This window comes from Planococcus maritimus, from assembly GCF_001592825.1.
Classification (GTDB): Bacteria; Bacillota; Bacilli; order Bacillales_A; family Planococcaceae; genus Planococcus; species Planococcus maritimus_C.
Map to the genome: position 1 here is coordinate 1 of NZ_LTZG01000063.1, position 88,470 is coordinate 88,470.

The window sequence follows — 88,470 nt, forward strand, 5'->3', positions numbered from 1 at the left end:
CATCCCGAACACGGAAGTTAAGCTCTTTTGCGCCGATGGTAGTTGGGGGTTTCCCCCTGTGAGAGTAGGACGTCGCTGGGCATCTAATAGAAAGGCCGTTACCGGGAAACCTGGTAACGGCCTTTTTTTATTCATGTACGTTTTTTCTAAAACAAGGTCTATTCCCGCTTGCATTCATGCTTTGATTAACCTAATATGAAATTTAATTGCGAAGGAAAGGGTGCAGAAATTGGATATTAATCCGTGGTTAATGGTTCTTATAATATTTTCAATCAATATCGTCTATGTCACCTTCTTTACTGTGCGGATGATTATGACGCTCAAAGGTTTTCGATATATGGCGGCACTTGTGAGCATGGTGGAAGTGGTTATATATATAGTAGGACTTGGCTTGGTTTTGGATAACCTGGATCAGATTCAAAATTTAATTGCGTATGCGATTGGTTATGGATCTGGAGTTGTCATTGGTTCCAAAATTGAGGAAAAAATGGCTCTTGGGTATATAACGGTCAATGTCATCAGCAACGATGAAAGCGATTATCTTCCCCGTCAGTTGCGTGAAAAAGGTTACGGTGTGACAGACTGGGATGCGAATGGAAGAGATGGCGGTAGACAAGCCATGCAAATTTTAACACCGCGGAAGATGGAATTGAAACTATATAAAACGATTCAAGAAATCGACCCTAAAGCATTTATTATTGCGTACGAACCGAAAACTATTCATGGCGGATTCTGGGTCAAACAAGTGAAAAGAGGTAGGTTATTCAAATGAGCAAAAAAACACTCTGGTTTGAAGTGCAGGAACATGAAACAATGGAAGACTGCCTAGACCGGATGAAACGAGAGGGTTACATGGCTGTCGGGCGAAAAGAAGAGCCCTTATTTGAGGAAGTTAACGGAGAACCCGTACCTGTTCGCCAGATTATCAAGTTTAAAGGGAATAAAATCGAAAACTAGCAGAAGATGGGTAAAAAACACGAACGTTAAAAGATGTCTTTTGTTTAATGTTCGACTTTGCCATTGACGCATATGAATCATCTTGTTATGATTAATAAGGAAACCCCATATATGCAGAGGAATTGGCCTCTGCGTCTCTACCAGGACACCGTAAATGTCCGGACTATGCGGGAAAGCAACTTATGGTACTTATAACGGAGGATGTGCTTTTTTATGCCATCACGTATGTTTTCGTTGAATCAAAGTCCTTAAGTAAACTGCTTTTCACGTCATGTGAGCAGTTTATTTGAGGGCTTTTTACTTTTGAAAGAGAGGTTATTGAATGAATCCGCGAATTGGCATTATAATGGGAAGCTCGAGTGATTGGGAAACGATGAAACATGCTTGCGATGTGCTGGATGAATTGAAAATCGGTTACGAGAAAAAAGTGATATCAGCTCATCGAACACCTGACTTGATGTTCAGCTATGCTGAGGAAGCGCGTGCTAAGGGCTTGCATGTTATTATTGCAGGCGCTGGAGGAGCTGCTCATCTACCGGGGATGGTTGCAGCAAAGACTACCTTGCCGGTCATTGGAGTTCCTGTGCAATCGAAAGCATTGAATGGAATGGATTCCTTGTTATCGATAGTTCAAATGCCTGGCGGAGTGCCGGTCGCAACGGTAGCAATTGGGAAAGCCGGCGCAATTAACGCGGGACTGCTGGCTGCCCAAATTCTTGGAACGGTGGATAATGATGCGGCCCAAGCACTAGAAGAAAGACGAAAACGAACTGCGGAAGCCGTTTTGGAAAGTTCAGGTGATTTGGTGTGACGAGAACAATCTTACCGGGCCAAACAATTGGGATTATCGGCGGCGGGCAATTGGGCCGCATGATGGCATTAGCTGCGAAGGAAGCCGGCTTTAAAATTGCTGTCTTGGATCCAGGCATGGATTCGCCGACTGGACAAGTCGCAGATATTCAAATCGTCGCGCCATTTAATGATGCACAAGCTTTGGAAGAACTAGCGGAAGTGAGTGACGTTATTACGTATGAGTTTGAAAACATTGATGTAGATGGGCTTCGCCACTTAGCTGAAATTGCTTATGTGCCTCAAGGCGCTGAGCTGATTGGAGTTACGCAAAACCGGATTTTTGAAAAGCAGGCGATCCGGAAGGCTGGCGTGCCGGTAGCGGATTATATAGAAGCTTCTTCATTCAGCGAGTTGAAAGAGCATAGCGCCCATTTGAAATATCCGTTTGTCGTTAAAACCGCTAGAGGTGGTTACGATGGAAAAGGCCAGCAAATGGTGGAGAATGAAAAACAATTGGCAGAAGCTGAAGCCTTATTTCAAAATGGGGATTGCGTAGCGGAAGCGTTTATAGATTTTACGATGGAAATATCTGTAGTGATTCAGCGCAATACATTAGGTGAAACAGCTATATTGCCAACCGGAGAAAATATCCATAAAAACCATATATTGCATCAAACGATAGTTCCGGCACGTGTTAGCGAAGGAACGTTAACGAAGGCAAAAGCTGCAGCGGAAGCAATTGCCGAACATCTGCAAATGATTGGAACTTTGGCTGTCGAAATGTTTGTGTTGCCTGACGGTGAAATTCTGGTGAATGAATTGGCACCACGCCCTCATAACTCTGGGCATTATTCAATCGAAGCAACGAATATTTCGCAGTTTCATCAGCATATCCGCGCCATTTGCGGCTGGCCGCTGCGTGAACCCAAGCTTTGGAGTCCAGCTGTGATGGTAAATGTTTTAGGTGAGCATGTAGCACGTCTAACGACAAAAATTGCGCAATACCCGGACTGGTCGATCCACCTATACGGCAAGGACGAAGCGAAGCATAAACGCAAGATGGGGCATGTAACCATTTTGACAGAAGACGTAAATCAGACATTACAAGAAATCGACGCATCTGGCATTTGGCCGGAATAATTGGAGGATATTGAATATGATCGCACGTTATACACGCCCGGAAATGGGCGCCATTTGGACAGAAGAAAACAAATACCAGGCTTGGCTTGAGGTTGAAATTCTCGCTTGTGAGGCGTGGGCAGAAATCGGGGACATTCCGAAAGAAGATGTAGCGAAAATCCGTGAGAACGCTGGTTTTTCTGTAGATCGCATCTTAGAAATTGAAGAAGAAACCCGTCACGACGTAGTGGCTTTCACCCGTGCTGTTTCAGAAACACTTGGGGAAGAGCGCAAATGGGTCCATTACGGATTGACCTCGACGGATGTTGTCGATACAGCACTTTCCTATCTATTAAAGCAAGCGAACGAAATCCTGCGCAAAGATTTAACGAACTTCATCGATATTTTAGCTAATAAGGCGAAAGAACATAAAATGACCGTCATGATGGGCCGCACACACGGTGTCCACGCAGAGCCGACGACATTCGGTTTGAAATTGGCGCTTTGGCACGAGGAAATGAAACGTAACCTAGAGCGTTTTGAAGCGGCGGCAAAATCGATTGAAACCGGTAAAATGTCCGGTGCGGTTGGAACGTATGCGAATATCGATCCTTTTGTTGAAGAATATGTCTGCAAGAACTTAGGCATTGCTGCATCACGGATTTCCACACAAACTTTGCAGCGTGACCGCCATGCACAATACATGAGCACGCTTGCGTTGATCGCATCGTCCATCGAGAAGTTCGCGACGGAAATCCGCGGTTTGCAAAAGTCCGAAACACGAGAAGTCGAAGAGTTTTTCGCCAAAGGGCAAAAAGGATCATCCGCAATGCCGCATAAACGCAACCCGATCGGTTCAGAAAATATGACTGGCCTTGCGCGCTTAATCCGTGGGTATATGATGACGGCTTATGAGAACGTCTCGCTATGGCACGAGCGCGACATCTCGCATTCATCTGCTGAACGCGTCATCTTGCCGGATGCAACGATTGCGTTGAACTATATGCTTAACCGTTTTGGCAATATCGTCAAAAACTTGACGGTGTTCCCAGAGAACATGAAGCGCAATATGGATTCGACACTCGGTCTTATTTATTCACAGCGTGTGCTTCTGACATTGATTGATAAAGGGATGGCTCGTGAAGCCGCATACGATACCGTTCAACCTTGTGCCATGGAAGCTTGGGAAACGCAGACTTCTTTCCGTAAGGTAGTGGAAGCGAATGACACGATCACATCGCAGCTGACAAAAGAAGAGCTGGATGATTGCTTCGACTACAACCACCACTTGCAGCAAGTCGATATGATTTTCAACCGTCTCGGATTAAATTAAACGGAGGCTCTAATCATGGAAAAAGCTCAGCTATTGTATGAAGGAAAAGCGAAACGTCTGTATCAAACGGACGAGCAAGGCATTCTTTGGGTGGAGTATAAAGATTCCGCCACTGCATTCAACGGAGAGAAAAAAGAAGAGATTTCAGGTAAAGGGCGTTTGAACAATCAAATCACTTCTTTGCTGTTTGAGAAATTAAAAGCAAACGGTATCGCTTCTCATTTTGTAAAGCAACTGTCTGATAGCGAGCAATTGGTGCGTGAAGTAAGTATCATCCCAATCGAAGTGGTCGTCCGCAATATTGTGGCCGGCAGCATGGCGAAGCGGCTTGGTCTCGAAGAAGGCAAGGCGATTGAAGTGCCGGTTGTGGAATTTTATTTGAAAGACGACGCGCTTGGCGATCCGCTTATCACAGATGATCATGTTGCCATGCTTGGGCTTGCGACTGAACAGGAAGTCGCTGTCCTGAAAGACAAGGCACGAAAGATCAATGAGGTATTGATCGGCTTTTTCCAAGAGATCGGAGTCGACTTGGTCGATTTCAAAATCGAATTCGGCCGCGATGAGCAAGGAGATATCTTGCTGGCGGATGAAATTTCGCCTGATACGTGTCGCCTATGGGACAAGGAAACGAAACAAAAACTCGATAAAGACGTATTTCGCCGGAACCTCGGCAACTTGACCGATGCTTATGAACTCATTTTATCTCGACTGGGAGGACAAAACTGATGAAAAAAGTAAAAGTGTATGTGACATTGCGTGAAAGTGTACTTGATCCACAAGGTTCCGCTGTGATGGGATCGCTCCATAAAATGGGCTATGACGAGGTCCAGGACGTCCGGATCGGTAAATATCTGGAGTTGGTCATTGGGGATAGCGAACGCGATGTCGATGCTTTGGTCGACGAACTCTGCAACCGGATGCTGGCGAATACGGTGATTGAAGATTACAGGTACGAAATCGAGGAGGTTGTCTCGCAATGAAGTTCGCAGTGATTGTTTTCCCAGGGTCGAATTGTGACTTGGATATGTACCATGCCATCAAAGATGAGCTTGGAGAAGAAGCAGAATACGTCTGGCACGATACACACGATTTGAGCGGTTATGATGGCATTTTGCTTCCAGGCGGTTTCTCTTACGGGGATTATTTACGAGCAGGCGCCATTGCCCGTTTTTCAGGCGTCATGGACGAGGTTCGCAAAGCAGCAGAAGCTGGCAAACCGGTTCTAGGCGTTTGCAACGGCTTCCAGATCTTGACGGAAGCAGGACTGCTTCCAGGCATGCTGATGCGCAACAAGAACTTGAAATTCACTTGTGGAACGGTCAGCTTGAAAGTGGAAAATGCCCAGACTTTGTTTACAAACCAATACAAAGAAGGCGAAGAGATTCGCATTCCAGTCGCTCATGGGGAAGGCAATTATTACTGCGACGACGCGACATACCAACATTTGCAAGACAATAACCAAATCGTTTTCACTTATGCAGAAGACTTTAACGGCAGCCGCAACAACATCGCAGGGATCATCAACGAGCGCGGCAATGTGCTCGGCATGATGCCCCACCCAGAACGCGCCGTTTCCGACTTGATCGGCGGAACGGACGGTTTGCCATTATTCAGATCAATCGTTAAACAGTGGAGGGAATCGCATGTCAGTCACGCTTGAGCCGAATACGCAGCAGATTAAAGAACAGAAAATCTACCAGCAGATGGGTTTGTCGGACGCTGAATTCAAGATGGTTGAAGATATACTCGGCAGAACGCCGAATTACACGGAGACGGGTTTGTTTTCTGTCATGTGGTCTGAACATTGTTCCTATAAAAATTCCAAACCGGTGTTATCAAGATTCCCGACTAAAGGCGACCACGTATTGCAGGGGCCAGGAGAAGGCGCGGGCATTGTCGACATCGGCGACGGCCAGGCTGCGGTATTCAAGATGGAGTCGCATAACCACCCATCTGCCATCGAACCTTATCAAGGCGCGGCAACAGGCGTTGGTGGCATTATCCGTGATGTCTTCTCGATGGGCGCACGACCGGTTGCTCTGTTGAACTCGTTGCGCTTTGGTGAACTAGAGACACCGCGCGTCAAGTATCTGTTTGAAGAAGTGGTTGCTGGTATCGCTGGATATGGCAATTGCATCGGCATCCCGACAGTCGGCGGCGAAGTGCAATTCGATGCATCGTATGATGGCAATCCGCTTGTCAATGCGATGTGTGTCGGTTTGATCGATCATAAAGACATCCAAAAAGGCGTCGCTAAAGGTACCGGTAACCCAGTCATGTACGTCGGCGCGAAAACTGGCCGCGATGGCATTCACGGCGCAACGTTCGCTTCAGAAGAGCTGACCGACGCATCTGATGAGAAACGCCCAGCGGTCCAAGTAGGCGACCCGTTCATGGAGAAGTTGCTTCTTGAGGCATGCCTTGAACTGGTGAAATCGGATGCGCTAATCGGCATTCAGGACATGGGCGCAGCTGGACTTACTTCTTCTTCAGCGGAAATGGCGTCAAAGGCCGGATCCGGCATCGAAATGGATTTGGATCACGTACCGCAGCGTGAAACGGGCATGACGGCTTACGAAATGATGCTGTCGGAATCCCAAGAACGCATGCTCATCGTCGTCCAAAAAGGGCGCGAACCGGAAATCGTCGAGCTGTTCGAAAAATATGGCCTGGATGCCGTGACAGTCGGGCGGGTAACGGACGATTCGACTTTGCGCTTGAAGCATAAAGGCGAAATCGTGGCGGAAGTGCCGGTCGACGCATTAGCAGAAGATGCGCCGGTATACCACCAGAAATCTAGCGTGCCGGAATACTATAAAGAATTTCAGGAATTGCCGAACGAAGAGCCGAAAGTGGAAGACCACCAGTCGACATTGCTTTCGCTCTTGCAGCAACCGACTATCGCTTCAAAAGAATGGGTTTATAACCAATACGACCACCAAGTGCGGACGAGCACCGTCGTCTCCCCTGGCTCTGACGCCGCAGTTATCCGTGTGCGCGGGACGAACAAAGGCCTTGCGATGACAACAGATTGCAACTCACGCTATATCTACTTGGATCCGGAAACTGGCGGCAAGATCGCAGTTGCAGAAGCGGCACGCAATGTGGTTGTTTCAGGCGGTCGCCCGCTTGCGATCACGGATTGCCTGAACTTTGGCAACCCGGAAAAGCCAGAGATTTTCTGGCAGCTCGAAAAAGCGGCAGACGGCATGTCTGCAGCTTGCTTGCAATTGAATGCACCGGTCATCGGCGGAAACGTCTCTTTATACAATGAAACGAGCGGCACGGCCATTTACCCGACGCCGACAATCGGACTCGTTGGACTGGTCGAAGACTTAAATCATGTCACGACACAGGATGCTAAAAACGAAGGTGATTTCGTTTACCTAGTCGGCGGCACCATGACCGAATTCGGCGGTAGCGAATTGCAGAAGATGGTGGAAGGCCGCATTTTCGGCAAAGCGCCATCGATCGATTTGGAAGTGGAAGCACAACGCCAATCACAGATTCTTACGGCGATCCAGCAAGGCTTGGTCCAATCAGCGCACGATACAGCCGAGGGCGGTGTCGCAGTAGCATTGGCCGAGAAAACATTCGGCAATGGGCTGGGTGTTGAGGTAACTTTGACAGGTTCGAAAACAACAGCATTATTCAGCGAAACACAGTCACGCTTTTTGCTGACAGTATCGCCTGAACAAGCACAAGCATTTGAGGAAACAGTGAAAGATGCACGGAAAATCGGTGAAGTCACGGGTGATCGCATGATCGTCAAAGGGGAAGACGGAGCCGTATGGATCGATGAATCGGTCGAAACGCTCCGCTCCGCCTGGAAAGGGGCTATACCATGCTTGCTGAAATCAGAGGCTTAAACGAAGAATGCGGGATTTTTGGCATTTGGGGCCACACCAACGCAGCGCAACTTACGTATTATGGGCTTCATGCTTTGCAACACCGCGGTCAGGAAGGCGCAGGAATCGTTTCGACTGATGGAGAAGCTTTGCGCGCCTTAAAAGGCGAAGGCATGGTCAGTGAAGTGTTCACTCCTGAAAAATTAGAGAAGATCACGGGGACTGCAGCAATCGGCCATGTCCGCTATGCTACAGCGGGGGGCAGCGGCATCGAAAACGTCCAGCCTTTGCTGTTCAATTCGACAACAGGCAGCCTGGCGATTTCGCATAACGGCAATTTGGTCAACGCGACGCAATTAAAAGGGCATCTTGAGCGACAGGGCAGCATTTTCCAAACGACATCCGACACGGAAGTGCTTGCTCATTTGATCAAGCGCAGCGGCTATGAAAGCTTTGAAGAAAAAGCGAAAAATGCTTTATCTTTATTGAAAGGCGCATTTGCGTGTCTTATCTTGACGGAAGAGGCCATGTTTGTGGCGCTCGACCCGAACGGTTTACGCCCCTTATCCATTGGGAAAATGGGCGATGCGTGGGTGGTCGCTTCTGAAACGTGCGCATTCGATATTGTCGGTGCGGAACTTATCCATTCGGTAGAACCTGGCGAATTCCTCATTGTGAATGATGACGGCATGCGCAAGGAACGTTTTGCCTATCCAGAAGAGCGCTCAATCTGCACGATGGAATATGTCTATTTCTCCCGTCCGGATTCCGATATCGATGGCATCAATATTCACTCGGCAAGAAAACGGCTTGGCAAGCAATTGGCGAAAGAAGTTCATATCGAAGCGGACGTTGTTACAGGTGTGCCGGATTCCAGCATCTCTGCCGCAATTGGCTTTTCCGAACAAAGTGGCATCCCGTATGAACTTGGGCTCATCAAAAATCGCTATGTTGGCCGGACGTTCATCCAGCCTTCACAGGAAATGCGGGAACGCGGCGTTAAGATGAAATTGTCTCCGGTCCGCCAAGTGGTCAAAGGCAAGCGCGTTGTCATGGTTGATGACTCGATTGTTCGTGGGACCACTTCCCGGCGTATCGTCGCCTTGCTGAAAGAAGCGGGAGCGACGGAAGTTCATGTTGTGATTAGTTCGCCGCCGATCAAGAACCCTTGTTTTTATGGCATTGATATTAGCACATCGGGTGAATTGATCGCTGCGAACAATACAGTGGAAGAAATGCGCGAAATCATCGGAGCGGATTCGCTGACATTTTTGTCGGTTGACGGGATGGTACAAAACATCGGCCGCACCGACCCAGGCTCGAAATGCGGCCATTGCCTAGCATGTTTCACTGGCGAATACCCAACGAATATCTATCCAGATACCGTGTTACCGCACGAAAAAGAAAAAGTGAAATAGGGGGAACCGAAGTGTCTAAAGCGTATGAAAAAGCAGGCGTCAATATCGAAGCAGGCTATGAGGCCGTCAAGCGGATGAAATCCCATGTCGAACGTACCGCTCGTACCGGAATGCTCGGTGCATTCGGCGGATTCGGCGGCATGTTCGATTTGTCCGAGCTGAATTTGAAACAACCGGTTCTCGTCTCAGGAACAGACGGTGTCGGCACGAAGTTGAAACTGGCTTTTATGGCGGATAAGCACGATACGATCGGCATCGATTGTGTGGCGATGTGCGTCAACGACATCGTCGCACAAGGTGCGGAACCTTTGTTTTTCCTCGATTATATCGCTTGCGGCAAAGCGGTTCCCGAAAAAATTGAACACATCGTCAAAGGTGTTGCGGATGGCTGCGTGGATGCAGGCGCCGCATTGATTGGCGGCGAAACCGCTGAAATGCCTGGGCTATATGACGCCGATGAATACGATATTGCCGGCTTTGCGGTCGGTGCTGCAGAAAAGGCGGATATCGTGACAGGCGAGCGCATTCAAGCGGGTGATGTGTTGGTTGGGCTTGCTTCAAGCGGCATCCACTCGAATGGCTATTCGCTCGTGCGCCATATTTTATTCGGCGACGAGGAAGGTTCATTGGATAAGACAGTGACAGGTTTTGAACAACTTGGCACGCTCGAATCCTTGTTGCTGGAGCCGACGAAAATTTATGCCAAGACCGTTCAATCGATCCGCAAACAGGCAGATGTTCACGGCATGGCGCATATTACAGGCGGCGGATTTATCGAAAACTTGCCGCGCATGATGCCTGAAGGGCTCGGTGTAGAAATTGAGCTTGGCTCTTGGCCAGTGCTGCCGATATTCGACTTGTTGAAAGAAAAAGGCGAACTGGCAGACCGTGATTTGTATTCGGTATTCAATATGGGCATTGGCTTTGCCGTGGTGGTTTCTGAAACCGAAGCACAGCAAGCGATTCAAGCAGCTGAAGCAAGCGGCGACAACGCCTATGTCATCGGCCGCGTGACAGATGTAGAAGGTGTCCAGTTCCAAGGCAGTCAGGACGGGACTTTACATGAAGAATAGAACTAAACTGGCCGTTTTCGCTTCTGGAAACGGCTCTAATTTTCAAGCGCTTTACGACGCGATACAAGACGGGCGACTGGATGCAGAGATCGTACTGGTCATAACCGATAAGCCGTCCGCGTTTGTTTTGGAACGGGCGAAACAGGCAGAAGTGTCAGCTTTTTCGTTCAATCCGCGAGACTATGAGTCCAAACAGGCGTATGAATCGATGCTGGTGAAAAAGTTGGAGGAAGCGGAAGTAGAGTGGCTTGTGCTGGCCGGCTTTATGCGATTGATCGGGCCTGTGTTACTTACGGCTTATGAAAACCGCATCGTTAATATCCATCCATCGGTGCTGCCTGCTTTCCCCGGAAAAGATGCCATTGGCCAAACGCTTGCAGCAGGAGCGGAAATGGCGGGTGTCACGGTCCATTTTGTCGACGAAGGCATGGACACGGGAGCCATCATTGCACAGCGTTCATTTCCTGTAGGCGGCGCGGGCCGTGAGACAGTAGAACGGAAAATCCATGAAATCGAGCACCAATTATACCCCGCGAGTTTGCAACAATTATTCAGCCGGCAGCAGTCGGTCTAGGAGGTCCATGCATGAAAAGAAGAGCATTGATAAGCGTATCGGACAAATCTGGTATTTTGGAGTTTGCCCGTGAACTAGTAAAAATGGATGTAGAAATCTTATCAACAGGCGGTACGCGCAAGCATTTGGAGGACAACGATGTTCCGACGACGGCAGTGGATGAAGTGACCGGGTTCCCTGAGATTTTAGGTGGCCGCGTGAAAACTTTGCATCCGCTGATTCACGGTGGTTTATTGGCAAAACATGACGATAGCGAACACCAGCAGCAAATGAACGATAACGGCATCGCGCCAATCGAGTTTGTCTGCGTTAATTTATACCCATTCCGCGAAACGATTTCAAAACCGGATGTAACGGTTGATGATGCCATTGAAAACATCGATATCGGCGGTCCGACGATGCTGCGTTCTGCAGCGAAAAACCACGCATATGTGACAGTTATTGTTGATTCAGGAGATTACGAAGCAGTGCTAGCGGAACTGCGCGAACAACAAACAACAAGCCCGGAGCTGCGCCGGAAACTTGCTGCGAAAGTATTCCGCCATACAGCGGCATACGATGCATATATTTCCAATTATTTGACCGACCTGACAGATGAGCAGTATCCAGAGCAATTGACCCTTACATATGAATTGTCCCAAGCGCTGCGCTACGGGGAAAACCCTCACCAGAAAGCAGCCTTCTATAAGAGTGCGCTCGGTTCGGATTTCTCGATTGCGCACGCGGAGCAATTACACGGGAAAGAACTTTCCTATAATAATATCCAAGATGCCAATGCGGCGCTTCAAATCATCAAGGAATTCACCATCCCTGCGAGTGTCGCAGTCAAGCATATGAATCCTTGCGGCGTCGGCACCGGTAATACGCTTTCTGAATCGTTCAAAAAGGCGTATGAAGCGGATTCGACTTCAATTTTCGGGGGCATCGTTGCCTTGAACCGCGAAGTCGATCTGGAAACAGCACAGCAATTGTCGCAAATTTTCCTTGAAATCGTCATCGCGCCATCGTTCACAGAAGAGGCGCTTGCAGAACTCGGCAAAAAGAAAAACATCCGATTATTGACGGTACCGTTTGAAACCAAACGCCGCGATAAGTGGAATACCGTCACAGTGGAAGGCGGCTTGCTCGTTCAAGAACCGGATGCGTTTGGCTATGAAGATGCTGAAATTCGCGTCGTGACGGAAAGGCAGCCGACAGAACAAGAACTTGAAGCCTTAAAACTTGGTTGGAGCGTCGTCAAGCACGTCAAATCAAATGCTATTGTCGTATGTGACGAGTCGATGACTCTAGGTGTCGGTGCAGGACAAATGAACCGTGTGGGTGCAGCTGCCATTGCACTCGAGCAAGCAGGCGAGAAAGCAAGTGGCGCAGCAATGGCCTCGGATGCATTCTTCCCGATGTCTGATACGGTTGAAACAGCGGCGAAGGCCGGAATCAAAGCGATCATTCAGCCAGGTGGATCGAAAAAAGACCAGGAATCGATCGATGCAGCGAATGCGCACGGCATCGCAATGGTCTTTACAGGCGTCCGTCATTTCAAACATTAATCGGAGGTGTACGATGATGAACGTATTGGTTATCGGCAAGGGCGGGCGTGAACACGCGCTCGCGCATCAGTTCGCCATCGCGCCGTCGGTCGCGAAAGTTTACGTGGCGCCAGGCAATGACGGCATGGAACAGGATGCACAGCTCGTGGATATCCATGAGACGGATTTTGAAGCTTTGGCAGTGTTTGCTAAGGACAATGAAATTGCCTTTACATTCGTCGGGCCGGAACAACCGCTGTCAGAAGGCATCGTCGATTTCTTTCAAGCGCGTGGATTGAAGATTTTTGGTCCTGACAAAGCCGCTGCACGCATCGAGGGCAGCAAAGCATTTGCCAAGGAATTGATGAAGCAATACAAGATCCCGACCGCAGCTTATGAAAGTTTTACGAATACGGAAGAAGCTATAACTTATATCAAGCAGCAAGGCGCGCCGATTGTTATCAAGGCGGATGGTCTTGCTGCCGGAAAAGGCGTCGTCGTCGCGCAAAGTGAGCAAGAAGCAATCGATGCCGTGACCGATATGCTCGATGGCCAGAAATTCGGTGATTCGGGATCGACCGTTGTTATCGAAGAATACTTGGACGGCGAGGAATTTTCCTTCATGTCTTTCGTCCAGGACGGCAAGATTTACCCGATGGCCATTTCACAAGACCATAAGCGCGCGTTTGACGGCGATAAGGGGCCGAATACTGGCGGGATGGGCGCGTACTCGCCGGTGCCGCAGATTTCGGAATCGGTCGTCGAGGAAACATTTGCGAAAATTGTCCGGCCGACGGTAGAGGCGATGGCTCAAGAAGGCACAGCGTTCAATGGCATTTTATACGCGGGCATCATTTTGACGGCAAAGGGCCCGAAAGTCATTGAATTCAATGCCCGCTTTGGCGATCCGGAAACGCAAGTGGTCTTGCCGCGTCTGAAAACCGACCTTGGCGCATTTATCGCGACCATTTTGAATGGCGAGGAAATGGAGCTTGAATGGGATGCCCGCCCTGTGCTGGGTGTCGTCATTGCCGCGGATGGCTATCCGGGAACTGTGGAAAAAGGAACCGTGTTACCGGAACTGGATGAATTAACGGATGTAACCGTCACCCACGCCGGCACGAAACGCTCCGAAAGCCGCTTCACTGCTAGCGGCGGCCGGGTGTTGCTTGTCGCAGGCAGCGGCGAGACGTTGAGAGACGCTCAGGAAACTGTTTATCAAGCGCTCGGGAAATTAGCATGGGACGGTTTCTTTTACCGCACAGATATCGGCTGGCGTGCAATCTAACTAAATAATTGGTATAATAAAATGGCACAATTTCATGGCGAAACTGTGTCATTTATTTATGCGGCCCCTTGCCGCAGAGGATTTTCAACAGCCCACTTTTACCTCTTTTACTAAACTCCAATTTTCACCCATCACTACCCCGGAATCAATAAAACCAGCAGGGCATTCAAACTCGGAAGGAGCAAAAATGATGAACTGGTATGAAAAATTGAATCAATATTTCCCTGTGGAGGAAATGAAATCGAAAGAGCATATGGACACATTGCTGAAGGAGAAGGGCAGTGTCTACTACAAAGATGAGGGTCCATACCACGTCTTGATGTATGCGGAATTCCCGAGCTTCTCGTTCGTCGACTATTTATTCGTCTCCAAAGAATCGCGCGGCATGGGCATCGGCAAGAAAACTTTGCAAATGCTCAAGGATAAGAATAAGCCTATCATTCTAGAAGTCGAACCGGTCGATTACGAGGATACGGATTCAGAGAAACGCTTGCGCTTCTATGCACGCGAAGGTTTTGAACATGCTACATCAATCGGCTATTGCCGCCGTTCACTCGCGACGGGCGAAGAAAACTCCATGGAGATTCTTTACTGGGCGCCGAACAATGAGACCGAAGAAGAGATTTTTGAAGCGATGAAGAAAATGTATGAAGACATTCATACGTATAAAGACGAGCATTTTTATGGCGAGTCGTATGATCCGGTTTCGGACGTCTTAACGAGAAAAGAACAAGACCAGAACGATATCCTGAAACCGTTCAGTGATCCGGTCAATAAATAAACCGAAATCCACGTCTTTGGGACGTGGATTTTTTATGTCCGGTGCGGTAAATGAGTAGAGAGTTCTCAGGTCATTTTCTGTGAAATAATGCATAATTATGCTAGGATACGATATATGGATATTGAAAAGAGAGCAGGTGCCTTCGGATGGTAAACCCTTTATGGAGAAATACAGAAATAAGGAAACAATTGAAAATTGTATCGAAAGAATTATCCCCGGACCTTGTGCTGACGAACGCGACTTATCTGCACGGGATATTTAAAAAATGGATGAACGGCAATATATGGATCGATGGAGACCGCATCGTTTACGCAGGACAAGACATGCCGAAAATCGATGATAAGACAGAAGTAGTGGACGTCAGCGGCAAATGGATCGTGCCTGGTTATATCGAGCCACATGTCCATCCGTATCAACTTTACAATCCCCAGCAATTCGCCGATTATGCCGCGCAAGGTGGGACAACCGGGTTCATCTCTGACAACTTACCCTTGTTTTTAGCGCTAGAAAACGAGAAAGCGTTTACATTATTGGACCGTATGGCGGAACTGCCGTTCACATTCTATTGGTGGACACGCTTCGATTCGCAGACGGAACTTGTCGGGGAAGACCAAAAGTTCACCTCAAAAGCGGTCGGTGAATGGCTAGAACGGCCGGATGTCATCTTAGGCGGGGAATTAACAGGCTGGCCGAAGTTATTGGCTGGCGACGATCAAATGCTTTATTGGATTCAAAAAGCAAAAATCAGCCTGAAGAAAATTGAGGGGCATTTCCCCGGAGCTTCCGAGAAAACCTTGGCACGCATGAAATTGCTCGGTGCTGACGGAGACCATGAAGCGATGACTGTCGATGAAGTAGAGACGCGCTTATTGCATGGGTATGGCGTGACGCTGCGCCATTCCTCGATCCGTCCAGATTTGCCGGAATTATTAGCGGGCATTGTGGAGCGGGAATTGAATGTTTTCGATAAATTGATGATGACGACAGATGGTTCGACACCGGTCTTCCATAAAGACGGGGTCATGGATATGTGCATCCAGATCGCGCTCGACGCCGGTGTTCCGGCAATTGATGCTTACATGATGGCTTCTTATAATGTAGCGCGCTACTACAATTTGACAAGCTTGCACGGTTTGATCGGGACGGGGCGCTATGCGGACTTGAACATTCTTGATGCAATCGATAACCCGGTGCCGAGTGGTGTGATTTCTAAAGGGGTCTGGCTCAAACGCGATGGTGAGAAAGTGCGCTCACTCGATGAAGTGGATTGGTCGGTACTGCCGGAATTGGATCTCGACTTTGAATTGACCGATGACGATTTTCAGTTTTCGATGCCGTTTGGCGTGGAGATGGTCAACGATGTCATCACCAAGCCGTATTCTGTGAGCGTCGATACGAATGTTGAGCGCTTGTCGAAAGACCATGGTGAAAGCTTCTTGATGCTTCTCGATAAAAATGGCAAATGGCGGGTCAATACCTTGATCAAAGGCTTCGCAACAGAAGTCGATGGATTCGCTTCGTCTTATACCAATACAGGCGATATTGTACTAATTGGCAAAAGTCAAAAAGACATGTGGAAAGCATTTGAAGCCGTGAAGCGTCAAAGAGGCGGCATTGTCTTAGTCGAAGATGGCGAGACCGTCTGCGAATTGCCGCTGCCTATTGGCGGCATCATGTCCGATTTGCCGATGGAGACCTTGATGGAGCAGGAAACCGAGTTGAAGCAAGCGTTGAAAGAGCGCGGCTATGAACATGGCGACGCTGTCTATACTTTATTGTTCTTGATGGCGACGCATTTGCCGTATGTCCGCATTACCCAAAAAGGGATTTATGACGTCATGAACAAAACCATTCTATTCCCAGCATTCATGAGGGGCCAGGGATGAAAAAATGGCTGATCTTGCTTGCTTTGCTGATCATTGCCGCTGTCTTGGTTGTTTGGCTGGTCGGAAGGGAACAAGCGGGAGAGCCGGAAGCACCCGTAACTCCGGAGCTGCCGGAAACGCCTGAGGTGTCGGAGGAAGTGCTCACTACAGCCCCTTTCACCGGCATGCAAGGAGACGGGCCGTATGACAGCCGTGCGGTGATGGCAGTCATCAATAATCACCCAGCAGCGCGTCCCCAAACAGGACTAGTCGAAGCTGACATGGTTTTTGAAATCATTGCAGAGCACAATATCACGCGGTTTTTAGCGTTGTATCAAAGTCAGTTTCCGGTAGCTATTGGGCCAGTGCGCAGTGCGCGTGATTATTTTGTCGAATTGGCTCAAGGCTATGACGCATTTTTCATTGCTCACGGTTACAGCCCGGAAGCACAGCAATTGCTGGAGTCGGGGGTGGTCGACCACGTCAACGGCATGCAATACGACGGGACCTTGTTTAAGCGTTCGTTAGACCGTGTTGCGCCACATAACTCCTATATTACTTATGAAAACGTCGAACTGGCGATGCAGATGACCGGCACTTCACCCAATTACCGCATAAAAGCACCTTATGCTTTCTCTGCGGCGGGCAGTAATGATAAACTAGGAGAACAAGCTGCTTCTATTGAAGTAACCTACGGTGGCGACCCGCTTTTTGCGAGTGCCTATACGTATGATGCAGAGACGCAGCTTTACGGCCGGTCATCGGGCGGAGTCGACACGGTCGATAAGGATACTTCGCAGCGGATCGAAGTCGCCAATGTTTTGGTCATGGAAATGGCACACGAAACAATCGATGCGAAAGGGCGTCAGGAAATTGATCTCGTTTCCGGCGGACAGGCGTTATTGTTCCGTGAAGGAATCGTTCAGGAAATCATTTGGCGCGCAGAAGATGGCATGCTCGTGCCAGTCGGGAATGACGGGCCAGTTGAATTGATGCAAGGAAAAACCTGGGTCCATATAATTCCGGAGTTGCCGGGAATAGACCAGGCGGTACAATATAGCCCGTAGAAGCGGGATCAATCGAAGAGCAATGAAAGGACGTTGAATGTGCATGCAAGTTGATAAGATTAGAGGGCCGCAGACCGATCAATTGATCGAAGCGGTGCTGGCATTGGAAAACAAAGAACAAGCCTATCGATTTTTTGATGATTTGTGCACGATCAGCGAGATCCAATCGTTATCACAGCGATTTGAAGTGGCGCATATGCTGCGCTTGAAAAAGACCTACGAAAAAATCAAGAACGAAACCGGCGCGAGTACAGCGACGATTTCCCGTGTGCGCCGCTGCTTGAATTATGGCAACGATGCATACGAGGAAATGCTTGATGTGTTGTATCCGGAAGAAAAACAGATTGAACTTCCAAAAGACTGACCAGCGAATGATGCTGGTCAGTCTTTTCGTGAGTTGAATTTTTCATTTGTGGATGGATGGGGACAGAGTGTTGGCCGATCTTTTGTTATAATGGAAAGATGAAAAACAAAGAACAGTTAGGAGAATACCTGTGGACTTTCGAACATGGCGGCATGTCTTTAAATTAGATCCTGCAAAGCAGCTTTCAGATGGACATTTGGAACGAATTTGCAAATCCGGGACTGATGCCATCTTGATTGGCGGAAGCGATGATGTCACACTCGACAATGTCCTGGAGTTGATGGCCCGTGTGATGCACTATTCGGTGCCGGTTGCACTAGAAGTGTCGACGGTCGAATCGGTGACGCCAGGTTTTGATTATTATTTCATTCCGACGGTGCTCAATAGCAGTGATCCGAAATGGATCAAAGGGCTTCATCATGAAGCGATCCGAGAGTACGGTGAGATCATGGACTGGACGGAGATCGTTCCGGAAGGCTATTGCATTTTGAATCCGGACTGTAAAGCGGCACACTTGACCGGGGCGGATACATCTTTGACCGAAGAGGATGTGCTCGGATATGCACGCATGGCGGAGCATTTCTTTAAGTTGCCGATCTTTTATCTGGAATACAGCGGCATGTATGGCAATCCGGAATTAGTGAAAAAAACCGCGTCGGTGCTATCCGACACTCGGCTATTTTATGGCGGCGGCATTGATTCAGCGGAGCGCGCCAAGGAAATGGCCGCCATCAGCGACACAATCGTTGTCGGCAATATTATTTATGAAAATCTAAACCAAGCGATTGCGACCGTCAAGGCAGTTGCGGAAACGGCTGAGCAATCGTTATAATAGTAGGAACAAATGTTCGAGGTGGTGCACAATGGAAATAATCATGAAAAACTTGCTGCGGGGCATGAACCCCGAGCAGGAAGAAGCAGTCAAAACAACAGAAGGCCCGCTATTGATCATGGCCGGTGCGGGATCTGGGAAAACACGGGTATTGACGCACCGCATCGCGTATCTCGTACTAGAAAAGCAAGTCTATCCGTCCAATATCCTCGCGATTACCTTTACCAATAAAGCGGCACGTGAAATGCGCAACCGAATCGATGGGCTATTAGGCCACGGAACGGGCGACCGCATGTGGGTGTCGACATTCCACTCCATGTGCGTGCGCATCTTGCGCCGCAATATCGACCGGCTTGGATTCTCCAAAAGCTTTTCGATTTTAGATACGACCGATCAATTGACAGTCATCAAAAATGTCTTGAAACAGCAAAACCTGGACCCGAAAAAATACGAGCCGCGGACGATGCTGAACGCTATTTCGTCGTCAAAAAACGAATGCATCGACGCAGAAACTTTCGCGGCAAATGCCAATCAATTCAATCCGTATGAAAAAACGGTGGCAGAAGTCTTCACTGGCTACCAGAAACGGCTCCAAAAAAACCAATCGCTCGATTTCGACGATTTGATCATGATGACCTTAAAACTGTTTGAAACCGTGCCCGATGTACTGGATTACTATCAGGATAAATTCCATTACATCCACGTTGATGAATATCAGGATACGAACAATGCCCAGTATCAATTGGTGCAGTTGCTGGCGAAGAAATTCAAGAATATTTGCGTGGTCGGCGATTCCGACCAGTCGATCTACCGCTGGCGCGGGGCGGATATCACCAACATCCTGTCGTTCGAAAAAGATTACCCGGATGCCAAAGTGATCATGCTCGAACAAAATTACCGTTCGACCAAGCGCATTTTGCAGGCGGCAAACGACGTCATTCAGAAAAACACGAGCCGCTATCCGAAAGAATTGCGCACTGATAACGACGAAGGCCCGGCGATTACGCTTCATAAAGCGGGTGATGAGCGCCAAGAAGCTCAGTATATCGTCCAAACCATTCAACAGCTTATGCAGCAAGAAGGATACAAAACTTCCGATTTTGCCATTTTGTACCGGACCAATGCACAATCGCGTATTTTAGAAGAAATGTTCGTCAAGTCGAATATGAGCTACACCATCGTCGGCGGCACGAAATTCTATGACCGCAAAGAAATCAAAGACCTGCTGGCGTATTTGCGCTTGATTGCCAATAACGAAGATGATTTGTCGCTCGCGCGCATCATTAATGAACCGAAGCGGGGCATCGGCGCGACCTCATTCGAGAAAATGGCGCGCTTTGCGATCGAGCAGGACCGCACCATCATGGATTCCTTGCAGGAAGCGGATTTCATGGGCTTGACGGCAAAAACGGCACAGACGGCGCTTGAGTTCCGGTCAATGATTGCCGGGTTTACCGAAATGCAGGAATTCCTGTCGGTGACGGAATTGGTGGAAGAAGTGCTGAAGAAATCCGGCTACCGCCAAATGCTCCAAAACGACAAGACCATTGAAGGCGAAAGCCGCCTGGAAAACTTGGATGAGTTTCTGACAGTGACACAAGCGTTCGAAAAACAAAGTGATGACAAGTCATTGGTGGCATTTTTGACCGATCTCGCTTTGATTGCGGATATCGATTCACTCGACGAGGAAGAAGAACCGGGAGATGGCCCGATCATCCTCATGACGATGCACGCAGCGAAAGGCCTCGAGTTTCCGGTCGTGTTTATCGCAGGACTTGAAGAAAACGTCTTTCCGCATTCACGCTCGAACAACGACGAGGAAGAACTAGAAGAAGAGCGGAGACTCGCCTATGTGGGCATTACGCGCGCTGAAAAACGGCTGTATTTGACACACGCTTCGTCGCGGACAATTTTCGGCAAAAGCAATTTCAATATGCCATCGCGTTTCATTTCCGAAATTTCAGAAGACCTTATTGAACAAACTATCGCCAATCACCGTGCTGGCGCTGCGACAAGTTATAAGCAAGCGCCAAAACGAAAAGCGGTCATGAAACCTTCTTACCAGCAATCTGGCGGCGACCGCTTGGGCTGGAAAACAGGGGACCGCGCGAAGCATAAAAAATGGGGCGTGGGCACTGTCGTCAATGTCAAAGGCGAAGGCGAACAAACAGAACTCGATATCGCTTTCCCAAGCCCAACAGGCATCAAGCGTTTACTCGCGAAATTTGCGCCGATCGAAAAAGAATGATCTGGAGGAACTTGAATGGACCGCATCAAAGCTGAAGAACGTGTAACCGAATTGAATGAATTGCTCCGCGACTATGGGCATGCTTATTATGTGCTCGACAAACCGAGCGTGCCAGATGCCGTGTACGATCAATTGCTTCATGAATTGATTGAACTGGAAACCGTATACCCTGATTTGATATTCCCGGATTCGCCCACACAGCGGGTCGGGGGTACGCCTTTGTCGAACTTCGAGAAAGTCCGCCACGAGCGGCCGATGCTTAGTTTGTCGAATGTGTTCAATGAAGAAGATTTGCGTGATTTCGATAAACGCGTGCGTGGTGGTGCCGGGGATTCTGTGGAATATGTGTGCGAATTGAAAATTGACGGCCTTGCGGTTTCGCTGCATTACGAAGACGGCAAATTCGTGCGCGGTTTGACGCGCGGTGATGGCCGTGTCGGAGAAGACATCACGGTCAATTTGCGCACAGTGCGTTCGATTCCGCTTAAACTAAAAGAACCTGTGTCGGTCGAAGTACGCGGCGAAGTATTCATGCCGAAAAAATCGTTCCATGCACTGAACACGGATCGCGAAGAGCGGGGCGAGGAATTATTCGCCAATCCGCGGAACGCTGCAGCTGGTTCTTTGCGCCAATTGGATTCCAAGATTGCCGCTAAACGCAATCTAGATGTCTTTATTTATGGCATCGGGGGCGACGGTGAAACATACGGCTTGAACGAGCATGACGAGTCGCTTCGCTATTTGACGGAACTTGGCTTTAAAACGAATGGCGAGCGGAAAGTGTGCCGCTCGGTTGAAGAAGTGCTGGCATACATTGAACAATGGACAGACGCGCGCAATCAATTGAGTTACGAAATCGACGGTATCGTCATCAAAGTCAATCGCTTTCTCCACCAGCAAGATCTCGGCTTCACGGCGAAAAGCCCGAAATGGGCAACTGCCTATAAATTCCCGGCTGAAGAAGTGATGACGACGGTGCGCGATATCGAACTGAGCATCGGCCGTACCGGCGTCGTCACCCCGACGGCGATTCTGGAGCCAGTCGCTGTTGCCGGAACGACCGTGCAACGTGCATCTCTCCATAACGAAGACTTGATTCGTGAGCGCGACATCCGCATCAATGATAAGGTCATTATTCGAAAAGCCGGCGACATTATTCCAGAAGTCGTCAAAGCGCTGATCGAAATGCGATCGGGGGATGAACAGCCGTTTGAAATGCCGACTGAATGTCCGGCTTGCGCAAGCGAACTGGTGCGCATTGAAGGGGAAGTGGCGCTGCGCTGCGTCAACCCGAAATGCCCGGCACAAATCGTCGAAGGCATGATCCATTTCGTGTCGCGCAACGCGATGAACATTGACGGGCTTGGCGAGAAAGTCATCGAGCAACTGTACCGTGAAGGGCTAATCCAGGATGTTTCGGATCTTTACGCTTTGACCAAAGAGCAGCTGCTCGAACTCGAGCGCATGGGCGATAAATCTGCCAGTAACTTGATCGAGGCGATAGAGGCTTCCAAAAGCAATTCAATGGAACGCTTGCTGTTCGGCCTCGGCATCCGCCACGTCGGCGAACGCGGGGCACGCATCTTATCGGAACATTTCGGTTCGATGGATCAATTGATACAGGCAAGCCTGGAGGAATTGATTGCCATCCATGAAATCGGCGATAAAATGGCCGATGCCGTCGTCACGTACTTTGAAAAGGAAGAAGTTTTGGCACTTGTGGAACGTTTACGCGAACGCGGCGTCAATTTATCCTATACGGGCACGATCGTCCGCGTGGAAGAAGGTGCCAATGCATTTGCCGGCAAGAAAATCGTCCTGACCGGGAAGCTGGAAAACATGACCCGCCAGGAAGCCGGCGCACGCATTGAAGCGCTCGGCGGCAAATTGACCGGCAGCGTCAGCAAGAAAACCGATTTGCTGATTGCTGGCGAGGAAGCCGGTTCCAAACTCGACAAGGCCCAGGATCTCGGCGTGGAAGTATGGAATGAAGAGCGCCTGCTTATGGAATTGAACGAATAAGGAGATTAGTATATGAAACGCATTTGGTGGATCTCGATCAGCCTATTGCTGCTTTCGGGATGTGTCCCTTCCGGAAACGACGAAGCAGAAGTGATCAACACAGAACAAGAAGAACCGGAGACGGCCATCATCCCGAGTATGCAGCTCGATGACCAATACTACCGGACGCTCTTGCCTTATAAGCAAAGTGCGACCCGCGGAAAAATTGTCAGCCGGTTGAATTCGCGCTACGACATCAAAGAAGCAGAGCACGGCTTATTGCGCCTGTCGCAGCAGCAATTTTCACCGGATGATTACTATTTCCAGGAAGGCCAAAAAATCACCGATGAAGAAGCAACGCTTTGGCTACAGCGTGAAAGCAAAGACAATCCGCAAGGGCTGAATCCAGAAGACGGCCGCAGCCAAGCGGAAACCGATGAAGGCGAACGTCCGCAACCGGAGCTGTTGGCGCACATCCTTGAGCAGAATTACTTAGTGAAAACAGAAGAAGACAAGATCCGCCTTGGCGGGGTGTCTGTCGGGCTTGCGCTGAATACAGTTTATTATAATTCCTCAGACAATATTCCTTACGAGGAAAACATCCCCCAAGATCAAATCGTTTCAGAGGGCAAGCGGATGGCAGATGAGATCGTCAAGCGCTTACGGGAGAAAGAAGGCATGGGAGATGTGCCGATCCTTGTCGCTTTATTCGCCCAGAACAGCCGCAATGCGATGACACCAGGCACTTATTTCTCTTATGGCGCTGCGCCAAAAGGCGAGACAGAAGTGGCGAACTGGAACGATCTTGATGAGTCTTATGTTGTGTTCCCGACGTCTGGAACAAACGAGCAATACCGCGATATCGACACGGCATTCCGCAACTTCAAGCAAGATGTGGAAGTGTATTTTTCAAACTTCACGAGCGTCATTGGAAAAGGTTTTTATCAAAATAGCCAATTGCAGGAGCTGAAAATCGAAATCCCAATCCAATTTTACGGTTCGGCTGAAGTGATCGGTTTTACGCAATATGTCACAGGCTTGATTCTCGATCATTTTCCGGACGATGTCCAAATTGAAGTAAACGTGACATCAACGAACGGAGCGGAAGCACTCATCTTGCGAAAAGCTGGGGAAGAAGAACCGGTTGTCCATATTTACGAGTAGGTCGGCAATTTAAGAGACAGCCAGTTGGCTGTCTCTATTCATTTTTTTAGAAAAATGGTATGATAGACCGTATGTTTATTGAATCCGGAGGTGTAGAAAATGGCGAAAATGACAAAAGAAGAAGTTATCGAAGTGGCCCACTTGGCACGTTTAGCAATTACCGATGAAGAAGCGGTGCATTTTGCGGACCAATTGGAAGCGATCACCAATGCGATGGAATTGCTGAATGAATTGGATACGGAAAATGTAGAACCGACAACACATGTATTGCCGCTAGTCAACGTGATGCGCGAAGACAAGTCGATCGAAGGCTTGCCACGTGAAATGGTGATGAAAAACGTAAAAGAGCACGAAGGCGGACAAGTTCGCGTGCCAACGATTCTAGACTGATTGTGAGGAGGGAAACAGATGAAGCTAGCTGATAAAACTGCAAAAGAATTGCAGGAATTACTACATAGCAAGGAACTGACGATTACGGACCTGACAAAAGCGACATTCGAGCGCATGAAGGAATTGGATCCGAAAGTCGACGCTTTTTTGGCATTGAATGAAGAGCAAGCGACAAAGCAAGCGGCAGAAATGGACCAAACGGAAGCAGGAGAGCGCGGCCCACTTTTCGGTTTGCCAATCGGAGTAAAAGATAATATCGTCACAGAAGGGCTGGAGACGACTGCATCAAGCTTGATCCTGAAAGGCTTCAATCCCATCTACAACGCAACGGTTGTAGATAAATTGCGTGAAGCCGGCATGATCATCGTTGGGAAATTGAACATGGATGAATTCGCCATGGGATCATCCAACGAAAACTCTTATTACAAAAATACGAAAAATCCGTGGAATTTAGAAACAGTTCCAGGTGGATCATCAGGCGGATCGGCTGCGGCAGTTGCTGCAGGTGAAGTGCCGTTTTCACTCGGTTCCGATACGGGCGGATCGATTCGCCAACCGGCTGCTTTTTGCGGCGTCGTCGGCATGAAGCCAACATACGGCCGCGTATCGCGTTTTGGTTTGATCGCTTATGCGTCATCGTTCGACCAAATCGGACCGATTACGCGCACGGTCAAAGACAATGCTTTGTTGTTGAACGCCATATCCGGACACGACGAAAAAGATTCCACTTCTGCAAATGTGGACGTGCCTGATTTTACAGCTGCACTGACTGGCGATATCCAAGGGCTTCGCATTGGCGTGCCAAAAGAGTATTTCGCAGAAGGCGTCAGCGAAGCATCGAAACAAGCTGTAAAAGACGCTTTAAAAGTATTGGAAGAAAAAGGCGCAACATGGGAAGAGATTTCCTTGCCGCATTCCAAATACGCACTTTCGACTTATTACATCTTGGCTTCATCTGAAGCATCATCGAACTTGTCCCGTTTTGACGGCATCCGCTACGGCTACCGGACGGAAAAAGCCGGCAGCCTGCTTGAGTTCTATATGAACACTCGCTCAGAAGGATTTGGCGATGAAGTGAAGCGCCGCATCATGCTCGGAACGTATGCACTGAGCTCGGGGTATTACGATGCTTATTACAAAAAAGCACAGAAAGTCCGTACATTGATCAAGCAGGATTTCGATAAGGCGTTTGAAAACTTCGATGTTATCGTTGGGCCAACCACGCCGACGCCGGCATTCAAGATCGGTGAAATCATCGATGACCCATTGACGATGTACGCTAACGATATCTTGACGATCCCTGTCAACTTGGCAGGTGTTCCAGCGATCTCAGTTCCGTGTGGATTTGAAAGTGGCTTGCCGCTCGGATTGCAGATCATCGGCAATTATTTCGATGAAGAAACCGTCTACCGTGTCGCGGATGCTTTCGAGCAGGCGACCGAGTTCCATAAAGAAATACCGCAAACATGGGAGGGAGCCGCACAATGAATTTCGAAACGATCATCGGGCTTGAAGTCCACGTCGAACTGAAGACGGAATCCAAAATGTTCTCGCCTTCCCCGGCACATTTCGGTGCTGAACCAAATACCAACACGAATGTCATCGATCTTGGCTACCCTGGGGTCTTGCCGGTCGTCAATAAAACAGCTGTCGATTGGGCGATGAAAGCGGCACTTGCATTAAACTGCGAGATTACACGCCACACCAAATTTGACCGCAAAAACTATTTCTACCCGGATAACCCGAAAGCCTATCAAATTTCCCAATTTGATCAGCCGATCGGCGAACACGGCTGGTTAGAAATCGAAGTAAATGGCGAGAAAAAACGCATCGGCATCACCCGTCTTCACATGGAAGAAGATGCAGGCAAGCTGACACATACCGGCAATGGCCACTCTCTTGTCGACTTTAACCGCCAAGGGACACCGTTGATCGAGATCGTTTCAGAACCGGATATCCGCACGCCGGAAGAAGCGTATGCGTATTTGGAGAAAATCAAATCGATCATCCAATACACAGGCGTTTCCGATGTGCGCATGGAAGAAGGCTCGCTTCGCTGCGACGCCAATATCTCCTTGCGCCCATACGGCCGTGATGAATTCGGCACGAAAACCGAGCTGAAGAACTTGAACTCGTTTAACTTCGTTAAAAAAGGCTTGGAGCACGAACAGATCCGCCAAGAGCAAGTATTGCTCGCAGGCGGTATCATCGAGCAGGAAACACGCCGCTATGATGAGTCGACTGGTAAAACCTTGCTCATGCGCATCAAAGAAGGTTCGGATGATTACCGTTACTTCCCAGAACCGGACCTGGTCGATATCGTCATCGACGACGCCTGGCTCGAGCGCGTGCGCGCAGAAATTCCGGAACTTCCGGACGCCCGCAAAGCCCGCTACGTCTCAGAACTTGGCTTGTCGTCATATGACGCTATGGTATTGACTTTGCAGAAGCCGATTTCCGATTTCTTCGAAGCGACGGTGAAAGCCGGGGCTGACGCGAAATTGACATCCAACTGGATGATGGGTGAAGTGTCCGCATATCTCAACGCCCAGAACAAAGAGCTCGAAGAAACGGAACTAACACCAGAAGGGCTTGCCGGCATGATCAAATTAATCGGCGAAGGCACGATTTCCTCGAAGATCGCTAAGAAAGTCTTCAAGGAATTGATCGAAAAAGGTGGAGACCCGAACAAGATCGTCAAAGCGCAAGGCTTGGTACAGATCTCGGACGAAAACGTATTGCTTGAATACGTTACCAATACATTGGACGCCAACCCGCAGTCGATCGAAGATTACAAGAACGGGAAAGATCGCGCAATCGGCTTCCTCGTTGGGCAAATCATGAAAGCGACAAAAGGACAGGCCAACCCGCCGCTCTTGAACAAAATCCTCCTAGAGGAAATCGCGAAACGTTAATCAGAAAAAGGATGGCTCACTCAGCCATCCTTTTTTTGTGTGGATTATTTTAGTGAATGCGATTCAAAAGCTAAATCTGGTAGTCGAAATGTTATTTCCTTGAGATTCCGCTCCAAGGGGCACGCTTGAGGCCTGCAGGATGCAGGTCATGCAGCTGATGCGACAGGACGTCGCGTTTTCAGCTGCCCGAATAAGGGGCGGGTGTTGAGCCAAGGTGGCAAAGGGCGCGCCACCATTGTCTCGCCAGCCCGCGCGGTCCCTCAGGCGTCGGCCCCTTTCCGCTTCATCTCTAAGTATAATGGGGAAATAAAATTCAACTGTCACTGAAATTAGTATAAATAGTTTTAGACAGCTTTGTAATTGCGTAAAGAATAGCTAGTGAACCATCTTTTCCACTATCAACTCTAGCTAGGCACCTTCACCACCGAACGAATATAAAAAAAGACGCATCCTCGCATGCAACATCCAATGAAATCGAAAAGCCGAACCGCGCCCAAGGGCGAGCCGAAGCCATAAGACGAGTGTCCTTCTCGGCTCATGGCGAAAGGCCAGCCCCAAGCGGAAGGCGGCTGCTTGAAGATGAAACAATCAATGGACCATTCATTTAACTATCAAGTCTAGCTAAACGTCTATACCAGCGAATGAAGACACTCAACAGTGACGCATCTTCGCGCGAAACATCCAATAAAATCGAAAAGCCGAACCGCGCCCAAGGGCGAGCCGAAGCCATAAGACGAGTGTCCTTCTCGGCTCATGGCGAAAGGCCAGCCCCAAGCGGAAGGCGACTGCTTCACGATGAAATAATTAACGAACGATTCATCTCGCTATCAAGTCAAACTAAGCGTTGATACCAGCGGATGAACACAATCAACAGCGATACTTGCTAGCACGCAATACCCAATGAAATCCAAAAGCCGAACCGCGCCCAAGGGCGAGCCGATGCAATAAGACAAGTGTTCTTCTTGGCTTATTGCAAGAGGCCAGCCCCAAGCGGAAGGCGACTGCTTGAAGATGAAATAATTAACGAACGATTCATCTCGCTATCAAGTCAAACTAAGCGTTGATACCAGCGGATGAACACAATCAACAGCGATACTTGCTCACACACAACATTCAATAAAATCTAAAGCCGAACCGCGCATATGGGCGAGCCGAAGCAATGAGACGAGCGTCCTTCTCGGCTCATTGTGGGAGGCCAGCCCCAAGCGAGAGGCGGCTCCTTCATTATGAAATAATCAATGCACGATTCATCTCACTATAAAAGTCCAGCTAAGTGTTCTTCTTGCCTCATTGCGAAAGATAAGCCCCAAGAGAAAGGCGACTATCTCGTGATAAAATGTACGATGAATTATCCATTTCGCTCTCACGTCTAATTGACTGCTCTGCATGACAAAATAGTAACCGACTGCGAAATGTAGACTTAATTGGAACAATTCCACAGCTTTTTGCTTAAAAGTTTGCCGCAAAGGGAAAAGAACAGGTAAACTGTTGGGTAAGGAGACGTGATAGAATGATGACGGAACTGGAATATTTTGAGCACGCCATCACGCTGGAGAAATACATGGCGCAAATGGAGTCGAACCAAGAAAAAACTTACACAATCTACGAGAAATTCGAACTGCCGGACGATGCGGAATTTATCGATAAGTTGAAACAGCAGCGAGTGAACATCTTGGCGATTACCGAAGACTGGTGCGGCGATGCGATGATGGTCAACCCGATTTTGAGAAAATTGGCAGAAGCGGGGGATCTCGAAGTGCGCTGTGTTTACCGCGATGACAACCCAGAACTCATGGAGCGCTATTTGACGAATGGCGGCAAGTCGATTCCGAAATACATCTTCCTGTCCGGAAGTGGGGAAGTAATGGGCTCGTGGGGGCCACGTTCACCAAAAGTCCAACAGATGGTCGATGAGAAGAAAACAAAACTGCCGGAAAAAGAAAATCCTCAATACGAATTGCATTGGAAAACGATTGTCGGAGAGATATCGGATCGTTTCACGTCTGATCCGGATCTCTGGCAAGATACGTATGAAGACATTCGCAAAAGCTTGCAAGAAATCTTGTAATACCATACAGACAGCCGGCTGCAGAATGTCCCGTTCGCGGGAACTTTCTGCAGCCCTGTCATGTCCTGTTTTTAGAGAATGGTCCAGAAAGGCTGAATCCGATGAAACGAGCACGCATAATTTATAACCCAACATCCGGCAGGGAATTGTTCCGCCGCCACCTTCCGGAAGTATTGCAAAAGATGGAAATCGCAGGATACGAAACCTCTTGCCATGCAACAACATGTGAAGGGGACGCAGTCAAGGCGGCAGAATATGCCGTCGAGCATAAATTTGATTTGGTAGTGGCAGTTGGCGGAGACGGGACACTTAATGAAGTGGTTTCAGGAATTGCCAAATATCCGGAACGCCCGAAAGTGGGCTTGATTCCAATGGGCACAACTAACGACTTCGCGCGCGCCGTACGCATACCGCGCGACATCAACCGCGCCGTTGACATCATTATCAAAGGTGAGTCGATCCCTGTCGATATCGGAGTGATGAACGATGACCGTTATTTCGTCAATATTGCCGGAGGCGGCCGTCTAACGGAGCTAACTTATGAAGTTCCGAGCAAACTCAAGACGGTACTTGGCCAGTTGGCCTATTACTTAAAGGGCATCGAGATGATTCCGTCGATTCGTTCTTCACGCGTCCGCATTGAATACGATGGGCAAGTGTTCGACGACAAAGCGATGATGTTCTTGATTGGCTTGACCAATTCCGTCGGCGGTTTTGAAAAGCTAGCGCCGGACGCGAGCATCAATGATGGCAAATTTACTTTGCTTATTCTGAAAGAGTTGAATATGGCAGAGTTTATCCGCGTGGCTTCCCTAGCGCTTCGCGGGGAACATTTATCCGACCCTCATGTCTTATATGTGAAGGCAAGCAAGATTTCAGTGACATCCAATGAACGCGTCTTGCTCAACTTGGACGGCGAGTTTGGCGGTATTTTGCCGGCTACTTTCGAGAACTTGGAGCGCCATATTGAAATGTTCGTACCGCTGGAATACATCAAAGAAAAAGACCGCAAATAAAAAACGATCCGCTCAACCCGGTGTGGGGGAGCGAATCGTTTTTTTAAGCTTAATATTCCAGCAATTCGATGGCTTCGTCTTGGTCTGCCGCAAGCTTCGGGAGGTCTTCAATTGGTTCCCAGCGATACTGGACGACTAGCCCATTGTCGCGGCCTTTGCTTTTGATCGTATGTTCAAATTCGTCAATTTTTTCGCCAGTGTATTCAAAATGGAAGATGTTGCGCTCGTACGCTTTTTCTTTATGTGCCGGGTAGTAATTGTATTTGTGGATTTTCCCGACGAATTCGAGCACATTGCGCGGCAAGCCGGTTTCTTCTTTCACTTCACGGTACAGGGCATCAATCAACAATTCGCCATCGCCGATCGTTCCGCCTGGCACCTGCAGTCCGACTTCAGGTTCGCCTTTGTACTCGAATACGAGCAATTCTTTGTTGTTTTCTTCGCCTCTGGTGATATAGGCAAATACCTTTCTGCTTGTTTCCATATGAATCATCCTTTTCTTTTGTTCATTATAGAATACTAAAAATTCAGCAAAATTTCAATGCTTATGTGTTCGTTTTGTCACAGCTTATTCAAACATCGGGCGGAATCGAATGCCTCGCAGAAGTTTATAGGGGGGGCTTTGAGGTACAATAAAACATATAACGGGTTGAGTTTTAGCCCATGTAAAGGGGACGAGAATTTTGGGATTTGAAGATACGGCTTTAATGAGCCGGATACTAACCTTGATGACCCTATCTTTTCACATCATTTACGCAACGATCGGTGTAGGGATCCCGCTCATGATCATGATTGCCCAATGGGTCGGGATCAGAAAAAATGACGAGCATTATATCCTCCTGGCACGGCGCTGGGCAAGAGGATTTGTCATCACGGTCGCGGTCGGTGTCGTGACCGGTACCGCAATCGGGTTGCAATTATCATTATTGTGGCCGAACTTTATGCAAATGGCAGGGAATGTCATTGCGCTTCCGTTGTTCATGGAAGTCTTTGCGTTTTTCTTTGAAGCGATTTTTCTTGGGATCTATTTGTATACGTGGGATCGGTTTGAAGATCAGCGTAAACATTTTCTCCTGCTAGTGCCGGTCGCACTCGGAGCGGCGGCTTCTTCTATATTCATCACCATCGTCAATTCATTCATGAATGCGCCGCAAGGCTTTGATGTATTGAATGGCGAACTGGTCAACGTGAGCCCGTTGCTCGCGATGTTCAGTCCGGCAGTGCCGACAAAAGTCGCGCACGTCTTGTCGACAGCATTCATGACAAGTGCCTTTATCTTGGCATCAATCGCGGCTTTCCGTTTGCTGCGGGGATCGAATCATATTTACCACAAAAAAGCATTGTTCCTGACGATGAAGCTCGCATTGATCTTTTCGGTAGCGACCGCTATCATCGGCGACTTCTCCGGGAAATACTTGGCCGAATACCAGCCAGAAAAACTGGCGGCGGCTGAGTGGCATTTTGAAACAGGACCGGAAGCCGAACTTGTGCTGTTTGGCGTGTTGGACGGCGAAGAGCCAAAATACGCGATCCGCGTCCCATATGCATTGAGTATTTTGGCGCACGGCGTCCCAAGTGGTGAGGTCATCGGCTTGAATGATTTCCCAGAAGATGAAATTCCGCCACTGTGGATCCATTACTTGTTCGATACGATGGTCACACTTGGCATGTGGCTTGCGTTCTTCTCCTTCGTCTTCGTAGTCGGATCTTGGCGCGGCTGGTCCCTCGTCAAGCAGAAATGGTTCCGCTGGCTGACGGTGCTCAGCGGTCCGCTCGCAATGATTGCCATCGAAGCTGGCTGGTGGTTTACAGAAGTCGGCAGACAGCCATGGATCTTGCGCGGTTATATGAAGACCAGTGAAGGGGCAACGGCAAGCGGGCAAGTCGATTTGATGATCGTGTTGTTCGCCGGCCTCTACGTCATTCTCGGAATCGGGACGGTCGTTGTCTTGTCCCGCATGTATAAACGCAATCCAGTTGAGAAAGAGCTGGCACAGCGTGAATCCAGTAAAGGCGGTGAGGAATCATGACACTTGAGATTATCGGGATTTCCGTTCTTTGGTTGTTTTTGTTTCTTTACGTCATTGTGGCGTCGATTGATTTCGGCGCCGGATTCTTTAACGCTTATAGCGCTTTCTCGGACAAGCAGCATATCTTGACAGGCATCATCCAGCGTTATCTGTCGCCGGTATGGGAAGTGACGAACGTCTTTTTCGTATTCTTCTTCGTCGGCATTATCGGGTTTTTCCCGCAGACGGCGTTTTACTACGGCACAACACTGCTCGTGCCGGCAAGTCTTGCCTTGATATTGCTCGCCGTGCGCGGTTCGTATTATGCATTCGCCACATACGGCGCGAAGATCGACCATCGCGGCTATATTTATATGTACGGGTTATCTGGCCTATTGCTTCCGGCGGCTTTGTCGCCGGTACTGGCCATTTCAGAAGGCGGCTTTATGCGTCTTGAAGGCGGGCAGCCCTCGCTTGATTACTGGGCACTTTTTACAAGCCCGTTAATGTGGAGCATTGTCGTCTTGAGCCTTGCAGCGGTGCTTTATATTTCCGCTGTGTTCTTGACTTGGTATGCACACAAAGCGGGAGACGTAAAGGCGACTCAATTGGTGCGAAAATACGCGTTGGTATGGGCCGGACCGACGATCATCACCGCAACCGGCATCATTTTCGAACTTCGTGGGCATAACCCTGAACATTACGCGAGCTTGCTTGATCTGTGGTGGATGTTTGCGTTATCGTTCCTATTGTTCCTCGGCACCGTATTTTTGATTTGGAAAAAGCGCAATTACGGTTTGGCGTTCATCTTGCTCGTCGGCCAGTTCTTTACCGCGTTTTTTGCCTACGGGGCATCGCATTACCCGTATCTGTTGTATCCGCATTTGACGATTTACGATAGCTTCACGAATGAATCAATGGCGATCGCCTTAATTATCGCCTTTATTGCAGGACTGGGGCTATTATTGCCCTCGCTTTATCTATTGTTCCGCCTGTTCCTGTTCGACAAAGATTACGTCAAAGGGAAATCGGATTATCATGCCTGAAGGAGGCTATGAAAGATGAATGATTTTTTCATTTTCTACGCGCCGTTTCTGGTCATTATCCTGGCGATTGCCGTCGGTTTCTGGATATCATTAAAAGATGGCCCAGTAACGAAAGATAAAAAATAAAGCTGTGGCGGGAATTTCCCGCCGCAGTTTTTTACTGCTGAAAAAGCGGATATGTTACAATAGGGCAATGTGAAATGGAGTGAACGTAATGAAACCAGTAACCAAAAATGACCGTTTGTCGGTCTATGTTGAAGACTTGACGCATGACGGTGCCGGCGTCGCCAAAGTGGAGGGCTATCCGCTGTTTATTAAAGATGCATTGCCAGGGGAGACCGTAACGGTGCATGTCTTGAAAACATTGAAATCCTACGGCTTTGCCAAGCTCATCTCGATTGAAGAGAAATCCGCAGACCGGATCGACGCACCGTGTCCGGTGTTTGAGATTTGCGGCGGCTGCCAATTGCAGCATTTGTCCTACGAAGGGCAACTAAAGTATAAAGAAAAAGTCGTGCGCGATGCGATGGCGCGTCTCGGCAAATTACCCGACGTGCCGGTCCATCCAGTGAAAGGCATGGACAACCCATGGCGCTACCGCAATAAATCACAAATCCCGTTCGGCATGGATGATGGCCGCGTCGTCGCCGGCTTCTACCAGCCGCGTTCGCACCGCATTGCCGATACCGATATCTGCCTGATCCAAACGCCGGAAGCGGACACCTTGATGGCGTCGCTCAAGCGCAATTTGCAGGACATGGGCATCGAGCCGTATGAAGAAAAGACGCACCGCGGCATGCTGCGCCACGTCGTGCTCCGCAAAGGGCGCGTGACGGGCGAATTGATGGTCGTATTGGTGACGAAGAAGCAGAAATTCCCGCAAGCAGAACGTGCCGTAGAAGCGATCCGCGCCGCATTGCCTGAGGTGACATCGATCATGCAAAACGTCAACGGAGACAAGACCAATGTCATCTTCGGAAACGAAACGATCAATCTATGGGGCAAAGACATCATTGAAGACCGCATTGGCGATGTGCGCTTCGAGATCTCTGCGCGGTCGTTCTATCAAGTTAATCCGGAACAGACAGAAGTGCTGTACGGGCAGGCGCTTGACTATGCGGGGCTGACAGGAAGCGAGACAGTAATCGATGCATATTGCGGCATCGGCACGATTTCGTTATTCCTTGCACAGCGCGCGAAATTTGTCATGGGCGTCGAGATCGTCCCACAAGCGATCGAAGATGCCAAACGCAATGCCGACTTGAACGGCTTCACAAATACTTTATTCGAAGCAGGGCCAGCTGAAGAAGTCATTCCGCGCTGGTACAAAGACGGTAAACAAGCAGATGTGCTCGTTGTCGACCCGCCGCGAAAAGGCTGCGACGAAGCACTGCTGCAAACGATGCTCGAACAAAAGCCACAGCGCATCGTCTACGTTTCCTGCAACCCTGCGACACTGGCACGCGATTTGCGAATCTTGGAAGACGGCGGCTACCGGACACAGGAAGTCCAGCCGGTCGATATGTTCCCGCAGACGACGCACGTCGAGTGTGTGGCTTGGTTGACGAGATAACTGCCAGCGCCATGTGATCAAATGCTCCCAGACTTTTTCTTGAAAACAGTCTGGGAGTTTTTTTATGCCTCCAAATGGGTTTCCTTACTTCTGTGGCGGAGTTCGACTTGATGTACAGCAGGATAACCGATAGTAGCTAGAGAAGTAGGTTAAAGCAGAATTTTTTAAAAGGAGGGTGCGGAATGTACGAACAAAAAACAAAAGAGCATGAAGGCAGCGTCATCGAATTTATCGAAACAGTGGAAAAGCCATCTAAAAAAGAAGATGCTTATCGGTTACTAGAGCTTTTTGAGCAAGCGACAGGCTATCCAGCAAAAATGTGGGGCGACAGCATCATCGGTTTTGGTTCTTACCACTACCGGTACGCAACTGGCCATGAAGGCGATGCACCGCTCGCTGGATTTTCCCCACGCAAAGCGAAAATCAGCCTGTATCTGACAGGGTGTGCGGAAAAAGAGCCGGATGCACTCGAACGCCTCGGAAAATGTACTGCGGGTAAATCTTGTATTTACATCAATAAGTTCAGCGATATCGATCCCGACGTGTTGAAAGAATTGATTGGCAATGCAGTCTCTTATTTGCAAAAACGCTATCCGGACAAAGGGGAAACGTAAATTTGTCGAAATAAGGGCGGGAGAAAAAATTATGGGCAGTTTTTCTTTTGGCAGGTTTTAGGCTATGATCCCTTCGGGTATAGAAATAGTGACACTATCTGTAAGGAGAGAAGAAGCACGATGGAACACATACCCGAGTCGAAATTCGAGGACAAACGGTCGAAGGTCATTGATGAGCTCGTTTCGAAGAATGTCTTTAAGATCAACGGCAGACAGCTTTATGAATTGTCTTTATTTGAACTGCTAAAGGAATATACCGATAAAAGCCTAAGCTCATGAGCTCGGGCTTTTTTAGATAGTTTTGGCCTTAAGACGAGGCTTATTTTGTACCATGTAGGAGGAAAAGGCATGCACCATCAAAAACTAGAGGACTACCGGAAAAATAAGCTCGATGAAATGACGATTGCTGAATTGCAGCAGGAGATGGAAACAGGCAAGTTGACTTCAGAAGAGCTCGTGCTGATGTATAAAGAAAACATTTCACTGCGCGATAGACATATCCATGCAGTACTTGAGGTCAACCCCGACGCTTTGTTGACCGCTCGAGCACTAGACTTTGAACGTAAGCATAAAGGGCCGCGCTCTAGCTTACATGGCATCCCTTTGCTCGTAAAAGACAATATGGATACTGGAGATGGCATGCATACAAGTGCAGGATCACTCGCGATGGCAGATCACTATGCGCTGCGGGATGCCAAGGTGGTAGAAAAGCTGCGAGCGGCAGGTGCGATTATCCTCGGCAAAACGAATATGACCGAATGGGCGAATTTTATGAGCGATAAGATGACCAATGGCTTCAGCTCACGCGGCGGCCAGGTGAAAAATCCGTATGGCCCTTTTGATGTCGGCGGATCGAGTTCAGGGTCGGCGGCTGGAGTGGCTTCAAATTTGGCTGTGGCTGCAATCGGGACGGAAACTTCCGGCTCAATCATTAATCCAGCGGCACAGAATAGCCTGGTTGGCATCAAGCCAACTGTCGGACTGGTGAGCCGGACGGGAATCATTCCTTTATCGCATACGCAAGACACAGCAGGTCCGCTTGCACGCTCAGTGGAAGATGCGGTGTCGGTGTTTGCCGCATTGATAGGGACAGACTCAGGAGATGTAATTACCGTGTTGGCGGACCAATTTAGAGGCTATGACTGGCAGCAGCATTTGAAAAGCGACGGATTGTCCGGCGTCGTCCTCGGCTTAGACCGTCAATTGTTTAAAGAAATTCCGGATGACCAGGCCAAAGCTTTCGAAGCAGCCATGGGGCAGTTGCGCGCATGCGGAGCTACCATCAAGGAAGTCGATATCGGCACCGAGCAGGAAGATCTCGGTTTTGCGGTGCTGCTCCATGAATTCAAAGCAGATTTGAATGCCTATTTGGCGCGTTCGAACCCCGACCACCGCATTCGTTCCATGAGTGACATCATTTCATACAATGAAGAGCACGCTGAGCAGATGTTAAAATTCGGCCAAAATCTCTTGCAGCAGGCAAATCTCATGAGCGGAAATTTGACGGAGCGGGAATATGTCGAGGCACTTGAACGCAACCGGTTCCTCGCGGCTGAACAAGGCATGAAAAAACAGCTTCAACAAGCTGGCGCAGATGCGCTTTTGTTGCCTCAAGATTTCGGCTGCAATATCGGGGCTGCTGCGGGTTTCCCATCCATTACAGTGCCAGCGGGATTGACAGCCGCTGGCGAACCGTTCGGCATTACATTTGCCGGCCAAGCATTTGATGAACCGAAACTGATTGAGTATGCATATGCATTTGAACAAGCGGTAGCGGGGCGGAGGCGTCCCTTATAAGAAAATCCCCTTCTCTGGAGAAACTTCCAGGGAAGGGGATTTTTTCATTTGATTTCACGCCATAATTGTTCAAGCAGTCTCTGCAGTCCTGCTTCAGACTCTGTCATTTTGCCTAACGAAGTCAGAACGCTGCTAAGGACGGCATTGCGTGGTTGTTCAGCTGTTAATTCATCGGCCAAAAATGTCAGCAATTGCTTCACGTCATCGTTTTCTGCTTGCTCTGCGAATGCTTGCAATTGGGGGACACTGTCCGATAATGCCGGCGGCTGTTGAGGCTGGCCTAACAAGCCTTCCGAGAGAAATTGCTTGCCATCTTTCAATTGAATCTCTACCGCTTGCTTCATACGATGCACAATATAATCGGTCAATTCGTCTAGTGGCAGCTGTTGTTCGGTGCCAAAGCGCCAGACATGCATCAATTGTTGTAGCGCGCCATTTGCGATAGCGGCATTCTCTAATGCGTAGGGCCGTACTTTTTCACCGAATAAATCGATGATTCGGCTGCTTAGCCACTTGAGTTCCAAAATATACTGGCTTTTTCCGAAAGCTTTCAATTCTTCATCTTGTGAGTAGAAAATGCTTTCGTACAAAGAAAATAAATTTTTCTCGTGGTTCATGCGGATGCGGATCGCGAGTTGTTTTGCAAAAAGATCCGGGTCACTCGGGGATTCACCAAAAGCGACCGATATGCGTGCTGACCGGATATCTTCAGCGATCGATTCCATCAACGCGATGAGGCATTCCGATTTAGAAGTAAAGTAATTATAGAAGGTGCCTTTGGAAATGCCGGCTTCATCCAGAATATCTTGTATAGACGAGGCATTATACCCTTTCTTAATGAATAAGTGATGGGCGGCATTGATGATTTGCTGTTTTTTAGGATTCATAATATCCCCTTTTTTAGACTGATAGTATAGCCAAAGCATACCGCCAAAAGCTGATGAAATCAATGTTTCAAACTTATTGCCTATTACTGATTCGTCTTTCTTGTAAAAACTATACTATGAGTATAAAATATGTCGATAGAGTATAAAATGCCGAAATAATTCGGTGAGACGGAGGAAACAACGATGACAGAAACAACGAAACCCCCATATGGAATTATCGCCATTTTGTTCACTGGAGCATTTGTGGCGATTTTCAACCAAACCCTTTTGAACATTGCCTTGCCGGAAATCATGATTGACTTGAAAGTCGATGCCGCGACGGCCCAATGGCTCGTCACGGGCTATATGCTCGTCAACGGTATTCTAATCCCAGCGAGCGCTTATTTGATTCAACGCTATTCGAACCGGGCGATTTTCATTGTCGCGATGTCCTTGTTCTCGATCGGGACCTTGCTGGCTGCATTGGCACCAGCATTTGCCATCCTGTTGATCGGCCGCATGGTGCAGGCTTCTGGCGCTGCACTTATGATGCCTTTGTTGATGAATGTCATGCTCGCCGCATTCCCGGTCGAGAAAAGAGGGCAGGCGATGGGCGTCTTCGGCATGGTCATGGTCGTCGCGCCGGCAATCGGCCCGACCCTTTCCGGATTTATCGTCCAGACCTATTCCTGGAGAGTGCTATTTTTCATCGTCTTGCCTGTCGCATTGATCCCGCTTTTGCTCGGGATCTTCAAATTAAAAAACCTGACGTTCCAAAATCGTGAGCTGTCGCTAGACCCCTTGTCACTTGTTCTATCGAGTCTTGGCTTTGGCGGCTTGTTGTATGGATTCAGTTCCGCCGGCTCGCTCGGCTGGGAAAATCCGGCCGTTTATTTGACAATTGCAGTTGGCCTGCTTTCCTTGACGGTCTTTTCCTTCCGCCAGATGAAGCTAAAAGAGCCGCTATTGGAACTTCGTGTTTATAAGCATCCGATGTTCGCCTTGTCTTCAGTCATTTCGATCACTTTGTCGATGGCGATGTTCTCGGCCATGATTCTTATGCCAATCTACATCCAGACCATCAAGGGGATCTCTCCAATACAGTCTGGTTTGATGATGCTCCCGGGCGCACTCGTCATGGGAATCATGTCCCCAATCACCGGGCGCATCTTTGACCGGTTCGGAGCCAAAGTGCTGGCATTGCCTGGACTGGCTCTTGTCGTCATCACCACTTATTTGTTCAGCAACTTAACAGTGGATACAGGATATTTTCAAATTATGGCGATTTACACCTTGCGCATGTTCGGCATTTCAATGGTCATGATGCCCGTCATGACCAATGGGCTTAACCAATTGCCGATGAAATCCTATCCGCACGGGACCGCTATCAACAATACTTTGCAGCAAGTTTCCGGTGCGATCGGTTCTGCGTTTCTCGTGACCTTGATGAATACGCGCACCGAAGCAACGGTACAAGATTTGGTCGCTGCCGGCACAAGCGCACAGGAAGCAACCATCCCTGCGATGCTCGAAGGCATCAATTTTTCGTTTACGGTATCGACATATATCGCACTCGCTGCTTTCCTATTAGCTTTGTTCATTAAAAAGCCTAACCAAAAAGCAACGGAAGCACAGAAAGAACGCGTCTATAAACAACGTTATGCCGATTGAAAAAGTGCGGTTCCTTGAAAAAAGGAGCCGCCTTTTCATTTGCCTGAAAAGGCGGTGCTGGGCCGAATATGGTACACTTAAAGCATCGAAAAGAAGGTGGAATGGCACATGAAATTTATAGAAGACTTAAGCCCTGTATGGCAAGAAAAATGGAAACAAACCGGTTTTACCGAAGCGATGCCGATCCAGGAACAGATGATTCCGGAAATGCTCGCAGGAAACGACATCGTGGCGGAATCGCCGACCGGGTCAGGAAAAACCTTGGCTTATCTATTGCCAATCTTAGAGCGCGTCAACCCGAAAAAACCGAATACGCAAGCGATGATCATCGCCCCTTCACAAGAACTCGCGATGCAAATCGTCAATGTCTTGCGCGAGTGGACAACAGGCACGGATGTAACCGTTACGCCATTAATCGGCGGCGCCAATATCCAGCGGCAATTGGATAAGTTGAAGAAAAAACCGACAATCGTCGTCGGCACTCCAGGTCGCTTGAACGAATTGGTCAAGACCAAAAAGCTCAAGATGCATGAGGTGCGTATTATGGTACTTGACGAAGGCGATCAATTGATGGCACGCGAACACCGCGGGATCATGAAAGACCTCATCGAAAGAACACAGCAAGATCGCCAGCTTGTATTGGTATCGGCGACGATTACAGAGGAAATCGAATTGGTTGCGAAACGCATGATGAAACATCCGACTCGCCTCCATGTATCGGCTGAACAATTGCCGAAGCAAGGCAAAGTGACGCATTCATTTGTCAAGGTCGATGAGCGCGACAAGACCGACTTGCTTCGCAGCCTTTCGCATATGACAGGGGTCAAGGCATTGGCGTTCGTCAACAATCTTGACCAAGTGCTAATGAAAGAAAGCAAGCTGAAATTTCGCGACGCCAAAATCGCGACTTTGCATTCCGAAATGAAAAAAGAAGAACGCAAGAAAGCATTGGACGATTTCCGTAAAGGGGAAACAGCCGTCTTGATCGCGACCGAAGTGGCAGCACGCGGGCTTGATATCGATCAGTTGACACATGTCATCCACGTCGATGCGCCGATGACGGTCGAACAGTATTTGCACCGTTCGGGCAGAACCGGCCGTGCGGGAGCTGACGGGGAAGTGTTGACGCTCCTTGCCTATGCGGATGAAAAACATTATAAAAAACTGACGAAAGAGTTGCCGGGTAAACCAGTACAAAAAATCATGCATGGCGGCGAACTGATCGAAGGCAATAGCAAAACCATCTCAGCAAAGGGGAAGAAATAATGAGCTTCCAAGAAAAATTAGCGCAGTATGCTGAACTGACGGTCCGTGTCGGTGTCAACATCCAGCCGGGACAGGAATTACTGATTCAAACAACGACAGATACCGTAGAATTTACTCGTTTGGTGGTTGAAAAAGCTTATGAAGCCGGGGCGAAACAAGTCCATGTCGCTTTTTCAGATCCTTTTGTGATGCGCACGCATTACGAATTGGCGCCGGACGCTGCATTTCACGAGTTTCCGGATTGGACAGTCAAGCAGCGCGATGCCATCATCGACCATAAAGGCGCATTTTTATGGATCGATGCAGAAGACCCGGACTTATTTGCCGGCATTCCGGCAAAACGCCTGAGCGATGGGCAAAAATCTGCAGGAAAAGCATTGGAACGCTACCGTCAAGCAGTCGGATCCGACAAAATCGCTTGGTCGATCGTCGCGATCCCTTCTAAAAAATGGGCAGAAAAAGTATTCCCGGAAGAACAGGACCAGATGGAAGCCTTATGGCAAGCGATTTTCCAGACTGTGCGCATCGGAGACGGCGATGCCGTTGCATTGTGGCAGGAACATATCGAGAACCTGGAACAGCGGGCAGCCGCATTGAACGGGCGGCGCTACCGGAAATTGCATTACCGTGCGCCGGGCACCGATTTGACGATTGGCTTGCCGGCAGGCCATATGTGGATGAGCGGGGCTTCCCGCACACCGGAGCAGGTGCCGTTCATCGCCAATATGCCGACAGAAGAAGTCTATACCGTTCCGGCTAAACTGGAAGTCGAAGGCACTGTGCGCAATACGAAGCCACTCGTGTATCAAGGCAATATTATCGATGGCTTTACCTTGCATTTTGAGAAAGGTCGCATTGTTAAAGCCCATGCAGAAGTCGGGCAGGAACTGTTGGATGAATTGATTTCAGCCGATGAAGGGGCAGCGTACCTGGGAGAAGTGGCGCTTGTGCCGGTTGAATCGCCAATTTCTAAGTCTGGCGTTTTGTTCTATAACACCTTATTTGACGAAAACGCATCGAATCATTTGGCCATTGGCGATTCCTATCCGACTTGCCTCGAAGGTGGGACAGACCTCGAACGCGATCAATTGGGAGAGTATGGGTTGAATACCTCGATTGTCCATGAAGATTTCATGATTGGGTCGAGCGAAATGGATATTGACGGCATTACCGAAGACGGCAAAACCGAAGCCATTTTCCGACAAGGAAATTGGGCATTCTAACGAGGTGAGCAGATGAAGAAGACAGTAAGTGCAGCAGCAGCAGTGGGGCTATTGCTTGCGGCAATGGGGAGTACGGTATCTGCAGAACCGCAAATTCCTGCCGCATACGTAGCCATCGGCGATTCGCTCGCGGCCGGCCAAACGCCGAACCGGGCAATCGACAGCGGCTATACGGATTTGATCGCACAGGAATTGACGCGCAACCAGCCGCTTGCGTTCTATTCGAAAGACTTGGCTTTTCCAGGATTCACGACAAGCGATGTGCTGAAAAGCATCGAGTCGGATGAAGCCAAAGAATTGCTGGGTTCAGCAAACATCGTTACGGTTTCTGCCGGGGCGAATGATTTGCTGCGCCTCGTGCAAGCAAATGCCGCTGAAGGAGCTTTGAGCTTTGAAGAGATTCAGGCAGATTACGCATTGAATGGGGCCCGAGAAAACGTTGAAACCATTCTTTCCAAACTAGAAGAGCTTGCGCCGTCAGCCGACATCTATGTAATGGGCTATTATTTCGCTTATCCCCATGCCCGTGACAGCCAAAAGCAAGGGACGGCTGAACAGCTCGAGCAATTGAACGCGATCCTCAAGCAGGAAGCGGAACGGGCAGGCGCGATATTTGTCGATGTAGCCGACCGTTTCGGTGAAGATGCGGTCGAACTCGTCCCGAATGCTGGAGACGTCCATCCGAATATAGATGGCTACCAGGAAATGGCGAACGCATTTTTTGGCCATTACGGGGAAGGGTTCCAAGTAGAAGATGCGGAACTTCCTGAACCAGCACCTGTGAGTTTCGAGGAAATCCAGCAAATGCAGGAAGAGGAAGCAGATGAAGGCGAGGAGACGCAACTATCCGTCTCAGAGGATGCTTCTAGCGACGATTCTGCTGCTAAGCCTTCCGAAAATGAGGAGCTGGATTATCTAGCGATCCGTCAGGCATTGCCGCTCATTTGATACGTAAGCAATAGAAAAAGGCCAGAGAAAATGATCTATTTTCTCTGGCCTTTTATCGTTCAGCGGCTTTTTCGTGAGTCGCTGCGAGTATCGTTTTCATTATTAGTGTTGTTCTTTTTTCGGTTGTTTATTACTTTGCGGATAATCGGGTAAGCAATCGGCCCGTATTTAATCGCAGATCTGACAAGTCTTCCAATCGCCATATTTATCGCTCCATTCATCTATTCGTATTGAGGTATAGTAGTGTTTTCCCGGTTTTTGACTTCATTAAACCTTCGCCGGGGCGAGGGCGTGCGCCATCAAAATATCTTTAAAGGAATGGACACTAGAGATGGAGACGTATTCTGCGTTGCCATGCCAGTCATCTCCACTCGGCCCAAATTCGATGGCGCCTTGACCGCCGATTTTTTTGGCATAATGACGGGTGTCGGCAGCCCCGTGCTGGCCGAACAGCACCGGCTGTTCCGACAGCTTCGTTTCGACAGCTTTCTTCAAAGTTTGGATATACGGATGATCGCCTGTCGTCGTCAATGCAGGGGTAGAGCCGCCTGCTTGGAACTCCATCTCGACAGCTAGCGTTTCGGCAAGCTGTTCCATCTGACGAACAATCTCGTCTTTGTCCTGGCCTGGCATAAAGCGGATATCATAGGCCATCTTACACGTGTCCGGTACTACATTATAGCGATCGCCTGCATCGATAATTGCTAAGTTAACAGAAGCTTGCTCATAGTACTCCGTCGATTCTTTGCGGAATGGTAAATCTTTCATGCCAGCATGAAATTTCATCGCCGATTCAATAGCGTTGATGCCTTCCCATGGACGCGAGCCGTGTGCTGGTTTGCCTTTGAATGTCATATCCATTCTTAATATGCCTTTTGACTGCAGCCCGATCTTCAAATGGGTCGGCTCGCCGCAAATTACGAAGTCACCATAATGACCTTGGTCGACAAGCCATTCTGAAGTATGATGTCCACCGGTTTCTTCATCGGTGACGATATGTAGATGCACTTCACGCGGCAATGCGGCCGCATCAAGTTCAATGAATGCTTGCATCATTCCGGCGACACCTGCCTTCATATCAGCAGAGCCGCGGCCATACAGCTTGTCGCCTTCTACAACTGGAGAAAATTGCTCTTTACGCCCTGGAACGACGTCGACATGGCCGTTCCAAATGATCGTATCATCGCCTCGCCCTTTAGCAGCGGTCAGCATCAGATAGCCATCGTTATCATGAACTTCGACATCCTCCCCGTGAGCCTTAAGCCATTCTGAACAGAACAACAAGGCTTCGTTTGCCCCTTCTTTTGTATCACTTTCAATCTTGATCAAATCCTTCAATAAATCAATCATTGAACCGGCAGTTTTCAAGCTGCCTCCACCACCTTCCGCAAAGTTTGCTAATTCCTAACTACCCTAATCCGTTTAGCTGAAACAGCCTTGCAAGCTAAGCGGGCAATGTGTACAATACACATAATAGCGGAATAATTGTATACACCACAAGGGGAGCTTTGGCTGAGAGTGAACGAGTAAGTTCTTACCCTTCGAACCTGTAAGGTAACACTTGCGCAGGGATGTGGATGGAAAACCGGCCCGAGCGGCGCCAGGATCTATCCTGGCGCCGTTTTTTTATGGTTTTGTAAAACGGCCCTTCTGGTGATGTGCAAATCCAAAAGGAGGCAGTTTGAATGAGAAATAAACGTGTATTGTTAATGGTCGAAATTGCGATTTTTGCAGCTCTCGGCTTTGTCTTGGATTTTGTGGCCTTTCGCATGCCGCAAGGGGGATCGGTCAGCTTGGTCATGATTCCGATTGTGCTAATGGCATTCCGCAGAGGCGTCGCAGCAGGCGTCGTCACAGGCCTACTCGTCGGCTTATTGCAGATTGTGACGGGTTTTATCTCAGTGGCGCCGTTATCATTCGGCTTTGTGGTCATGCAGGTCATCTTGGATTATCTGCTGGCATATGGCGTCGTTGGCCTCGCCGGTTTGATGCGCGGCCGTTATTTAGAGGCGGTACGGGCGAAAAAGACTGGCAATGTCATCATTATGGTTGCACTTGGCGTCTTGATTGGTTCGTTTCTCCGTTATGCGATCCACGTCATTACGGGAATCCTGTTCTTCGGCATGTTTGCTGATGGCAATGTCTTTATTTACTCAGCAGCTTATAACGCTACGTATATGATACCAGTCGCAATTGTCGCAGCCATTGTCTGTTCATTGCTATTCTTGACAGCACCGCGCCTGACGCAGCCAGATTCTTGATTGCACCCGCCTAGCGATAGGCGGTTTTTTAATGAACAAAACGACAAAGCTCTGTGTTTCGTTTTAGTTTTACTAGCTTGCTTTTGGAAGGTGTGAGAAGCGAGAGCAGCTTATTCTATGTTATAATGCTCAAATAGAATAGTGTGAAAGAAGGGTATTTATGATAGCGACGAATGAAAAAGATATTGAAGGCTTGAAAAAAGCGGGCCAGATGGTGGCAGAAATCCGAGAAACGATGAAAGCCGCCGTGAAGCCTGGCATTACGACAAAAGAACTCGATGAACTGGGCGGCCGCCTGTTCAAAGAGTGGGGCGGCGTCTCTGCGCCTAAATCAGAATACGATTTCCCTGGTTATACGTGTATCAGCGTCAACGAAGAAGTGGCGCATGGCATTCCAGGAAAGCGCGTCATTAATGATGGCGACATCGTCAATATCGATGTCTCCGGATCGTACGGCGAATATTTTGCGGATACCGGCATTTCCTTCGTGGTCGGCGAAGGCCATGAAGCGAAAGAAAAGCTTTGCCAAGCTGCAGAATCTGCCTTCGAGCGAGCTATGATGAAAGTAAAAGCCGGCGCGAAATTAAATCAAATCGGCAAAGCAGTGGAGCGCGAAGCGAAAGACCAAGGCTTGTTTGTCATTAAGAACCTCACTGGCCATGGCGTCGGAAAATCGCTCCATGAAGCGCCGCAATATATCCTTAATTATTACGATGCATGGGAAACAACGATTTTGAAAGAAGGCATGGTGCTGGCAGTCGAGCCGTTTATTTCCCAAAAGGCTGAGCATATTATCGAATCTGGCGACGGCTGGACCTTTATCACACCGGATCAATCGCTGGTTGCCCAGATTGAACACACTGTACTCGTCACTAAAGACGAACCGATTTTGCTGACGAAACTGGAAAAATAAGTCATTGAATAAAAAAACAACCATCACGCGATGGTTGTTTTTTTATGGCGTTATAACCGGTTTTAACGGTTTTTTCTTGATCAACAAAATGCCTGTTAGCAAAACGCCACTCAGGAACAAAGCGGCCGTGCTGACTAGTAACTCATCCATGCCGTGGCGGACGGCAATTGCAACGAACGCCCAGATAAATACCAAAGTCAGTGGAATATCTGAATGGTGAAAGCGGATGTGAAGCGCTAGTGCAGTTGCGACAGTCAACATAATCACTGTCCATAATTGATCACTCAGCCCCCAGCCGCTCCAGCTATGGACAGTCAGCACGTAGCTGATATTGGCAATCGTCGCCACACTGATCCAGCCAAGATTGATGGAAATCGGCAAGCGTTCCATAATGCCCCGTTGGTCGTTGCCATATTCCAAATACAAAGCGATCAGCGACACTAAATAGGCAATCATCGCAGCGATCGACCAAATAAAGAACTCATAATGCCAGCAAAGCAGCCAGGCAATATTGAAAACAGCGCTCAGGATGAAAAACAGTGAGACTTTTGCTTGTGGGTGCACGCCTTTTTTCAAGCGCAGCCAAAAGCCGATGATCCAGATAGCCAGTAAAATATAGATAACGGACCAGATGGAAAATGCATAACCGGCCGGCGTGAAGAGGACCGGCACACGGTCGGAGATTTCACCGGTAGTCTGACCGTTGATCGGCAGTATATTCGCCAAGGCATTCGTCGTGACGACAGCAATAAATGCCAGCGTCATCAGCAGTACGCGAATCATATGAAATCCCTCCTCAAATATCAGTATAAACTCGCCAGCCCACACCACCAACAAGAAAGTGCAGGAAGTTTTTGAAAAATGGCGATATCGTGAAAAGTACAGGGCAGTCGCCGCTCCCGTTCCACATAGGGAAATGTTATACTTATTCATGTATTTAGAAAATTCGTAAACGCAGGGGGAGAAAAATGACCAATACATATCCGGAAGTATGGGAACTTGATAATGTGTTTTCAGGTGGCAGTGATTCAGCTGAGTTGAAAACGCATCTCGAAATGACAACGGAAAAATTAGTGGAATTTGAGCAGGCTGCGGTACAATTCGCCATGCCGAAACAAACAGGCGACGCACAGCGGGTCGCAGAATTCCTTGAGCAGACGAGCGATGTATCGGTAGATATCCGTCAAGCAGGCGCGTTTATCGGGTGCTTAATGGCGCAAAACACAGAAGATAAAAAAGCGGCCTTGCTGCAAAGCGAAGTCGGGCTCATGAGATCCCGCTTCCAAAGTGCATTTTTAAAATTTAAGCAGGCGCTTATGGAAACGGATCCAAACGTCTGGATCGAGCTGTTGAAGACGGAAAACTTGAAAGAATTCGCTTTTATTTTGGATGAATGGCGGCAAGAAGCGAAGCGTTTGCTGTCTGAACAAGAGGAAGGATTAATCACCTCGCTTGGCATAGATGGTTATCACGCGTGGAGTGAATTATACGATTTGTTGATTGCCTCCATCTCAGTGCAAGTAAATTTAGATGGGCAAGAGAAGACCTTGTCGGTCGGACAAGCGAATAATTTAAGTGCTCACTCAGATGAACAAGTGCGAAAAGAATCCTATGAAAAGTTGGAAGCCGTGTGGCAAGAAAAAGAAGAGCTGTTCGCCAAAACCTTGAACTCACTTGCCGGCTTCCGCCTGCAGATGTATAAAAAGCGCGGAGTTGACAATGTGTTGGAAGAACCGCTTCAGATGAACCGCATGAAGCAGAAAACCTTGGACGTTATGTGGCAGGCCATCAGTGAACACAAACAGCCGTTTGCGGATTATCTGGCGCATAAGGCACAAATGCTCGGAAAAGATCAGTTGGCCTGGTACGATGTTGAGGCACCAGTTGTAGAAAACGTCCAGCAATTCGATTACGAACAAGGTTCGGAATTCATCATCCGCCATTTTGGGAAATTCGGACCGGAATTGGAGAAATTCGCCCGCCATGCGCTCGGAAATGGATGGGTGGAAGCGGAAGATCGTGCGCATAAAATGCCGGGTGGCTTTTGCACATCGCTTCCAAAAAGCGGCGAATCGCGCATCTTCATGACATACAGCGGATCGATGTCCAATGTTGCGACACTGGCCCATGAGTTGGGGCATGCTTTTCATACGCATGCGCTGAGACCGATGCACGACTTGAATCGCAGCTATGCCATGAATGTCGCTGAAACGGCGTCCACATTTGCGGAAATGATCGTAGCGGACGCAGCGGTCAAAAATGCATCCAATAAAGAAGAGAAAATTTCCTTGCTAGAAGACAAAATCCAACGCAGCGTGGCATTTTTCATGAACATCCACGCCCGCTTCTTATTTGAGACGAGATTTTACGAAGAACGCAAAAATGGTGTCGTTCCGGCGAGCCGTTTAAACGAATTGATGGAGCAGGCGCAAGAAGAAGCCTTTGCTGGCAGTCTATCAGAAGGGCATCCGCATTTCTGGGCATCGAAATTGCATTTCTATATTACCGATGTGCCATTCTATAATTTTCCTTACACATTTGGCTATTTGTTCTCACTCAGCGTCTATGCCAAAGCGCTTGAGGAAGGACAAGGATTTGAAGAGCAATACATGGCTTTGCTGCGTGATACGGCGATCATGAGCACAGAAGAATTGGCGATGAAACATCTCGGGGAAGACATCACTGAAAAAGGATTCTGGGAAAAAGGCATTGCATTATGCACAAAAGATGTCGAAGAATTCATCAAATTGACTGCAGAAGAGGGATAAGATGAATCTGCTTTTTGAGGGGAAAACGTGTTATCTCCGGACATTGACCGTAGAAGACGCCGAAGACATGGTGAAGGTACTTGTCAAGAACCGCGACTATTGGGCGATTTATGAACCAAGACATCGCGATAGTTACTTTACGATCGCTGTCCAGCGCGAGAAAATCCGCGAGTCGATTTATCAGGCACGAGAAAATCGTGAGTACAGCTTTGGTATTTTCTCACACGACACCAATCAATTGATCGGCCATATTTCCATATATAGCATCAAACGCTTGCCTTTTCTCAGCGCGCTCGTCGGTTATTCGATGGATGAGGAATTCATCGGCCGCGGTATCGCTAGCGAGGCGGTTCGCTTAATCACGACTTTTGGTTTTGAGCAATTGCGGCTTCACCGTGTAGAAGCTTATGTGGCGCCGGACAATATCGGTTCATTGCGTGTGCTCGAAAAGGCGGGATTTGAACAAGAAGGCTTGCTTAAGCAATTTTTGTTCATTAACGGACAATGGAAAGACCATTATTACTACGCATTGCTCGAACAGGATTTTTGAAAGGGCAAGGCCGCCTATCTGCGTTGGTGGAAGGATATGCGGAGATGGTTTGAAAATTGAGGAAGGGAGGAACGCTTGTGGATCCCCAAAAAATGTTTGCCTACCATCAATGGGCGAGCCAAAAGGTTCTGGAATTGGTGCAAGACTGCGGCGAAGAATATTACACGAAAGAAGGATTGAATTCGTTTCCGTCCATCCGTGAAACGATTAGGCATGTCATCGGTGTCGAAAAATTATGGTTCCAGCGAATAAATGGTGTCAAGAGTCCTGAGTTCACGCAGTTCGACGTTGAGACAGTAGACAAGGCAAAAGAGGCCATTATGCTGCTTCACGCGGAGATGGAACTGTATTTTGCCACATTGTCAGAAGAAAGTTGGCAAGAAGAGCTGGATTACCGCAATATGAAAGGCCAGGAGTTTCACCATAGCCGCGAGGAAATGCTGTTCACGCTAGTAAATCATGCGAGCTATCACCGAGGGCAGATTACTTCCTTGTTGCGCCAGTTTGGCAAAGTCGGTATCCCGCTCGATTATATCTATTTTCAAAAACAAAACCGCTGAGATTTCTCAGCGGTTTTCGTTTATATTGCCGTCAATGACGACATCGAGTTTTCCAGTTTTGGGATCGATGACGAGGCCATGGACGGGAACGGTTTTATCCATCAGAGGATGATGGCGGACCATGTCGACGCTATGGCGTACGCTATCCGATACATTATCGAAGCCTTTCAGCCACTCGTCGAGGTTGACGCCAGAGAATTTCATTTGTTCAATTGTGTTTTCTTCAATGCCACGTTCTTTCATCTTTTCGATGATGCCTTCAGGTTTCACTTTCGCCATGCCGCAATCGTGATGGCCGATAATATAAATCTCATCAGCCTTCAATTCGTACACCGCGACGAACAAACTGCGCATAATGCCGCCAAACGGATGGTTAATGATGGCGCCGGCGCTTTTAACAATTTTGACATCGCCGTTTTTAAAGTTCATCGCTTTTGGCAATAGTTCTAACAGGCGGGTATCCATGCAAGTCAAAATGACGATCCGCTTATCCGGGAGATTGGTAGTGATGAATTCCTCATAGTGTTTTTCTTCTACAAACTTTTCGTTGTAATCCAAAATCTCATTTAATAAAGACATCGTTCTTCCTCCTTGATGGTGTGGTATAAGTCAGCGCGACATTTTCTCGAGCTGGTCGATCATGCCGAGCGAACGGCCGGTGCCAATCGCGACGGATTCTAGCGGGTCTGGGGCGATGTGGACGGGCACGGAAATTTCTTGCGTCAGCCACTCTTGCAAGCCTTTCAACAAAGCGCCGCCGCCAGAAATGACTACGCCTTGGTCGACCATATCGCCCGACAATTCAGCTGGGCAATTCTCCAATGTTGCACGGATGCATTCGAGGATGGCTGACAAAGATTCGCTGAGTGCTTTTTGCATTTCGTCTGAACTCAATTCGATCGTTTTCGGCAAACCGCTTAAGACGTCGCGGCCGCGGATATTCATCTTTTTCGGCTCGTGAGGGATTGGCGCATAGCCAATTTCTTTTTTGATTGTCTCGGCCGTCTTCTCGCCAATTAATAGATTGTAATGCTTGCGCACATACTGGATGATGTCTTCATCCATCCGGTCGCCGGCAATCTTGATCGTATTGGAAGACACGACGCCTCCAAATGAAATGATGGCGACTTCGGTCGTGCCTCCGCCGATATCGACGATGACCGATGCGACAGGTTCCGTGATTGGTAAATTAGCGCCAATTGCTGCGGCCACCGTTTCTTCGATCAAGTGGACGGATTTGGCACCGCTTTGTTTCACGGCGTCGTGAATCGCCCGGCGTTCGACAGCTGTTGCGCCAGAGGGGGTACAGACCATGACTTTTGGTTTGCGCAATGAACCGCCGAGCTGTTTCGCCGCTTTTTGCATAACCAGCTTTAAGAGCTCACGGGTGACGTCAAAATCGGCGATGACGCCTTCTTTCATCGGCCGGACGATGCGGATGGAATCAGGCGCTTTGCCAAGCATCGCTTTTGCCTCAGAGCCGATGGCGATCACAGCACCGCTGCGGGCATCGAGGGCGACGATGGATGGTTCATTTAAGATGACGCCTTTGGACTTTGTATAGACGAGAATATTGGCGGTACCGAGATCGATCCCGATATCCGTTGCAGAAAACATGGATAGATTCCTCCTAATCGGTATAAGCACTGCTTATTCAAATTTTATCACTTTTCTGTGAGATGTGATAGGGGCACGATAAACAGAAAAAAGCTTTGCCCCGTGTTTACGAGACAAAGCTTTTTACTTAATGACGCTCTTTCGGAAGCGGATCGATATGTTCTGCATCATGGGTATGAAGCTCTTTGCCAAGGAAATGAAGCAGGGTGAAGAAGAACATGAAGATCACAGCCATGAATCCGAGGACAGCCGTAATACCGTATAGCATAGTGATAACCCCTCTCTAAACTGTAATTATCCTATTCAGTATACATGAAAACGAATGGAAAATTAAGTGTCGAATTAACGACCTTTAAAATGCCCAGTTGCCGCTTCTGAAAATTGGTTCGCGCGTGCCATCTTCCAAGATGCCGTCGATGTCCATATCAGCAGAGCCGACCATGAAATCGACATGCGTAATGCTTTGGTTCAAACCGTGTTCTTTCAATTCATCCGCGGACATCGTTTTGCCGCCTTCTAGGCAGAACGCATAAGCACTGCCGATCGCAAAATGGTTGGATGCATTTTCATCGTATAAGGTATTAAAGAACAAAATGCCAGAGTCTGAAATCGGCGATTGATGCGGGACTAATGCCACTTCACCGAGGCGGTGGGAGCCTTCATCTGTCGCAACCAATTCTTTCAGAACTTCTTCGCCTTGTTCTGCAGAAACATTTGTAATGCGTCCGCCTTCGAAAGTGATTTTAAAGCCGTCAATGATATTGCCGCCATAGCTGAGCGGTTTGGTGCTTGAGACAAAACCATTGACCTCATCTTTGTGCGGTACTGTGAACACTTCTTCGGTCGGCATATTGGCCATGAACGTATGGCCTTTTTCGTTGACAGAACCAGCGCCTGCCCACAGATGGCCTTTTGGCAGCGTGACTTCGAGATCAGTGCCTGGTGCCTGGTAATGCAGCTTGGCGTATTTTTTGTCATTCAAGTAATCAGCTTTTGTATGAAGCGTACGGTCATGCTCCAGCCAAGCTTCGATCGGGTTTTCGGTATCGGCGCGGACAGCCTTGAAAATCGCTTCCCACAGGGCTGATACTTGTTCGTTTTCAGGGAGATCGGGGAAGACTTTCTTCGCCCACTGCTCAGATGGTGCTGCAAGAACGCACCAGCTGATTTTGTCGGACTGGACGTATTGACGGTATTTGCTCAATGCTTGCCCGGTCGCTTTTTGGGAAGCTGAAATACGTTTGGAATCGATGCCTTTCAGTAAATCCGGGCTTTGCGAAACGACGCTAATGAAAGCCGCGCCTTGTGCAGCCAATTGCTCACGCTCCTGGATTTTCCACTCCGGGTATTCTGCAAAAGAATCTTCCGGTGCTTTCTCGAAGCGGGTGCGGGAAATCACATCATCGCTCCAATCCACAAATACTTGTCTTGCGCCTTCTTCGTACGCTTTTTTGACGATCAAGCGCACGAACGGTGCTGAGTCTATGGAAGCTGCAATATACAATTTTTGGTCGGGTTGTATATTGACGCCCACCTTTACTGCCAATTCCGCATAGCGGGTTAACTTTTCATCAAATGTGGTCATCTTCAAAAACACTCCTCTCATCCTTTCTATAGTAGCAATATTTAATTGCTCAGTGCAATAGCATTGCCTTTAGAAAGAAAGCGCTTGCAATTTAAATTATAAAAGTTTATAATTTAAACAAATGTTTAGAGAGGGGGAAATGCAATGAATCGCAATGAACAGAAAATCCTCGCACTGATCGAACGTGACCCGTATTTGTCCCAGCAGGAAATGGCAGACGCACTCGGGCTTTCGCGGCCATCGTTGGCCAATCTAATCTCGGGACTTATCAAGCAAGGCAAGATTTTGGGGCGCGCTTATGTACTGCCCGAAGAAAATGCCATCTTGTGCATTGGTGGGGCGAACATTGACCGAAAGTTTCATTTGAAAGCAGCTTCTGTTCACGGTACTTCCAATCCCGCGACAGTGACAAAAAGCGTCGGGGGCGTTGCGCGCAATATTGCGGAAAACTTAGGGCGGCTTGGACACACGGTTCAATTGGTATCAGTCGCAGGAGACGATCCGGAATGGCGCTATATTGAAGAAGTATCTTCGCCTTATATGGATACCGCCATGACCAAGACATTCGCGAAGAGCGTAACCGGCAGTTATACCGCGGTATTGGAACCAGACGGCGAGATGGCTTTTGCGCTCGCTGATATGGATGTTTATACGGCGTTGACACCTGAGTACCTGGAACCTCATCGCAGTAAGCTAATGCGCGCGAAATTGCTCGCGGTAGACTTGAACTGTCCGAAAGAAACCGTTCAGTATTTGCAAAATCTTGCTTCTTCATCTCAAGTGCCGCTTGCTGTCATTCCCGTATCGGCGCCTAAAATGGAACGACTTTCAGAGGATTTAAACGGTATCACGTTCCTGATCCTGAACCGCGACGAGGCAGCTCTCAGGCTCGGCATATCGATACATAATCAAGCGGATTGGAGACGGGCCGTCGAATTGCTTCTTGCTCAAGGTGCGAAAACGGTCGTGGTCACCGGCGGAAAAGCTGGCGCCATGGCAGGAGATAGAGATGGCGTGGTGCATTTTCCGTCAATCGAAACAAAACATGTAGAAGATGTCACGGGGGCGGGAGATGCTTTCACTGGCGGCCTGCTTCACGCCCATCTCGCTGGGCATGACTTCCGCAAAGCAGTGCAACTGGGCATGCTGAATGCGGCGAAGACACTCGCGAGCAGCGAAACCGTACGCCCTGAATTGACCGAAAGCTTGTTAATCAACGAATTGGAGGAATTACAATGACAAACGTGCTCAGCTATTCAACAGAAGTACAAGAAGCCATCAAACAAAACAAACCGATTGTGGCGTTGGAGTCGACCATCATCTCACACGGCATGCCATATCCTCAAAACGTGGAGACGGCACGTGAAGTAGAACAAATCGTCCGCGATCATGGTGCTGTGCCAGCGACGATCGCTTTAATGGACGGCCATATCAAAATTGGCTTGTCGGATGAAGAGTTAGAACTTTTGGGCACTGCACCTGACGTGGCAAAAGTATCGCGGCGAGATATCGGACAATTGCTTGCCACCAAAAAAATTGGTGCGACGACAGTGGCAGCGACCATGATTTTCGCTGAACTCGCGGGCATACGCGTTTTTGCAACAGGCGGCATCGGCGGAGTTCACCGTGGGGCAGAGACGACAATGGACATTTCGGCCGATTTGGAAGAGCTTTCGACTACGAGCGTAGCGGTCGTTTGTGCAGGAGCAAAATCGATTTTGGATATCGGACTGACACTCGAATACTTAGAGACAAAAGGGGTTCCGGTCATTGGTTACCAGACGGAGGAAATGCCAGCCTTTTATACACGGTCTAGCGGCTTCCCATTAAGCTGCGGTTCCGAATCGATTGAAGAACTCGCCAGCATCTTGAAGGCGCAATGGTCGCTCGGCTTAAAGGGCGGAGCTGTCATCGCCAACCCAATTCCTCAAGAGCATGCGCTGGAAAAATCATTTATCGACAGCATTATCGAGCGAGCAATGACTGAGGCGAATGCAAATGGCATCAACGGAAAAGACGTAACGCCATTTTTGCTCGGCAAAATTAAAGAACTAACAGAAGGCGAAAGCCTCGTCGCCAATATCGAACTGGTTAAGCACAATGCTAAGGTCGGAGCCGAACTCGCGGCTTCGTATCATGCACTTTAAGGATAAATTGTGAAAAAAAGGCCCATTATGGGTCTTTTTTTTATTGTTTGCCAGCTGTACGGTTTTCAGGAACTCTTTTTAAGGGTAAGGAAACACAAGGAGTTGAGGTTCATGAAAACGGATGTGTTTATCGGCGGAGGGGGGATAGGCGGGTTGACGCTCGCGTTGAAATTAGTGCGGCGCGGCTTTGATGTCGTGCTAGCCGAACGCATGGCCGTGCGCTCTCCGACTTATAAAGGAGAGCTGCTGCAGCCGAAGAGCATGCAAGTGTTCGATGGCCTAGGCGTATACGATTCGGTTTGTGATCGTTCCAATGAAATCAAAGTACTCGACATGCTCGAACTGTCCAGCACCTTGAAAGTGAAAGACCAATCCTTCATGGATTACAGCGTGTTGCCCGGAAAGTACAACGCCGCTTACATGATTCATCATGAAGAGCTGAAGACAATCATTCGAGAAGCGGCATGTGAATACGACAACTTCCATTATTTAAAAGGCACTGCATGTAAAGGTTATACCGATCATGCGGCCATTCTTCAAAAAGGCACTGAGAAATTTGAAGTAGAAGCCAAGTTCTTTTTCGGCGCAGAAGGCCGGTCATCGGTGACGCGAAAAGCGATGGAAGTCGAAGTCAAGCAGACCACCTACAACCATCATTTTCTGACAGTGACGTTTCCGCGTGCGGAGAATTTCACCGATGGCAAAATCATTTCCACATACAACCGATTCCTCGGGCTGTTCCCGCTTCCTGACGATCAAGTGCGAAGTGTATATTTGATTCCGCCGGGAGATTATAAAACCTTGAAGGAAAAGCCCATCAGCCATTTTCATAAGCTGTACACCGACTTGGCGCCGGCTGTGGACGGTTATGTCCAGCAGTTGACAGACTGGAAAAAAATCCAGTTGATGATTCCAGTCATGTATCATGCCAATTCCTATGTAAAAGGCAATAAGGCGATTATTGGCGATGCGGCGCATGCAGTCCATCCAATGGCAGGAGAAGGCATGAACATGGCGATACAAGATGCCGATGTGCTCGGGGAGCTTGCGGCGGATATGCTAGCTGAGAAGACGGTCGATACAGCCAATTTGAAATGGTACGAAAAAGTGCGTTATCGCAGGGCGGACCATGTCATTCAATTGAGCCATTTGGCAGCACTTGCTTATTCATTTCCGTACCGACCAGTCAGTTATTTGCGACAGCGGACATTTGAACGCATGGAAGAAGACCCGATCCTCCATTTCAAGCAGATGTTAAATGTCTCAGGCCTCGGGCTGTGGAAGGAGAACGTCCGGGACCGCTTTATTCAAGGCGGGTTTATGCCGGTGCGTGCAAAGGAATTAACAGAAGGCACAAAAGAGCTGAAATACTACAAACCGGAAGATGACTACCCGTGGAAAGTGGAGGGATTTAGATGATCGATGTAATGAAGATGGTGAAAGCAAGAACATATATGAAGCGCAACGAGCCGTTCTTGTATAGTTGGCATGCTTATGTCGGATATGAATTAGATTTGTTCAAGTCATTTGAACGGCCGATGACACAATTTGATGTGGCCGATGCACTTGACCTTGATGAACAACTACTCGCGCAATGGGTAGCGATTGGTGTATCGATTGGATACTTGAAAGAAGTAAGCCGTAACCGTTATCAAATAAAGAATCGGTGGAAGTTGCCAAAATCCAAAGGCAATAATTCTTCAGGCGTGTTGCTAAAAGAAATGATGGAACTACATCTGCCAACCTTGCTCCAGTATCCTGAAATGATGCGCAACCGGAGTCGTCTCCATTTCGATGAAGACGAACACGCAGGAACCGTGGCAGAAACTAGCCGATTATTAGAAGTTTTAGCCTATCCAAAAATGGCCAAAAGGCTGAAGGAGAAAAACTGTCGACGTGTACTCGACATTGGCTGCGGAGAAGGTGGCTACATAAAAAAAATGGGGCTGCGATTCCCATCTACACAGTTTACAGGAATTGAAATTAGCGAAGAAGTGGTAGAAAGGGCGAAACAATTGACGGCAGCACAAGACAATGTCTTGATTGAGCAAGCGGATTTGTGGAATTACAAGCCTGAAGCCTTGCAGGACATGGTGATGGTTAATAATGTGCTGCATTACATCCCGCTCGAAAAGCGCCAGGCCTTGTTCAACGAACTCAGCAGCTGGATCGAGGAGGGGGGCGTTTTATCGATTGTCACCCCAATCGCCGGAGGCCCAGACAGCCCACCGTTTGCCAACGTGTTCAATAGCTTCTTTTCATCCTTCGACAATCTCTACCGACTGCCGAAAAGAGAGGAACTCATCGAATGGGGAGAAGAAGCCGGACTTGAATTACTCAGCCTCCAAACTGTCATCAAAGAAGGCGGCTGGTACATCGTGCAATATGAAAAGAAAAGCTGAAGCAGCCGTGTAGATTCGACAGGCATAAGACGGATGGCCGAAGCGGCGCCCTTTGCCGCATAGGACAGTCGGCTTATGATCCGAGAATCTGGCTGCTGAAGCTGGACAGAAGAAAAGCTGAAATGGCCGTCATGACTCGTCAGGCGTAAGCCGGGTCCCCGAAGCGGCGCTCTTTGCCGCACAGGGGAATTGGCTTACGACCCGAGAGTCAGGCCATTGAAGCTAGACAAAAAGAAAAGCGAAAGCGCCCGTTAAGCTCTGACAGGCGTAAGGCAAGTTTCCGAAGTGGCGCCCTTTGCCGCACAGGAAAATTGACTTATGACCCGAAGAGCTGGGCGATTGAGCTAGACAAAGAAAAGCGCAAAAAAATCCCTGAAGCCTTATGCTTCAGGGGTTTTTTTATTTGCGCAATGAGCCAAGTTCAGAGGCAATAGCCTGCATTTCATTCGGGCTGAAATTGTCGCGGTTTTTAACCATTTCGTAAATTTCACGCAAGTCCTCGTACTCAGAAGAGTTGAAGTGCTCGGCTTTCATTGCATCGACGTTGACCATGCGCAGTTTCGTTTTTATTTCCTCAATCATAAAATCGACGTTCTCAGGTGACTGTTTGGATAAATCCATGATCCATTCCTGCCTTTCGGGTGGGTATGCTTTATCATTTCATTATTCAAATGGAATGTCAATTGCCAGAGCGAGCCTGTTCTTTCTCTTCTTTGATCTTCGCCGTGATTTTCTTCGTCTCGTAAACGATGACGCCAGAAAGTCCGAGAAGACCGATCAAGTTCGGGAATGCCATTAAGCCGTTCATGACATCTGAGAAGGTCCAGACGACATCAAGTGAGACCGTCGCGCCGACAAAGACCATCGCAACGAACGCGATGCGGTAGACAATCAATAGGCTTGGGTTCTTGAAGAGATACTGGAAACATTTCTCGCCGTAATAAGACCAGCCGATGATGGTCGAAGAAGCGAAGAAAACCAAACCAATTGCTACGATGTAAGGGCCAACTCCTCCAAGGAACTGCTCGAATGCGGCGGTCGTGAGTGCTGCGCCTTCAAGACTGTCATCCTTATACAAACCGGACATGACAATCGTGATACCAGTAATCGAACAGATGATCAAAGTGTCGAACAGTACTTGAGTCATCGAGACCAACGCTTGGCGGCCAGGCATATCGGTTTTTGCCGCTGCCGCCGCAATCGGTGCAGAACCAAGGCCGGCTTCGTTGGAGAAGACGCCTCGTGCTACACCGTAGCGGATCGCAGCGCCAATCGCGCCACCCACCGCAGCTTCACCAGTGAAAGCCGCGCTGAAGATCGTGCCAAGTGCTGCAGGGATAAGGTCCATATTAAGAATCATGATGATGATTCCGGCAATGATATAGAATAAGGCCATAAATGGTACAAAGAATGCTGTAACTTTACCGATTGTCTTGATCCCGCCGATGATGACAACGGCAGCGAAGATCGTCAAGATGATACCTGTAATCCATGTTGGCACAGAAAAAGTATCGCGTACGACAGATGCGACAGAATTGGACTGTGTGCCGTTTCCGATACCGAACGCTGCGATAGCGCCGAATACGGCGAATAGTACGGCCAGCCATTTCTGTTTCAGGCCGTGTTCAAGATAATACATCGGCCCGCCCGCCATTTGGCCTTTAGCGTCCACAATCCGGTATTTAACAGCGAGGACGGCTTCACCGTATTTTGTTGCCATCCCGAAGAATGCAGAAAACCACATCCAGAAAACAGCTCCAGGACCGCCGAGAATGACTGCTGTTGCCACCCCGACAATATTTCCTGTCCCGACTGTCGCAGCCATAGCCGTCGACAAAGCTTGGAAATGGGAAATATCACCCTCTGCATCTTTATCCGGGTTTTTACTAAACGTTAGCTTTAATGCATATGGCAATAAGCGCAATTGCAAAAGCCCTAGCCGGACCGTCAAGAAAATCCCAGTCCCTACCAATAGAATCAAAAGCGGCGGCCCCCATACGTAACCACTGACCGTACCTAGAAATTCCGTTAATGCTTCCATCTGATCTCCCCCTCATTGTTGCTTTTTTTTTAGGAATAATTCCTCCTGTAGAGTTAATATTCCGAAAGTTTGGTGGCAGAGTCAAGTTATTTTTAAAAAATAATTTGATAAGTGTTTAGATTTTCAAGGAAGAGGGAAAAAATCGAAGTATGACAGAAACAATATTCACACTAGGAGGAATTTGGAATGAGCCAAAACAAATTGATGACAGGAATAGTAGTAGGCGCGGCTGTAGGAGCGCTAGTTTCATTATTGGACCGCAACACGCGTGAAGATGTGATGGATAAATCGAAAAGAGCGAGTGATAGTGCGAAATACTATGCCAGCAATAAAGATGAGTTGAAATCTGCTTTTAAAGAACAGGCGGAACGTGCCCAAAATCTGTACGCGCGTATTTCTGAAGACGCTGCATATGTAGGTGGAAAAGTAGAGCAAGTGAGAAAATTAGTGCCGGAAGTGAAAGAAGTGGCGCAAGATGCGAGAGGCGCCGTGATGGAAACGAAAGAAGCGGTTGTCGAATCTAAAGATGATGTCCTATCAGCAGTGAAAGAAGACAACCCATCACCGAGTTCTTCATTGACGGACGATTCATCTTCTGACAACTCGAACAACACGTACAACCCGAACCGCAACTGAGCGGGATCGGATCATGGCAAGATCCAATAAGAATGCGCGCTCTCAAGTACAAAAGCCGAAATATGATGTGCTGACTGGCCGTGGTTTTATAAAAGAATTAGCGATACGGATTAAAGACGTCGATGTGCAGGGACTCGGAGCGCAATTGGCGTTTTTTTTCCTATTATCGATTTTTCCGCTGTTGATTTTCCTTGTCAACTTATTGCCCTATTTAAATTTGCCTAGAGAAGAAGTCTTTACATTCATGGAAAATGTGATCCCTGGGGAAGTATATGTATTAGTCGAACAGACTTTGAACGAAATCCTCACCAATCAAAACGGCGGCTTGCTATCGTTTGGTGTATTTGCAACGATTTGGTCAGCGAGCCTGGGCATGGATGCATTGATCAAATCCTTAAATGCGACCTACCGTGTAAAGGAAAGCCGCCCGCTATTGCTGGCAAGAGGCATGTCGATTTTAATGACGATTCTGTTAATCATCATGCTGGTCGTGGCGCTCGCCTTGCCGATATTCGGCAAACAAATCGGATTGTTTTTCTTTGCCTTCCTCGGATTGGAAGAAGGGTTCTTGGAATTGTGGGGAATGATCCGCTTCACCATTCCGGCCTTGATCACCTTTGTTGTGTGCGCTGTCATTTACTGGCTTGCGCCCAATGTGCGCATCAGTTTTAAGACGGTGCTGCCGGGAGCGGCGTTCGCTTCGCTCGGCTGGCTTTTACTGTCTTACTTGTTCTCCATCTATATCAATAATTTCGGCAATTTCTCAGCTACTTACGGCAGCATTGGCGGAATAATCCTATTATTGCTTTGGCTGTATTTATCAGCGATGTTGTTGATTATCGGAGGGCAATTAAATGCCGTCATGCAAGGCAGGAGACATTCTAGAAAACGACTCAAGCAAAAAAAGGCGGCTCTTCCCGGAAAATAAGGGAGAGCCGCCTTTTAGTTTAGGCAATCAAACATTGCGGTTAAGCATGCGCAATCCATTTAAGATGACTAGGATGGTGCTGCCTTCATGGCCAATGACGCCTAGCGGCAGAGAAATGGCCTGGAAAAAATTCGAGAAAATAAGCACGAGAATGACAGCAACTGAGAAAAAGACATTTTGTTTAACGATGTGCTGCATTTTTTTAGCCAGTCGGATTGAGTAAGAAATCCGGGACAAATCATTTTTCATCAAAATGACGTCTGCGGTTTCTAATGCGATGTCTGTTCCTTCGCCCATGGCGATGCCGGTTGTTGCAGTTGCAAGAGCAGGAGCGTCGTTGATGCCGTCTCCTGTCATTGCTACATATTTATATTTGGCGAGTAACTTTTTTAAGTGCTGGACTTTGTCGCCTGGCAAGCATTCGGCAATGTATTCATCAACACCGGTTTCTTCTGCAATAGCTTTTGCGGTTTTTCGGTTATCACCAGTCAACATAATGCAATAGATGCCGCGGTCTTGAAGTTCGGCAATGGTGGATTTGGTAATATCGCGAACGGTGTCTTTAAGCGCCATCGCAGCCAATATGCCATGGCCGTCGCTGATAAATGTGACGGTTTTCCCTTGGTTCGCCAAAACGGCCAGAATTCCGTTTTCGAAAGCGTAGGCTTCTTCTTCACCGACAAATCCGGGCTTGCCGACCAAGATTTCATCGCTTGCGAAGTGCGTCTTCAAACCGTTACCTGGAACATCCACCACTTGCAAACCGCGCAGTGGTTCAATTCCTTGTTGAATAACAAAATCGGTAATTGCTTTGGCGAGTGGATGATTTGATTGTGATTCGATTCCAGCGACTAAGGCCATCACCTCCTCGCGATTTGCATCACGGCGGATAACAAAATCAGTCACTTCGGGTTTGCCGCGCGTCAAGGTGCCGGTTTTATCGAAAGCGATGGCTTTGATGACGCTCAAATTCTCTAAATGTGCACCCCCCTTAAAAATCACGCCGCTTTTAGCGCCATTTGAAACGGCGGCGAGCGTAGCGGGCATAATGGATGCGACCAATGCACAAGGTGAAGCTACGACAAGCAACACCATGGCCCGGTAAAGGGTTTCATTCCAACTCCACCCCATCAAAAAATGTGGAAGGAACAACATCAGCACGAAGACCATCAAGACGACTTTAACGTAACGGCCTTCAAAGCGTTCGATAAATTGTTGAGAGGGAGACTTCTCGCTTTCTGCGGATTGTACGAGTTCAATGATTTTTTGGAACATGGTTTCTGAACTTGGTTTGGTCATGACCATGGTAATTGAGCCGGACAAATTAACAGTGCCCGCAAATAAATTATCGCGCGCGTATTTGGATACTGGAATCGCTTCACCACTGATGGCAGACTCATCAACAGCAGTCTGTCCAGTATGGACTTCGCCATCGACAGGGAATCGTTCACCCGGACGGACGGAGATTAAGTCCCCGGTATTCAATTCACCGACCGGAACACGCACGGTCTCGCCGGAATCTTTTAATAACCATGCTTCATCTGGTTGCATCTCCATGAGAGCAGACAATTCTTTTCGGCTTTTGTTCATCGTATAGGTTTCTAGGGCGCCGCTTAATGCAAAAATGAAGATCAAGATGGCGCCTTCTGTCCAGTAACCAATAACGGATGCGCCGATCGCTGCTAAAATCATCAGAAATTCGACGTTTAACTCTTTGTCTTCGATGGTTTTTTTGATGCCGTACTTGGCCTTGGCGTATCCGCCAATAACGAACGCCAGCAAATAAACAATCACTGATGGCAGAGCGATATCCTGCAATTCCAGGATGTAGGCAATGATAATCAGAACTCCGGATAACACCGCAGCTATCAATTCGATATGAGGCCGAACTTTTCTCCACATAGCCATCCCTCCATAAAAAGCCGATTAATGATTATTGCCAGTTTACCATAGGAATCCGCGGCTAGATGGAAGGGGGGATTGTTATCTGTTATTTAAATCATTCTCTCGATTATAAGGACAGAAAAAAGCCCTGAGGCTTCAGTAGAAGCGTCAGGGCTTGGGAATTATTCGCTTTCAGTTTCAGGGCGGTTTTTGAATTGCTGCATTTTAGTATCCAGGTCATCAACCATGGCAATCAGTCGGTCGATATCTTCAAGCTCGGTGCTTTCTGGTTCGATGGCATCTAACACATCGAGGAACATGCTGAGCCTTTGTTTCATATATGTTACTTGCTGTTCCTTATCTGTAATGGATTTTCCCATTGAGTACACCTCATTTCCAATGTTTATAGTAGCTGATACGGGGACGAATATCAATAGAGGTGCTGTTTTAGAGAAAAAATACTAAAATCATTAATTGAATATTTACACTATTCGATTAATGTGTTATAGTTGCATCAATCCTTTACGAGGGGAGGACATGACGAATCTCCAAACCAAAAAAGTACACGATAGAAAGAGGAGGCGATTCGAGCATTTAGGTGGAGTCACCGATAGTGCGATTATGGAAACGACCTGTAAACATAAAACATAAAGGCTCAGCCCGCAATCTGCCAAGCAGAAACGGACTGAGCCTTTTATGTGGTTAAACGATCTCATAGGTTTCGATAATGTCGATGGAATCTTCGACCGACCGGACCATGGAGCAGTTTTTTCGAGTCAATTCCATCACACGCGGCATTTTAGCTTCCTTGATATCGCCTTTAATGCGGAAATGCAAATGGACTTTTGAAACGCGGTCCGCTTCTTCAGCGACACGGACGATTTCTTTTACTTCCACCTCGATATCTTGTGCCGGCATGCGTTGCTTATCCAAGACCTTGCGGATGATTCCTGCGCTGCAAATGGCAAGCGAAGAGACCAGCAATTGATAAGGCCGGAATCCGTGTTCTTCATTAGTGGATACGTGGAGCTCGCCGAATGGCAGATGCCCGGTAAATCCGTGTTCATTCATGGAAAATTTCATCTTGTAACGCCTCCTTATGTTAGAATTGTAGCGGAAACTTCGAAAAATAGAAAAGAACGTGCTCGTTCGGGGAGGCATTATGAAACATTTCTTATCAAGCGAACGTGCCCGCTTTTGGATTTTGGTTGCCATTGTGTCGATTTCCGGATTCTCACAAGGCATGTTATTGCCGCTGATTGCCGTCATTTTTGAACAAGACGGCGTATCGTCTGCTTTAAATGGCCTCAGTGCCACAGGATTATACATAGGAATCATCGTTGTTGCACCGTTTATGGAGCCGCAGTTGAGAAAATTCGGGTTTAAACCACTTATTTTGGTTGGCGGGGCAATGGTCATTCTGGCCTTGCTGTCGTTTCCATTATGGAAAAGCGTGTTGTTTTGGTTTGTCTTGCGCATTCTGATTGGTGTTGGGGACCAAGCGCTGCATTTTTCAACGCAGACTTGGATCACCAGCACGTCGCCTCACCATAAACTTGGCCGCAATATTGCGATCTATGGCATGTCGTTCAGTGTCGGCTTTGGCGCAGGGCCATTGTTTGTGCCGCTTGTCCAAGTGTTCGAGGCCTTGCCGTTCATCATTTCTGGAGGACTTTGTTTGATCGCTTGGTCGTTGGTGTTTTTTCTGCGCAATGATTTTCCGGAGTATTCCGCTAGTTCGATGGGCGCCAAAGGAACTTTGCAACGCTTTCGGACAGCGCTTATCATCGGCTGGGTCGCCTTTTTGCCGCCGCTTGGCTACGGATTTTTGGAAGCGTCACTCAGCGCGATTTATCCAGTCTATGCCTTGCGCCAGTCGTTTGATATTAGCATGGTCTCTTATATTCTTGCCGCATTTTCCGTCGGTGCGATAGCCACTCAATTGCCGCTCGGTGAACTGAGTGACCGCATCGGCCGAAAAAAAGTCCTGATGCTGGCACTTAGTGGCGGGGGCGTATCGTTTTTAGTGGCGACTTTCGTCGAATCGAATGCTTGGCTCACACTTATCTTATTCATGGTGGCCGGCATGTTTGTCGGCTCGACGTTTTCCCTTGGCATTTCCTATATGACAGATTTGATGCCAAAAGAATTGTTGCCAACGGGTAATTTATTATGCGGAGTAGCTTTCAGCGTCGGCAGTTTGATAGGCCCGGCAGCAGGCGGCATGTTCTTAGAAGTCACTGAGCAGTTGAGTTTCCTGTTGTTGATTACAGGCATTCTACTGACCTTGTTCACCATCATTGCGTTCAAGGGTCCCAAAAAACGAATCGTGTGATTGCATGCAAAAAAGGTGTCCAGAGCAAATGCTCCGGACACCTTTTTTCATCCATTATTTCAATACTAATAAGCACACCGCTTCAACTTGAGAAGTCTGCGGGAACATATCGATTGGCTGGATGTATTCAACTCGGTAGATTTTCGTCAACTGCTGCAAGTCTTTTGCGAGTGTCGACGGATTGCAGGACGTATAGACAAAACGTTTTGGTTTTACTTTCAAAATGGTTTTCAATAGGGGATCTGCAAGCCCGGTGCGCGGCGGGTCGACTGTTAAGACATCCGGCACATAGCCTTCTTTGCGCCAAGTTTCGAGCCATTTTTCAGCCGTTCCTGTTACGTAAGTTGCTGGATGGCCTTGTTTTTTCGCATTGGCTTTCGCATCGGCAACGCTTTCCGGAATGGTGTCCATGCCGCGGATTTCACGTGCGGAATCCGCTAGCCACAAGCCAATCGTGCCCACGCCGCAATAAGCATCAACGACGGATTCTTTGCCCGTCAATTTCGCTGCCCGTTTGATTTCATCATAGAGCTTCACGGTTTGTTCCGGGTTTAATTGGAAAAACGCACGGGCTGACAAGTCGAATGACAATTCGCCGAGTTCTTCATGGATGGTCGGTTTACCGAACAGCGTACGTGTTGTTTCACCGAATACGAGTGAAGTTTTCTCGGCATTAACATTTTGAACGATGGACACCAAGTTCGGATCGATTGCGCTCAGGCGTTCGACGAGTACTTTCTCTTTCGGAATATCTTTGCGTGTCGTGATGAGTACGAGTTGAATCTCACCAGTTTTAACCGCCGTACGCACAGCGATGGTCCGAACGAGCCCTTTCATCGACTTGCCATCATAAATGGACAAGTTCAATTCTTCGATAATGCGTTTTGCAGCATTGGTAATTTTCACTGTATCCGGGTGCTGGACGAGACATTGTTCGATATCGAGCAGCTGTTGTGAGCCTTCGGCAAACAAACCGGCCATCACTTTGCCATCTTTCTTGCGTGTTTGGAACTGGCTTTTATTACGGTAATGCCATGGATCTTCCATACCGATTGTCTCGCGCACTTGAATATCCGTACCGCGCAAATAGCGGTCCAGTGATTGCAGCACCAAATCACGTTTTTCGACAAGCTGTTGGCTGTAAGTCAAATGCTGCAATTGGCAGCCGCCGCATGTCTCAAAAATCGGGCATGGTGGCGTCTGGCGGTGCGGAGAGGGTTTGCGGATCTTCAATATTCGTGCTTGTGCAAAATTGTGTTTCACAATTGTTACTTGAGCGGTCACTTCTTCGCCAGGCAGCGCACCTGGAACAAATACGACATTGCGTTTGAAAAAGCCGACACCTTCTCCGTTGATGCCGAGCTTTTTAATGGTTAAAGGGAATTTCTGTCCCATTTCAATGATTGGTTTTTCAGTCATGCAGGTCACGTCCTTCAGTTGGTCATCCCATCATTATACGCTTATTTGTATAGGTCAGCCAGTGCTTCTGGCAAATTCGGGAATTCAAACTTGAATCCATGGTCGAGAAGAACGGTTGGCAGCGCGCGCTGTCCTTCGAGCACGAGCCTGCTTTTATCGCCGAGTGCAGCTTTCAGTGCAAACGAAGGAGCAGGAATCCAGTGTGGCCTGCCGAGTGCCCGGCCGATTTCCTTGCCGACCGCTTTCATACGCTGTGGATTCGGCGCTGTCACATTGAATGGGCCTGTGAGTTCTTTCTGTTCAATAGCGAACAGGATTGCGCGCGCCGCATCGCGGACGTGGATCCATGACAGCCATTGCCTGCCAGTGCCGACTGTGCCGCCGGCGTATAACTTATACGGTAGCGCCATTAACGGCAGTGCACCTTGGTCTTTTCCAAGCAAAATGCCGAGACGTGCATATGCTGTTCGGACGCCGTCAATTTGCGCTTGTTCGGCAAGACCTTCCCAAGCGAGCACTGTTTCAGCCAGAAAATCATTGCCGTATTCGCGGTCGGCTTCCGTGTACGTTTTATGTTCAGAAGCCGGATAGATCCCGACAGCGCTTGCATTAACAAGCACTTCCGGTTTTTGTTCAAGCGCTGAGAGGATGCGCAGCACTTCTTTCGTCGCCGAGACACGGCTGTCGTAAATTTTCTTTTTTTGCTTGTCTGTCCACAGTCCGTCATTGATTGATGTGCCGGCCAAATTGACAAGCGCATCGATGCCTTCAAGCTGTGCTTCAGGATACGCTCCATCAGACAGCCAACGGACATATGTGATACCCTGTTCTTTCGGTTTATCTGAACGTGTTAAAATAAACACTTCATGGCCTTTTTCTTGCAGCAGTTCCGTCAAGACAGAACCGAGAAACCCGGTGCCGCCCGTTATCGCTATTTTCATTTTCATCGCCTCCATGTTTATCCCATACCCAATTCGAGCGAAGCATATGCCAAGAGGGCGCTCAAAGTGTATAATAGAAGAAGAAGCGAGGGGAAATTGATGCCGATCATTACGAAAATAACCCGCGGAAAAAACAATCCGGAACGCTATAATATTTACCTGGAAGAAAAATTTGCGTTCAGTGTCGACGAAACTTTGATCATCCGCTATCAATTGACCAAAGGCAAAGAACTTGACCAGTGGACGATCGAAGAAATGAACTTTGAGGATGAAGTCCGAAAAGCGTTCAATAAGGCCTTGCATTACCTCGGCTTCCGCATGCGCAGTGAAGGTGAAGTTCGCAAAAAGCTGAAAGAAAAGGAATTCGGCGAAGCCGTCATCGATGAAGCGGTCAAAAAATTGTATGAACTCAGCTTTCTCGATGACCAGCAATTTTCAGAGGCACTGCTCCGGACACAAATTAAATCCGGAAAAAAAGGCCCTCGTGCGATCCAGCAGGACATGCAAAAGAGAGGAATTGATAAGGCTATGCAAAAAGATGTCTTAACAAACTACACGGAAGAAGAGCAACTCGAAGTTGCCACAGGCCTTGCGGAAAAAATCGCTGCAAAAGAACAGTCGAAAACCCCGAGCCAGGTCAAGCAGAAAATCAATGACTCGCTAATGAGAAAAGGTTATCCCTATCCAATCATTAAGCAAGCCATTGAGACCTTGGACCTTGAACGCGACGGCGATCAATGGCTTGATAGCGTCCGTCAACAAGGGGATAAATTATGGCGCAAACATGAAAGTAAATTATCGGGAAATGACCTTAGCCGGAAAGTGAAACAAGGGCTCTACCAGAAAGGCTTCCCAGGTGATGTGATTAGCCAGTACATCGAAGAAAAGGAGTTTGAAGATGAGTGAACATAAACCCTACTCACAAATGGACGAGACGGAATTGCGCAATGAAATCGCCCGTCTGAAAGAAAAAGCACGCAAAGCGGAGCAACTCGGCATTGTGAACGAGTTCGCGGTGCTCGAACGCAAAGCCATTATGGCGGCGTCGTTCCTGCTCGATCCCAGTGACTTTAAACCTGGGGAAGTATACCGCGTAGAGGGCGATCCGAACGTCTATTTTCAGATTGATTATTTAAAAGGCAATTTTGCATGGGGTTACCGCATGGGCGGCGACAAGTACACAGAAGCGCTGCCGATTTCCATGCTGCGCCCATTGAAGGAAGGGAAGTGAATCGATGAAGGAAGTTATTGAACAATTAATCATCGAATTAAGAGAAAAAAACCCGGAGCTGTCGGATGACAAAGCCCGGACATGGATCGAGTTATTGGTATCTGACTTTGAATCGTCGTATGCGAAGGCTGGGTACGATTACCAAGGCACGGCAGTCGTCGAAAAAGTTGTTCGCCAGTGGATTGAAAGTTACGGCGACAAGATTCACGAATTTGCAGGAAACAATCCGAAATACGCACACCTTTTGCACGATTCGTAAACACTAAAAAAACGGCCAGGAGATATCCCTGGCCGTTTTTTATATTCAGTTATGGCTGAAATCGAGCTTTTTCCTCAATTTGTCTTCGCTGAAAATCCACCCTGTATAAGAGTTCAGGATATTATGGTCTTCATCGAGATGGGCCACGGCGACAAATGGATAATAATCATTGCTGCGATAACGCAAATCAATCAAACGCACTTCGAAAATGTCTCCATATTGGTTGATCTCCCAGCGGTATAGCGGGGAAAACGACACAAAGGCGTCCAAGTTCTTGTCTTTCATCGCCGTCTGGATCAAAGCATTTTCAGGCATCGGTTTCTTCAAAAACTTGTCGTAGATGTTGATCGAACGCCCATAAGCCTGGCCGACATAATGGTGACGGTCGGTGTCAGCGGCGATGCGCCACTGGAAATAGCGCATGGTCGGTGCGACAAAGACATCGTTGGTACCTGGAATCGTATTGCGTATCGCTTGTTTGATCGCCGCTTGTAGCGCGAACCTGGAGACGTAATAGAAGAACAAGAGGATATACAAAATGCTCATTGTCCACACCGGATCGGCTCCGAAGGCCCAAATCATTAACGCTACGACATGTGCGCTGAAAATAATCGGGTCAAACGTATTGATGACGCCAAGCGCCACCCAATGGTTGGAAAATGGCCGCAGCGCCTGCGTGCCGTATGAATTGAAAATATCGACAAAGACATGCAAAAATACAGCAAGAAATGTCCATAGCCATAAATGAAGAAGATTAGCTTCCGGGAAAATAAGGTAGATGGCACCTGAAAGTAATAAAGGCCACGATAGTACAGCTGGCACCGAATGCGTGATGCCTCGGTGGTGGCGTATATAAACCGCATTGTCACGCAGTTTCAAGACGGTATCGATATCGGGGATTTGTGAACCGATAATGGTGCCTGTCATAACGGCAGTCCATGTGGCTGGATGGGCGGCGACAACCGGGTCAGCCATTGCCAAACCGCCGAGTGCAATGCCCATCACGATATGTGTTCCTGTATCCATCGACGCATCCCCCTTTGTTGCGAGCGTTTATAATATCTTGTCAGCTCGCCATTTGATAAAATAAGCATATTCCTTAAGTATACATACCCGCTTCGGGCCCGGAATAATCAGTATGAACGGAGGCAGTAAACATAAATATGGATAAGCAGCAATTTCAGCAGGACTTAATCGGCTGGTTCCAAAAAGAACAGCGCGACCTGCCGTGGAGACGCACAGCCGACCCTTACCAAATCTGGATTTCCGAGGTCATGTTGCAGCAGACAAGAGTTGATACGGTTATCCCTTATTATAAACGCTTTGTCGAGAAATTTCCCACTGTTGAATCTTTGGCAGGGGCGGAAGAAGAGAGCTTATTGAAGCTTTGGGAAGGGCTTGGTTACTATTCGCGCGCCCGTAATCTCCAAGCCGGGGTGCGTGAAGTCGCTGAGCAATACGGCGGCATCGTGCCATCAACGCGCAAAGAAATTTCGTCTTTAAAAGGCGTCGGGCCATATACGGCAGGCGCTGTTTTGAGCATTGCGTACGGGGTACCGGAACATGCTGTCGACGGTAATGTCATGCGCGTGTTGAGCCGCATCCTATTGATCGACGAAGACATCGCCAAGCCGAAGACGCGAAAAGTATTCGAACAGGCGGTAACAGAATTGATCAGCCATGAAGATCCATCGTCTTTCAATCAGGGATTGATGGAACTTGGTGCGCTCATTTGTACACCGACATCGCCGAAATGTTTGTTATGTCCGGTACGCGATCATTGCAGCGCCTTCCATGAAGGAAAAGAAACTGAACTACCTGTTAAAACAAAGGCCAAGAAAACCCGTGCCGCGAATTTCACCATGGCGGCAATTCGAAGCGGAGATAAAATTTTGATGGAGCAGCGGCCGGCGAAAGGGTTGCTTGCAGGCATGTGGCAATACCCAATGCTCGAGCTGACAGCACCTCTCGAAGTAGACAAAGTTGGCGAATTGTACGCAGAAACATTGAATGGCTCACTTATGGATATAGAGAAAATTACCGCTTTCAAACATGTCTTTTCTCATTTAACATGGAATGTGGATGGCTATTTGGCCAAAGCGGAAGAATTCACGCCGCCCGAAAACATGAAATGGGTCACGCCTGAGCAATTGGAAAATCTGCCGATTGCCGGGCCTGGGCAAAAGATGAAGACTGCTTTAGAGCAAAGAGGAGATGTAGCAAAATGACAGAACAAAAAGTGGCGTTAGTAACAGGCAGCAGCCGTGGATTAGGGAAAGCGATGGCAATTGCCCTGGCGGAAGAAGGCTATGACATCGTTGTCAATTATGCGCGCAGCAAAACGGCTGCACTCGATACGGTAAAGGAAGTCGAAGCAAGAGGAAGAAAAGCGTTACTCGTTCGTGCTAATGTTGGAGATGTCGAGAAATTGCGCGGCATGTTCGAGACAATCAAAGAAGAATTCGGCCGTTTGGATGTATTTGTGTCCAATGCGGCGTCCGGCGTCTTGCGCCCAGTAATGGAACTAGAAGAATCGCACTGGGATTGGACGATGAACATCAATGCCAAAGCGATGCTGTTCGGCGCGCAAGAAGCGGCAAAATTGATGGATAAAGGCGGCAAGATCATCGGCATCAGCTCACTCGGCTCGATCCGTTATTTAGAGAACTATACGACGATTGGCGTTTCTAAAGCAGCGGTTGAATCCATTACGCGTTACCTGGCAGTGGAACTTGCGCCAAAAAATATTGCAGTTAATACCGTTTCTGGCGGTGCACTCGATACAGAAGCATTGAAGCATTTCCCGAACCGTGAAGAACTGCTTGGGGATGCGCGTGACAACACGCCAGCTGGGCGTATGGTCGAGATTGATGACATGGTGAAAACGGCAATGTTCCTTATTTCCGACCATGCCGATATGATCCGTGGGCAGACGATTATTGTTGATGGAGGTCGGTCTATCGTCATGTGATTCTCGCAACTTTCGGCTTATTGCTGTATGTTTTCAGAATTGATTGATATAATGAACGGGAGATAACATATAGTGACAGATAGACGAAAAGGTGGGATGGTGCATGGCGGTTCCTGCGGAGGGTGAAACAATCCAGATCCACAGTTACAAGCACAACGGACGCATCCACCGTGTCTGGCAGGAAACAACTGTACTGAAAGGGACGAACAATATTGTAATCGGCGCGAACGAACGCACGCTGGTGAGGGAATCGGACGGCAGGACATGGTTGACGCGAGAGCCATCAATCTGCTATTTCCATGCCGAACATTGGTTCAACATCATCTGCATGTTGCGTGACGACGGCGTCTATTATTATTGCAATATCAGCTCCCCGTTCGTCTACAATAATGGATCGTTGAAATACATCGATTATGACTTGGATGTAAAAGTGTTTCCGGATATGTCTTACACGCTGTTGGATGAAGACGAATACGAAGACCATAAGCGGCAAATGGGATACCCAGAAGTCATCGATCAAATACTCTACCGAAATGTGGACAAGCTGATCAGCTGGATCAAGCAAAGAAGAGGCCCTTTTGCCCAGGACTTTATCGAAGTATGGACGAGCCGGTATGAATTTCATAAGCATAACCGGATTCATGACTAACATGGAAAACCTGTTGCCTGCCAACAGGTTTTTCATTTTGAACAGAATGGAGTGAACAGTTTGAGCAGTATGAAACGCTATATGAAGTTCGTCAAGCCTTATTATTGGCAAATTGCCTTGACGATTTTCATCGGGATATTCAAGTTTGCGATTCCTCTTTTTATCCCTCTTTTAATCAAGATTGTCATTGATGATATCATCGGCGCAGAGGCATTATCGGATGCCGAAAAACTCAGCCAGCTTTACTTATGGCTTGGGGGCACGGCCATTGTCTTCTTCCTGTTGCGCCCGCCGATCGAATATTTCCGGCAGTATTATGCACAATATGTCAGCAATAAGATTCTCTACGATATCCGCGGCTATCTCTACAGCCATCTGCAACGTCTGAGCTTGCGCTATTACGCAAACACAAGAGCTGGGGAAATCATTTCGCGGGTTATCAATGATGTCGAGCAGACGAAAAACTTCGTCATGATTGGCTTGATGAACGTCTGGCTTGATGTGGCGACGATTCTCATCGCCATCATCATCATGCTGACGATGGACGTCTCCTTAACGATTGTTGCGCTGTTGGCGTTTCCGTTTTATGCATTCAGCGTCAAATACTTTTTCGGGCGCTTGCGCGATTTGACGCGCGACCGTTCCCAGGCGCTCGCCAATGTCCAAAGTTATTTGCATGAACGTGTGCAAGGCATGAGCATCATTAAAAGCTTTGCGCTGGAGAAACATGAACAAAAGATTTTCAACAACACGAACGATCAATTCCTGGAAAAAGCGATGGACCATACGAGATGGAATGCCAAAGCGTTCGCAGTCGTCAACACCATTACGGATGTAGCCCCGCTACTAGTCATTGGCTATGCCGGCTATCAGGTCATTCAAGGGAATTTGACGCTCGGGACGATGGTGGCGTTCATCGCCTATATCGAACGGCTCTACAATCCGCTGCGCCGTCTCGTCAACTCTTCGACGACGCTCGTCCAATCCCTCGCTTCAATGGACCGTGTTTTTGAAATGGTCGATGAGGAATACGACGTGACGGACAAAAAAGGCGCGCGGGAACTCGGGCGCGTCGACGGCAAGCTAGAGTTTCATAATGTTTCGTTCCACTACAATGATGGGGGAAGTGAAGTGCTGTCGAACCTCAACTTTATGGTCCGCCCAGGAGAGACCGTGGCATTTGTCGGTATGAGCGGCGGCGGTAAATCGACAATCGTCTCGCTTATCCCCAGATTTTACGATGTGACAGAAGGAACGATTCGCATGGATGGGCACGACTTGAAAGACGTCACAACTCATTCCTTACGCGACCAAATCGGCCTTGTGCTGCAGGATTCGATCCTATTCAGTGAATCGGTCAAAGAAAATATCTTGATGGGCAAACCCGATGCGAGCGACGCAGAAGTCATCGCAGCGGCAAAAGCAGCCAATGCCCATGAATTCATCTCAAACTTGCCAGAAGGCTACGACACGAAAGTCGGCGAGCGCGGCGTCAAATTATCTGGTGGCCAAAAACAACGTATCGCCATTTCACGAGTCTTCCTGAAAGACCCGGCAATTCTCATCTTGGATGAAGCCACATCCGCGCTCGATCTCGAAAGCGAAGCGCTGATCCAGGATTCCTTGGAGCGTCTGGCGCATGACCGTACAACATTGGTGGTTGCGCACCGCTTATCGACGATCACTCATGCAGACCAGATCTTGGTCATCGATAATGGCCAATTGGCTGAACAAGGCACGCATGATGAGCTATTGCAAAAACGCGGCGTCTATTACAAACTATTCCAAGTGCAGAACATAGGTTAATTATTTTAAGCTCCCCAATTATTGGGGAGCTTTTTTAATATGAAGGAAGGCTCACACCAATCTCCCAAAAACTATTGCATTACTACTAATATTACGTATAATGGAAACACGGAGAATGTTCTGAATAATTCAAAATGAAGAAGGAGGATCTCTATGGACGAACGTAAAACCATCTTGGATGTGAAAGGGCTGCGTACTTCCTTTTTCACGGATGATGGCGAAGTACCAGCAGTCGACAACGTGGATTTCCATATTCGCCAAGGCGAAGTGCTCGGCATCGTAGGAGAATCAGGCTGCGGCAAAAGCGTTACCTCATTGTCCATAATGGGGCTAGTGCCAAGTCCTCCAGGGAAGATCGTGAGCGGGGAAATTTTATTCCAAGATAAGGATTTGACCAAACTATCCGATAAAGAAATGCGCCAGATTCGAGGCGACGACATAGCGATGATTTTCCAGGAGCCAATGACTTCACTGAATCCGCTATTCACCATCGGCAATCAGTTGAGAGAAGCCTTGAAGATCCACAAAAAAGACTGGTCGAAAAGCCAGATTCAAGAACGCGCTGTCGAGATGATGAAACTGGTCGGCCTGCCGCGAGCAGAAGCTTTGCTTAACGAATATCCGCACCAATTATCTGGAGGGATGCGCCAACGCGTCATGATCGCGATGGCTTTGCTGTGCGATCCGAAAGTATTGATCGCCGACGAACCAACGACGGCGCTTGATGTGACGATTCAAGCCCAGATCCTTAAGTTGATCAAAAACTTGAACGAACGGCTTGATACAGCTGTCTTGCTGATCACCCATGACCTTGGGGTCGTCGCTGAAACATGCGAACGCGTCGTGGTCATGTATGCCGGAAAAGTTGTTGAAGAAGGGCCCGTACATACGATTTTTAACGATCCGCAGCATCCATATACACGAGGGCTGCTAGAAAGCGTACCGGATATGCGCTTCAAGAAAGAGCGCTTGTACTCTATTCCAGGAAACGTTCCGAAACCTGGATCCATCAAGACAGGCTGCAAATACGCAGCGCGTTGTGAGTTTGCATTCGATCGCTGCCGCGTAGAAGATCCTGAGTTGTATCAAACGGCAGAAGATCATAAGACGCGCTGTTTCCTATTCGATCCAAAGGAGGCCAAGCCGAATGACAGAACCGTTGTTGAAAGTTGAAGGCCTGAAGAAGTATTTCCCGATCACAGGCGGGATGCTTGGCCGTGTGAAAGGTCATGTCAAAGCGGTCGATGATATTTCATTCTATGTAAATGAAGGAGAGACGCTTGGCATCGTCGGCGAATCAGGTTGCGGCAAGTCAACGACCGGGCGTATGCTAATGCGTTTGCTCGACCCTACAGAAGGCAAAGTGACATTCGATGGACAGGAATTGACCAGTTTATCAGCGTCTGACATGCGCAAAGCAAGACGCGATATCCAAATGGTCTTCCAGGATCCTTATGCTTCGCTCAATCCACGCCATAGCATCGAGAAAATCTTGATGGAGCCGCTGAATGTACATAATATCGGCGACCCGAAAGAGCGGAAGCGGAAAGTCCATGAGTTTCTCGAAATCGTTGGGCTCAGCAGCTATCACGCGAAGCGTTATCCGCACCAATTCAGCGGCGGGCAACGACAGCGCATCGGCATCGCGCGGGCGCTCATGACCAATCCGAAGCTGATCATCGCTGATGAACCGGTCTCAGCACTCGATGTATCGATTCAAGCGCAAGTGCTCAATTTGATGCAGGATTTACAGCGCGACTTGAAATTGACTTACATATTCATCGCTCATGATTTGGGCGTCGTTCGCCATATCAGCGACCGTGTAGGGGTCATGTATTTGGGCAACATGGCGGAGCTAGCGGATACAGAAAGCCTGTATGAAAAGCCGCTTCACCCTTATACGCAAGCGCTGCTATCGGCAGTGCCGGTGCCGGACCCTGATTTTGTCCGCGAAGAAGTAGTGATCAAAGGGGATGTGCCAAGTCCGGCCAACCCGCCATCCGGCTGCCGCTTCCATACGCGCTGCCCATTCAAAATGGATATTTGCTCACAGGAGATTCCGCGGTTTGCGGAAGTTGAACCAGGTCATTCTGTGGCTTGCCACCTCTATGAGGAATGCAGGCCGCAATGATAATAAAAAAACAAAATGGAGGGGTTATTTTGGGGAAAAAGAAAATTTTATCACTCGCTTTCCTGATGCTGCTTTTGCTGTCGACAGCGCTTTACGGCTGTTCAGGCGGTGATTCAGAATCAGACGGAGAAGGTGGAGATTCAGAATCAGGCGGCGAAAAAGTGCTGATCTTCGGCCGTGGCGGCGACTCAGTATCACTGGATCCAATTTCGGTTACAGATGGAGAGTCTTTCAAAGTAACGAAAAACATCTTTGACACATTGATCAATTTCGGCGAGCAAGATACAGAGATTGAAGCAGGACTTGCTAGCGATTGGCAAGCAGAAGAAGATGGATTGACTTACACGTTCCAATTGCAAGAAGGCGTCACGTTCCATGATGGGACAGATTTCAACGCAGAAGCAGTTGTCGCGAACTTTGACCGCTGGGCTGCTGGAGATGCAGACCAATTCCCGTACTATAAATCAATGTTTGGCGGATTCGGCGATGAAGAAGAACACGTCATCGAATCGGTTGAAGCGACTGGCGATTACGAAGTCGTGATTAAATTGAAACGCCCGCAAGCACCATTCTTGAAAAACTTGGCGATGAGCCCGTTTGGCATCGCTTCACCAACTGCATTTGAAGAAGCCGGTGAATCATTCGGCGACAATCCTGTCGGAACCGGTCCATTCCAATTTGTTGAATGGAAGCGCAACGATACCGTAACAATCGAAAAATTCGATGATTATTGGGTGGATGGAGAGCCGAAACTCGACCAAGTCGTGTTCCGTGCGATTCCGGATAACTCAGCTCGCTTGAATGCCCTATTGTCTGGCGAAATCGATTTGGCTGATGGCATTACACCATCTGACGCTGAAACGATTGAAAGCGATGAAAACCTTCAATTGTTCGAACGCCCATCGATGAACGTCGGCTACCTTGGCTTGACGACGACTCGTGAGCCATTCGACGATCCGAAAGTCCGCCAGGCGATGAACCATGCGATCGACCGCCAGGCACTTGTAGATTCATTCTATGAAGGCCGCGCAGAAGTCGCGAAAAACCCGATGCCTCCGGTAATCAGCGGTTACAACGACAGCATTGAAGGCTATGAATACGATCCTGAAAAAGCAAAAGAACTATTGGCTGAAGCAGGACTTGAAGATGGATTCACGATGGAACTATGGGCAATGCCAGTTCCGCGTCCATACATGCCAGATGGCCAAAAAGTAGCGGAAGCAATCCAAAGTGATTTGGCAGAAGTCGGCATTACAGCTGAAATCGTTTCGTTCGAGTGGGCAACATACCTCGAAAAAGCGGCAGCAGGTGAAGCGGATGCATTCCTTCTTGGTTGGACAGGCGATAACGGCGATGCCGATAACTTCCTGTATGTATTGCTTGACCAAGACAACATTGGATCAAACAACTACACATACTACGAAAACCAGGAACTTCACGATCTATTGATCGAAGCACAGACAGAAGTTGATGAAGATGCCCGCAATGAATTGTATATGCAGGCTCAGGAAATCATCCACGAAGATGCTCCATGGGTACCACTTGCGCACTCTACACCGCTTCTTGCTGGTGGGACAAACGTAATCGACTTTAAAGCGCATCCAACTGGCTCTGATAAACTGGCATCAGTAGATTTGGAGTAGGCATTTCTTTGGGGGGAGAGGTCATACTGATTTCTCCCCCTTTTTCAATACATAACGCAATTGAGATGGAGAGGTGAAGAAGATGCTTCACTATATCGGGCAACGGCTTTTGCAATTGATTCCTGTATTGCTTGGAATGACGTTTATCGTCTTTATGATCATCCGGGCGATTCCAGGCGATCCAGCACAAGTCATCCTTGGGCAACAAGCATCCGAAGAAGCAATTAAAGCATTACGGACCAGTCTAGGGCTTGATAACCCCTGGTATATCCAATATTTCGACTACTTAAAAGGCCTCATTACAGGGGACATGGGGGAGTCATTGCGTACACGTTCTCCTGTTTCTGAAGAAATTTGGCCCTATTTGGCGGCAACATTTGAATTGTCTTTATTTGCGATCATCATTGCCGTAGTGATCGGTATTAACGCAGGCATCATCTCGGCATGGTTCCAAAATTCATGGTTTGACTATTTGGCAATGATTTTGGCTTTGATTGGTGTATCCATGCCAATCTTCTGGCTCGGACTCATGAACCAATGGATCTTCTCCATTGAACTCGGCATATTGCCGACAACAGGACGTGAAAACGTCAGGGATCCAATCGATAATATCACCAATTTTTATGTGTTGGACACGCTTATCCAAGGCGATTTCAACCAGCTTGCCACCGTGTTGAAACATTTGGTGCTGCCGGGTACGGCGCTTGCGACCATTCCGATGGCAATCATCGCACGGATGACGCGCTCATCGATGCTAGAAGTCATGCGTTCAGATTATGTTCGGACAGCTCGGGCTAAAGGCGTCAAGATGTTCTGGGTCGTCTATAAACACGCATTAAAAAATGCGATCATTCCCGTCCTTACGATCATCGGCTTGCAAATGGGCTTGCTGCTCGGCGGCGCGATATTGACAGAGACCATTTTCGGATGGCCAGGCATCGGGCGCTATATTTATGAAGCGATCGGGTTCCGTGATTACCCAGTTATCCAATCCGGTATTCTAGTCGTCGCATTTATCTTCGTTATGATCAATCTTATCGTCGATTTGCTTTACGGCTTGGTCGATCCAAGGATCAAATATGATTAGGAAGGGGGAGGAGCAAATTGGCAGAAACAACAGCAGATAAGCAGGAAATGCAAAAAGTCGCCGGCCCTTGGAAAGAGGCGTGGCGCGGATTCCGCAAAAGTAAAGTCGCGGTCGTCGGCATGGGCATCGTCATCTTCTTCATACTTTTGGCGATTTTCGGACCTTTGTTTACACCGCAAGGCATTAACGAACAAAACCTTTCCCAGCGGCTCCTGGCTCCTTCCGCCGACCATTGGATGGGCACAGACGATTTCGGCCGCGATATTTTGTCGCGCGTCGTATACGGAGCGCGAATCTCGCTCTGGGTTGGTTTCCTGGCAGTTATCGGATCGGTCATCGTCGGCAGCATACTTGGCATCTTAGCCGGCTACTATGGACGATGGGTGGATACCATCATTTCCCGCCTATTCGACATCATGTTGGCGTTTCCGAGCATCCTTCTCGCGATTGCCGTCGTATCGGTTCTAGGGCCGTCACTGCGCAATGCCTTGATTGCGATTGCCATCATCAACGTCCCGAACTTTGGGCGCTTGATCCGTTCGAAAGTTTTGAGCATCAAAGAAGACGAATACATCATGTCGGCAAAAGCGATCGGCATGAAAGATAACCGAATTTTGGTTTCGCATATTTTGCCGAATTCCATGGCACCAGTCATCGTCCAAGGCACATTGGCGATTGCGACAGCGATCATCGAAGCGGCTGCACTTGGCTTTCTCGGCCTCGGGGCGCAGGCGCCTTCTCCGGAATGGGGCAAGATGCTGGCCGATTCTCGTTCGTATTTGACGAACGCCCCGTGGACGATGATTTTCCCGGGTGTTGCGATCATGCTGACGGTACTTGGCTTTAATTTAATGGGAGACGGGCTGCGTGACGCACTCGACCCGCGAATGAAATCATAAGAAAAACGCCCGGAAATTTTTCCGGGCGTTTTTTTATATGGCATTTTCAATGTCACGGTCGACTTCTTCGCTATGATAATTATGATACGCGATGATCAGCAAGTCCAAATGCTCCAAATGCTCTTCGTAATCGAGCAGGGCAGATAAGACGTGCATTAAATGGTAAACGGAAAATTCATCTTCTTCGACTTCGGTCGATAAATTGATTTCCTTAACAAAAATCGACATGACTTCATTGCGTTTCAACACCGCATCCGGCCCTGAACTTTCACTATGCTCCGGGCGGATTTTTCCGACATATTTCATGTAAAGCTGTTCATGGTAGCTTGCCAAGCTTTCTAAGCGTTCCTGTACCATCATATGAAATTGCTCGGGCAAATCCCTCAGTTCATTTTCGTAGCGATTCAGGCGCCGAAGAACTTCCAGGCTTTTTTTCGAAGTAGCAATCATCTGGCGGTACAATACCAGCTTTCGTGCTTTCGTGTATTGCTGCTTTTTCGTATAGCTGCGTTCTTCTTTATAAAACAAATACCATTGATCGACCTTCGTCAGCTTTTCAGTCAATTTATTGATATCTTCTTTAACGGACGAATGATCGGAGGCGTGCCGTATGGAAATCCGGATCCATCGAATGACATCCTCACTGACTGAATGGATGGATTGAAACAAGCGGGTTTCGTATTTGGGCGGCAAAAAAATCATATTGACGATAAACGCCGATAAGATCCCAAGCAATACTGTCACAAATCGCAGGGAAGCAAAAATGAGAAAGTCATCCGATTGTGAATCCATAATAATAATCAACGTCACGAGCGTCAGCGGAACTGTATTTTCCAACTTTAATTTCAGCATAATGATAATGGCGAGGATTGCCGCGACGCCAATCGTCAAATAGTTTGGCCCTAAGGTCAGCACGAAAATCACGGCAATCGAAGCGCCGATTAAGTTTCCGTACACCTGGTCGAGCAAAGTCAGGTAGGACCGGTAAATGGAAGGTTGGATGGCGAAAATTGCCGCGACGCCCGCAAATACGGGGGTCGGAAGTTCAAGAAGCGTCGCCAGAAACAATGCTAATGCAATAGCGATACCAGTTTTGAATATGCGTGCACCGAGTTTCATCGGCCAACATCTCCTTCAGGAAAAGCTCCATTTTTACAACTGGGCAAATGCGTGCTCCACTGCCCGTATTGATGTATCGATATCTTCCTCTGTATGCTCTGTAGTCAAAAACCAGGCTTCGTATTTGGAAGGGGCCAAATTGATGCCTTGTTCTAGCATCAGTTTAAAGAAACGTCCAAACGTTTCTCCATCTGTGGCTTCTGCCTGTTCATAATTCTCCACTTTTTGATCGGTGAAATAAATCGTCAAAGCACCTTTTAAGCGATTGATGGTAATCGTCACGCCGTGTTTTTCAGCGGCGGCTAAAATTCCAGTTTCGAGGCGTTCACCCAGTTGGTCCATTCGTTCGTAAATGCCTTTTTCCTGTAGCACTTCGAGACAAGCGATTCCAGCTTGGATTGAAGCCGGGTTGCCAGCCATTGTCCCTGCCTGGTATGCGGGTCCGAGTGGGGCGACCGTCTCCATAATCTCGCGCTTTCCACCATAAGCACCGATTGGCAAACCGCCGCCGATGATTTTTCCAAGCGCCGTTAAATCCGGTTCGAGGCCCAGCAGATTCTGAGCTCCGCCGTAATGGAAGCGGAAAGCGGTGATTACTTCATCATACACAATCAATGCGCCTTTTTCTTTGGCAAGAGCATGTACGCCTTCAAGGAATCCTTCTTGCGGTTCGACAATGCCGAAGTTTCCGACGATCGGCTCGACAAGGATGCAGGCAATTTCATCTCCCCAGCGATCCATCGCCTCTTGGAACGCTTGCGGATCGTTAAAAGGAATGGTGATGACTTCTTCTGCAATTGATTTTGGGACGCCTGCAGAGTCAGGTGTACCGAGTGTGGCAGGGCCAGATCCGGCAGCGACTAACACTAAATCAGAATGGCCGTGATAGCATCCGGCAAACTTCATGATTTTAGTTCGCCCTGTGTACGCGCGCGATACGCGGATGGTCGTCATGACAGCTTCCGTTCCGCTATTAACAAAACGTACTTTGTCCATGGCAGGCATCGCTTGCTTCAGCATTTTAGCGAATGTCACTTCGTGTTTGGTCGGCGTGCCGAACAAAATACCGGTTTCAGCAGCGTGTGCAATGGCCTTGGCGATATGCGGATGGCCATGCCCAGTAATAATCGGCCCGTAAGCCGCCAAATAATCGATGTATTTATTGCCATCAACATCGTAAAAATGAGCGCCTTTTCCATAGTCCATTGCAATTGGGGAACCGCCACCGACGGCTTTATAAGAGCGGGAAGGGCTATTGACTCCTCCGACAATGTGTTCTAATGCTTCTTGATGCAATCGTTCGGAATTCGAGTGGTCCATAAAATGCCTCCTAAAATAATCTATTCCTTATTGTAGACAAAATCCGTCATAAACGCCAAAGAAATTGAAAGAAATGAAACCGTCCGGTACGATAGAAGAAAGAAAAGGAGTGATGGATTTGGCTACATTAGAAGGACTCGCAGCACCGGAATTCACCTTACAAGACGAACAGGGCGAAACGATTTCCCTTTCGGATTATGCAGGGAAAAAATACGTTGTTCTTTATTTTTACCCAAAAGACATGACGCCAGGCTGTACGACGCAAGCTTGTGATTTCCGTGATGCCGAAAAAGATTTCTCGGAGCTAAACGTAGAAATTTTGGGCGTCAGTGCAGATTCGAAAGAACGCCATCAGAAATTCATCGACAAGCACGGCTTGCCGTTTTCGCTTCTCGTTGACGAAGACCATCACGTGTCTGAAGCTTACGGTGTGTGGAAGCTGAAGAAAATGTACGGCAAGGAATTTTTGGGCATCGAGCGTTCGACATTCCTGATCGACCCGACAGGCACTGTGATCAAGGAATGGCGAAAAGTGAAAGTCAAAGAGCATATCGAAGAAGTGTTGGAAACTGTAAAAGTAATTAGCGGTGATTAAGAAAGGAAGAATCTGATGGATGTCCTATTTACATTTGTGCCTAAAGAGAACCAGCAGGAACGGCTTCAAGCCGAGTTCCCTGAAGTGACTTTCCGCTTCTTATATAAGAACAAGTCATTTTTGCCGACAGCCGATATTGTGGTTACTTACGGAGAAGATTTAACGGCTGACGATATTGATCGTGCCGATAACTTGAAATGGATTATGGTGGCAAGTGCAGGTATTGAAAAAATGCCCCATGCGGCTATAGCAGATAAGGGGATCATCGTTTCAAACGTCAAAGGAATTCATAAAACCCCCATGGCCGAATCTGCGTTAGCACATTTGCTGGCACTTAAACGTTCATTGCCATTCATCTACGAGTGCCAGCGGAATGGGGAGTGGAACCGCAAAACCCACTCATCCGAATTAGCAGGCTCAACAGCCGTTCTCTTCGGTCCAGGGGCAATCGGCTCAGAGATCGGACGATTGCTTCAGGCCTTTGGCGTCCGGACAATTGGCTGCAACCGTTCGGGTGATAAAGCTGAGTATATGGATGAAATGGTTTCATTTGAAAATTCGTTAACCGCGCTTCCAAAGGCTGATATCGTCATCGCTGTATTGCCTAGTACCGAGGAAACGCACCATCTATTGAAGAAAGAACATTTCCAAGCCATGAAAAATGATGCGATCTTCATGAATTTAGGCCGTGGAGATTTAGTAGAAGACCAGGTGATGCTTGAAGCGCTCGAAACCGGGGAAATTGGCCAAGCCGTTTTGGATGTGTTTGAAGAAGAACCGTTGCCAGCAGACCATCCGTATTGGCAAATGGACAATGTCATCATCTCTCCGCATGTCTCGAGCCATTCCGGAAAATATGTCGAGCGCGCATTGGACGTGTTTATACCGAATTTACACGACTGGATCAAGGGCGACACCTCACCATCAAATCCAGTGGATATGAAAAGGGGATATTAAAGATGAAAATCTATACTAAAACAGGCGATAAAGGAACGACCTCACTCGTTTATGGCAGTCGAGTCAAAAAAAATGACCCGCTCGTTGAAGCATATGGGACTTGCGACGAGGCCAATACGATGATCGGGCTTGGCGTGGGGCATCTAAACGGAGAATTTTTTGAGAAAAAAGAAGCGCTCTGTGAAATTTTCCATCAAATCCAAACGGTCCTTTTCCACGTAGGGGCGGAATTGGCGACCCCGGCTGAAAAAGAAGTGAAATGGAAGCTCGAGACGGAACACATCAATCAGTTGGAAGCTTGGATTGACGAATACGACGCAGAACTCCAACCACTCAGCAATTTCATTTTGCCCGGCGGCCATCCAGCGGGAGCGGCACTGCATGTAGCCCGAACCATTGTGCGTCGAGCCGAGCGCAATTCGATAGCAATAGGGGAAGAAGTCTCGCCAAACGTCTTGGCATATCTAAACAGGCTTTCAGATTTTCTCTTCGTCGCAGCGCGCTTCGTTAATCAGCAGCTGGGTTCTAAAGAAAAAGGCCTTCACGCAGAATAGGAAATAATTTCAAGCAGCAGGGCTTCATGCCCTGCTGCTTTTTTTATACTTTTCCATCTTAGTAAGCTAAATAAACAGAAAACTAGTGTCCTATAGCGATTTCTTGACATGCCGACAGTTTTTTAGGTACACTAATTATAACGATTATAATGTAAGAATATATACGAAGTGAGGTGCCCAGCGATGTCTGAAGCCCAATTGAAAGACGCACTCGATACGTTGAAATCTACAGGTGTTAGAATTACACCCCAGCGACATGCGATTTTGGAATTTATGATCCATTCTACATCGCATCCGACAGCAGATGATATTTATCGTGCGCTTGAAAAAGCCTTTCCCAATATGAGTGTCGCCACTGTTTATAATAACTTGCGTGTCTTTAAAAAAGCAGGGCTAGTGAAAGAATTGACCTATGGAGATTCCTCTAGCCGTTTCGACTTTGTCACCCATGATCATTACCATATGATTTGCAATGAGTGCGGAAAAATCGTCGACTTCCATTATCCAGGATTAGACGAAGTGGAACATTTGGCTTCCCACGTTACAGGCTTCCAAGTAGATTATCATCGTCTAGAAATCTACGGAACATGCCGTGACTGCTATAGCGAATCAGCTAAAGCACAATAAAAAAAGAATGTCCGCCATGTAGGCGGACATTCTTTTTTTATTGTTGCGTTTTTTTCTTATTATATTCTTCGTCGAACGCTTTCCCCTCAAGTGAAGGATCCATCGTCAACGGTTCATTGCAATGCATGCAGATATCTACACGGCCGAGCATTTTCGTATGGCGCTCGCAATTCGGACACTGAACTGGAACGGTTTTCATAGAGAGCAGGCCGATCCAAGCATAAACCCCAGTGCTTCCAATGATTGCAATAACACCGAGCAGCATAAAGATAACCATGACAATCGGTTGGTTACGGAAATAGATACCGACATACATAATGACGATGCCGATAAAAATTAAAGCCAAAGCGAAGGTCCGGATGCGGTTGATTTTATTTTTATAAGATTTCATGAGCGGTTCCTCCTTGCGTCCATCATACTATATCACAAACGTCCGAAAAAAGGGTTAAGCTAATTCCGTTAAAGGAATATAAGAGAAATATGTCGAAATAAAGAAAAACGCCATAGATTAACTATGTGCCTGGAGTGTTGGGGGCATTACTGAATATGAAGATATACAGCAGGGAGTGACGATGGATGGAACAAATACTGAGACCATTATATCAAGAACGCGCGAGCCAGGAAACGACGCTCGGTGTCATCTTAATTGAAAAGAGAGAAGACATCAGTCCGATTACAGATACGTTCGATTCAATTCTTCTGATCATTACAAAAGAAAACGAAACGCCCGTTTTCACGAAACACTATACGTATCTCGATAAAAAAGCGGCCATGCATATTATCACAGAAAAGCAATTGCACAAATGGCTGCTGCTGGGGACTAACCGAAAAATTGTTGACTGGCTGTTTAATGGCCGCGTCATATATGATCGCAATGAGTTTATGGAGAAACTTAAAACTGAACTAAAAGAATATCCATTCTACGGCAGAAAAATAAAAATGGGATTAGAGTTTGCTAAACTCATACGCCGTTACCTGGAAGGTAAAATGTTCTTTGAAGAAAAGAATTACTTAGATGCTTATCATCACATGGTAGAGTCACTCCATCACTTGGCGCGGTTATCTGTGTTGGAAAATGGCCTTCCGCCAGAAGTGACAGTCTGGTCGCAAGTGAAGAAGATGGAGCCAGCAATCTATAAACTATATGAAGAGCTTATCTCGAGCGATGAGCCCATAGACAAGCGGTTGGAACTATTATTCTTGGCTAGCGAGTTTTTCATTCATTCGCGAACTCAAGATGGTTCACAACATATTCGCGAAGTAATGGAGAAGCAAAGCAGCTGGACCATTCAAGAATTACATGAACAAGAAGAGCTGAAAAACTATTCGTCAAACCTTGAAGTCCTTATCGAGTTCTTAATCGAAAAAGATTTAATTTCGATTAATGGAGTGAAGACGAAGAGTGAAGGCATTTTCCATCGATATTATTCAGTGAAACACTAAGTTTTATAAAAGCTTTAAAGCTGACCGGGAGTGACTCTTGGTCAGCTTTCTTCATTAAAGCAAGGTAAAAAATAGAAAGAGAGCTCTAGAATAGCAATAGCGCTTGAAAAACAACTTGAAGATTTTTTCGTTTTTCCGTTGACAATCAATCGACTAATGTATTATGATATTACTTGTCGCTCGAACGAATTAAGTTTTTTACAATAATAAAAAAGACTTGACTCTTTCGCTCAGCGGTGCTAAATTAAAGAAGTTGCTTTTGAAGCAGCCGTAACATTTGAACCTTGAAAACTGAACAGCAAAACGTCAATAATAGACGTCACGAGCGCCTTGGCGCGAGAACGGCTTTTGCGATGGTTGCCCCCGGGCGATCGGAGCAATCGGTCATTTTAAGCTTTGGTGTTCGTGACACAACTTACTGATCAGCTACGGCAGATCAAGCGAATCGCGCGTCCTTCGAGACGGCGATACGCCAGCAGTATTGAGCAATCAACTACTCTATAATGGAGAGTTTGATCCTGGCTCAGGACGAACGCT

At 48.1% G+C, this 88,470-nt stretch carries 87 protein-coding genes, 1 rRNA gene and 2 riboswitches; of the genes, 69 read left to right on the forward strand and 19 right to left on the reverse strand.

What is annotated here, in order from left to right:
• The 28 genes from rrf to AY633_RS15405 all read left to right on the forward strand — a co-directional run.
• A 5S ribosomal RNA gene (rrf, locus tag AY633_RS15270) occupies positions 1–81 on the forward strand; the annotation flags it as partial.
• Between the two features lie 169 nt (positions 82–250).
• Positions 251–772 carry a DUF2179 domain-containing protein gene (locus AY633_RS15275; protein ID WP_068465607.1) on the forward strand — a complete coding sequence of 174 codons (522 nt, stop codon included), beginning with the start codon at positions 251–253 and terminating at the stop codon, positions 770–772.
• Positions 769–957, forward strand: a complete 189-nt coding sequence (locus AY633_RS15280) for an NETI motif-containing protein (protein WP_068489061.1) — start codon at positions 769–771, stop codon at positions 955–957. Before AY633_RS15275 ends, AY633_RS15280 begins: the two co-directional genes overlap by 4 nt.
• 85 nt (positions 958–1,042) lie before the next feature.
• Positions 1,043–1,143, forward strand: a riboswitch (purine riboswitch).
• Between the two features lie 136 nt (positions 1,144–1,279).
• On the forward strand, positions 1,280–1,768 hold the full coding sequence (gene purE / locus AY633_RS15285) for a 5-(carboxyamino)imidazole ribonucleotide mutase (protein WP_068489062.1): 489 nt from the start codon (positions 1,280–1,282) through the stop codon (positions 1,766–1,768).
• Positions 1,765–2,889: a 5-(carboxyamino)imidazole ribonucleotide synthase gene (purK, locus tag AY633_RS15290; protein ID WP_068489063.1), complete on the forward strand. Its 1,125-nt coding sequence runs from the start codon at positions 1,765–1,767 to the stop codon at positions 2,887–2,889. The genes purE and purK overlap by 4 nt, the downstream gene beginning before the upstream one ends.
• 16 nt (positions 2,890–2,905) lie before the next feature.
• Positions 2,906–4,201, forward strand: a complete 1,296-nt coding sequence (purB, locus tag AY633_RS15295; protein WP_068489064.1) for an adenylosuccinate lyase — start codon at positions 2,906–2,908, stop codon at positions 4,199–4,201.
• 15 nt (positions 4,202–4,216) lie between these two features.
• Positions 4,217–4,930 (forward strand): phosphoribosylaminoimidazolesuccinocarboxamide synthase, encoded by a 714-nt coding sequence (gene purC, locus AY633_RS15300; RefSeq protein ID WP_068489065.1) that lies wholly within the window; start codon positions 4,217–4,219, stop codon positions 4,928–4,930.
• Positions 4,930–5,184 carry a phosphoribosylformylglycinamidine synthase subunit PurS gene (purS, locus tag AY633_RS15305; RefSeq protein ID WP_058381411.1) on the forward strand — a complete coding sequence of 85 codons (255 nt, stop codon included), beginning with the start codon at positions 4,930–4,932 and terminating at the stop codon, positions 5,182–5,184. Before purC ends, purS begins: the two co-directional genes overlap by 1 nt.
• The gene (gene purQ / locus AY633_RS15310) at positions 5,181–5,864 is read left to right on the forward strand and encodes a phosphoribosylformylglycinamidine synthase subunit PurQ (protein ID WP_068489066.1); all 684 of its coding nucleotides are present in this window, start codon (positions 5,181–5,183) and stop codon (positions 5,862–5,864) included. Before purS ends, purQ begins: the two co-directional genes overlap by 4 nt.
• Positions 5,848–8,073, forward strand: a complete 2,226-nt coding sequence (gene purL / locus AY633_RS15315; RefSeq protein WP_068489067.1) for a phosphoribosylformylglycinamidine synthase subunit PurL — start codon at positions 5,848–5,850, stop codon at positions 8,071–8,073. Before purQ ends, purL begins: the two co-directional genes overlap by 17 nt.
• Complete coding sequence (purF, locus tag AY633_RS15320; RefSeq protein WP_068489068.1) at positions 8,049–9,470, forward strand: amidophosphoribosyltransferase; 1,422 nt, start codon at positions 8,049–8,051, stop codon at positions 9,468–9,470. Before purL ends, purF begins: the two co-directional genes overlap by 25 nt.
• Positions 9,471–9,481: 11 nt before the next feature.
• Positions 9,482–10,543 (forward strand): phosphoribosylformylglycinamidine cyclo-ligase, encoded by a 1,062-nt coding sequence (purM, locus tag AY633_RS15325; protein ID WP_068489069.1) that lies wholly within the window; start codon positions 9,482–9,484, stop codon positions 10,541–10,543.
• Positions 10,533–11,117 (forward strand): phosphoribosylglycinamide formyltransferase, encoded by a 585-nt coding sequence (gene purN / locus AY633_RS15330; RefSeq protein ID WP_068489070.1) that lies wholly within the window; start codon positions 10,533–10,535, stop codon positions 11,115–11,117. Before purM ends, purN begins: the two co-directional genes overlap by 11 nt.
• Positions 11,118–11,128: 11 nt before the next feature.
• Positions 11,129–12,664, forward strand: a complete 1,536-nt coding sequence (gene purH, locus AY633_RS15335) for a bifunctional phosphoribosylaminoimidazolecarboxamide formyltransferase/IMP cyclohydrolase (protein WP_068489071.1) — start codon at positions 11,129–11,131, stop codon at positions 12,662–12,664.
• 16 nt (positions 12,665–12,680) lie between these two features.
• Positions 12,681–13,931, forward strand: coding sequence for a phosphoribosylamine--glycine ligase (gene purD / locus AY633_RS15340; protein ID WP_068489132.1), 1,251 nt, complete (start codon positions 12,681–12,683; stop codon positions 13,929–13,931).
• A gap of 190 nt (positions 13,932–14,121) precedes the next feature.
• Positions 14,122–14,712 (forward strand): GNAT family N-acetyltransferase, encoded by a 591-nt coding sequence (locus AY633_RS15345; RefSeq protein ID WP_068489072.1) that lies wholly within the window; start codon positions 14,122–14,124, stop codon positions 14,710–14,712.
• A 146-nt stretch (positions 14,713–14,858) separates the two neighbouring features.
• Entirely contained in the window at positions 14,859–16,598 is a 1,740-nt protein-coding gene (locus AY633_RS15350; protein WP_068489073.1) for an adenine deaminase C-terminal domain-containing protein, read from the forward strand.
• Complete coding sequence (locus AY633_RS15355; protein WP_068489074.1) at positions 16,595–17,644, forward strand: DUF3048 domain-containing protein; 1,050 nt, start codon at positions 16,595–16,597, stop codon at positions 17,642–17,644. Before AY633_RS15350 ends, AY633_RS15355 begins: the two co-directional genes overlap by 4 nt.
• Before the next feature lie 43 nt (positions 17,645–17,687).
• The gene (locus AY633_RS15360) at positions 17,688–18,008 is read left to right on the forward strand and encodes a YerC/YecD family TrpR-related protein (protein WP_068489075.1); all 321 of its coding nucleotides are present in this window, start codon (positions 17,688–17,690) and stop codon (positions 18,006–18,008) included.
• 130 nt (positions 18,009–18,138) lie between these two features.
• Positions 18,139–18,840 carry a heptaprenylglyceryl phosphate synthase gene (locus AY633_RS15365; protein ID WP_068489076.1) on the forward strand — a complete coding sequence of 234 codons (702 nt, stop codon included), beginning with the start codon at positions 18,139–18,141 and terminating at the stop codon, positions 18,838–18,840.
• Between the two features lie 31 nt (positions 18,841–18,871).
• On the forward strand, positions 18,872–21,088 hold the full coding sequence (gene pcrA / locus AY633_RS15370; protein ID WP_068489077.1) for a DNA helicase PcrA: 2,217 nt from the start codon (positions 18,872–18,874) through the stop codon (positions 21,086–21,088).
• Between the two features lie 15 nt (positions 21,089–21,103).
• Positions 21,104–23,110 carry an NAD-dependent DNA ligase LigA gene (gene ligA, locus AY633_RS15375; RefSeq protein ID WP_068489078.1) on the forward strand — a complete coding sequence of 669 codons (2,007 nt, stop codon included), beginning with the start codon at positions 21,104–21,106 and terminating at the stop codon, positions 23,108–23,110.
• A 12-nt stretch (positions 23,111–23,122) separates the two neighbouring features.
• On the forward strand, positions 23,123–24,253 hold the full coding sequence (locus AY633_RS15380) for a CamS family sex pheromone protein (RefSeq protein WP_068489079.1): 1,131 nt from the start codon (positions 23,123–23,125) through the stop codon (positions 24,251–24,253).
• A gap of 99 nt (positions 24,254–24,352) precedes the next feature.
• On the forward strand, positions 24,353–24,643 hold the full coding sequence (gatC, locus tag AY633_RS15385; RefSeq protein ID WP_068489080.1) for an Asp-tRNA(Asn)/Glu-tRNA(Gln) amidotransferase subunit GatC: 291 nt from the start codon (positions 24,353–24,355) through the stop codon (positions 24,641–24,643).
• A gap of 18 nt (positions 24,644–24,661) precedes the next feature.
• Positions 24,662–26,131, forward strand: coding sequence for an Asp-tRNA(Asn)/Glu-tRNA(Gln) amidotransferase subunit GatA (gatA, locus tag AY633_RS15390; protein ID WP_068489081.1), 1,470 nt, complete (start codon positions 24,662–24,664; stop codon positions 26,129–26,131).
• The gene (gene gatB, locus AY633_RS15395; protein ID WP_068489082.1) at positions 26,128–27,558 is read left to right on the forward strand and encodes an Asp-tRNA(Asn)/Glu-tRNA(Gln) amidotransferase subunit GatB; all 1,431 of its coding nucleotides are present in this window, start codon (positions 26,128–26,130) and stop codon (positions 27,556–27,558) included. Before gatA ends, gatB begins: the two co-directional genes overlap by 4 nt.
• Positions 27,559–29,068: 1,510 nt before the next feature.
• Positions 29,069–29,626: a thioredoxin family protein gene (locus AY633_RS15400; protein WP_068489083.1), complete on the forward strand. Its 558-nt coding sequence runs from the start codon at positions 29,069–29,071 to the stop codon at positions 29,624–29,626.
• Between the two features lie 101 nt (positions 29,627–29,727).
• Positions 29,728–30,642: a diacylglycerol kinase gene (locus AY633_RS15405; RefSeq protein ID WP_068461117.1), complete on the forward strand. Its 915-nt coding sequence runs from the start codon at positions 29,728–29,730 to the stop codon at positions 30,640–30,642.
• Between the two features lie 49 nt (positions 30,643–30,691).
• Here the strand turns inward: AY633_RS15405 and AY633_RS15410 are convergent, their stop codons facing one another.
• Positions 30,692–31,126: an NUDIX hydrolase gene (locus tag AY633_RS15410; protein ID WP_068489084.1), complete on the reverse strand. Its 435-nt coding sequence runs from the start codon at positions 31,124–31,126 to the stop codon at positions 30,692–30,694.
• A 199-nt stretch (positions 31,127–31,325) separates the two neighbouring features.
• Here AY633_RS15410 and AY633_RS15415 point away from each other — a divergent pair, with 199 nt between their 5' ends.
• The 7 genes from AY633_RS15415 (at position 31,326) to AY633_RS15435 (ending at position 37,681) form a co-directional block, all read left to right on the forward strand.
• On the forward strand, positions 31,326–32,672 hold the full coding sequence (locus tag AY633_RS15415; RefSeq protein WP_068489085.1) for a cytochrome ubiquinol oxidase subunit I: 1,347 nt from the start codon (positions 31,326–31,328) through the stop codon (positions 32,670–32,672).
• Positions 32,669–33,697: a cytochrome d ubiquinol oxidase subunit II gene (locus AY633_RS15420; RefSeq protein WP_068461124.1), complete on the forward strand. Its 1,029-nt coding sequence runs from the start codon at positions 32,669–32,671 to the stop codon at positions 33,695–33,697. The genes AY633_RS15415 and AY633_RS15420 overlap by 4 nt, the downstream gene beginning before the upstream one ends.
• 15 nt (positions 33,698–33,712) lie before the next feature.
• Positions 33,713–33,823, forward strand: coding sequence for a cytochrome bd oxidase small subunit CydS (cydS, locus tag AY633_RS16930; protein ID WP_374703198.1), 111 nt, complete (start codon positions 33,713–33,715; stop codon positions 33,821–33,823).
• Between the two features lie 88 nt (positions 33,824–33,911).
• Positions 33,912–35,270 carry a 23S rRNA (uracil(1939)-C(5))-methyltransferase RlmD gene (gene rlmD / locus AY633_RS15425; RefSeq protein WP_068489086.1) on the forward strand — a complete coding sequence of 453 codons (1,359 nt, stop codon included), beginning with the start codon at positions 33,912–33,914 and terminating at the stop codon, positions 35,268–35,270.
• A gap of 182 nt (positions 35,271–35,452) precedes the next feature.
• Entirely contained in the window at positions 35,453–35,884 is a 432-nt protein-coding gene (locus AY633_RS15430; RefSeq protein WP_068489087.1) for a DUF1801 domain-containing protein, read from the forward strand.
• Between the two features lie 120 nt (positions 35,885–36,004).
• Entirely contained in the window at positions 36,005–36,163 is a 159-nt protein-coding gene (locus AY633_RS16425; RefSeq protein WP_082799263.1) for a Fur-regulated basic protein FbpA, read from the forward strand.
• 69 nt (positions 36,164–36,232) lie between these two features.
• Positions 36,233–37,681: an amidase family protein gene (locus AY633_RS15435; protein WP_068489088.1), complete on the forward strand. Its 1,449-nt coding sequence runs from the start codon at positions 36,233–36,235 to the stop codon at positions 37,679–37,681.
• 44 nt (positions 37,682–37,725) lie between these two features.
• Here AY633_RS15435 and AY633_RS15440 read toward each other — a convergent pair whose 3' ends face one another.
• On the reverse strand, positions 37,726–38,568 hold the full coding sequence (locus AY633_RS15440; protein WP_068489089.1) for a TetR/AcrR family transcriptional regulator: 843 nt from the start codon (positions 38,566–38,568) through the stop codon (positions 37,726–37,728).
• 183 nt (positions 38,569–38,751) lie between these two features.
• Between AY633_RS15440 and AY633_RS15445 the strand changes: the two genes are divergently transcribed.
• From AY633_RS15445 to AY633_RS15460, 4 genes are all read left to right on the forward strand, one after another.
• The gene (locus AY633_RS15445; RefSeq protein WP_068489090.1) at positions 38,752–40,218 is read left to right on the forward strand and encodes a DHA2 family efflux MFS transporter permease subunit; all 1,467 of its coding nucleotides are present in this window, start codon (positions 38,752–38,754) and stop codon (positions 40,216–40,218) included.
• A gap of 108 nt (positions 40,219–40,326) precedes the next feature.
• On the forward strand, positions 40,327–41,484 hold the full coding sequence (locus AY633_RS15450) for a DEAD/DEAH box helicase (RefSeq protein WP_068489091.1): 1,158 nt from the start codon (positions 40,327–40,329) through the stop codon (positions 41,482–41,484).
• On the forward strand, positions 41,484–42,707 hold the full coding sequence (locus AY633_RS15455; protein ID WP_068489092.1) for an aminopeptidase: 1,224 nt from the start codon (positions 41,484–41,486) through the stop codon (positions 42,705–42,707). Before AY633_RS15450 ends, AY633_RS15455 begins: the two co-directional genes overlap by 1 nt.
• Positions 42,708–42,719: 12 nt before the next feature.
• Positions 42,720–43,655, forward strand: a complete 936-nt coding sequence (locus tag AY633_RS15460) for an SGNH/GDSL hydrolase family protein (RefSeq protein WP_068489093.1) — start codon at positions 42,720–42,722, stop codon at positions 43,653–43,655.
• A 267-nt stretch (positions 43,656–43,922) separates the two neighbouring features.
• Here the strand turns inward: AY633_RS15460 and AY633_RS15465 are convergent, their stop codons facing one another.
• On the reverse strand, positions 43,923–45,005 hold the full coding sequence (locus tag AY633_RS15465; protein ID WP_068489133.1) for a M20 family metallopeptidase: 1,083 nt from the start codon (positions 45,003–45,005) through the stop codon (positions 43,923–43,925).
• Between the two features lie 139 nt (positions 45,006–45,144).
• Positions 45,145–45,244, forward strand: a riboswitch (TPP riboswitch).
• Positions 45,245–45,340: 96 nt separating this feature from the next.
• Here AY633_RS15465 and thiT point away from each other — a divergent pair.
• Both thiT and map read left to right on the forward strand, forming a co-directional pair.
• A complete protein-coding gene (gene thiT / locus AY633_RS15470; RefSeq protein ID WP_068489094.1) occupies positions 45,341–45,916 on the forward strand; it encodes an energy-coupled thiamine transporter ThiT in 576 nt (191 codons plus the stop codon).
• Between the two features lie 160 nt (positions 45,917–46,076).
• Entirely contained in the window at positions 46,077–46,829 is a 753-nt protein-coding gene (map, locus tag AY633_RS15475; protein ID WP_068489095.1) for a type I methionyl aminopeptidase, read from the forward strand.
• 42 nt (positions 46,830–46,871) lie between these two features.
• On the opposite strand, the gene AY633_RS15480 is transcribed toward map, so the two are convergent.
• The gene (locus tag AY633_RS15480; RefSeq protein ID WP_068489096.1) at positions 46,872–47,612 is read right to left on the reverse strand and encodes a tryptophan-rich sensory protein; all 741 of its coding nucleotides are present in this window, start codon (positions 47,610–47,612) and stop codon (positions 46,872–46,874) included.
• A 185-nt stretch (positions 47,613–47,797) separates the two neighbouring features.
• Between AY633_RS15480 and AY633_RS15485 the strand changes: the two genes are divergently transcribed.
• The 3 genes from AY633_RS15485 to AY633_RS15495 all read left to right on the forward strand — a co-directional run bounded on the left by AY633_RS15485 (position 47,798) and on the right by AY633_RS15495 (position 50,707).
• The gene (locus tag AY633_RS15485; protein WP_068489097.1) at positions 47,798–49,597 is read left to right on the forward strand and encodes a M3 family oligoendopeptidase; all 1,800 of its coding nucleotides are present in this window, start codon (positions 47,798–47,800) and stop codon (positions 49,595–49,597) included.
• A gap of 1 nt (position 49,598) precedes the next feature.
• Positions 49,599–50,147 (forward strand): GNAT family N-acetyltransferase, encoded by a 549-nt coding sequence (locus AY633_RS15490; protein WP_068489098.1) that lies wholly within the window; start codon positions 49,599–49,601, stop codon positions 50,145–50,147.
• Between the two features lie 77 nt (positions 50,148–50,224).
• A complete protein-coding gene (locus AY633_RS15495; protein WP_068489099.1) occupies positions 50,225–50,707 on the forward strand; it encodes a DinB family protein in 483 nt (160 codons plus the stop codon).
• A 6-nt stretch (positions 50,708–50,713) separates the two neighbouring features.
• Here the strand turns inward: AY633_RS15495 and AY633_RS15500 are convergent, their stop codons facing one another.
• The 4 genes from AY633_RS15500 to AY633_RS15510 all read right to left on the reverse strand — a co-directional run bounded on the left by AY633_RS15500 (position 50,714) and on the right by AY633_RS15510 (position 53,909).
• A complete protein-coding gene (locus AY633_RS15500) occupies positions 50,714–51,286 on the reverse strand; it encodes a beta-class carbonic anhydrase (RefSeq protein WP_068489100.1) in 573 nt (190 codons plus the stop codon).
• A gap of 30 nt (positions 51,287–51,316) precedes the next feature.
• A complete protein-coding gene (gene mreBH / locus AY633_RS15505) occupies positions 51,317–52,324 on the reverse strand; it encodes a rod-share determining protein MreBH (protein WP_068489101.1) in 1,008 nt (335 codons plus the stop codon).
• Between the two features lie 127 nt (positions 52,325–52,451).
• Positions 52,452–52,592, reverse strand: a complete 141-nt coding sequence (locus tag AY633_RS16700) for a hypothetical protein (protein WP_171900961.1) — start codon at positions 52,590–52,592, stop codon at positions 52,452–52,454.
• Positions 52,593–52,676: 84 nt separating this feature from the next.
• The gene (locus AY633_RS15510) at positions 52,677–53,909 is read right to left on the reverse strand and encodes an aminopeptidase (RefSeq protein WP_068489102.1); all 1,233 of its coding nucleotides are present in this window, start codon (positions 53,907–53,909) and stop codon (positions 52,677–52,679) included.
• Between the two features lie 144 nt (positions 53,910–54,053).
• Here AY633_RS15510 and AY633_RS15515 point away from each other — a divergent pair, with 144 nt between their 5' ends.
• From AY633_RS15515 to AY633_RS15530, 4 genes are all read left to right on the forward strand, one after another.
• Positions 54,054–55,148, forward strand: a complete 1,095-nt coding sequence (locus tag AY633_RS15515) for a carbohydrate kinase (protein WP_068489103.1) — start codon at positions 54,054–54,056, stop codon at positions 55,146–55,148.
• The gene (locus AY633_RS15520; protein WP_068489104.1) at positions 55,145–56,056 is read left to right on the forward strand and encodes a pseudouridine-5'-phosphate glycosidase; all 912 of its coding nucleotides are present in this window, start codon (positions 55,145–55,147) and stop codon (positions 56,054–56,056) included. The genes AY633_RS15515 and AY633_RS15520 overlap by 4 nt, the downstream gene beginning before the upstream one ends.
• 111 nt (positions 56,057–56,167) lie before the next feature.
• Positions 56,168–57,475 (forward strand): FAD-dependent oxidoreductase, encoded by a 1,308-nt coding sequence (locus tag AY633_RS15525; protein WP_068489105.1) that lies wholly within the window; start codon positions 56,168–56,170, stop codon positions 57,473–57,475.
• Positions 57,472–58,458, forward strand: coding sequence for a class I SAM-dependent methyltransferase (locus AY633_RS15530; RefSeq protein ID WP_068489106.1), 987 nt, complete (start codon positions 57,472–57,474; stop codon positions 58,456–58,458). Before AY633_RS15525 ends, AY633_RS15530 begins: the two co-directional genes overlap by 4 nt.
• A gap of 399 nt (positions 58,459–58,857) precedes the next feature.
• Here the strand turns inward: AY633_RS15530 and AY633_RS15535 are convergent, their stop codons facing one another.
• A complete protein-coding gene (locus AY633_RS15535; RefSeq protein WP_068489107.1) occupies positions 58,858–59,079 on the reverse strand; it encodes a DUF1128 domain-containing protein in 222 nt (73 codons plus the stop codon).
• 58 nt (positions 59,080–59,137) lie between these two features.
• Complete coding sequence (locus tag AY633_RS15540) at positions 59,138–60,499, reverse strand: alanine/glycine:cation symporter family protein (RefSeq protein WP_068489108.1); 1,362 nt, start codon at positions 60,497–60,499, stop codon at positions 59,138–59,140.
• A 186-nt stretch (positions 60,500–60,685) separates the two neighbouring features.
• On the opposite strand from AY633_RS15540, the gene AY633_RS15545 reads away from it, so the two are divergent.
• Complete coding sequence (locus tag AY633_RS15545; RefSeq protein ID WP_068489109.1) at positions 60,686–61,135, forward strand: YtxH domain-containing protein; 450 nt, start codon at positions 60,686–60,688, stop codon at positions 61,133–61,135.
• 13 nt (positions 61,136–61,148) lie between these two features.
• Positions 61,149–62,063 carry a YihY/virulence factor BrkB family protein gene (locus tag AY633_RS15550; RefSeq protein WP_068489110.1) on the forward strand — a complete coding sequence of 305 codons (915 nt, stop codon included), beginning with the start codon at positions 61,149–61,151 and terminating at the stop codon, positions 62,061–62,063.
• A 27-nt stretch (positions 62,064–62,090) separates the two neighbouring features.
• Here the strand turns inward: AY633_RS15550 and AY633_RS15555 are convergent, their stop codons facing one another.
• The 3 genes from AY633_RS15555 to AY633_RS15565 form a co-directional block, all read right to left on the reverse strand.
• On the reverse strand, positions 62,091–63,965 hold the full coding sequence (locus AY633_RS15555) for a heavy metal translocating P-type ATPase (RefSeq protein ID WP_390176124.1): 1,875 nt from the start codon (positions 63,963–63,965) through the stop codon (positions 62,091–62,093).
• 164 nt (positions 63,966–64,129) lie between these two features.
• On the reverse strand, positions 64,130–64,327 hold the full coding sequence (locus AY633_RS15560; RefSeq protein WP_068489112.1) for an SE1561 family protein: 198 nt from the start codon (positions 64,325–64,327) through the stop codon (positions 64,130–64,132).
• A gap of 322 nt (positions 64,328–64,649) precedes the next feature.
• A complete protein-coding gene (locus AY633_RS15565) occupies positions 64,650–65,030 on the reverse strand; it encodes an OsmC family protein (RefSeq protein WP_068489113.1) in 381 nt (126 codons plus the stop codon).
• Between the two features lie 79 nt (positions 65,031–65,109).
• On the opposite strand from AY633_RS15565, the gene AY633_RS15570 reads away from it, so the two are divergent.
• Complete coding sequence (locus AY633_RS15570; protein ID WP_068489114.1) at positions 65,110–66,282, forward strand: MFS transporter; 1,173 nt, start codon at positions 65,110–65,112, stop codon at positions 66,280–66,282.
• A 54-nt stretch (positions 66,283–66,336) separates the two neighbouring features.
• On the opposite strand, the gene rlmD (AY633_RS15575) is transcribed toward AY633_RS15570, so the two are convergent.
• On the reverse strand, positions 66,337–67,701 hold the full coding sequence (rlmD, locus tag AY633_RS15575) for a 23S rRNA (uracil(1939)-C(5))-methyltransferase RlmD (protein ID WP_068489115.1): 1,365 nt from the start codon (positions 67,699–67,701) through the stop codon (positions 66,337–66,339).
• A gap of 41 nt (positions 67,702–67,742) precedes the next feature.
• The gene (locus AY633_RS15580) at positions 67,743–68,642 is read right to left on the reverse strand and encodes a TIGR01777 family oxidoreductase (RefSeq protein WP_068489116.1); all 900 of its coding nucleotides are present in this window, start codon (positions 68,640–68,642) and stop codon (positions 67,743–67,745) included.
• 99 nt (positions 68,643–68,741) lie between these two features.
• On the opposite strand from AY633_RS15580, the gene recX reads away from it, so the two are divergent.
• Genes recX through AY633_RS15595 form a run of 3 tightly spaced genes read left to right on the forward strand, consistent with a single transcriptional unit; the run spans position 68,742 to position 70,132 of the window.
• On the forward strand, positions 68,742–69,548 hold the full coding sequence (gene recX / locus AY633_RS15585) for a recombination regulator RecX (RefSeq protein WP_068461178.1): 807 nt from the start codon (positions 68,742–68,744) through the stop codon (positions 69,546–69,548).
• Positions 69,541–69,873, forward strand: a complete 333-nt coding sequence (locus tag AY633_RS15590) for a YfhH family protein (protein WP_068461179.1) — start codon at positions 69,541–69,543, stop codon at positions 69,871–69,873. The genes recX and AY633_RS15590 overlap by 8 nt, the downstream gene beginning before the upstream one ends.
• 4 nt (positions 69,874–69,877) lie before the next feature.
• Positions 69,878–70,132 carry a YfhJ family protein gene (locus tag AY633_RS15595; RefSeq protein WP_068461180.1) on the forward strand — a complete coding sequence of 85 codons (255 nt, stop codon included), beginning with the start codon at positions 69,878–69,880 and terminating at the stop codon, positions 70,130–70,132.
• A 45-nt stretch (positions 70,133–70,177) separates the two neighbouring features.
• Here the strand turns inward: AY633_RS15595 and AY633_RS15600 are convergent, their stop codons facing one another.
• Positions 70,178–71,158 (reverse strand): metal-dependent hydrolase, encoded by a 981-nt coding sequence (locus AY633_RS15600; RefSeq protein ID WP_068489117.1) that lies wholly within the window; start codon positions 71,156–71,158, stop codon positions 70,178–70,180.
• 137 nt (positions 71,159–71,295) lie between these two features.
• Here AY633_RS15600 and mutY point away from each other — a divergent pair, with 137 nt between their 5' ends.
• From mutY to nikC, 9 genes are all read left to right on the forward strand, one after another.
• On the forward strand, positions 71,296–72,360 hold the full coding sequence (gene mutY / locus AY633_RS15605) for an A/G-specific adenine glycosylase (protein ID WP_082799264.1): 1,065 nt from the start codon (positions 71,296–71,298) through the stop codon (positions 72,358–72,360).
• On the forward strand, positions 72,357–73,103 hold the full coding sequence (gene fabL / locus AY633_RS15610; protein WP_068489118.1) for an enoyl-[acyl-carrier-protein] reductase FabL: 747 nt from the start codon (positions 72,357–72,359) through the stop codon (positions 73,101–73,103). The genes mutY and fabL overlap by 4 nt, the downstream gene beginning before the upstream one ends.
• A 103-nt stretch (positions 73,104–73,206) precedes the next feature.
• Entirely contained in the window at positions 73,207–73,752 is a 546-nt protein-coding gene (ntdP, locus tag AY633_RS15615) for a nucleoside tri-diphosphate phosphatase (RefSeq protein WP_068489119.1), read from the forward strand.
• A 60-nt stretch (positions 73,753–73,812) separates the two neighbouring features.
• Entirely contained in the window at positions 73,813–75,558 is a 1,746-nt protein-coding gene (locus tag AY633_RS15620; protein ID WP_068489120.1) for an ABC transporter ATP-binding protein, read from the forward strand.
• Between the two features lie 153 nt (positions 75,559–75,711).
• Entirely contained in the window at positions 75,712–76,731 is a 1,020-nt protein-coding gene (locus AY633_RS15625; RefSeq protein WP_068489121.1) for an ABC transporter ATP-binding protein, read from the forward strand.
• Positions 76,706–77,689 carry an ABC transporter ATP-binding protein gene (locus tag AY633_RS15630; protein ID WP_068489122.1) on the forward strand — a complete coding sequence of 328 codons (984 nt, stop codon included), beginning with the start codon at positions 76,706–76,708 and terminating at the stop codon, positions 77,687–77,689. Before AY633_RS15625 ends, AY633_RS15630 begins: the two co-directional genes overlap by 26 nt.
• A 29-nt stretch (positions 77,690–77,718) precedes the next feature.
• The gene (locus AY633_RS15635; RefSeq protein ID WP_068489123.1) at positions 77,719–79,332 is read left to right on the forward strand and encodes an ABC transporter substrate-binding protein; all 1,614 of its coding nucleotides are present in this window, start codon (positions 77,719–77,721) and stop codon (positions 79,330–79,332) included.
• An 82-nt stretch (positions 79,333–79,414) separates the two neighbouring features.
• Positions 79,415–80,419 carry an ABC transporter permease gene (locus tag AY633_RS15640; protein ID WP_068489124.1) on the forward strand — a complete coding sequence of 335 codons (1,005 nt, stop codon included), beginning with the start codon at positions 79,415–79,417 and terminating at the stop codon, positions 80,417–80,419.
• 47 nt (positions 80,420–80,466) lie between these two features.
• Positions 80,467–81,318, forward strand: coding sequence for a nickel transporter permease (gene nikC, locus AY633_RS15645; RefSeq protein WP_171900963.1), 852 nt, complete (start codon positions 80,467–80,469; stop codon positions 81,316–81,318).
• 33 nt (positions 81,319–81,351) lie between these two features.
• Here the strand turns inward: nikC and AY633_RS15650 are convergent, their stop codons facing one another.
• Positions 81,352–82,437 carry an FUSC family protein gene (locus AY633_RS15650; protein ID WP_068489126.1) on the reverse strand — a complete coding sequence of 362 codons (1,086 nt, stop codon included), beginning with the start codon at positions 82,435–82,437 and terminating at the stop codon, positions 81,352–81,354.
• A 33-nt stretch (positions 82,438–82,470) separates the two neighbouring features.
• A complete protein-coding gene (locus AY633_RS15655; RefSeq protein WP_068489127.1) occupies positions 82,471–83,757 on the reverse strand; it encodes a glutamate-1-semialdehyde 2,1-aminomutase in 1,287 nt (428 codons plus the stop codon).
• Between the two features lie 118 nt (positions 83,758–83,875).
• On the opposite strand from AY633_RS15655, the gene bcp reads away from it, so the two are divergent.
• The 4 genes from bcp to perR all read left to right on the forward strand — a co-directional run bounded on the left by bcp (position 83,876) and on the right by perR (position 86,490).
• Positions 83,876–84,352, forward strand: coding sequence for a thioredoxin-dependent thiol peroxidase (gene bcp / locus AY633_RS15660; RefSeq protein ID WP_068489135.1), 477 nt, complete (start codon positions 83,876–83,878; stop codon positions 84,350–84,352).
• A gap of 15 nt (positions 84,353–84,367) precedes the next feature.
• Positions 84,368–85,309: a D-2-hydroxyacid dehydrogenase gene (locus tag AY633_RS15665; protein WP_068489128.1), complete on the forward strand. Its 942-nt coding sequence runs from the start codon at positions 84,368–84,370 to the stop codon at positions 85,307–85,309.
• Between the two features lie 2 nt (positions 85,310–85,311).
• Complete coding sequence (locus AY633_RS15670) at positions 85,312–85,863, forward strand: cob(I)yrinic acid a,c-diamide adenosyltransferase (RefSeq protein WP_068489129.1); 552 nt, start codon at positions 85,312–85,314, stop codon at positions 85,861–85,863.
• A gap of 183 nt (positions 85,864–86,046) precedes the next feature.
• Positions 86,047–86,490 (forward strand): peroxide-responsive transcriptional repressor PerR, encoded by a 444-nt coding sequence (perR, locus tag AY633_RS15675; protein WP_058381335.1) that lies wholly within the window; start codon positions 86,047–86,049, stop codon positions 86,488–86,490.
• Between the two features lie 37 nt (positions 86,491–86,527).
• On the opposite strand, the gene AY633_RS15680 is transcribed toward perR, so the two are convergent.
• Positions 86,528–86,881 (reverse strand): YgzB family protein, encoded by a 354-nt coding sequence (locus AY633_RS15680; protein ID WP_068489130.1) that lies wholly within the window; start codon positions 86,879–86,881, stop codon positions 86,528–86,530.
• A 185-nt stretch (positions 86,882–87,066) separates the two neighbouring features.
• On the opposite strand from AY633_RS15680, the gene AY633_RS15685 reads away from it, so the two are divergent.
• Together AY633_RS15685 and AY633_RS16705 are read left to right on the forward strand one after the other, a co-directional pair.
• On the forward strand, positions 87,067–87,933 hold the full coding sequence (locus AY633_RS15685) for a nucleotidyltransferase-like protein (RefSeq protein WP_068489131.1): 867 nt from the start codon (positions 87,067–87,069) through the stop codon (positions 87,931–87,933).
• Between the two features lie 284 nt (positions 87,934–88,217).
• On the forward strand, positions 88,218–88,355 hold the full coding sequence (locus AY633_RS16705) for a hypothetical protein (RefSeq protein ID WP_186008788.1): 138 nt from the start codon (positions 88,218–88,220) through the stop codon (positions 88,353–88,355).
• Positions 88,356–88,470 lie beyond the last annotated feature (115 nt).

Excerpts from the sequence above, each read along its gene's own strand:
- AY633_RS15275 (WP_068465607.1), top strand. The coding sequence starts at position 251 with ATGGTTCTTATAATATTTTCAATCAATATCGTCTATGTCACCTTCTTT.
- AY633_RS15280 (WP_068489061.1), top strand. The coding sequence starts at position 769 with ATGAGCAAAAAAACACTCTGGTTTGAAGTGCAGGAACATGAAACAATG.
- purE (WP_068489062.1), top strand. The coding sequence starts at position 1,280 with ATGAATCCGCGAATTGGCATTATAATGGGAAGCTCGAGTGATTGGGAA.
- purB (WP_068489064.1), top strand. The coding sequence starts at position 2,906 with ATGATCGCACGTTATACACGCCCGGAAATGGGCGCCATTTGGACAGAA.
- purC (WP_068489065.1), top strand. The coding sequence starts at position 4,217 with ATGGAAAAAGCTCAGCTATTGTATGAAGGAAAAGCGAAACGTCTGTAT.
- purS (WP_058381411.1), top strand. The coding sequence starts at position 4,930 with ATGAAAAAAGTAAAAGTGTATGTGACATTGCGTGAAAGTGTACTTGAT.
- purQ (WP_068489066.1), top strand. The coding sequence starts at position 5,181 with ATGAAGTTCGCAGTGATTGTTTTCCCAGGGTCGAATTGTGACTTGGAT.
- purL (WP_068489067.1), top strand. The coding sequence starts at position 5,848 with ATGTCAGTCACGCTTGAGCCGAATACGCAGCAGATTAAAGAACAGAAA.
- purF (WP_068489068.1), top strand. The coding sequence starts at position 8,049 with ATGCTTGCTGAAATCAGAGGCTTAAACGAAGAATGCGGGATTTTTGGC.
- purN (WP_068489070.1), top strand. The coding sequence starts at position 10,533 with ATGAAGAATAGAACTAAACTGGCCGTTTTCGCTTCTGGAAACGGCTCT.
- purH (WP_068489071.1), top strand. The coding sequence starts at position 11,129 with ATGAAAAGAAGAGCATTGATAAGCGTATCGGACAAATCTGGTATTTTG.
- purD (WP_068489132.1), top strand. The coding sequence starts at position 12,681 with ATGAACGTATTGGTTATCGGCAAGGGCGGGCGTGAACACGCGCTCGCG.
- AY633_RS15345 (WP_068489072.1), top strand. The coding sequence starts at position 14,122 with ATGAACTGGTATGAAAAATTGAATCAATATTTCCCTGTGGAGGAAATG.
- AY633_RS15350 (WP_068489073.1), top strand. The coding sequence starts at position 14,859 with ATGGTAAACCCTTTATGGAGAAATACAGAAATAAGGAAACAATTGAAA.
- AY633_RS15355 (WP_068489074.1), top strand. The coding sequence starts at position 16,595 with ATGAAAAAATGGCTGATCTTGCTTGCTTTGCTGATCATTGCCGCTGTC.
- AY633_RS15360 (WP_068489075.1), top strand. The coding sequence starts at position 17,688 with ATGCAAGTTGATAAGATTAGAGGGCCGCAGACCGATCAATTGATCGAA.
- pcrA (WP_068489077.1), top strand. The coding sequence starts at position 18,872 with ATGGAAATAATCATGAAAAACTTGCTGCGGGGCATGAACCCCGAGCAG.
- ligA (WP_068489078.1), top strand. The coding sequence starts at position 21,104 with ATGGACCGCATCAAAGCTGAAGAACGTGTAACCGAATTGAATGAATTG.
- AY633_RS15380 (WP_068489079.1), top strand. The coding sequence starts at position 23,123 with ATGAAACGCATTTGGTGGATCTCGATCAGCCTATTGCTGCTTTCGGGA.
- gatC (WP_068489080.1), top strand. The coding sequence starts at position 24,353 with ATGGCGAAAATGACAAAAGAAGAAGTTATCGAAGTGGCCCACTTGGCA.
- gatA (WP_068489081.1), top strand. The coding sequence starts at position 24,662 with ATGAAGCTAGCTGATAAAACTGCAAAAGAATTGCAGGAATTACTACAT.
- gatB (WP_068489082.1), top strand. The coding sequence starts at position 26,128 with ATGAATTTCGAAACGATCATCGGGCTTGAAGTCCACGTCGAACTGAAG.
- AY633_RS15400 (WP_068489083.1), top strand. The coding sequence starts at position 29,069 with ATGATGACGGAACTGGAATATTTTGAGCACGCCATCACGCTGGAGAAA.
- AY633_RS15405 (WP_068461117.1), top strand. The coding sequence starts at position 29,728 with ATGAAACGAGCACGCATAATTTATAACCCAACATCCGGCAGGGAATTG.
- AY633_RS15410 (WP_068489084.1), bottom strand. The coding sequence starts at position 31,126 with ATGGAAACAAGCAGAAAGGTATTTGCCTATATCACCAGAGGCGAAGAA.
- AY633_RS15420 (WP_068461124.1), top strand. The coding sequence starts at position 32,669 with ATGACACTTGAGATTATCGGGATTTCCGTTCTTTGGTTGTTTTTGTTT.
- cydS (WP_374703198.1), top strand. The coding sequence starts at position 33,713 with ATGAATGATTTTTTCATTTTCTACGCGCCGTTTCTGGTCATTATCCTG.
- rlmD (WP_068489086.1), top strand. The coding sequence starts at position 33,912 with ATGAAACCAGTAACCAAAAATGACCGTTTGTCGGTCTATGTTGAAGAC.
- AY633_RS15430 (WP_068489087.1), top strand. The coding sequence starts at position 35,453 with ATGTACGAACAAAAAACAAAAGAGCATGAAGGCAGCGTCATCGAATTT.
- AY633_RS16425 (WP_082799263.1), top strand. The coding sequence starts at position 36,005 with ATGGAACACATACCCGAGTCGAAATTCGAGGACAAACGGTCGAAGGTC.
- AY633_RS15435 (WP_068489088.1), top strand. The coding sequence starts at position 36,233 with ATGCACCATCAAAAACTAGAGGACTACCGGAAAAATAAGCTCGATGAA.
- AY633_RS15440 (WP_068489089.1), bottom strand. The coding sequence starts at position 38,568 with ATGAATCCTAAAAAACAGCAAATCATCAATGCCGCCCATCACTTATTC.
- AY633_RS15445 (WP_068489090.1), top strand. The coding sequence starts at position 38,752 with ATGACAGAAACAACGAAACCCCCATATGGAATTATCGCCATTTTGTTC.
- AY633_RS15450 (WP_068489091.1), top strand. The coding sequence starts at position 40,327 with ATGAAATTTATAGAAGACTTAAGCCCTGTATGGCAAGAAAAATGGAAA.
- AY633_RS15455 (WP_068489092.1), top strand. The coding sequence starts at position 41,484 with ATGAGCTTCCAAGAAAAATTAGCGCAGTATGCTGAACTGACGGTCCGT.
- AY633_RS15460 (WP_068489093.1), top strand. The coding sequence starts at position 42,720 with ATGAAGAAGACAGTAAGTGCAGCAGCAGCAGTGGGGCTATTGCTTGCG.
- AY633_RS15465 (WP_068489133.1), bottom strand. The coding sequence starts at position 45,005 with ATGATTGATTTATTGAAGGATTTGATCAAGATTGAAAGTGATACAAAA.
- thiT (WP_068489094.1), top strand. The coding sequence starts at position 45,341 with ATGAGAAATAAACGTGTATTGTTAATGGTCGAAATTGCGATTTTTGCA.
- map (WP_068489095.1), top strand. The coding sequence starts at position 46,077 with ATGATAGCGACGAATGAAAAAGATATTGAAGGCTTGAAAAAAGCGGGC.
- AY633_RS15480 (WP_068489096.1), bottom strand. The coding sequence starts at position 47,612 with ATGATTCGCGTACTGCTGATGACGCTGGCATTTATTGCTGTCGTCACG.
- AY633_RS15485 (WP_068489097.1), top strand. The coding sequence starts at position 47,798 with ATGACCAATACATATCCGGAAGTATGGGAACTTGATAATGTGTTTTCA.
- AY633_RS15490 (WP_068489098.1), top strand. The coding sequence starts at position 49,599 with ATGAATCTGCTTTTTGAGGGGAAAACGTGTTATCTCCGGACATTGACC.
- AY633_RS15500 (WP_068489100.1), bottom strand. The coding sequence starts at position 51,286 with ATGTCTTTATTAAATGAGATTTTGGATTACAACGAAAAGTTTGTAGAA.
- mreBH (WP_068489101.1), bottom strand. The coding sequence starts at position 52,324 with ATGTTTTCTGCAACGGATATCGGGATCGATCTCGGTACCGCCAATATT.
- AY633_RS16700 (WP_171900961.1), bottom strand. The coding sequence starts at position 52,592 with ATGCTATACGGTATTACGGCTGTCCTCGGATTCATGGCTGTGATCTTC.
- AY633_RS15510 (WP_068489102.1), bottom strand. The coding sequence starts at position 53,909 with ATGACCACATTTGATGAAAAGTTAACCCGCTATGCGGAATTGGCAGTA.
- AY633_RS15515 (WP_068489103.1), top strand. The coding sequence starts at position 54,054 with ATGAATCGCAATGAACAGAAAATCCTCGCACTGATCGAACGTGACCCG.
- AY633_RS15520 (WP_068489104.1), top strand. The coding sequence starts at position 55,145 with ATGACAAACGTGCTCAGCTATTCAACAGAAGTACAAGAAGCCATCAAA.
- AY633_RS15525 (WP_068489105.1), top strand. The coding sequence starts at position 56,168 with ATGAAAACGGATGTGTTTATCGGCGGAGGGGGGATAGGCGGGTTGACG.
- AY633_RS15530 (WP_068489106.1), top strand. The coding sequence starts at position 57,472 with ATGATCGATGTAATGAAGATGGTGAAAGCAAGAACATATATGAAGCGC.
- AY633_RS15535 (WP_068489107.1), bottom strand. The coding sequence starts at position 59,079 with ATGGATTTATCCAAACAGTCACCTGAGAACGTCGATTTTATGATTGAG.
- AY633_RS15540 (WP_068489108.1), bottom strand. The coding sequence starts at position 60,499 with ATGGAAGCATTAACGGAATTTCTAGGTACGGTCAGTGGTTACGTATGG.
- AY633_RS15545 (WP_068489109.1), top strand. The coding sequence starts at position 60,686 with ATGAGCCAAAACAAATTGATGACAGGAATAGTAGTAGGCGCGGCTGTA.
- AY633_RS15550 (WP_068489110.1), top strand. The coding sequence starts at position 61,149 with ATGGCAAGATCCAATAAGAATGCGCGCTCTCAAGTACAAAAGCCGAAA.
- AY633_RS15555 (WP_390176124.1), bottom strand. The coding sequence starts at position 63,965 with ATGTGGAGAAAAGTTCGGCCTCATATCGAATTGATAGCTGCGGTGTTA.
- AY633_RS15560 (WP_068489112.1), bottom strand. The coding sequence starts at position 64,327 with ATGGGAAAATCCATTACAGATAAGGAACAGCAAGTAACATATATGAAA.
- AY633_RS15565 (WP_068489113.1), bottom strand. The coding sequence starts at position 65,030 with ATGAAATTTTCCATGAATGAACACGGATTTACCGGGCATCTGCCATTC.
- AY633_RS15570 (WP_068489114.1), top strand. The coding sequence starts at position 65,110 with ATGAAACATTTCTTATCAAGCGAACGTGCCCGCTTTTGGATTTTGGTT.
- rlmD (WP_068489115.1), bottom strand. The coding sequence starts at position 67,701 with ATGACTGAAAAACCAATCATTGAAATGGGACAGAAATTCCCTTTAACC.
- AY633_RS15580 (WP_068489116.1), bottom strand. The coding sequence starts at position 68,642 with ATGAAAATAGCGATAACGGGCGGCACCGGGTTTCTCGGTTCTGTCTTG.
- recX (WP_068461178.1), top strand. The coding sequence starts at position 68,742 with ATGCCGATCATTACGAAAATAACCCGCGGAAAAAACAATCCGGAACGC.
- AY633_RS15590 (WP_068461179.1), top strand. The coding sequence starts at position 69,541 with ATGAGTGAACATAAACCCTACTCACAAATGGACGAGACGGAATTGCGC.
- AY633_RS15595 (WP_068461180.1), top strand. The coding sequence starts at position 69,878 with ATGAAGGAAGTTATTGAACAATTAATCATCGAATTAAGAGAAAAAAAC.
- AY633_RS15600 (WP_068489117.1), bottom strand. The coding sequence starts at position 71,158 with ATGGATACAGGAACACATATCGTGATGGGCATTGCACTCGGCGGTTTG.
- mutY (WP_082799264.1), top strand. The coding sequence starts at position 71,296 with ATGGATAAGCAGCAATTTCAGCAGGACTTAATCGGCTGGTTCCAAAAA.
- fabL (WP_068489118.1), top strand. The coding sequence starts at position 72,357 with ATGACAGAACAAAAAGTGGCGTTAGTAACAGGCAGCAGCCGTGGATTA.
- ntdP (WP_068489119.1), top strand. The coding sequence starts at position 73,207 with ATGGCGGTTCCTGCGGAGGGTGAAACAATCCAGATCCACAGTTACAAG.
- AY633_RS15625 (WP_068489121.1), top strand. The coding sequence starts at position 75,712 with ATGGACGAACGTAAAACCATCTTGGATGTGAAAGGGCTGCGTACTTCC.
- AY633_RS15630 (WP_068489122.1), top strand. The coding sequence starts at position 76,706 with ATGACAGAACCGTTGTTGAAAGTTGAAGGCCTGAAGAAGTATTTCCCG.
- AY633_RS15640 (WP_068489124.1), top strand. The coding sequence starts at position 79,415 with ATGCTTCACTATATCGGGCAACGGCTTTTGCAATTGATTCCTGTATTG.
- nikC (WP_171900963.1), top strand. The coding sequence starts at position 80,467 with ATGCAAAAAGTCGCCGGCCCTTGGAAAGAGGCGTGGCGCGGATTCCGC.
- AY633_RS15650 (WP_068489126.1), bottom strand. The coding sequence starts at position 82,437 with ATGAAACTCGGTGCACGCATATTCAAAACTGGTATCGCTATTGCATTA.
- AY633_RS15655 (WP_068489127.1), bottom strand. The coding sequence starts at position 83,757 with ATGGACCACTCGAATTCCGAACGATTGCATCAAGAAGCATTAGAACAC.
- AY633_RS15665 (WP_068489128.1), top strand. The coding sequence starts at position 84,368 with ATGGATGTCCTATTTACATTTGTGCCTAAAGAGAACCAGCAGGAACGG.
- AY633_RS15670 (WP_068489129.1), top strand. The coding sequence starts at position 85,312 with ATGAAAATCTATACTAAAACAGGCGATAAAGGAACGACCTCACTCGTT.
- perR (WP_058381335.1), top strand. The coding sequence starts at position 86,047 with ATGTCTGAAGCCCAATTGAAAGACGCACTCGATACGTTGAAATCTACA.
- AY633_RS15680 (WP_068489130.1), bottom strand. The coding sequence starts at position 86,881 with ATGAAATCTTATAAAAATAAAATCAACCGCATCCGGACCTTCGCTTTG.
- AY633_RS15685 (WP_068489131.1), top strand. The coding sequence starts at position 87,067 with ATGGAACAAATACTGAGACCATTATATCAAGAACGCGCGAGCCAGGAA.